The following is an 89,815-nucleotide window of genomic DNA, read 5'->3' on the forward strand; positions in this document are numbered from 1 at the left end:
CGGAGGAGTCGTCCAGTCGTACGAGGAGGCGCTCAACGCCCTCGAACTGGCCGCGCGGCTCGGCCTCGACGAGCCGGTGCTGCGCGCCGCCGACCTGCTCGTCTACCCCGTCCTCACCCGCGACCGGCAGGCCATGGCGGACCTCGTCCTGGACGTCCTGGGCCCGCTGACCACGGCGCGCGGCGGCGCCGTGCCCCTTCTGGACACCCTCACCGCCTACTTCGACTGCGGCTGCGTGGCGACCGAGGCGGCCCGCCGCCTGTCCCTGAGCGTGCGCGCCCTGACGTACCGCCTGGACCGCATCCACCAGCTCACCGGCGCCGACCCGGCCGATCCGGCCCACCGCTACGCGCTCCAGACCGCGGTGATCGGCGCGCGCCTGCTGGACTGGCCCGCCACCGCCCTGTGACGCGCGCCGCGCACCGGCTCGCCGCCGGGACCATGCAGAAACGCTCCCGCGGGCATCGGGCCCACGGGAGCGTTCCCTTGTACCGCCTGCCGCGCGAAGGGTGAGAAGACGATCACGAGGCAGGACGTGGCGGTGGCTCAGGGAGCCAGCAGCAGGACATCCGCGCGGGACTTGGCGGCCTCGTAACGACGGGCCACGTCCTGCCAGTTGACGACGGCCCACATGGCGTCGATGAAGTCGACCTTCTGGTTCTTGTACTGCAGGTAGAAGGCGTGCTCCCAGGCGTCGAAGACCAGCACCGGCACCGCGCCCTGGCCGACGTTGCCCTGGTGGTCGTAGACCTGCTCGACGACCAGCCGTCCGCTCAGCGGCTCGTAGGCGAGGACACCCCAGCCGGAGCCCTGGGTGGTGGCGGCGGCCTTGGTCAACTGGGCCTTGAAGCCCGCGAAGGAACCGAAGGACTCGGTGATCGCGTCGGCCAGGTCGCCCACGCCGTCGGCGGCCAGCGGCTCGCCGCCGCCGTCCTTCGGGCCGGTCATGTTCTGCCAGTAGATGCTGTGCAGGATGTGCCCGGACAGGTGGAAGGCCAGGTTCTTCTCCAGGCCGTTGATCGACCCCCAGGTCTCCTTGTCCCGCGCCTGCGCCAGCTGCTCCAGGGTGTCGTTGGCGCCCTTGACGTACGCGGCGTGGTGCTTGTCGTGGTGCAGCTCGATGATCTCGGGGCTGATGACCGGGGCGAGCGCCGCGTAGTCGTACGGAAGCTCCGGGAGCGTGTACACCGGCATGTCCAACGTCCTCCGACTTAATTGCGAATGATGTGCAGCTGCACGCTATCAGCAATAAGCCGTTCCGCCGAGGAGGCGTCCCGTGACGGGTCAGCGGGTCAGCCGGCGGCGGTGAGCGCCTGGAGGGCGGAGGCCTGGGTCCGCCAGTCGGTCTGGTTGGGGCCGGCACCGGCCCAGCGCTCGCCGAGCGCGTTGAGGGAGGTGCGGTCCCGCGCCCACAGGGTGTCGGCCTGCTTCTGGAGGTAACTCCGGTACGCGGCGGCCCCGGTGGCGGACGCCAGATCGGCGAGGTTGCGCACGAAGATGCCCTTGAACTGCTTCTGGTTGTCGTCGCAGGACGCCGAGCCGACGTCGCAGGACTCGGTGAGCACGCCGCCGACGGTCAGCGGCTGCCCGGCGATCGCGGCGTCGGCGAGGGTCCGCGCGGTGGCCAGCAGGGAGGCGTCGCCGGTCGACCGCCACAGTTCGGTGAACCCGCCGATGGCCAGGCCCTGGTTGTAACTCCACACGGTGGAGCCGTTGTTGGCGCACGACGAGGTGAGTCCGTCGTTGACCAGACCCGCCGGGCCGATCAACCCGGAGGCCCGGTACCAGGCCGCCGACGTCTTCGCCCGCTGGAGCCAGACGGTGTCGCCCGCGAGGCGCTGGTGCAGTGCGGTGGTCAGCCACAGGTACTGGCCGTTGGTCACCGCGTTCTTGTAGGTCCGCTCCCGGTCCCACCACACGCCGCCCCCGCAGGTGCCGGTGTCCCAGTACTGCTGGACGTAGTCGGCGATGGTGACCGCCTCGTCGAGATAGCGGGCGTCGTGGGTGTAGTCGTACGCGTCGATCCAGGCGATCGCCCACCAGGCGGAGTCGTCGACGGCACGGCTGACGAAGTCGCCCTCGATCGCGTCCGAGCTGCGCGTGCCGGCGGCGAAGACACCCTTGTTGCGGTCGAAGGTGCGCGCGATGACCCAGTCGTAGTCGTGCGTGCCGGAGGCCCGCGCGAAGTCGACGACGGCGGTGAGGGTGGCGGCCGAGTTCCACCAACTGCTCGGCCACCAGCCGTTGTAGGGGTCGTAGGACGCCATCAGCGTGTCCGCCGCCGCGCGCGCCCTGGTCGGCGCGGGCCTGGCCCACGCGGTGCAGCTGCCCTCGTTGTGGCTCGTCTCCCGGCCGCAGGCCCGGACCGCGCCGCCGTACAGGAGGCCGCGTGGGTCGCGGGTGGCGTACATCGCGGTGCGGGTGCCGGTGGCTCCCGAAGGGGTCGCGGTGCGGCCGAGGGAGGAGCCGTCCGGCCAGGTCGAGCCGCCGTCCCAGGAGCGGTCGAGCCAGATCTCGTCGCCGGCGCCACCGCCCTCGACGCTCGCCCAGGCCGTGGAGTTCTTCTGGTCGACGTGCAGCCGGACGGTGCGGCCGTACAGGGTGGCGGACGGGACCGGCTGGTCGTCGCCGGACGCCCGGTCCGCGCCGGTGCCGTCGCAGAGGGTGTCGCAGACGGTGGGGTGGACCCAGTTCGTGCAGCCGACGCCCGCCGCGTCGCCGCAGGCCCGGACCAGGCCCCGGCGGTGGCCACGGGGATCGGTGATGTTGTACATCAGCGTCCTGGTGCCGGTCCAGGTGCCCGGGATGCTCGCCTTGCCGAGCAGCCCCTCCCAGGTGGTTCCGCCGTCCCAGGAACGGTCCAGCCACACCGAGTCCCCGGTCACGCCGTCGTCGATACTGGCCCAGGCCATGTCGTCCGCGTCGGAGACGTGGAGCCGCAGGCGGCGGCCGTTGAGGTCCTTGTCCGGCACGGGGAAGGTCTCCTGGCGGGCCTGCGAGGGGTCCAGGGTGTCGCAGGCCAGGACGCAGACCTGGGTGGCGGCGGCCGCGGGCGGCGCGGCCGGGACCAGGACGGCGAAGGCGAGCACGACCGCCGCGAGGAGACTCGGCGGACGGACGGTGACAACGATGTCTGAGCTGCGTGCGGACACCGGACTCGCCTCGATTCACGGTGGGGGACGACGGTCGGCGCGTGTGACGGGGGCGGGGCTCCCGCGGAGCCGGGCCGGGTTCGAGCACTGGTCCCTGCCTGTCTGCGTGGCAGTGAACCGATTTGGCGGGTCCCTGTCAATGGCGCGCGCGGGAGCGGCCGACCGTGCGCCGGGAGGCCGTCGCGCCCGGAACGGATCCGCCGGGCGCGCGCATCGGCCGCCGGGTCACTCGGGGTGGGCCACCGCCTCCCGCTGGAGCTGCACCGCCGCGAGCAGACTGAGCGTCGGCTCCGCCTGCCGCAGGGCCTTCACCGCGGCGACGGACGTGATGTCCCCGGAGAACCCGGTGGCGGCCAGCCGGGAGCGGACCCAGCGGGCGCGCAGCAGGGCCTCGGTGTCCGAGGCGGTGGACCGCACGAGCGCGGCGGCGCGTTCCAGGCCCGGGCGCTCCTCGGGCGAGGCGTCCGCCAGCGCCTCGCGCAGGGCCGCCGCGACCACGTCCGCGTCGCGGATGGTCAGCACGAAGGTGTTCTTCTTGCTCAGTCCCGTGATTCCTGTCATGCGGACCAGCCTGACGGGCACGCCCACGGGTCACCAAGCGACTTGAGGAGCCTCAGAGGTGCGGGCTCCGCCGCGGGACCGCCGCCCGCGCCGGGGCCCGACCGGCCCTGCTGCCGCCCGCCCGGCTCCGCGGCGGGCGCACTCTTTCGGCCAAAGCCTTTGCGCGGGCGGTCCTCCCGGTGCTGGGGTGGCGGGATGACCGAGCACGATGAGGCGGCGGGCGTCCGGCCGCGGACCCTGGCCTGGGTGAACCGCCGGCTGGAGGCAGGTGAACGGATCGTCGGGACCGAGGTCCTGCACGGCGGCATCACCGCCGAGATACGGCGGCTGACCGTCGGCACCCGGGACGGCGGCACCCGCTACCTGGTCCTGCGGACCTTCGCCGACCCGGCGTTCGCGGCGCACGCCGAGGGCATGCTCCGCCGGGAGGCCCGCGCCCTCGCCGTCCTCGCCGGGACCGGTGTACCGGCCCCAGGACCGGTCGCGGCCGATCCGGCCGGCACGCACTGCGAGTTTCCGTCCCTGCTGATGACGCACCTGGCAGGACGGACGGTCCTGGACGACGTGGGGCTGGAGGCGCGCCTGCCGCCGCTGGCCCGTCAGCTCGTCGCCGTGCACGCGCTGCGGCCCGCCGAACGCCCGCCGGTGTTCGAGCCGTGGACGACCGCCGACGCCGTGGTTGCTCCCGACGGCGCCGACGCGGCGGCCTGGGCCGCGGCCACCGACGTGATCCGCCGGCCCGCGCCGTCCTACGAAGGGCGTTTCCTGCACCGGGACTTCCACCCCGGCAATGTGCTCTTCGACGTGGTGTCCCCTGGCCCGGACGCTCCCCGGATCACCGGGGTCGTCGACTGGGTGGAGACCTCCTGGGGGCCCGCGGACCTCGACGTGGCGCACTGCTCCACCAACCTCGCGCTGCTGCACGGCCCGGTCTGGGGGCTGCGGTTCGCGGAGCTGTACGAGGAGGCCGGCGGGGTGCCGGCCTCGACCGCGCGGGAACGCCTCTACTGGCGGCTGCAGGACGCGCTCGCGTTCGCGGCAGCCGCGCGGTCGGCGGCCCGGCCGTGGCGGCGCGCGGGACGGACGGAGCTGACGACACGGGCCGTGGAGCGGCGCCTGGACGCCTACGTGACCGCCCTGCTGGACACGCGGGCCTGAGCCGCCGTACGGAACCGCCAGTGATCATTGTCTCGTGCGCCGGTCCCGGCACCCGCGCCGCTCCCCGGGCGGCACCCGGACCCGCCGCTCCCCGGCCCGGGACGAACTCACCGAAAACCCATGGCCCGCCCTGTCGTTGAGATCATGGGTCCGGGTACCGGCCGGCAGGCGGCCGGTACGCGTCCGGTCCCGGTGTGCCGTACGCGACACGTACGGGGACACAAGGGGCCGCCGTTCCGGGGGAGGTACTGTGTTCGAGGCTCGAACGGTCCTCCGCGAGAAGCGCGGTGGCCACCGCGATGGGCAAGTCACCCGTCTGAGCCGCCTGCACGCGACCTCTGAAGATGGAGCCGATGAACGTGTCGACCGGCGGCAGACGGCTGCGCAGCCGTGCCGCCATAGCAGCCTTCGTCTGTGCGATCGCCCTGTTACCGGGACCGAGCTTCGCGGCCCCGGGCGCACCCGATCCACGGAACGACCAGTCGATCGAGGACATCCACAACGAGCTGAACGGCCTCTACCGCGAGGCCGAGGTGGCCACCGAGGCGTACAACACCGCCGACGTGAAGGCGACCGCGCAGGAGAAGCGGCTGGCGTCGCTCCACAAGGAGCTGGCCCGCACCGAGAACCGGCTGGACGACCTGCACACCCTGGTGGGGGTGGCCGCCCGCACGCAGTACCGCGGCGGCAACCTCGACGCGACGGGTATCCAGCTGCTGCTCGGCGACCATCCCGACCAGGCCCTCGAACAGGCGGCCCAGGCACGCCAGGCCATGCGGAACCTCGTCAACGTCTCCGAGACGCAGAAGAGCGCCCGCGCGGAACTGGACCGGCAGACCGACGCAGCCACCGAGAAGCTGCGGGAGCTGAAGGACAGCCGCGCGGACAAGGCCGGGGCGAAGGCGAAGATCGAGAAGAAGATCGCCGAGGCCGAGCGGATCGAGGCGGGACTCAAGCAGGAACAGACGCGCAAACTGGCGCAGTTGGAGAAGGAGGAGGCCAAGGAGGCCACGTCCAGGTGGACGGGCCCCGGTTCCGGCACCACCACCGGTACCGGCTCGGGCGGCGGCGGGACGAAGGCGACCGGCGCGGCCGCGCGGGCCGTCGACTTCGCGATGGCCCAGATCGGCAAACCGTACGTGTGGGGCGCCGTGGGCCCCTCGTCGTACGACTGCTCGGGACTCACCTCCACGGCCTGGGCGGCGGCCGGGCACCCCATACCCCGTACCTCGCAGGCGCAGTGGCAGGGGCTGACCCGGGTCAGTCTGGCCTCCGTGCAGCCCGGGGACCTGATCATCTACTACGACGCCACACACGTGGGCATGTACATAGGAGGCGGACGGATCGTGCACGCCCCGCGACCCGGACGTACGGTCACCATCGCGCCGGCCGCCTCCATGCCCATCGTCGGTGTCGTCCGACCCGGAGTCTGAACGGATGACCTACTCGCTGACCCCCCGCAACGAGGGAAACCTGCCCGCGCTCAGCGCACCGCCGCTGATCCGGCTCGACGCCTATGTGGCCGAGGACGGGTCGACGGTGGTCAACGGCCATCTCCTGGAGATGGGCGGCACGCGGCCCCCCAACGAGGCGATACTCGACGCCATCGCCATGTTCGCCCGCACCCTGCGGGCCCCGGTGGCGGCCACCGTCATCGACCGGACCGTGCAACAGGTGGCGCGGCTGCGGGTGTACCCCGACGGCTCCAGCCGGACCATCGCCGACGAGGAGGACCTGCCGCCGGGGCGTGAGCGCACGGCCGCGGAGGAGGAGTCGTTCCCGCCGCTCGCCCGCGTCGAGCGGATCATCGAGCACGCGCAGCGCCAGGAGCTGCACGCGGCGTTCGTCCTGGCCAGCGCGTTGCGGGAGCACCTCACGCTGCGCCGGGGCGCGGAGGACGAACTCTCCCTGGAGGCGCGGGCGATCGAGGCGTACCTGGCCTACCAGCGCGGCGACTACATGCTCTCCACCGTGCTCGCGCTGACCGTCGCCCGCATCCGCTGCCGCACCGATCTGAACCGGGCCGCGCCCGAGGTGGCCCGTGCCACGGCGGCCTGGCAGCGGCTGGACGACGAGGCCCAGGTCGCCACCCGCGGACAGGAGTTGCTGCACATGTGGGAGCACCTGTCCACGGGCGGTGTGCTGCTGGAGCCGTCCCACCAGGCGATGGCGAAGGCCGTCCGGAGCCGGCTCGGCCGGGGCGGGCGGTCCGTGCCCGCCGCTCCGGCCGCGACACCGGCGCTGACCACGGGGCAGGAGCCGGCCGCTCCCGAGGACAAGCCCCTCAAGCCGACGCGGCGGGGGCTCAGCCGCTTCACCCGGTGGCCCGGCCGGTCCGCCGAGTCGTCCTAGAGCGGCGGAGCGGCGGCCCGGCGGGCGAGGGGCCGAGGAGTGCGGCGCGGCGGGCCGGGAGCGATCCGGCCCGCCGCGCACGCGTTCGCCGGGAGGCGCGGGGCCGGGTGAGGCCGGGGACCGCGGCGTCCGGCGGGTTCCGCGACGGGTGTCCGGCACGTCCGGCCCGATGCGGCGTTTCACGGCTTTTCTCCCGTTACTCTCTGCCGTGTCCCGCACATGATCAGGCCGCCAGGCGCAAAGGACCCGGATGTCGTCAGAGCTCATGCACACCAAAAAAGAGCCGATGAACTGCGACTTCGACGCGCTCGCCGCCGACGGGCACCGCTGGCGGGCGAGCGGTGCGGCCGTGGTCGCGGTCGTGGCGGCCGGGGGCGTGCTCGGCGCCGAGTCGCGCTATGCGGCCTCGCGTCTGTGGCCGCAGGACCCCGGCGTCTTCCCTCTCACCACGTTCGCGGTCAACGTGACCGGCTGCGCGGTGATCGGGGTGGTCCTGGTCCTGCTCAGCGACATGCGCGCGCCCAGCCGCCTGCTGCGGCCCTTCCTGGCCACCGGAGTGCTCGGCGGCTTCACCACCTTCTCCACCTTCGCCCTCGACAGCCGGCAGCTGATCGACGACGGGCACCCGGGCACGGCGCTCCTCAACGTCTGCGGCACCCTGGCGGCGGCGCTGGCCGCCGTGACGCTCGCCGCGGTCGGCACCCGCAGGCTGCTCGCACCGCGGAGCGCGCCGCGATGACGGGCTGGCTGTGGGTGGCCGTCGGGGCGGCGGTGGGGGCACCGGCCCGTTTCCTCATCGACAAGCGGGTGCAGGGCCTGTACAGGTCCGTCTTCCCGTGGGGCACGCTGGCGGTCAACGTCCTGGCCTGCCTGGTCATCGGAGCGGTGGCGGGCGGCGGCGGCGCGGCCGAACAGGCCGTCGGGATCGGGCTGTGCGGCGCGCTCTCCACCTACTCGACCTTCTCGTACAGCTCCCTGCGTCTGGCCGAGGACGGGTTCGGCTTCCTGGCCGCCGCCAACGTGCTGGTCTCGGTCACCGCGTGTCTGGGCGCCGTGTCCCTCGGCTTCGCCCTGCGGTAGCCGCGCGCCGGCGCCGGGCCCGGGTCAGAGGGTGAGCAGTTCCTCGTAGAAGCCGCCGAACTCCCGCCCGCGGTCGACGAGGTGGATCTCCAGGATCCAGTGGCAGGTACGGCCCGCCTTGTCGGTGCGGCGCAGGGGCGTGTCGTTGGCGGGCGCGATGTACGACTCGGTGTCCGCGCCGTCGATCGTCTCGTGCGGGAACTCGCCGACCAGGTGACCGGCGTGCCAGCCGCCCAGCTCCCAGCCGGCCTCGGTGGCCAGCCGCTCCACCTCGGCGTACAGCTGCTTCCCGGTGATCCGCGGGTCGGCCTCGAAGAACCGCCTGCCGGCGGCGAAGACCTCGGGCAGGTCGTCCCGCAGCCGCCGCTTGACCGGGTCGTCGCCGAGGACGAAGGTCCGCCCGAAGTCGGCCTCGTACTCCTCGAAGATCGGCCCGAAGTCGGCGAACACGATGTCGTCCGTGCCGATCACGCGGTCCGGCGGGTTCTCGCGGTACGGCTTGAGGGTGTTCGGGCCCGAGCGCACGATCCGCTTGTGCCAGTGCCGGGTGGTACCGAAGAGTTCGTTCGCCAGGTCGCGGACGCGGTCGCTGACCGCCCGCTCCCCCTCGCCCGGCGCCACCAGTCGCCGCCGCTCGATCTCGGCGAAGAGCCGCTCGGCCTTCGCCTGGGCTTCCAGCAGCCGGGCGGCCCGGGTGGATTCGTCATCAGCCATGACAGGGAACGTAGGTTCGGCCGCACCGGTGAGTCAAACACATTGCACCCGGCCCGCCGCGTCGCCCGTCCGGACGGCCTGCCGGGGTGTCCGTCCCCGATCTGCCAGGGCCGGACGGGCGACGGCCTGGCGGATGCGAGTGGGGGCGCGCCGCAGGTCACGGAAGCGGCTAGTTTGTGGTCCGGCGGTCACGCACATCACGACAAGTCACCCCTGTCCCCTTTCTCTCCGTCTGTGAGGCGCTTCGTCATGAGCCTGAGCATCCGCAACCAGATCCCCGGCACCGTCACCTCCGTGACCCCCGGCGAGGTGATGGCGACCGTGAGGCTGCGACTGGACGGCGGCCAGGACCTCACCGCCGCGATCACCCTGGAGGCGGTCAAGGAGCTGGGGCTGGCCGAGGGGTCGGCCGTCCGGGCGATGATGAAGGCCACCGAGGTGGCCCTCGCCACCGGCCCGGTGACCGGCCTGTCCATCCGCAACCGGCTGCCCGGCACGGTCAGCGACGTGGCCCTGGGCGGGGCGATGGCGACGGTGAAGGTGAGCGTCGACGGGGGCGAGCTGACCTCGGCCGTCACCAGGGACGCGGTGACCGACCTCGGCCTGGCACCCGGCTCGCCGGTCGTGGCCCTGATCAAGTCGACCGAGGTCTCCCTCGCCTCCGTGTGACCTCGCGGGCGGTGCGGGGCCCGGCCGGAGCGCGGTGCGAGGGCCCGTCCGCGGGCGCGCGCCGCGCCCCGGTCCGGCCGTATGCCGTGTGAGCGCCTACGCTCACGGGGAAGGCAACCGTCACCAGGGCACCGGCGAGGAGAGGGCATCCGTATGGCGAGCGACCGACCGGGCGCGGCGGAGACCGCCGGCCGGATTCCGCCCGGCCAGCGCCTGGTGCACGGCTGGCCGGTGTCGCACTACGGTCCGGTCCCCCGTTTCCGCCCGGAGCGCTGGAACCTGCGGGTCTTCGGCGCCACCGCCTCGGGCGCGACGCACGAGTGGGCGTTCGACGACCTCGCCACGCTGCCCCACGTGACGGTCGTCGCCGACCTGCACTGCGCGAGCGGCCCGACCTCCACCGGCCACGAGTGGTACGGCATCCCGGCCGCCACCGTCCTGGACCTGGTCCCGCCGACCGCCGGGGTCACGCATGTCATGGCCTGGGCGGAGTACGGCTTCTCCGCCAACCTGCGCCTCGCCGACTTCACCTCGTCGCGGACCCTGATGGCCACCCATCACGACGGCGAACCGCTCACCGCCGAACACGGCTTCCCGCTCCGGCTGGTCGTCCCCCACCTGTACGGCTACAAGAGCCCCAAGTGGCTGCGCGGCATCGAGTACATGACCGCCGACCGGCGCGGTTTCTGGGAGGAACGCGGCTACCACAACATCGCCGACGCCTGGAAGCAGCAGCGCTGGTCCTACCAGGAGGCGGAGGACGACGGGCCGGCTCCCGCCGCTCCCTAGCCGCCCGGCCGGGACGGGCCGGGGTCAGGCGGTGCGGCCGGCCGCCCGCCGCAGTGCCTCGGCGACCGCGTACGGGATGTCGTCGACCGGGAACAGCACGTCGCGCACGGTCCGTTCGGCGTCGACGACCAGGATCAGGCGCTTGTGGCGCAGCCGTCCCGCGCCGCGGAAGGCGGGCAGCCGCAGGGCCGCCGCCAGCCGGTGGGCCGCGTCGGAGAGCAGCGGATAGGGGATCCGTTCCGCGCGGGCGAACTCCGCCTGCTCGTAGGGGAGTTGCGTACTGATTCCACGCAATGCCACGCCCGCCGCCCGGAAGTCGGGCCAGGCGTCGCGGAAGAGCCGGTTCTCCAGCGTGCAGCCGGCGGCGCCCGGGATCGGCGGCTCGCCCCATTCGATCCCGGTGCCGGGATAGGTGAACAGCACGGTCGCCGGGGCGTCCGGCGCGATCAGCGGGACGTCCGGGCCCTGGGCGGCGGGCAGTTCGAGGCCGTCCGGCAGGCGGGTACCGGTCAGCGCGTGGACGCGGGCGTGTTCCGCGCCGTCCTGTCGCGCCGTCGCGGTGAGGCCGCCGTCGCCCAGCACCCAGCGGTCGCCCCAGTCCTGCATCGCGACGAGCAGCGGCAGCAGCGCGGCACCGGCGTCGGTGAGCAGGTACTCGTACCGCACCGGCCGGCGCTGGTAGAGGCTGCGGTGCAGGACACCGTGGGCGACGAGCCTGCCGAGCCGTTCGGTGAGCACCTTGCGGGACAGGCCGATCTCGGCGGCCAGCGCGTCGAAGCGGACATGACCGCGGGCGACCTCGCGCAGCACCAGGACGTTCCACCAGTCCCCCAGGACCATCGCGGCCTGGGCGGTGCCGCAGGTCTCGTCAGCGTTGTGCATCCTCATGCGCCCATAGTAAGTTCCTTTTCGGGACTCACTTTGTTTCCAGATGGAACTTACTGCCCGTCAGCGCACGGGCCCAGCGTGAGGAGTGCACCGTGACCGCCATCAGCCGGGTCGTCGCACGCGAGATCATCGACAGCCGGGGCAACCCCACCGTCGAGGTCGACGTGGAACTCGAGGACGGCTCACTGGGCCGCGCCGCGGTCCCCTCCGGCGCCTCCACCGGCGCCCGCGAGGCGGTCGAACTGCGCGACGGCGACCCGGCCCGCTTCCACGGCAAGGGGGTCCGGCGCGCCGTCGACGCCGTGAACGAGGCCGTCGCGGACGCCGTGACCGGACTCGACGCCGAGGACCAGGCGGTCGTCGACCGCACGATGATCGACCTGGACGGCACCGAGACCAAGTCGCGTCTCGGTGCCAACGCCCTGCTCGGCGTCTCGCTGGCCACCGCCAAGGCGGCCGCGGCCGCCCACCGCCAGCCGCTCTACCGCTACGTCGGCGGAGTCGACGCCCGGCTGCTGCCGGTGCCGATGATGAACATCGTCAACGGCGGCGCCCACGCCGACAATCCGCTGGACTTCCAGGAGTTCATGATCGCGCCCATCGGCGCGGCCACCTTCGCCGAGGCGGTCCGCATGGGCTCGGAGGTCTTCCACACCCTGCGCGGCAGCCTGCTCGCCGCCGGCCACAGCGTGAACGTGGGCGACGAGGGCGGCTTCGCCCCGGACCTGCGTACCGCCGAGGAGGCCCTGGAGTTCGTGGTCCGCGCCATCGAGCAGTCCGGCTACAAGCCCGGCACCGACATCACGCTCGTCATGGACCCGGCCAGCTCGGAGTTCTTCCACGACGGCGTCTACGACTACAGGGGCGAGGGCGTCCGCCGCACCCCCGCCGAGCACGCCGACCACCTCGCCGTCCTCGTCGACCGCTACCCCGTGGCCTCGATCGAGGACCCGATGGCCGAGGACGACCACGCCGGCTGGCGGGACCTGACCGCCCGGCTCGGCGACCGCTGCCAGCTCACCGGCGACGACGTCTTCTGCACCAACGAGACGCTGCTGCGCGCGGGGATCCGCGACGGCATCGCCAACTCCGTCCTGGTGAAGGTCAACCAGATCGGCACCCTCACCGAGACCCTCGGCGCGGTGGCCGCCGCCCACCGCGCCGGGTACACGGTGGTCATGTCCCACCGCTCCGGGGAGACCGAGGACACCACGATCGCCGACCTCGCCGTCGCCACGGGCTGCGGCCAGATCAAGACCGGTTCGCTGTCCCGCTCGGACCGCACCGCCAAGTACAACCAGCTCGTGCGGATCGAGGAGGAACTGGGCGCGCAGGCCCGCTACGCGGGACGGGAGGCCCTGGGGCTGCGCCGCTGACCCGGCGCGGGGCCGGGCGCGGGCACGCCGGGGTCAGGGGCGCGGGAATCCCGGCATCAGGGACAGGGACTGCGGGGTGATCTCACCCTCGCAGTGCCCGCACCCGGACTCCATCCGCAGCGGGTGGCCGCACTCGTGCCGGAAGGCGACGGCCGGGGTGTCCACCGCCCACCGGTCGCCCCACTGCAGCAGGCCGACCAGGACGGGGAACAGCTCCCGTCCCGCCTGCGTCAGGTGGTACTCGTGGCGGGGCGGGTGCTCGCTGTACGGGCGCCGCTCGATCACGCCCGCCGCTTCGAGCTTGCGCAGCCGGTCGGCGAGGATGTCACGCGGGGCGCCGGTGAAGCCGGCGATCTTCGCGAACCGGTGCACGCCGTACGCCATCTCGCGCAGCGCGAGCAGCGACCAGCGCTCGCCGACGACCTGCAGCGCGGCGGCGATCGAGCAGGGCCGCACCCCCACCGGCGCGCCCGCCATCACCGAGGGCAGCGGCTTGACGGCCGTCCCGGCGCCCTCCGTCCCCGACTCCCCGGCCTGCTGTGGCTGTACGTCCATGGGCCCACGGTACCTCCGGTCAGTTGTGTTTCACGACCCACTCGGGATAGCGTCGCGATCAGTAGGTAGGAAAATCAAACTCACTGTGAGGACGACATGTCCGTACCCGAGGGGGCCGCCACCTCCGCGCCCGCCGGACCGCCGACGGCCACGGAGCCGGTCCAGGACGCGGCCGCCCGCAGGCACGCGCTCCGGGTGCTGGTGCTCAGCAGCCTCGGCGCGTTCGTGGTGTTCCTGGACACCACCATCGTCAACGTCGCCTTCGAGACCATCGGGCGCAGCTTCCACGCCTCGGCGGGCCGTCTGGCGTGGGTGCTCAACGCCTACAGCCTGGTCTTCGCCGCCGTCCTCATCCCGGCAGGACGGCTCGCCGACCGCTACGGGCGCAAGCGCGTCTTCCTCATCGGGATCGCCGGCTTCGCGGTGACGAGCGCCCTGTGCGGCCTGGCGCCGGGCACCGGCACGCTCATCGCGGGACGGGCCCTGCAGGCGGCGTTCGCCGCCCTGGTCACCCCGACCTCGCTGTCCCTGATCCTCCCGGAGTTCCCGCCGTCCCGGCGGCCGGTGGCGATCGGCACCTGGGGCTCCATGGCCGCCGCGGCCGCCGCGCTCGGCCCGACCCTGGGCGCGCTGCTCACCCAGTACGCCTCCTGGCGCTGGATCTTCCTGGTCAACGTGCCGATCTGCGCGGTGATCACCTTCTTCGGCGTGCGGCTGCTGCGCGAGGCCCGCGACCCGGACGCCCACGGCCTGCCCGACCCGCTCGGCGTGCTGCTGATCGCCGCGACGCCCGCCGCGCTGAGCCTCGGCATCATCGAGGGACCGAAGTGGGGCTGGTCCGACCCGCGGGTGATCGGCGCGTTCGTGCTGGCGGCGCTGCTGCTTTCGGCCTTCGTCCTGCGCGACCGCGCCGCCGCGCGGCCCGTGATGGACTTCGCGCTCTTCCGGGTACGGCAGTTCCGGCTGGTCAACGCGGCGACCCTGCTGTTCGCGGCGGCCTTCTTCGGCATGCTGCTGAGCAACATCATCTTCCTGCAGACGGTGTGGCACTACTCGGTGCTGCGCGCCGCCCTCGCCACCGCGCCGAGCCCGCTGGTGGTCACCGCCGTGGCCCGCACCGCCAGCCGCCTCTCGCACACCTACGGGGCCCGCCGGGTGCTGACCTGCGGCGCGCTCTTCTGGGCGGCCGGTCTCACCCTCACCGCGGTGTTCGCCGGCGCCACCCCGCACTGGACCACCCACTGGCTGCCCGCGGCGCTGCTCACCGGACTCGGCGTCGGCCTCACGCTGCCGGTCCAGTCCGGAGCCGCCGTGCAGGCGCTGCCGCCGGGCCGGTTCGCGCTCGGCTCGGCGATCAACGCGAGCCTGCGCCAGCTCGGCGCGGTCCTCGGCATCAGCCTCTTCGTCGCCGTCCTCGGCACCCCCACCGCGGCCACCGCCGTCGACTCCTTCCACCGGGTCTGGTGGCTGCTCGCCGCGCTCGGCCTGGCGTCCGGGGCGCTGCTGTGGGCGCCGGGCCGCCGCGGCGCGCCCGCGGAGGCACCCGGCCGCTGAGACCGGCGGAACAAGATGTCGCGTGCCCCCGGAGCGTGCTGCTCCGGGGGCACGGGCGTGTCCGGGCACGCCGTGGAACGGCGGGCCGGGGCCGGTCCGGCCGGCGGCTCAGCGCGCGGGCGGCACCGGGAAGAGCATGCAGCTGCTGGTGGCGTGGGCGAGCAGCCGGTCCGTCGCGTCGACCAACTGCGCCTGCGCGAGGGCGGTCTGACGGCCCTTGCTGATCACCGTGCCGATGGCGCGGACCGTGCCGGTCTCCACGGTGATGCGGCGCAGGAACTTCACGGTCAGGTCGAGCGAGGTGTAGGCCATGCCCTGCGGGAGCGTGGACTGCACGGCGCATCCGGCGGCCGAGTCCAGCAGGACGGCGAAGATGCCGCCGTGCACGCTGCCGATCGGGTTGTAGTGCTCCTCGCCCGGCGTCAGCGAGAAGACCGCCCGTCCCGGCTCCACCTCGTCCAGGGCGAAGTCGACGGTGTGGTTGACCGGCGGCCTGGGCAGCCCGCCCGCCCGCAGCTCGCGCAGGAAGTCGATGCCGGCCATGCGTCCGGCGGCGTCCGCCAGGACCGCGGGGTCGTCCCACTGATACGTACGTGTCCGTCCCACGGCGCCGGTCCTCTCAGCTGACTTTTTCGAACGAAGCTAGCTTCCCTTCCGGCTGACTGTCAATGACGAAGCCAGGCCCCTACCATGGCGTCATGGAGTGGCTAGAGGCGAGCACGGAGAACTGCCCCGTCCAGCGCACGCTCGACGTGGTCGGAGAGAAATGGACGCTGCTGATCCTGCGTGACGCCGCGAACGGGGTCCGCCGCTTCGACGACTTCCACCGCCACATCGGCCTGTCGGAGGCGGTCCTCAGCGACCGGCTCCGCAAGCTGGTCGCGGCCGGCGTCCTGCGGACCGTGCCCTACCGGGAGCCCGGCAGCCGCGCCCGCAACGAGTACCGGCTGACCCGCAAGGGCTGGGACCTGTGGCCCGTCCTCGTCGCGCTCGGCCAGTGGGGCGAGACCTACACGCTCGGCCCCGGGGAGAGTCCGCCGCTGGACATCCGCCACACCGGCTGCCAGGCGCCGGTCCGCGTCGTCGTCCAGTGTTCCGCGGAGCACACCGCCCTCGCCCCCGACGAGGTCACGGCCCGCCCGGGACCGGGCGCCCGCCCGCGGTCGTAGGACACCGGCCCGGGGGTGCGGCCAGGCGCGGCGCCGGGGCGTGTCACCATCGGCGGGCCCGTGTGTGACCGTCCGCCCAGGAGATGCGCCCATGCCCGCCCGCCCGAGCCTGCTGTACGTGACCGACCTCGCCTATCCGGCACGCGGGCGCCGGTACGGCGACGAGGACGTGTTCCTGACCGCCCGGCTCCGCGCGGACTTCGACATCGCGCTGTGCCATCCGCGCGACACCATGGCCCTGATGGACCGCTTCGACGCCGTCGTGGTCCGCAACAGCGGCCCGGTGCTCCACTACCAGGAGGCCTACGACGCCTTCCGCGACCGGGCCGCCGCGTGCGGCACCCGCGTCTACAACCCGCTGCACGGCCGGGCCGACATGGCGGGCAAGGGCTACCTGCTGGACCTGACCGAGGCCGGGCACCCGGTCATACCGACCGTCGACCGGCCCGACCGCCTCGACCGCCTGCCCGAGAGCGAGCAGTACGCGGTCAAGCCCCGGACCGGTGCGGACTCCATAGGCCTGACCTTCGTCAGCCGCGACCAGTTGGCTGACCTCGCCTACGGCGACATCCTGGTGCAGCCGCGCATCGACTTCCGCCACGAGGTGTCCTTCTACTACGTCGACGACACCTTCCAGTACGCGCTGTACGCTCCGGACCCAGACCGCCGCTGGATCCTGGAGCCCTACGAGCCCACCGCGGCCGATCTCGCCTTCGCCCGGCGGTTCATCGACTGGAACACCCTCGACCACGGCATCCAGCGGGTGGACGCCTGCCGGACCCGGGAGGGCGCCCTGCTCCTCGTCGAGCTGGAGGACCTCAACCCCTACCTCTCCCTCGACCTGGTCGGCGACCGCGTCCGCGACGCGTTCGTCGGCCGCATGACCGACTCCCTCCACGCCTTCCTGGCGGCGGGACCTACAAGGCGTACAGGCCGGGCAGGTTGACCACGATCGCCTCCTGGGTGCTGCGCGCGATGACGACCACCGCCTCCTCGTCGGGATCCGGGTTCTCCTCCCGGTGCGGCACGAACGGCGGGACGAAGATGTAGTCGCCGGGCGAGGTGCGCAGCCGTACCTCCTGCGGCTCCGGTCCGGAGTCGTCCAGGAAGACGAACTCCGGGTGTCCGCCGACCACGTAGATCGCGGTCTCGGACTCGCCGTGGTGGTGGTCGGAGGACGCGGTGGCGGGCGCCACGTGGGTCTGGCCCATCCACAGCTTCTCGGAACCGACCGTCTTCCCGCTGACGGCCGCGAACCTGCGCATGCCGCCGGACTGCGCGGTGTCGCCGTCCAGGGAGTCGGCGCGGACGTGGTGCAGGCGGGTGCTCAGCGGCGCCTTCGGGTGGTCCGGACTCTTGTGGAGGTGCGGGTGGAAGCCTTCACCGGGGGTCGTCAGCGGCTCGCTCATGCCGTGGACGCTAGGGCGCCCGCGAAAAGGATGTCAAGAGGTGTCCATTGTGCTTCACCTGCGGCAATGTTCCCGCAACAGTCCGAGCGGACGGCCGCGCGCGGCTCGCGGGACGGGCTCCTCGGGCATGATGTGCGCATGCATATCTCCGCGAAGGCGGACTACGGCATACGGGCGCTGCTGGAGCTAGCCCGTGAGCCCGCTCGTCCGCTGACCTGCGAGGCGATCGCCTCCTCGCAGGAGATTCCGTTCCGGTTCCTGAAGTCCGTGGTGGGTGAGCTGCGCCGGGCGGGCCTGGTGCGCAGCCAGCGCGGCTGCGAGGGCGGTTACTGGCTGGGCAGACCCGCCGACGAGATCACCCTGCTGGACGTCACGCGGGCCGTCGACGGCGAGCTGATCACCCTGCGCGGCGAGCCGCTGTCCGGGCTCGACTACCCCGGCGCCGCCGCCGGGCTGCCCGGGGTGTGGCGTGCGGTGGAGACGGGGGCGGCGGCCGTGCTCGGCGGGGTGACCCTGCGGTCGCTGCTGGCCGGGGAGACGGCCGGAGGGCCGGTGCGGACGGGCGCCGCGTGACCGCTGCGGCGGCCGGCGGGCCGCCGTCCGTGGAGGTGGTGGAGTACACCGACCCGCTCTGTCCCTGGGCCTGGGGCTCGGAGCCGGTCTTCCGCAGGCTGCGGACGGCGCTGGCCGGCCGGGTCCGCTGGCGGCGGGCGTACGCGATCCTCTTCGACACGGACGACGACCCGCCGCCGGACCCGGCCGCGGAGACCGCCTGGTACGCGCGCTACGTCGAGGGGGTCTGCGCGCACACCGGGGCGCCGCGGGCGGTGCGGCTGAGCCGGATGCCGGCCAGTTCCTGGCCCGCCTCGCTGGTCGCCAAGGCCGCCGAACTCCAGGGCGAGGAGGTCGCCGGGCGGGCGCTGCGGCGGCTGCGGGAGAGCGTCTTCGTGCTCGGCGAACCGGCGGACACCGCGGCGCTGGCGCTGGCCGCCGTCCGCGGCACACCGGGTCTGGACCTGGCGCGGCTGACCGCCGACGCCGGGTCCGGCGCGGTCCTCGAACGGGTGCGCGCGGACCACGCCGAGGCGCGCCGCCCGGTCCCCGACGTGCGCGCGGTCTCGGGCGGCTCGCCGCATCCGGGCGCGGCCAAGGAGACCGCCGACGGCGGACACCGGTACGCCCTGCCGACCCTGCTGGTGCGGGCGTCCGGAGGGCATCGTGCGGTGCCCGGCTGGCGGCCCTTCGAGGAGTACGCGGCCGCCGTTAACGAGTTGGGGCCCGGACTGCTCGGGGTCCCGGCGCCGCTGCCCGCGGCGCGGGCGCTGGAACGTTTCGGGAGCATGACGGAACCGGAGCGGCTGCTGCTGGCCGAGGGCGCGTGGCCGCCGCCGCACGCCGTCCGGGTGCAGACGGGAAACGGCCCCGTGTGGCTGCATCCTGACGAGGCGTCAGGGCGTCCGGCCGCCGCCGGCTGACCGCCGGGACGCCGCCGGAGCGGCGGCGCGGGCCGTCCCGCCGAATGAGACACCAATTGGTGTCCATTGACAGCCGATCGCGGCTGACCCCAGGATGTGCAGCATGCTCACGACGCACCCCGGTGTGGTGTGCCGCTACGTGGACCTGCGGCGCACCTGCAGCGCACTCTGTCGCTGACCTTCCGCCGTCCCCGGCCTCCGGCCGTCCGCAGCCTCCGGCCCGCGGCCGCCTGACCTCCGCGCCCGCCCGGCGCGGCCCCGGCCGCCCTCCGTCCGGCCCGATCGCGTCCCGCCGTTGCGCACGGCCGCGTTCCCCGTCGCCCTCCGGCCCGTCCCCGCACGGCCGCCCACTCCCCCTGCCCTGAGCGCCACACGCCCCAGCGTGCGCCGGCGCTCTCCCCGGCATGCCCGTCCGGTCCCGGTCGACGGTCCTGACGGCTGCCCGGCCTGCCCTCCGCCCCGTTTCCTCCGCCCGACCCCGACCGGGCCGCCCACAGGAAGAACGAGATGCCCGCACATCACACCGCCCACCGCCGCGGCCCCGGCCGGTCCGGCCCGCGCACCGCAGCCGTCGCCGGCGCCCTCGTCGCCCTGCTCGCCCCCGCGCTCACGGGCTGCGGCTCCGGGACCGCCGCCGCCGGCGGCGGCGCCACGCTCAGGTGGACCTCCTCCTACTTCCCCGCCCACTGGGACCCGGTGGTCAGCGGCAGCGGCGCCCAGTTCCGCGAACTCGCTCTCACCTACGCGTCGTTGACCCGCACCGACGAGACCGGCAAGGCCGTGCCCGATCTCGCCAGGAGCTGGGAGTACAACAAGAAGGGCGACCGGATCACTTTCCACCTGCGGCCCGGCCTGAAGTTCAGCGACGGCGAACCGGTCGACGGCGCGGCGGTCAAGGCGGCCGTCGAACGGGCGCAGAAGCAGAAGAACTCGGCGCTCTTCGGTGATCTGACCTCGATCAGATCGGTCACCGCCAAGGGCCTGGACGCGGTCCTGGACCTCACCCAGGTCGACTACCAGATACCGCAGTTGCTCGGAGAGCGGGTGCTGCAGATCGCCAGCCCCAAGGCGGCGGCGAACCCGGCCGAGCTGGACCGCGCCCCGGTCGGCGCGGGACCGTTCGTCGTCACCCAGCTGGTCCCGGGCACCAAGGCGGTGCTGCGGAAGAACCCCGACTACTGGGACGCGAAGAACATCCACATCGACACCGTCGAACTGACCTCGGCGCCCGACGCCTCCACGGTCGTCTCCGGTCTGCGCACCGGCGTCTACAACTTCGCCGACCTCGCGCCGAGCCAGGCGGCCGCCGCCAAGAAGGCCGGCCTGGACGTCTTCTCCCAGCCGGGCTTCAACGCCAACAACATCAGCCTCAACGTCAACAAGGCGCCGTTCGACGACGACCGGGTCGTGGACGCCGTCCGGTACGCGATCAACCGTCAGGAGTTCGTGGACAAGCTGACGTTCGGCTACGGCTCGGTGACCGACCAGCCGTTCCCGAAGGGCTACGTCGCCTACGACCCGAAGTCGGCGAACCTGTACCCCTACGACCCGGCGAAGTCCAGGAAGCTGCTCGCCGAGGCGGGCCACAAGCCGGGCTCCGTCAAGCTCGACCTGGTCATTCCCGCCGAGGACCCCCAGGCGGAGCTGGTCCAGTCGCAGCTGGCCGCGGTCGGGATCACCGTCCGCATCACGATCGACAAGAACTGGGCGACACCGTTCTTCGCGAAGGACCTGACGTTCTCGCTGTACGGGACCACCGGCCGGGACTCCGCCCTGCAGACCCTCACCGCGCACTTCGGCCCCGACGGCCCGCTGAACCTGAGCACGCCCTACGAGCCGGCCGGCTTCGAAGCCGCTGTCGCCAAGGTCCGCGAGACCCCGCTGGACTCGCCCGACTACACCAAGGTGCTCCAGGCGGCCACCCGCGCCGGGCTGCGGAGCAAGGCGCTGGTCTTCACCTACTCCGCGCCCAACCTCATCGCCAAGAGCAAGGCCGTCTCCGGCCTGCCGAGGAACCCGGCCCATATCGACTGGACCGGCGTGACCGTCTCGGGCGCCAGCTGACCTCCGTCCACCCGTCCCACCAGCAGAGAGGGGGCAAACCTCATGACGTCGACCGCGGTATCGGCCGGACCGGCCCGCCGTCGCGGGGCCGCCGCGGCCAGGGCACGGCACACGCCGGCCCGGGTCCTGGCCGTGCTCGCCCGGTCGGTCGCGCTCGTCGTGCCCGTCTTCGTGGTCGCGACCTTCGTGACCTTCGCGCTCCGGTCGCTGAGCGGACTCAGCCCGGCGCGGATCCAGCTCGGCGAGGAGGCGACCCCCGAGGCCGTGCACCGGGTGGAGTCCCAGTGGGGGCTGGACCGGCCCTTCCTGGTCCAGTACTGGGACTGGTTCACCGGGGTCCTGCACGGACAGCTCGGCACCAGCTGGACCAACGGCGCCGACATCTCCACCCTGATCGGGCTGGGTCTGACCGTCAGCCTCTCCATCGCGACGCTCGCCCTGGTCATCGGCGTGCTCCTGGGCTTCGTCCTCGGCACGACGGCGGCGCTGCGGCGCACCACCTGGGTGGACCGGGCGATCACCGGATTCGTCACGGTGATCTCGGTGATGCCGGCGTTCGTGGTCGGCATCGTGCTCGTCGCGGTGTTCGCCGTCGGACTCCATGTCCTGCCCGCCGCCGGATACGTCCCGGCGGCGCAGGGGGCCGGGCCGTGGCTCGCGCACATCACGCTGCCGGCGGTGGCGCTGAGCCTCGACGTCGTCGCCGACGTCGCCCGCCAGCTCCGCGGCGGTCTCGTCGCCGCCTACCGCGAGAACTACGTGACGGGTGCGGTGGTGCGCGGGCTCGGCCCACGGCGGATCTTCCTCACCCACGTGCTGCGCAACGGCATCGGTCCGGCCCTCGCCACCCTGGGACTGAAGTTCCCGGCCCTGGTCGGCGCGTCCGTGGTGACCGAGTGGATCTTCGGCCTCCAGGGCTTCGGCCGCTTCGCCAACGACTCCGCGCAGGCCGGTGACGTACCGGCCGTGCAGGGCGTGCTGGTGGTCTCGATCGTCCTCGTCGTCCTCTTCAACCTGATCGTCAACCTGGTGCTGGCGCGTGTGACGCCCGCATCGCAGCGGGGGGTCTGAGCATGGTGCGCCGCGTCCTCTCCCTCACCTCGGGCCGGATCGCCCTCGGCATCCTGGCGGTGGTCGCGCTCCTCGCGGTCCTCGGCCCCCTTCTCGCCCCGTACGACCCGCTGGCCACCAGCACCGACACGCTCGCGCCGGCCTCGGGAGCACACTGGCTCGGCACCGACTACCTGGGCCGTGACGTGTTCAGCAGGCTGCTCGACGGCTCCCGCGTCAGCGTGCTCGGCGCCCTCGAAGTCGCCCTGGTGGCCCTGGTCGTCGGCGCGGTGCCCGGCATCCTGTCGGTGTACCTCGGGCGGGCCTTCGAGTGGCTGACCCTGCGGCTGGCCGACACGCTGGTCGCCCTTCCCTTCCTGCTGTTCGCCGTCGCGGTGATCGCGCTGCTCGGCAACGGGATCGGCCAGGCGATGCTCGTCACGGGGGTGCTGGTCTCCCCGCTCTTCTACCGGGTCGGCCGGGCCGCCACGCTGTCCGTGGCCCGCTCGCCGTACGTGGAGGCGGCGATCGTCTCCGGTGCCTCCACCGGCTGGATCGTCCGGCGGCACGTCTGGGCCAAGGTGCTGCCGCCGGTCGCGGTCGCGCTCGCCCAGACCGTCGGCACCGGCTTCGTCATCGTGTCGAGCCTGACGTTCCTCGGCATCGGCGTCCAGCCGCCCGCACCCACCTGGGGCGGCCTGCTCGCCTCCGACCTCGGCTATCTCGACTACCAGCCGTGGGCACCGGTCGTCCCCGCCCTGCTGATCATGGTCACGGTGTGGGCCGGGAACCAGCTCGCCGACGCGATCCGCGACGTCTCCGGCGAGGCCGGCCGGGCCTTCGCCGGCCACCGCACGGCCCGCTCAGGCCGCCCCGACGGGCGGCGCGGGCGCGGCCGGTCCGAGTCCGCCACCGCCGGAGGTGCGTCATGACCACCCTGTCCCAGACCTCCGCCACGGCGCCCGCCCGCGCCGCCGCCACCGCGGCTCCCGTGCTCGCCGTCCGGGACGTCCGGATCAGCGACCTGACCGGCGACCGGGAGATCGTGCACGGCGTGAGCTTCACGCTCACCCCGGGCCGGACCGTCGGCATCGTCGGCGAGTCCGGCAGCGGCAAGACCCTCACCTGCCGGGCCGTACTGGGCATCCTGCCCCCGCACTTCGAGGTGACCGGCGGCTCCGTCGAGATCGCCGGCACGGACATCGCCACGCTGACACCCCGGCAGTGGACGAAGCTGCGGGGCGCCACGATCAGCGCCGTGTTCCAGGACCCCGCCTCCTACCTCAACCCGTCGATCCGGGTGGGTGCGCAGATCGCCGAGGTGGTCCGGGTCAAGCAGGGCCTCAAGCGGCGCGCGGCCCGGCAGCGCGCGATCGAGCTGCTGCACGCGGTACGGCTGCGCGACCCCGAACTGGTCCACGGCCAGTACCCGTTCGAGCTGTCCGGCGGCATGCTCCAGCGGGTCCTGATCGCGGCCGCCGTCGCCGCAGGCCCGGACGTCCTCGTCGCCGACGAGGCCACGACCGCGCTCGACGTCACCGTCCAGGCGGAGATCCTCGACCTGCTCGCCGAGTTGCGCGAGCGCACCGGCCTGGCGCTGGTCGTCGTCTCCCACGACCTGGCCGTCGTCGCCCAGCTCTGCGACGAGGTCCTCGTGATGCGCGACGGCGAGGTGGTGGAGCACGGCCCGGCCGCCGAGGTGCTGCACCACCCGCGGCACGCGTACACCCGGCTCCTCGTCGCCGAGCACGAGAGCTACGGCCTGGAGAAGTTCCGCGCGCCGCTGGAGGCACCGTGACCACCGCTCCCGTACTCGACGTCACCGGCCTGGACGTGCACTACGGCGTACGGCGCCGGCGCCGCCGGGTCCTGCACGACGTCTCGCTGAGCGTGGCGCCCGGCGAGACCGTCGGCGTGATCGGCGAGACCGGTTCGGGCAAGTCGACGTTCGCCCGCGCCGTGCTCGGCCTGGCGGCCGCCTCGGCGGGCCGGATCGTGATCGGCGGCGAGGACGTCGGCCGGTACGGCAGACGGCAGTGGCGGAGCCTGCGCCGGCGCGGTGTGGTCCAGTACGTCTTCCAGGACCCGCTGCGCAGCCTGGACCCGGACCTGACCGTCGGGGAGTCGCTGATCGAGCCGCTGCTCGTGCGGGGAGTGCCGCGCGCGGAGGCGGCGGGCCGGGCCCGTGCGTTCCTGGACCGCGTCCGGCTCTCCGAGGACCTGCTCGGCCGGCTGCCCGGGGAACTGTCGGGCGGCCAGCGGCAGCGGATCGCGGTCGCCCGGGCCCTGGTCACCGAACCGAAGCTGGTCATCCTCGACGAACCGGTCAGCGCCCTGGACTCCGCCAACCGGGTGCAGATCCTGGAGATCCTCAAGGAACTCCGCGACGCGGGCACGGCCCTGGTCTTCATCTCGCACGACCTCGGCTCGGTCGCCGGGGTCGCCGACCGGATCGCGGTGCTCTACCGCGGCGAGCTGGTCGAGACCGGCACCGCCCGGGACGTGATCACCGCCCCGGAGCACGCGTACACCCGGCTGCTCGTCAGCTCCGCGCCCACCCTGCGTTCGGCCCCGGCGGACCGGGCCGAACGCGAGGCCCTGCGCGCCCTGCTGCACGCCTGAACTACCCGACTCCCGCCGCACAGAACGGATTCACCGATGGCACGCACGATCCACCTCGCCCTGCACCCCTACGGCGTCGGAGGCCCCGGCCAGCACGGGCTCTGGAAGGACCCGCGGGTCGCGAAGAACGCCAGCATCGACATCAACTACTACATAGCGCAGGCGCAGGCCGCCGAACACGCCCTGTTCGACGCCCTGTTCATCGTCGACAGCCAGTTCATCAACGCCACCTACCCCGCGCACTACCTCAACCGCCTCGAACCGCTGACCCTGTTGTCGGCCGTCGCCACCCACACCCGGCACATCGGCCTGGTGGGCACGGCGAGTTCGACGTACAACTCGCCGTTCAACCTGGCCCGCCGGTTCGCCTCCCTCGACCACATCAGCGGTGGCCGGGCCGGCTGGAACGTGGTGACCAGCTTCGACACCGGCACCTCACGGAACTTCGGGCTGGACGAGCACCTCGACTACACCGCCCGCTACGGCCGCGCACTGGAGTTCGTGCAGGTCGCCCGCGGTCTGTGGGACTCCTACGAGGACGACGCGTTCCCCGCGGACGTGACGCGGGGCGTCTTCCTCGACTCCGCGAAGCTGCACGAACTCAACCACGAGGGCGAGCACTTCAGGATCGCGGGCCCGCTCAACCTGTCCCGCTCGCCGCAGGGCCAGCCGGTGATCTTCCAGGCCGGGGTCTCCGAGGAGGGCCGGGACCTGGCCGCACGGGTCGCCGAGGGCATCTACGCGCCGGGCGGCTCGCTGCAGCAGGCGCGGGACTACTACGCCGACATCAAGAAGCGCACCGCGTCCTACGGCCGCGACCCCGAGCACATCAAGATCTTCATCCACGGCGGTCCGGTCGTCGGCCGCACCGACGAGGCGGCCCGGCTCCGCGAACGGGAGATCTTCGAGGAGGACAACGACTTCGAACGCAACCTCGCGCTGCTGGGCCGCTCGTTCGGCGCCTACGACTTCAGCGTGCACGACCTGGACGGGCCGTTCCCGGACGTCGCGCACCTCGCCGAGAAGGGCGGCCGCACCGGAGCGGCCAGGCTCATCGAACGGGCCAGATCGGAGAACCTCACCCTGCGTCAGGTCGCCGAGCTGGTCGGCGAGTTCCGTCGGTCGCCGTTCGTGGGAGCGCCGCGGACGGTGGCCGACACCATCGAGGAGTGGTTCGACGCCGGCACCTTCGACGGCATCAACCTGGCCTTCCGCACCGACGAGGATCTCGAACTCTTCGTGGACGGCGTCGTCCCGATCCTCCAGAAGCGCGGGCTGTTCCGCACCGAGTACGAGGCCGACACCCTGCGCGGCAACCTCGGCCTCCCGGTCCCCGCCAACCGCCACACCGTACGAGCCGGAGCCTGAGATGAGCGAGTACACCGACCACCACGCCCCCGAGGGCCTGCTCACCCGCGGCACCGTCGTCGTGGTGCCGGGCCGGGGCGAGAGCCGCGCCGTCTACGGCCGGTTCGGCAGGCGGCTCGCCGCCGACGCCTACCGCGTCCGGGTCGTGGACGGCCCGCGGATCGACGCCGCGGACCTGCACGGTTCGCTGGCCCGGTTCGGCGACCGGCTCGCCGAAGCCGTCGCGGGCACGGCCGCCGCCGGGGAGGAGGTGACCGGCCCGGTGGTGCTGGTGGGCGCCGACTCGGGTGCCGCGGCCGTCGCGGCGCTGCTCGGTCTCGGCGGCTCCGCGGCCGCCGTACGGCCGCAGGCGGTCGTCCTGGCGGGGCTGCCGGGTGCCGGCGGAGCCGTCGCGGGCACCGGCGGCCGAGCCGGTACCTGGGACGACGAACTCGACGTCCGCACCTCCTGCCCGACCCACCGCGGTGTCCTCGGCAGCGACCCGCAGGCCCGGCCCGGCGCGCTCGGCGTCCCGGTGCCCGGCGCGCTGCTGGACGCGGCCCACCACGCGGATCTCGCGGTCCCCGCCCTGCTGCTGGTCGGCGACGCGGACCCGCTCGCCGACCGCGACGCGCTGGCCCGCACCGCGAAGTCCCTGTCCCGCGCCCGGCTCGCGGTGGTCCGCGACGCGCACCACGACGTCCTCAACGACCTCCAGCACCGCTCGGTCGCGGCCGAGGTCGTGACCTTCCTGGAGGCCCTGCGCACCGGGCTCGTGCCGGCGGTCGCGGTGGCGTCGAGCGCCTGGTGAGGCCCGGCGCCGCGGGCCACGGCCCGCACCACTTCCTCACCCACCGAAAGGACAGGGCATGACCGTCCCGATCCGCCGAGGTCCGTCGCCCTCGGCCACCGTCCCCGACGGCGCGGACCTCCTCCGCGACACCCTGCGCCGGCACGCCGCCGGCGTCACGGTGATCACCTTCCCCGGGCCCGTCGGCTTCACCGCCACCTCCTTCACCTCCGTCTCGCTGCGGCCGGCCCTGGTGTCGTTCTGCATCGGCCTCGAAGCGTCCAGCACCCCGGCCGCGCGCCGCGCGGAACGCTTCGCCGTCCATGTCCTCGGCACCGCGAACGCCGCTCTCGCGGCCCGGTTCGCGCGCAGCGGCATCGACCGGTTCGACGGCGTGCGCTGGCGGGCGCAGCCGGACGGCCTGCCGGTCCTCGACGGTGTCACCGGCTGGCTGTCGGCCCGTACCGTGCTCCGGCAGACCGTCGGCGACCACCTGCTGGTCGTCGGCGAGATCGACTCGGGCGCGGTGGCCGCGGACGCTCCGGCCCTCGTCCACCACAACGGCGGCTTCGCGTCGGCGCATCCGCTGGCGTGAGCACGGACCCGGCCGCAACGGGCGGCGGCGGCCGGCACGGAGCCGGCCGCCGCCGGGGCGAGGTGCGCCGTCGTCAGCCGCGGTGCGGGCCGGGCCGGTGGGACGTCCCGCCGCAGTGCCTGACGTCGATCCGGACGACCTGCGGGTCGTGGTCGCTCGCCTGGTCGGCGAACTCGGCGTTGATGTGCACCACGTCGTAGTCGAGGCGGGTGAGGGAGGGGCTGGTCAGGATGTGGTCCAGGGTCTGGCTGTTGCCGTCGTAGACGTAGCTGTACCGCTCGGACCTCGGGAGGGTGTCGATCAGGTCGGTCAGGTCGTGGCCGTTGCCGGTGAGGGTCTTGACGGCGTCGGAGAACTCGAAGTCGTTCAGGTCGCCGGCGGCCACGATCCGGGCCCGGGGGTCGGCGGCGAGCAGCGACTTCACGAACGCGTTCTCCTCCTCGGCCTGGAGCCCGCGCTGGGTCTCCGAGGAGCGGGTCGGCTCCTGGTAGCGGCCGTGGACCGGGTCGTCGCCGCCCTTGGAGATGAAGTGGTTGGCGATGACGAAGACCGTCTGCCCCTGGAACACGAACTCGCCGACGAGCGGCTTGCGGCTGTCCGTCCAGGCGGCGCTCGCCGGGTCGATGCGGCCCGGGGAGGCGGACAGGTGGGCCTGGCCCTTGCGGTCCTTGACCACGGAGACGGCGGTCGTGGAGGGGTCGCCCGCGGCGGCCCGGTCCACGAAGGAGACCCGCTTGGCGTTGAACAGGAACACCTGGCGGATGTTGCCGCCGGGCTCGCCGCCGTCCTTGTCGTCGACCGGGTTGACGTAGCGCCAGGAGTACCGGGGGCCGCCGGCCGCGGCGATCGCCGCGGTGAACTTCTTCAGGGTCGCCTCGGCGGAGACGGTGCCGTCGTCGGTGGCGCCGTTGTCGTCCTGGATCTCCTCCAGGGTCACGATGTCGGGCGAGGAGAGGTTCTTGACGACGCCCTTGGCGAGCCGGGCGAACTTGTCGTCGCCGTCGGTCGGGTCGAGGTTCTCCACGTTGTAGGTGGCGAGCGCCAGTTCGTCGCGGGACTGCTTGCGCGTCACCTCCTGCTTGAGGCCCTTGTCGACGGCGGTGCCGGTGGTGGCGGCGGAGGGCGCGAGCAGGTAGCCGCCGAAGTCGGAGTAGTCGACCGGGCCGGTGGTGGTGCCGGCCAGTTGGTCACCGACGTTGAGGACGGGGGTCGTTCCGTCGGCCGAGACGATCTCGATACGGCCGGTGTTCTGCTGGTCGTAGCCGCCGTAGAGGGTGCCGCCGCGCCTGGTGGGGTTCTCGTGCGGCTTGGCGGTCACGAACATCTCGCCGTAGCTGTTCGTCGCGCCGACCACGCGGGCGTCGGTGACCGAGGCGCGCATGCCCTCGATGGACTCGTAGAAGTCCTGGGAGTACACGGACGGCTGGAGGGTGAGGCCCTCGATGCTGCCGCCGCCGGCCGTGGGGGTGTACGCGGCCGGGATCGTGGAGGCGTCGAGCGCGACCGGGGCCGGCAGGGCGTTGCCGGTGGAGAGGGTGGTGGAGACCGGGCTGCCCAGTTCGGTGACCGACTGGGCGGCGGAGGACGGGTAGTACTCCGTGACCTTGCCGCTGACCAGGACCGAGTCGCCGACCGAGACGGTGGGCGCGGCGGACCCGGTGTAGACGAACAGGCCCTCGCTGGTGGCGGGGTCGGCGTCCGGGGCGGGGTCCTGGATCCAGTAGCCCTTGCTGCCGGTGGTGCGCACGGCGGTGACGATGCCGGGGACGCCCGCGACGCTCTGGCCCTTGAGGGGCGAGAGGCGGGTGCGGCCCTGGATGTCGTGGATGCGGAAGGCGCCGGGCTCGGTCGGGCCGCCGGGGCCGGGGCCGCTGCCGCCGTTCGCGGTGTCGCCCGCGCTGTTGACCGGGGTGGGCGTACCGGCCGTGAAGTCCGCCGCGTTGTCGTCGGTGTCGGCGAGCGAGGCGGCCCGGGACACGGAGGTGGTGTTGCTCGTCGCCGGGGCGGCGCCGCCCTCGCGGACGACGGCGGTGCCGTAGCCGAGGAGGTCCACGACGTCGGCGTCACCGGTGCAGTCGGCGGCCGTCTTGCAGGTCAGTGCGGTGGTGCCCTTGACCAGGGCCACGGTGCCCGCGGTGGCCGACATCGCGATGGAGCCGGTCGCGTCGGCGGCCGGCAGCGCGGTCGTGCCGCCGGCGCCCGCGCCCTCGCCGACCAGGTAGGTGCCGCCGGCGGGCAGCGCGCCGGTGAGCGGGGTGACCTGCCAGGGCGAACCCGCGGAGGCGGAGGCCGGGAGGTACTGGACGCTGTAGCCGTCCAGGGAGTAGGCGGCCGTGGAGCGGTTGGCCAGCTCCACGAAGTCGTTGGTGAGCGTCGCCCCGGAGTTGCCTCCGCCGCCGTACGCCTCCGAGATGACCGCGTTCGCCGACGGGGTGGCGAACGCGGCGGGCAGGGGCGCCACGACGACGGCCGCCGTGGCCGCCGCGGCCACGAACGCGGCGCCGGCTACCCGCGATGCGCTGGGTCTGTGAATCTGCACGAGGATGACTCCTTCAACGTCCGCCCGATTGGCGGCACATGACGTGCCGTCGGCCGGTGGGATCCATGCGACCGGCTGAGGTTACGCGCGTAGAAATGGCGTCACAAGGTATCCGCGGTTAAATCTGCGCATCCACTCGCGCTCTCGGCGGGCGGGTCCTGGCGCTACCGCAGGACGCCGTGCGGGCCGAACGCGCGGGGCAGGAGGCGTTCGGCCATGCGGGCGTAGCCGGCCGCGTTCGGGTGCAGGCCGTCGGGCAGGTCGGCGAGGTCGCCGGTCCCGAAGAGGGTGGTGCCGTCGAGGAGATGCAGGCGGTGGTCGCCCGCCTTGCGTCTGCGGGTGACGTGTTCGGCCAGCAGCTCCCGCACCCGGGTCAGTGTCAGCGCGCCCGCGGCCAGTTCGGCCGGGCGGTTTGGGGCGCGGACCGTGCCGTCGGCGCCGGGCAGGGTGGGTCCCGGCCGGTTCTCGACGGCCGGGCAGACGATGGGGCTGATGACGAGGACCGGGGTGTCCGGGTGGCCGTCGCGGACGGTGTCGAGGAAGCCGTGGAAGGCCGGCACGAAGGTGCGCTCCCGCAGGGTGTCGCCGGCCACGACGTTGATGCCCAGTTCGAGGCTGATGGCGTCGGCGGGCAGGTCACGGATGGTCCGGGCCATGAAGGGGTCGAGGTGGCACTCGCCGCCGAGGCCGAGGTTGACCAGGGAGCGGCCCGCGCGCCGGGCGACGAGGGCCGGCCAGGTGCCGGTCGGGCGGTCCGCCTCCGAGCACTGGCTGATCGAGCTGCCGTGGTGCACCCACACCGGGCCGCTCGCCGGGGCCGGACGCACCGACGCCCCGGACGGGACCCGTACGTCGACGAGCGTGGTCGCCCGGGAGTTGGACAGCCAGATCTCCACCCGGCGCTCGCGGGGCACGGCGCCGATCGGGAACCGTACGGTGGCCGGCGGGGCCGGGTGCTCGTCCTGGGCCATGGTGTCGGGGTCGACCCGGATGAGGGTGCGGTGGGAGGTGGTGACGGGAGGCCGCAGTTCGCCGTCGACGACCAGGTCGAAGACCACGTCGGGCGGCTCGGACCCGGCCATCACCACCTGGGTGAGCTGGGCGTCCACCTCGATCCCGGTGGCGTCCGTGAGCATCTCCAGCCGTACCCCGGAGGGCATGGTGCTGACGATCTCGTAGGCGGTGTCCGCCAGTTGGGCGCGGCCGGCGGCGGGCGCGCGGTGCAGGGCGAACCCGGCGGGACCGGGGGTCTTCTCCAGTGCTCCGACGACGCAGTCGAGCGCGAGGGGGAGGATGGAACGCACGGGGCGGATCTCCTTGGGACGTGGCCTGGAAGGGTGCTTCTTCCCCGGATCCCGGCCCGTGCTCGCGGACCGGCCGCCGGACGGCTCCAGGACATGACGATCATGCCCGTTCCGGTCCGCCCGGCCGCCGTCCTGGCAGGATGTCGCCATGGAACGCGTACTTGGAATCGGCGGACACTTCCTGCGGGCCGCGGACCCGGCGGCCCTCACCGCGTGGTACCGCGACTGCCTCGGCCTGGACGTCGACGGCCACGGTCTGTGGCGGCAGGAGGCCGGGCCCACGGTCTTCGCCGCCTTCGAGTCCGGCACCGACTACTTCGGGTCCCCCGCCCAGCAGACCATGCTGAACTTCCGGGTCCGCGACCTGGACGCCATGCTCGCCCAGCTGCGCGCGGCCGGGGCGGACGTGGCCGGGGAGACGCAGGACATGGACGGGGTGGGCCGGTTCGGCTGGGTCACCGACCCCGAGGGCAACCGGATCGAACTGTGGCAGCCCGCCTGAGCGTGCCCGAGCCGCACGGCGGATCCGGCGCCCCGGCCGCCCGTCAGTGGTGGTGGCCGTGCCGGCCGAGGGTGTCCACCGGGGTCGCGCCGGGCCGGGTCCACTGGGGCACCGGGCGGCTGGTGGGACCCCAGGTGGCGTTCCCGTCCGCGTCCGTCCGCCAGGACCAGCAGGGGCTGTTGCCCTTGGGCCGGCCCTCGGGGTTGTCCTCCCATGCCTCACCCCGGCCGTAGGGCGTCATGTCGAGCAGGCCGAGGGATCCGTTGACCCGCTCGTTGCCGCGGCCCGTGGTGGAGTAGGTGAGGAAGGCGCGGTCGCCGTCGCGCAGGTAGCCGGTGAGGTAGCCCATCGGGCCGCCGGCCGGTCCGTCCAGGCCGCGCACCGAGTACCAGGGCTGGGTGTAGCCCATGAACTCGACGTAGGGCGCGACCTCGTGCCACGGGCCGGTGGTCAGGACCGCGAAGGAGACGCCGCGGGCGTTCAGGTAGGAGGCGTCCTGGAGGTGCCAGGCCGTGGTGGTGCAGCCCTCGCACTGTCCCTGGTGCGGCGCGCCGTCGTGCCACATGTGCTTGTAGACGACGAGTTCGTCACGGCCCTGGAAGAGGTCGAGGAACGGGACCGGGCCGTCGGCCCCGACGACCTCGACCGTGCCGTCGAACTCCACCATCGGCAGCCGGCGGCGGGCCGCGGCGATCGCGTCGCCCTCGCGGGTGTGGGCCTTCTCGCGGGCCAGCAGCTCGTCCCTGGCCGCCTGCCAGGTGGCCAGGTCGGTCACGGCGGGACGGCCGGGCAGTGCGGCGGTCGGTTCGTCGGATGTGTCGGCCATGGTGTCCTCCGTGGCGTCCGGTGGCGGGCGGCGGCATCGGGCGATGCCGTCCTGCGACGGTCAGGGAGACAGACTCCGGGCCCGGCCGGAACTCATCGCCGCGCGGCGGTCCGGCACGCCGTGGGCGGCCGGTGAAGATCGGATGGCCTGCCGGAGCCCGCAGCGGGCATGCGTACGACGAGGAGGTATGCCGGTGACCGAGTATCGGAACAGCCCGGCCGCGCCGACGGCCGGGACCGCGGGGCAGCAGGGCACGGACGAGCGCAACAGGCGGCTGGCACGCGCCGGCGTGGCCCGCGCCGAGCACCTGCTGCGCCGGTACTACCGGCTCTCCTCGCCGCAGGAGTCCTTCGAGCTGCTGCGCGACGCCTCCCAGCGGTTCAACCTCAAGCTGCACACGCTCGCCGACGCCGCCGTCCGCCTCCCGGTGCCCGAGGCGACGGCCCCGCGCTGGGTGGCACGGCGGCCGCGCGGCGGCCCGCCGCCGGTACCGGCCCTGGAGCTGGACGGCGCCCCGCCGACGGACCGCGGCGCGGTCCTGGACGCCGCGCTGCACGGCACCCTGCGGATCACGGACACCGGGATGGGCAACGTGCAGCTGGTGGAGAACCGGCTGCTGCGCATGGTCCGGCACACCGGGCTGAACCAGCGGTTCACCGACTACTTCGCCTTCGTCGACAGCGGGACCACCTCGTGCGCGCAGGCCGCCGAGGAGGTGCGGCAGGTCACCGTGAAGGACGTCGGCTCCAGCGACGTCTTCGACGAGCCCACCCGGCACACGATCCTCCAGGCCGGCAGCCGCGCCTGCCACAGCGTGCCGCTGGTCAGTCCCGGAGGAGCGGTGATCGGCATGGTCTCCGCGCACCACGAGCGGCCGCTGCACGAACTCGCGCCGGAGCGGCTGGCCGCCCTGGAGCGGTTGGGCGGCGAGGTGGGCCGCTGGCTGGTCTGGCACCACAACACCGTCGTCGTCGACGCCCTGAACCATCTTCATGACCGCGCCGTCCACCGACACTGAGCACCGGGGCTGCGCGCCCGGAACACCGAGGAGTGAGAACATCCCTCTCATGGATCATGCGGGCGGCCGTACGGCCCGGTGGTGGGCGGCGCTGCGCCGGACCCCGGTGTCGGTCTGGAACGACGACATCACCGACTGGGCCGCCGCACTGACGTACTACGCGGTCCTCGCCCTGTTTCCCCTCCTGCTGGTGATCCTCTCGGTGCTGGGCCTGACCATTCCCACCGCCAAACCGGAGGTCATCGAACGCATCGCGCAGGCCGCCCCGCTCGCCTCCCGTGCCCTGCTGCGCGGCACCCTGCGGCAGATGGCCGAGCAGCCGTCGGCGGCCTGGACGCTGATCTTCCTGGGCGGGGCGGCCGCGCTGTGGTCGGGGTCCAGCTACCTGAGCGTCTTCCGCCGGGCGCTGCACGCCATGCACCGGGTCAGCTCGCACCGGCCGGTGTGGCGGACCGCGCCGCGCATCATCTGCACGGCGCTGGTCCTGATCCTGCTGCTGCTCATCTCCGTGCTGGTGCTGTTCCTCACCGGCAGCCTGGCCGCGTTCCTGGGCCGGGCGCTGGACCTCGGCAGCGGCCCCCAGGCCGCCTGGCACGCGCTGCGCTGGCCGCTGGCGGTGGCGGTGGCCGTCGGCACCGTCCTCGTCCTGTACCACTCGGGTCCCGAGTCGTCCCGGCCGGTCCGGAAGATGGCGCCGGGCGGGGTGCTGGCGGTGGTCCTCCTGCTGGTGGTCTCGCTGGGCTGCACCGTCTACACGTCCCACGTCGGCAGCTACCACCGGCTGTACGGCTCGCTGGGCGGCGTGGTGATCTTCCTGATCTGGCTGTGGCTGTCCAACCTGGCCCTGCTGTTCGGCGCCCAGTTCAACGCGGAGCTGGAGAAGATCAAAGCCAGCGGCGGGCCGGCGCCGGCCGCTCAGGAGGACTGAGCGGGAGCCGGCTGCCCGGCCGTGCGCCAGTCCAGGCGCAGTACGGCGAGGTCGTCGGTGTGCCGGTCCGCGTTGAGCGCGCGGGTGCGGGAGATGAGCAGGTCCAGGTGGGTGCCGGGATCGGGGGTGTGCAGCGTGTCGATGATGTTCAGCAGGCCGTCCACGCCGAGCCGGGCGCCGGTGCCGTCCGCGAACCCCTCGATGAGTCCGTCGGTGTAGGCGACGAGCGCGCCGTCGGCGGGCAGCGCCAGGGTGGTGGCGGGCCAGTCGCCCAGTCCGGGCGCGATGCCGAGCGCGATCCCGTGGGCGGCCTCGACCTGCCGGGTGCCCTCGGAGGTGACCAGCAGGGGTTCGTGGTGGCCGGCCAGGTGCAGGGTGAGGGTGGCGGTCTTCGGGTCCAGGGTGATCAGCGTGCAGGTGGTGAACAGGTCGCTGCCCGCGCGCTCCGCGATGTGTATCTGTTCGAGCAGGTGCAGCAGGTGCTGGTTGCGGTGGCCGCCGAGGGTCAGCGCGCGCCAGGCGATGCGCAGGCAGACGCCGAGCGCGGCGGCGTCCGGGCCGTGCCCGCTGACGTCGCCGATGATCGCGTGGACCTGTCCGTCGTCGGTCTGCACGACGTCCAGGAAGTCCCCGCCCAGCAGGGCCTGGGCCCGCCCCGGGTAGTACCGGCTGGAGGCGGTGACGGCCGGGGAGGAGAGCAGGGGCTCGGGCAGCAGCCCGCGCTCCAGACGGGCGTTCTCCTCGGCGCGCAGCTTCCCGATCTGGAGCGCGGCGCTCGCCAGTTCGACCTGCTTGCGCTGGACGGCGTAGCGGACGGCGCGCTGCATCAGGTCGGGTTCGACCTTGCCCTTGACGAGGTAGTCCTGCGCGCCGAAGGCGAGCGAGTCGACTCCGGCGCGGGGCTCGTCCAGGCCGGTCAGGACGATGATCGCGGCGTGCGTGTCGGCCTGGATGGTCTGGATCGTCTCCACGCCGGAGGCGTCGGGCAGGTGCAGGTCGAGCAGGACGCAGTCGACGGGGCCGGCCGCCAGCGCCCGGTGGGCCTCGGCGGCGGTGTGGCACCGGGTCAGGGTGTACGGCAGATCGGTGTCGTGGAGCAGTTCCTCGACCAGCAGGGCGTCTCCGTCGTCGTCCTCCACCAGCAGGACGTCGTACTGCTCGGCGTGCGGGCCGCCGCGGCCTGCGGAGGGACCGGTCACGGCTGTGTCTCTCTGTCCGGGACGGCCGTCGCGGCCGCGGGGGCGGGTGTGGCGGGCAGGGCGGGCAGCGTGAACACGATCCGGGTGCCCGACGGGTATGCGGGGTCGATGGAGATGGTGCCGCCGTGGAACTCCACGACCTTCTTGCACATCGCCAGCCCGATACCGGTACCCGGATAGGCGTCCTTGGTGTGCAGGCGCTGGAAGATGACGAAGACCTTCTCCCGGAACTCCGGCGCGATGCCGATGCCGTTGTCGCGGACCTCGAACTCCCAGTCGTCCCCGGTCCGGACCGCTCCGACGTGGATCCGCGGCGCCCGGTCCGGGTGCCGGAACTTGATCGCGTTGGAGAGCAGGTTCTGCAGCAGCATGCCCAGCTGGGTCGTGTCCCCGAGGACGGACGGCAGCGGGTCGTGGGTGATCTCGGCGCCGGTCTCCTCGACGGCCACGCTGAGGTCGCCCAGCGTGGTGCCCATCAGCCGCTCCAGGTCCACGGTCCGCTGCTCGTTGTGGACGCGGCCGACCCGGGAGAAGGCCAGCAGGTCGTTGATGAGGCTCTGCATGCGGTTGGCGCCGTCGACCGCGAAGGAGATGTACTGGTCGGCCTTCTCGTCCAGCTGTCCGCCGTAGCGCCGCTGCAGGAGCTGGGTGAAGCTGGAGACCTTGCGCAGCGGTTCCTGGAGGTCGTGCGAGGCCACGTAGGCGAACTGCTCCAGTTCCGCGTTCGAGCGCCGCAGGTCCTCCGCCTGCCCGTCCAGCAGCCCGCGGGCCTCCTCGCTGAACCGCAGCTCCGCCACCAGGCGCAGCCGCATCGACTCCACGTCGGAGGCGAGCTGTCGCAGGTCAGCGGGTCCGGTGCCGTCCAGGGAACGGTCGAAACGGCCCTGCGTCACGTCCCGGACGGCCGAGCCGAGCCTGCTGAGCGGGCCGGTGACGCCGCGCCGCAGTCCCTCGAAGACGAGTCCGGCGACCAGCACGATGACGGCGGCGATGACGGCGAACACCCAGTTGCGCAGGGTCACCGCCTGGCTCAGCTGGCTGGTGGCCGACCTCCGCTCCTGCTGGAGGTGGTCCTGCTGGCGGCTCATGGCGCGCCGCAGGGCGTCGAAGGCGGCCTTGCCCTCGACGGTACGGGCCGCGGTGACCTGGGCGGCCTCGGCGGGAGCGGCCACCGAGACCGGCCGCGCGATGCGCTGCTGCCAGGTCCCGGCGAGCTTCTCCACCTCGGCCAGGTCGGCGCGGGCCCGGCTGTCGTCGCCGAGCAGCGGCCGCAGCCGAGAGAGCGCGGCCTGCTCGTCGGTCACGCCCTGCGCGTAGGGCTGGAGGAAGTCGGTCTGGCCGGAGAGTCCGTAGCCGCGGATGCCGGTCTCCTGGTTGACCAGGGCCTCCTCGACCCGTATCGACTCGATCAGGGCGGGCGAGCGCCGGTCCACCAGCGCGGCGGTGAGCTGCGAGGTCCGCCACATCGCCCAGCCGCCCAGCGACCCGAGGACGGCCAGGACGACCAGGGTGGCGGCGACGCCCACCCGGAGCCAGCGCCGGGTCGTCCAGTCCGCGAAGGCGCCGGCGGTGCCTGACGGCTTGCTTGTCATCGCTGTGCGCTGCTCCCTAGGCCGGCCGTCCGGGCCGCACCTCGGCGCGCGGCAAGCACACTGTACTCGTGGCCCGACAACGTATGTTGTCCCGCCTGGATCAACGCCCTAGGGTGAGGTCATGCCCGCTCCCCCGCTCCCTCCAGGTTCCGTGAGCGGGGACCCGGACACCCTGGTGACCCAGGTGGCGGACGAACCCGCCGGGCCGCTCACGCGGGCGGCCCCCGGTCCGCCGCCGGACCCCGTCGACACCACGGGCGAGGCCCGTCGGCATGCCCTGCCGCGGCTGCGGGTACTCGCCGGTGTCAAGCTGACCGTCGGACACCCGGAGACCGGCCGGACCGTCGGCACGAGCCGCCAAGGGGCTCGGCGCCGCCGGCCCGGACTCTCACGAACAGCACAGACCACTCGACCCGCCCCACACACCGGAGCTCTCCCATCATGGCTGCCGCCGCAATCCGTCCGTACGATGTGCTGCTGGTCGAGGACGACGTCGCCGACGCGATGCTCATCCAGGACGCACTCACCGAGCGCGGTACGCGCAATCTCACCCAGGTCTCCAACGGCGTCGAGGCCCTGGACTACCTGCGCGACCCGGACAACGAACGCCCCGACCTGATCGTGCTCGACCTGAACATGCCCCGGATGAACGGGCGCGAGTTCCTCGCCGTGGTGAAGGAGGACGCCGAGCTGCGGACCATCCCGGTCGTGGTGCTCACCACGTCCGTGGCCCCCGACGACGTCAACGGCGCCTACCACCACCACGCCAACGCCTACGTCACCAAGCCCGTCAACCTGGAGGAGTTCGAGACGGCGGTGCGCAGCATCGACGCCTTCTACCTCGACATCGCCGTCAAGCCGCCGAAGGAGTAGCGGCCCGGCCGGGCCGCCGGTCTTACGGAGTCGTGACGTGCGGGCGCGGGCACGGGATCCGGTGGCCGTGCGGGCCTAGCGTGGCCGTATGCGAGTACTGGTCACCGGCGGTGCCGGGTTCATCGGGTCCCACGTCGTGGAGGCGCTGACGGCGCGCGGGCACGAGGCGGTCGTGTTCGACGTGCGGGACGATCCGGGTGCCGACGTGCGCAACCCGGCGGCGGTCGCGCGGGCGCTCGGCGGCGTGGACGCGGTCTGCCACCAGGCCGCGATGGTCGGGCTGGGCGTGGGGTTCTCGGACGCGGCGGAGTACGTCTCGCGCAACGACCTCGGTACGGCCGTCCTGCTGTCCGCGATGGCGGAGGCGGGGGTGAGGCGCCTGGTGCTGGCCGGGTCGATGGTCGTGTACGGCGAGGGCCGGTACGAGTGTCCGCGCCACGGTGTCGTACGGCCCGGGCCGCGCGCGGTCGCCGGTCTGGAGGCCGGCCGGTTCGAGCCGGTGTGCCCGGTGTGCGGGGCCGACCTGGCGCCGGGGCTGGTCGCGGAGGACGCGCCGGCCGATCCGCGGAACGTGTACGCCACCACCAAGCTGGCCCAGGAGCACCTGGCTGCCGCCTGGGCCCGGTCGACCGGCGGGTCCGCGGTGGCGCTGCGCTACCACAACGTCTACGGCCCCCGGATGCCCCGCGACACCCCCTACGCCGGTGTGGCCGCGCTGTTCCGCTCCGCGCTCGCCCGGGGTGAGGCGCCCCGCGTGTTCGAGGACGGGCGGCAGCGCCGGGACTTCGTGCACGTCCGGGACGTGGCCGCCGCCAACGCGGTGGCCCTGGAGGCGCGGGCGGAGCCGGGGGCGCTGACGGCGTACAACACCGGCAGCGGCGAGCCGCACACCGTGGGCGAGATGGCCCGCGCGCTGGCCGAGGCCTACGGGGGTCCGGAACCGGTGGTCACCGGGGAGTTCCGCCTCGGTGACGTACGGCACATCACGGCCGACTCGGCGCGGCTGCGGGCCGACCTCGGCTGGAAGGCCGAGATCGGCTTCCCGGAGGGCATGCGGGAGTTCGCACGAGCCGGGATGCGCGGCGCGTAAGCCGTGTGTGCGGATACGTCCTGGCACCACCCGGAGACCGGCCTCACGCCCGACGGCGGTGCCGGGAAACCGGGGCCAGGCGTCGCACCGCGGACCGGGGCCGAACAGGTCCCGGGCCGCCCATGAGCCGGTGGTGCTGTCCGCGATCAGGAAGCGGCGGCGGGCAGCACCACCTCGAAACGGCAGCCGCCGGGGATGTTGTGCACGGTGGCCCGGCCCTGGTGGGCCTCCACGATGCCGCGGACGATGGCGAGGCCGAGGCCCGCGCCCGCCGGGGGCGTCCGGGCGTGGCTGCCGCGCCAGCCGGTGTCGAAGACGCGCGGCAGGTCCTCCTCGGGGATGCCGCCGCAGCCGTCCGTGACGGACAGCACGACACCCTCGGGGCCGCGCTCGGCGGCGACCGCGACCGTGCCGTCGGGCGGCGTCCGGCGGATGGCGTTCACCAGCAGGTTGCCCAGCACCCGGCTCATCTCCTTGCCGTCCACCTCGACCGGCACCGGTTCCACCCGGCCGCCGACCAGCCGTACGCCCTGTTCGCGGGCGAGCGGGTCGGCGCCCGCGAGGGCGTCGCCGACGAGGTCGTACAAGGACATGCGGCTGGGGCTCAGCGCGAGCGTCCCGGCGTGGATGCGGGAGAGTTCGAAGAGGTCGCCGACCATGTCGTTGAGGCGTTCGACCTCGGTGCGGATCTGCTTCAGATACCGGTCCGGGTCGGCGGCGACGCCGTCCTCCAGCGCCTCCGACATGGCCCGCAGCCCGGCCAGCGGGGTGCGCAGGTCGTGCGAGATCCAGGCGACCAGTTCCCGGCGGGAGGTCTCCAGCGCGCGTTCCCGCTGCCGGGACTCGGCGAGCCTGGCGCTGGTGGCGGCCAGCTCGCGGCTCACCTCGGCCAGTTCGGCGGTGGCCGGGGCGGCCGGCGCGGCGAAGTCGCCCTCCTCGCCGAAGGAGCGGGCCGCGAGGACGAGTTCACGGCTGCGGGCGCCGACCCAGCGGCCCAGTATCAGCGCGCTGGCGAGCGAGACCGCGGCCGCCATCGCCACCACCGTCGTCACCACCGACAGGTCGTGCGAGGACAGGAACATCGCCCAGGCGACGGCCAGCGTGCCGGCCAGCATCGCGACCACGCCGACGGCGGCGACGACGGCGATGGACGCCGTGAGCGAGCGGCGCCGCAGCAGGCGCAGCGCGGCCGCGCCGGCGAGCCCGCTGAGGGCGGCGCCGGCCAGCGCGTACAGGGCGATCAGCAGGGTGTCGCGCACGTCAGTCCTCCTCCGTGGCCGCGGCCTCGGGGTCGAAGCGGTAGCCGACGCCCCACACGGTCTGGATCAGGCGCGGCCGGGCCGGGTCGTCCTCGACCTTGGCGCGCAGCCGGCGGACGTGGACCGTCACGGTGGACAGGTCGCCGAAGTCCCAGCCCCACACCTCGCGCATCAGGTCCTCCCGGCCGAACGCCCGTCCCGGGTTTCGCAGGAAGAAGGCGAGAAGGTCGAACTCGCGCAGCGTCAGGCCGAGTTCGGCGCCGTTGCGGGTGGCCCGGCGGGCGCCGGGGTCCAGGGTGAGGCCGGCGGTGGAGAAGGAGCGGGCGGCGGGCGCGGGGCGGGCGCGGCGCAGGACCGACTCCACCCGCAGGACCAGTTCGCGGGGGCTGAAGGGCTTGGTGACGTAGTCGTCGGCGCCGACCTCCAGGCCGAGGATCCGGTCGTCCTCGTCACCGCGCGCGGTGAGCATGATGACCGGGACGGGGGCCCGGCCGCGCAGCCGCCGGCAGACCTCCAGGCCGTCCATGCCGGGCAGCATCAGGTCGAGCACCACCAGGTCGGGCCAGTGGGCGGCGGCACGGGTCAGGGCGGCGGGGCCGTCGTCGGCGTGGTCGACCAGGTACCCGGCCCGGTCGAGGTATCCGGTGACGACCTCGGCGACGGTCGGGTCGTCGTCGACGACCAGGACCCGGGTGGCGGCGGGGGCGGCCCGGTCCTCGGTGAGCTGGTGCGGCTGCTGCATGCCTCCACCCTCGCACCGGGCCCTCGCGGGCGTCGCACCCGAGGGCGGCCGCGGGCCGCGACGTCCGCGTTTCGTAAGGAGCCGACGCCCTTTATGTCCGGTTCGCGTTCGTAGGGTGACACCGTGACCACCTCACCGGACTGCCCGACGACGGACGTGGACGTCGTCCTCCCCTGCCTGAACGAGGCCGATGCCCTGCCCTGGGTGCTCGGCCGGATCCCGCCCGGCTGGCGGGCCCTCGTGGTGGACAACGGCTCCACCGACGGCTCGGCGGACATCGCCCGGTCGCTCGGCGCGACCGTCGTGCACGAGGCTCGGCGCGGTTTCGGCGCCGCCTGCCACGCCGGGCTGACCGCGGCGACCGCCGGCATCGTCTGCTTCTGCGACTGCGACGCCTCGCTGGATCCGGGGCTCCTCGTGCCGTTCGTGCGGGAGGTCCACGACGGTGCGGCGGACCTGGTGCTCGGCCGCCGGCGGCCGCAGGGCCGCGGGGCCTGGCCGGCGCACGCCCGGGCCGGGAACCTGGCGCTGGCGCGGATGCTGCGGCGCCGGACCGGGCTGCGGCTGCACGACCTCGGTCCGCTGCGCGCCGCCCGGCGCGAGCCGCTGCTCGCGCTCTCCCTGGACGACCGGCGCAGCGGCTACCCGCTGCAGATGGTGGTGCGGGCGGCGGACGCCGGCTGGCGGATCGCCGAGCACGAGGTGCCCTACCGGCCGCGGACCGGCGTCTCGAAGGTCACCGGCACCTGGCGGGGCACCTGGCAGGCGGTCCGGGACATGAGCCGGGTGCTGAACGAGGCGCCCCGGGTGCCGGCCGGCGCGGACCGGCCGCGCAGTTCCTCGCGCCCCTGAGGGCGCGCGTCGCGCCGACCGTCCGCACCAGTCAAGGAACCCTCACATGACCACTCTCCTCGTCATCGCCAAGGAGCCCCGGCCCGGCCGGGTCAAGACGCGGCTCACCCCGCCGTTCACGCCCGCGCAGGCCGCCGGCCTCGCCGAGGCGTCCCTCGCCGACACCCTGGACGCCGTGGCCGCGGCCCCCGCCGGCCGCCGGGTCCTCGTCCTCGACGGGGAGCCGGGGCCCTGGCTGCCGGCCGGCTTCGACGTCGTGCCGCAGTGCGCGGGCGGCCTCGACGCGCGGCTGGCCGACGCCTTCGCCCACTGCCGCGGTCCTGCCCTGCTCATCGGCATGGACACCCCGCAGGTCACCCCGGACCTGCTCACCGTGGACTTCGCCGACTGCGACGCGTACTTCGGTCCCGCCGAGGACGGCGGGTTCTGGGCGCTGGGGCTGGCCGACCCGGACCCGGCGCTGCTGCGCGGGGTGCCGATGTCCACCGCGCGGACCGGCGCCGTCCAGCGCCGCCGGCTGGTCGCGGCCGGACTGCGGGTCGCGGACCTGCCGCTGCTGCGGGACGTGGACACCGCCGCGGACGCGTCCGCCGTCGCCGCCCTCGCCCCGCACGGCCGCTTCGCCGCCCGCCTCGCCGAGTCCCCGGCCCGCCGCGGGACGGGCCGCCGATGACCACCTCACCGCCGCTGCCCTGGACCGGTGCCGACCCCTACGCCGCCGCCCTGCGCACCGGCCGCGGCCCGCTGTTCCTGCGCCGGGCCGACGGATGGCTGCTGCCGCTGGAGGTGGAGCGCTGGTGCGCGCGGGCCGACCAGGTCGACCGGCAGGTCCTGGACCGCTGCGAGGGCGCCGTCCTCGACGTCGGCTGCGGGCCCGGCCGGCTCGTCGCCGAACTCGCCGGGCGCGGCCGTACCGTGCTCGGGATCGACGTCAGCGCGGCCGCCGTCGACCACACGGTGCGCCTCGGCGGCCAGGCGCTGCGCCGTTCGGTCTTCGACCCGCTGCCCGGCGAGGGACGGTGGGGCACCGTGCTGCTCATGGACGGCAACGTCGGGATCGGCGGCGATCCGCGCGGTCTGCTCGACCGGACGGCCCGGCTCCTGGCGCCGGGCGGCCTGCTGATCGCCGAGACCGCCCCGGTGGACGTGGACGAACGCGCCCGGGTCCACCTCACCGACGCCCACGAGGCGGTCGGTGCCCCGTTCCTGTGGGCGCGGCTCGGCACCGCGGCCCTGCTGCGGTACGCGCGGGGCTGGGAGCGGGCCGGTCAGTGGGCGGCGGGCGGGCGCCGCTTCGTCGCCCTGCGCAGCCGGAGGGCGAGCAGCAGTGCCGAGCCGCCGAAGAGCACGGCGGTGATCAGCAGCCAGCGGGCCGGATAGCCGTCGGCGGACCGGCCGGTGGCCGACCGGTAGTGCTCGGCCACCGTCCCGCTGATCAGCGGGAACCACACGAGCAGGAGCAGCAGGGAGAGCGCGGCCGGCACCCGGACGTACATGGCCCACCGCCGGCGCCCGGCGGCGCCCAGTTGGCGGACCGCCGCCCGGTCGGCCAGCGAGTACAGCGGCAGCAGCACGAGGTCGTGCAGCAGGGCCGCTCCCACCACCCACAGCACCACGCCGAACCAGTCGCCGGACAGCAGCCGTACGCCGGCATAGGCGGCGAGCGCGAACGAGCAGGCCAGCAGCAGGATCTGGAGCGGGCTGCCGAGCGGGAGGCGCAGCCGCCGCAGCAGGGCACCGGTGGGCAGGGGCGGGCGCATCACAGGTCTCCGAAGGTCATCCGGGCCACCCACTTGGTGTTGAGCACACCGGGCGCGGCGGGCACGATGACGCGCGCCGGGTAGCCGTGGTCGGGGGACAGGTCCTCGCCGTTCACCGTCAGGGCGAGCAGCGAGCGCGGGTCGGCGACCTGGTTGGCGCGCAGGGCGGCGTGCCGGAAGGCGCCGTGCAGCTGGAGCGACTCGACGAGCACGTCCGGCGGATCGCCGTGGTGGCCGACGAGCGCGGCCAGGTCGCGCAGCCGCACGCCGCGCCACCACTGGTCGGCGGTGGACCAGCCCTCGACGCAGGCGATGGGCAGCGCGGCGCTGTGCTGGGGCAGGGCGAGGAGGTCGGCGCGGCTGAGGCGGACGGTCCGGCCGTCGCGTCCGGTGACGGCCAGCCGCCAGGCGTCGCCGCCGGTCGTTGTGGCGTCGATCCCGGCGTAGGCGGCCGTCTTGTTGATCTGGAACCCGTTCGGCCCGCTGCCGGGGTCGGCTCCGCCGTGCGGGGCGAGCAGCGCGGTGCGCCGCAGCGCGCCGCCGATGCTCTGGCCGGCCGTGGTGACGAGCAGCAGCAGGGACGCGCCGCCGACGAACCAGAGCGCGCCGCGCCGGGACACGGTCGGCGCGTCCGGACGGGCCGGTGCCAGTTCGCCCTCGTCCCGCCGCAGGTGCCGGACCGCCCTGAGCGCCGTCGGCGTCTTCAGCGCCGCGTGCGCCAGGAAGGCGGCGAAGAACACCCAGGCGCCGTAGAAGTGCAGGGGGTAGAAGGAGCCGGGGAAGACGTAGTCGAGCTGGACGTTGAGGACGCCGGTGGTGAACTCGAACAGGCCGCCGCCGACCAGCAGCAGCAGCGAGATCCGCTCCAGCGCGTGGGCGAGGGAGCGGGCCGGGGGCAGCGTGAACAGCTTCGGCACCACCGACCACAGCTTGGCGAGCAGCACCGGGATCAGGGTGACGCCGAGGGTGACGTGCAGGCCCTGGGTGAGCCGGTAGAGCCAGTACGGGTCGGTCGGCCACGAGAACAGGTAGAAGCCGAGGATCCCCTTGTCCGGGGTCTGGTCGTTCACCGGTGCCAGGTTCGGGTTGTACGCGGCGTACGACACCAGGCCGGTCACGAACAGCACGGTGATGCCGACGAGCAGCACGAGGCCGAGCACCGAGGTGAACCAGGTGCCGCGCAACGGGCTGCGCCAGAAGCCGGGTGAGGTGGGAAGCCGGGGGTCGTCGTGTCGCATGGTCAGACCGTAGGCCGGGGAAACCCCCGGAACGGCCGCGCGACCCATGACGAAAGTCTGACGTCAGCCACATGATCCAGGCTTTCGCCCGGTCGCCGACCTAGCGTTCCGCTGTGACCCGCTCTTCCCGCCGTGATCGCCGCGCCGATCTGTTCGCCGTCCTCGCCGCCGTCCTGCTGGTGCTCGCCGCCGTGCTGGTCGGCCGGCACCTCCAGGACGCCTACCGCGTCCTGTTCGTGCACTGGCCGCCGCTGTTCGCCGACTGGGACCCGCACGTGGGTCCGGGCACCCCGGCCGCGGTCCTGGTCGCGGGCGCCGTGACGGCGTACGGGCCGAACCTGGCGGTGCGGCTGCCGTGGCGCGGGCTGCTGGCCGCGGCCTGGGCCGCCTGTCTGGCCTGGACGTGGTCGCTGGCGCTGGTGGACGGCTGGCGGCGCGGCGTGGCCGGCCGGCTCACCACCACGAACGAGTACCTCACGGTCATCGGCCGGTTCCACGACATCCCGGCGACCCTGCGGGACTTCACCCACCACATCGTCAGCGGCACCCCGTCCCCGTGGCCCGCGCACATCGCCGGGCACCCGCCGGCGGCCACCCTCACCTTCGTCTACCTGGACCGGATCGGGCTGGGCGGCGGCGGCTGGGCGGGCGCCTGGTGCATCACCGTCGGGTCCACGGCCTGCGTCGCCGTGCTGATCGCGGTGCGGGCGCTGGCGGACGAGCCGCTCGCCCGGCGGGCCGCGCCCTTCCTGGTCATGGCACCGGCCGCGGTGTGGGTGGGCGCGTCGGCCGACGGCTACTTCGCGGCGGTCGCCGCCTGGGCGGTGGCGCTGCTGGCGTGGGCGGTGACCGGCCGGTCCGCGGGGTGGGCGGCGGGCTCCGGACTGCTGTACGGGCTGACCTGCTACCTGTCGTACGGCCTGACGCTCTTCGCGCTGATCGGGGCGGCGGTGCTGGTGCTCGGCCGGCGCCGGGTGCGGGCGCGGCCGGTGGTCCTGGCGCTGCTGGCGGCGGGCACGGCGGTGGTCCCGGTGGTGTTCACGCTCGCCGGGTTCGACTGGTGGGAGGGGTACCGGCTGCTGGTCACCCGCTACTACCAGGGGGTCGGCGGCACCCGCCCGTACGGCTACTGGGTGTGGGCCAACCTGGCCTGCACGGTGGTCGTCGTCGGCCTGGCCACGGTGGCGGGGCTGCGCCGGGCGGGCGCGACGCTGGTGCGCCGCCGTACGGCGGGCTCCGCGCGGGTGCGCCTCGCGTTCCTGGTGGCGGTCGCGCTGCTCACGCTGCTGGTGGCCGACGTGTCCGGGATGAGCAAGGCGGAGACGGAACGGATCTGGCTGCCGTTCGCGATGTGGCTGCTGCCGGCGTGCGCCTTCCTGCCCCGGCCGCGTGCCTGGCTGGCGGCGCAGGCGCTGGTCGCGCTGCTGGTGAACCACCTGCTGTTCACCGGCTGGTGACGGCCCGTCCGCGCGGGCACGGTCCGCGATCGGCGGGGTGCGGCGGCCCGCGTCAGGGCTGCCGGATCCCGCTCGCCACGTCCGGCTCCGCCCCGGTGCCGGCCGCCGTCACGAGCCGGGCCAGCAGCCGGGCGAGGTCCCGCGCGTCCACGGCCCCGGCGAGCAGCCGGGTCTGGTCGGCGCGGACCCGGTCGGCGGCGCGCCGGTAGAGGTCGTCGCCGCGCGGGGTGAGGTACAGCAGGACGCGGCGGCGGTCGTGGGGGTCGGGGCGGCGGTGGACCAGGGTGGCGGCGACCATCCGGTCCACGAGCTTGGTCAGGCTGGGCGCGGGCATCAGCGCGAACTCGGCGATCTCCGACATCGGATGGCCCCGGCCGTCCCCGACGATCGACAGGACGCGCCACTCCTCGACCGTGCACTCCTCCTCGGCGAGCACCGCGGCAAGGCGGCGCACCACGCGCCGTTCGGCGTGGCTGAGGAGGTGGGCGAGGTCCGGCGAGGAGGGTGCGGAGGGCATTGCCGGTGTCCTTCCGGTAGGTCTACTGTGCGCGCAGAATACGAGCCTCCGCGAGGGCGCCGGGGCCCGGGACCGGATGTCACGCTCCCCACGCCCGCACGGAGGTGGCCCCATGCGCACGCCGCCGGCCGGCCTCTCGGACACGCCCTTGGTCGTCGCCCTGGTGGTGCCGTCGCAGGGACCGGCGGGGGTCTTCGGCCCGTCGTGCGAGTCGGCCGCGCGCCTCGCCGCGGAGGAGACCAACGCCGCGGGCGGTGTGCTGGGCCGGGAGATCCGGCTGCTGACGGTGGACGGCGGGGCGGCGCCGCGCCGGGTGGCGGCCGAGGTCGGTTCGCTGGTCGCGCTGGGTGCGGTGGACGGGGTCGTGGGCTGGCACACCTCGGCGGTCCGGCAGGCCCTGCTGCCCCGGATCGCGGGCCGGGTGCCGTACGTGTACACCGCGCAGTACGAGGGCGGCGAGCGGACCGAGGGCGTCTTCCTGACCGGTGAGAGCGACGCCGCCCAACTGCTGCCCGCGATGCGGCTGCTGACGGAGACGGCCGGGGTACGGCGCTGGTGCACGGTCGGCAACGACTACGTCTGGCCCCGGGTGACCGCCCGCGCGGCGCGGGCGCATGCGCGTGCGTGCGGGGGCCGGGTGCGGGACGAGGTGTTCGTGCCGCTCGGCACGGACGACTTCGCGGCGGTGCTGCGCCGGGTCGAACGGTGCGAGGCGGACGGGGTGCTGATGCTGCTGGTCGGGGCGGACGCGGCCCTCTTCAACCGGGAGTTCGCGCGCCGCGGCCTGCACCAGCGGTGCCTGCGGCTGAGCACCCACATGGACGAGAACATCCTGCTGGCCACGGGCGCGGAGGCCACCGAGGGCCTGTGGGCGGCGGCCGGTTTCTTCGAGACCCTGGCGACCGCGGAGAGCCTCGACTTCGGCGCCCGCTACACGGCCCGGTTCGGCGTGCACGCGCCCGTCGTGGGGAGCCTCGGCGAGTCGTGCTTCGAGGGGGTACGGCTGCTGGCCGCGCTGGCGGAGCGGGCCGGGTCGCTGGACGTGCGGGCGATGTGCGCGGTACGGGACTCGGTGTCGTACGAGGGGCCGCGCGGTGCGGTGCGGCTGCGCGGCAACCATCTCGCGCAACGGCTGTACCTGGCGCGGGCGGACGTCTTCGACTTCCACGTCGTCACCGAACTCTGAGGCCAACTCGTCTTCCAGGAAGGTTACTTCCCGCAGGAAGTATCAAGCCTTGTCTTTTAAAGCTGGTGAAACGTCCGGGAAACAGCGCGCCGCGACCCTTCCGTGCAGACGAACCGGGGACGAGAGAGGGCACAGTCGTGACGGAAACCGTCGGCAAAGAGGCGCCGCCCGCCGGGGCGGACGGCAAGCGGGCCTACAACGAGTGGGCGAAGAACGACACGCTGGAGGACTATTCGCTGCGCTACGCGCCGAAGTCCTTTCGCCGCTGGACCCCCTATGTGGTGGCCACGACCGCGCTGGGCGGCATCGCCTATCTCGCGGACTTCGCGATCGGCGGCTCGATCGCCGTCTCCAACGGCTTCTCCAGCGCGCTGGCGGCGATCCTGACGGCCGCGGTGGTCATCTTCCTCACCGGCATCCCGATCTCGTACTACTCGGCCAAGTACTCCATCGACATGGACCTGTTGACGCGGGGCGCCGGCTTCGGCTACCTCGGTTCGACGCTCACCTCCGTCATCTACGCCAGCTTTACCTTCATCTTCTTCGCCCTCGAAGGCTCGATCATGGCGCAGGCCCTGGAGCTGGGCCTGCACATCCCGCTCGCGGTCGGGTACCTGATCTGCTCCCTCGTCATCCTGCCGCTGGTCGTCTACGGCATGACCGCGCTGTCGACGATGCAGGTGTGGACGCAGCCGGTCTGGCTGGTGCTGATGGTCGCGCCGTTCGTGTCGATCGCGATCCAGGAACCCGGGAAGTTCTCGGAGTTCACGCACTTCGCGGGCGACTCCCCCACCGGGTCGGGCATCAGCGTGCTCGGGGTCGGCGCGGGCGCGGGCGTCGCGCTGTCGCTGATCGCGCAGATCGGCGAGCAGGTCGACTATCTGCGGTTCATGCCGGACAAGACTGCGGAGAACGGCAGGAGGTGGTGGGCGGCCGTGCTCTCCGCGGGCCCCGGCTGGGTGGTGCTCGGCGCGGCCAAGCAGATCGGCGGCGCCTTCCTGGCCTTCTACATCGCCGGCAGCGTGGGCCTGGCCAAGGCCAACGAGCCGATCCAGCAGTACGTGCACGGCTTTCGGACCTTCGCCGCGCCCGTCGCGCTCGGCCTCGCAACGTTCTTCGTGATCCTCTCCCAGGTGAAGATCAACTCGACGAACGCGTACTCCGGTTCACTGTCCTGGTCGAACTTCTTCTCCCGGCTGACCCACCGTCATCCCGGCCGTGTCGTCTACATCTTCCTCAACGTCGGCATCGCCCTGGCGCTGATGGAGGGCGGTGTCTTCGGCTTCCTGAACACCGTCCTCGGCTTCTACTCCAACGTGGCGATCGCCTGGATCGGCGCGGTCGTCGCCGACCTGGTCGTCAACAAGCCGCTGGGCCTGAGCCCGTCGTACATCGAGTTCAAGCGCGCCCATCTGTACCACTTCAACCCGGTCGGCTTCGGTTCGATGCTGATCGCGTCGGCGGTCTCCATCGCCGCCTACTTCCACGCCTTCGGGGCGTACGCCAAGGCGTACTCCCCGTTCATCGCGCTGTTCCTGGCGATGGTGCTGTCACCGCTGTTCGCGGTGGTCACCAGGGGCAGGTACTACATCGCCCGCGTCGACAGCCTGGCGGAACCGCTGCTCGGCGCCGACGGGCTGCCGTCCGCGGCCGTGCTGACCTGCACGGTGTGCGCGACCGGGTTCGAGCGCCCGGACATGGCCGGCTGCCCGTTCCACTCGGGAGCCGTCTGCTCGCTGTGCTGCAGCCTGGAGAAGGACTGCCACGACTCCTGCAAGAGCGGGCCGGTCGCGCTCGCCGTGCCGGTGGTCCGCGCCACCGACTGACACCGGCCCGCACCCCCGCCCGTGGCCCGGCACGCGAACGCCGGGCCACGGGCGGACCGGTGTGTGTGACCACCCTCACCTCACCCGAGTCGAACTTCCCCCGCTCCCCGGCGTCCGGTCCTCGTCAGCACCCGGCCCGACGACCACGGAGCAGCCATGACCACGCCCCCGACCGGCCCCCTCACCACCGGAACGCACACCGTCGAGATCGACGGCCTCGCCCAGCGCTACCACGTGCACGGCACCGGACCGGTGTGCGTCGCGCACTCCGGCGGGCCGGGCATCACCTGGGAGTACCTGCGGATGCCCGAGGTGGAGCGGCACCTGACGGTCGTCTACCCGGAACCGGCCGGCACCGGCGGCTCCGGACGGCTGCCCTCCCACCCGCACGGCTACACCCGGGCCCGCTACAGCCGGTTCCTCGGCGCGCTGACCGAGCACCTCGGCGTCGGCCCGGTGCACCTGCTCGGCCACTCGCACGGCGGTTTCGTGGCGCAGTACCACGCACTGCACCACCGCGGGCAGCTCGCCGGGGTGATCCTCTACGACAGCCTGCCGGTGACCGGCCCCGAGCATCTCGCCCAGACCGTGCGCCGGTTCGAGGCGTTCGCCGCCCGGCACGCCGGCCATCCCGGGCTCCCCGAGGTGCTGGCGGCCTTCCAGGCCATGGCGGCCATCGACGGCGACGCCGCGCACACCGCCGTCGCCCGGGGGCTGTTCCCCGCGTACTTCGCCGACTACTGGGGCCGGGAGGCGGAGTTCGGGCCGCTCCGCGCGGCCCTGACGTCCACCTACGTCTCCGGCCTGGACACGGACCTCTCCCCCGACGTCGTCGACGACCGCGCCGCCCTCGGCCGGCTCACCGTGCCCGCCCTGGTGCTGGCCGGCCGCCACGACTTCATCTGCGGAGTGCGCCGGGCGGAGGAACTGCACGGCCTGATCCCCGGCTCGAAGCTGCTGGTCCTGGAGGACAGCGGGCACTTCGGTCACGTCGAGGAACCGGAGGCCTTCGCCCGCGCGGTGACGGACTTCGTGCGTCCCGGCGGCTGACCGGCGCCCGTACCGGCGGCGGGGCGGGGCCGGTGGTCAGGCCCGGCCGTGCGCCGGGGCCACGTCGTCGTCCTCCGCCTCGGCGCACGGCTCCCCGTCCTCGGCGCCCGGCAGGGTGGCCGGGAGCAGCGAGAGGTGGGCCATGTCGCCGGGCGGCGGCGTGCGGAACGACCACAGCGGCGGCGGGGTGCCGTCGGCGACCGCGGCCGGGGCGTCGGTGAGGTTCATACGCTCGCGCAGCCGGCCGTAGAAGTCCATCGGCGCGAGCCGGACCACCCGCAGCCGGGCCGGGGCCGCGTACACGCCGATCCAGTCGCCGGGCTCCAGGACACCGCGCACCTGGCCGTCGACGCTGACCGCGGCCTGACCCGAGCGTTCCAGGACCCGCAGGCCGACGGCCTCGTTCGGGGCGGTGACGACCGAGCGGCTGAAGGTCATGTGCGGGGCGACCGGCGTGAAGACGAGCGCGTCCGCCCGCGGCGAGACGACGGGGCCCCCGGCGGCGAAGCTGTAGGCGGTCGAGCCGGTCGGCGTGGCCACCAGCAGCGCGTCGGCGGAGTAGGAGGCGAGCAGCCGCCCGGAGACGTACACGCCGACGGAGACCTGGCGGTCCCGGGACAGCTTCTCCAGGACGACGTCGTTGACCGCGTAGAGGTGCAGGGGCACGCCCCACTCGGTGTCCTCCTCGCAGTCGCGGCGGATCTGGGGCGGCGGCAGCAGCGGGCCGCGGCCGTAGCGCATCAGGTCCTCCATGTCGGAGGGCACCTCCAGCCGGCGTGAGGCGCGCATGGTGAGCAGCATGCGGCTGTCGACGGTGAAGCGGTCGTCGCGGATCGCGTCCAGCGCCTGTTCCACCGAGCGGGCCGGCACCTCGGTCAGGAAGCCGACCCGGCCCAGGTCGACCCCGAGGACCAGGGCGTCGCTGTGGGCGGCGAGCCGGGCGCCGCGCAGGAAGGTGCCGTCACCGCCGAGGGTGACGATCAGGTCGGGATCACCGGCGGCCGCGACCTCCTCCTCGGAGCTGTGCCGTCCGCCGTCGTTCCACACGTCGATGTCCTTGCACGGCACGCCGTGCACCGCGGCCCACGCCCGCACGGTCCGGGCGGCGTCCACCGCCTCCGCCCGGCCTCCGTGCACCACCAGTCCGATCGCGTTCACCGTCATCTCCGCCTCCAGGGCACCGTGCGCGGCCGTTGTTCATACGCTGTCACGGCCGGGCGGATCTCACAGGACCGGGGGGACGGCGAGCCGGACGAGTTCGGCCGTGAGGCCGGTGCCGGGCGGGGCGCGGGCGGGCGCCGGATGCCACGGACGGCGGCGGGAGCGGCGGATTGGTGCTCCGTGTCGGCCGGGATCATCCTGGGAGAAGAGCCGGTCGTGCAGGTTCCGCGAAGGATGAGCGGCATGGAACGACGTCCCACCCCTCCCAGCAACCGGGCCGAGGGCCACGCCGTACCGCAGGGGGCGTACACCGCCGCGGTCACGGTCGACGAGCGGGGTGCCGTGACGGGCTGGAGCGACGGGGCCCGGCTGCTGCTCGGCTATCCGCCCGCCGAGATCCTCGGGCGGGACGCCGTGCTGCTGCTCGCCGAGCCGGGCACGGACGCCTGGCGCGAGGCGGCGGCGGGCCCGCGGTGGAGCGGGACCGCGGCCCTGCGCCACCGGGACGGGCACCGGCTGGACCGGGAGGTCCTCGTGCACCGCAGGCCCGCCGGGGAGCGGCCGGGCGGCACGGAGTGGCGGGTGGTGTCGGCGGTCACCGGACCGGCGGCCGCCACCGACCGGGCCCTCGGGGAGTGGGCCTTCGACCAGTCCCCGTGCGTCGCCGCCGTCTTCGACGACGGTCTGCGGCTGGTGCTGGCCAGCGTCGGGATGCAGCACAGCCTGTCGCTGACCGAGGCCACGATGCGCGGGCTGCGGCTGACCGACATCGCACCCTACGAGGGCGGCGCCGAGGCCGAGTCCGGCATGCGGCGCATCCTCGACGGCGGTGCCCCCGAGGACGTCCACCTGCGTCTGGACCCGGCCGACCCCGAGCACGACTGGCACGGACGGCTGGCCCCGCTGACCGACCACGAGGGGCAGGTGCGGGCGGTGACCCTGACCGCCCACGCCGATCCGGCCGAGCAACTGGTGTGGCGGCGGATGCTGCTGCTCAGCGACGCCGGTGTGCGCATCGGCACCAGCTCCGACATCCAGCGCACCGCGCGGGAGCTGGCCGACGTCGTCGTGCCCGCCTTCGCCGACGCCTGTGCCGTGGACCTGCTGGACGCGCCCAGGCCCGGCGCGGCGGCCGCCGACGGCCGCGCGCTGCGCCGGGCGGCGGTCCGGGCGGCGCCCCAGGGACCGCCGCTCGCCCATCCCTCCGGCGACGTGCTGCACTGCCCGCCGTGGTCGCCGGGGGGCCGGTGCCTGTCGGAGGGGCGGGGCGCGGTGTACGCGAGCGACGACGAGATGGTGACGCGCTGGGCGCGGGAGGATCCGCCGGCGGCCGCGTGGATCCGGGAGAGCCGCACGCACTCGCTGATGGTGGTGCCGCTGCGGGCGGCCGGCACCACGTTCGGGGTGGCCCTGTTCGGACGGAGCCTGCGCAGCGAGCCCTTCGACCCGGACGACCTGTGGCTGGCCGAGCAGCTGGCCGCCAGGACCGCCGTCAGCATCCACGGCGCCGAGCGCGCCCAGCGCCAGCACACCACCACGATGACCCTCCAGCGCAGCCTGCTCCCGCAGACGCTGCCCGAACAGGCGGCCCTGGACATCGCCACCCGCTACCTTCCCTCGGTCAGCCAGGCCGGGGTGGGCGGCGACTGGTTCGACGTGATCCCGCTGTCGGGCACCCGGGTCGCGCTCGTCGTCGGCGACGTGGTCGGGCACGGCATGCGGGCCGCCGCCACCATGGGCCGGGTCCGCACCGCGGTGCGGACCCTGGCCGACGTCGACCTGCCGCCGGACGAACTCCTCAGCCACCTCGACGACCTGGTCGTCCACCTCTCCGCCGAGGAGGCGAGCGCCGACAACGCCGAGGAGTCCGCGGGCGGGGTCGGCACGACCTGCCTGTACGGCGTGTACGACCCGGTCACCCGCCGGCTGACCGTCGCCCGGGCGGGACATCCGCCGCCCGCCGTGGTCGCCGCGGGCACCGTCCGCTTCCTGGACGTCCCGGCCGGTCCGCCGCTGGGTCTGGGCGGCCTGCCCTTCGAGTCCTTCGAGACGGAGCTGCCCGAGGGCAGCCTGATCGCGCTCTACACCAACGGCCTGCTGGAGCCCCGCGACCACGACATCGACGAGGCCCTGGACAAGATGTTCGGCGCGCTGGCCCGTCCCGCGCCGGACCTGGACGCCCTCTGCGACCGGGTCCTGAAGACCATGCTCACCCACCGCCCCGACGACGACATCGCGCTGCTCGTCGCCCGCACCCGGGCCCTGCACGCCGACCGGGTCGCCACCTGGGAGCTGCCCTTCGACCTGGCGGCCGTCGCGGACGCCAGGAAACAGGCCACGGACCAGCTGATCGACTGGCACCTGGAGGAGGCGGCGTTCATCACCGAGCTGATCGTCAGCGAGATGGTCACCAACGCGTTCCGGTACGGCCGGCCGCCCGTCCGGCTCCGGCTCATCCACGACGACCGCACCCTGACCTGCGAGGTCTTCGACTCCAGCAACACGGCCCCGCACATGCGGCGGGCCCACACCTACGACGAGGGCGGCCGCGGCCTGCTCCTCGTCGGCCAGCTCACGCAGCGCTGGGGCACCCGCCACGCCACCACCGGCAAGACCGTCTGGGCGGAACAGTTCCTCGCCGACCACTGAGGACGGCCGGGGGCAGGCGGTGGGTGCCCGCTAGGGACCGGCGGCCCGCCAGCCGGTCCAGCGGGTCACGGTCACCCGGACGACCGGACCGGCCGGCGGGCGTTCCCGGTACTGCGGGTACTTCTCCCGCAGCGGGCCGATCAGCGCCGCGTCGGCGGGCACCACGCACGCGTGACCGTCCGCCCGGACCCACCACAGGTGCTCCCAGTCCTCGTCGTACTCGTCCACGAGCAGGCTCACGGACGGCTGTACGGCGATGTTCCGCAGCCGCTTGAGGCGGGCCGTGGTCTTGGGCTTGTGGTCCACGGCGGTGACGACGCCGTCGGTCCCGTACCGGGCGAAGACGACCGGCACCAGGTGCGGGCGGCCGTCCGCGTCGGCGGTGGCGAGCCGTGCCACCCGTGCCGCGGCGAACCGCCGCCGTGCCTCGTCCCCGGCCAGTTCCGGCACCGCGTCCCCTTCCGGTCAGGCGCCGCGCAGCGCGTCCAGCACGTCGGCGTCCGTCAGCTGTGCGAAGTCGTCGTACCACTGGCCGACCGCCTGGAACACCGCCGGCCGGTACGGGCAGACGACGAGGTCGGCCTCGGCGGCGAGCGCGTCCAGGGAGTCGGGCGCGCCGACGGGGACCGCGAGCACGGTGCGGGCCGGACCCCGGCCCCGTACGTGGCGCAGCGCGGCGCGGGCGGTGCAGCCGGTGGCCAGGCCGTCGTCGACGACGATCACGGTACGGCCGCGCACCTCGGGCGCCGGGCGCCCCTGCCGGTAGCGGCGCTCGCGGCGGCGCAGTTCCCGCCGCTCCCGTTCCACGGCGTCGGCCAGGTCGTCCTCGCCCACGCCCAGGCGGAGCAGGGCCGTCCGGTCCAGGAGCGGCGGGTCGTCCCCGGTGATCGCGCCGATGCCGTACTCCTCGTGGTGCGGAGCGCCGATCTTGCGGACGACGAGGACATCGAGCGGGGCCCGCAGGCAGCGGGCGACCTCGGCGGCGACGGGCACGCCGCCCCGTGGCAGTGCCAGCACGACCGGGTCGGGCAGGCGCCCTTCCCCGCTCGGCCCCGCGAGCGCGGCGGCGAGGTCACGGCCGGCCTCGGCGCGGTCCCGGTAGCGCACGGCGCGTCCTCTCCGGTCGGGTCCGGTCCCCTTCCTCCATGGTCACACCGGACGACGCCGGGAGCCGCGCCGCTCGGCCGGTGAAGGTGTACCGGCCCTGAGCCGCCCGGCCGCCCGGCTTCTCCCGCGGAAGGTCCCGGCCTCGACGGCGGCGGTCCGTCAGAAGACCACCCACCAGCCTTCGCGGGCCGCCTGCCCGGCCGTGTAGGACACACCGTCGACCTTCAGGCCCGCGGCGTCGGTGAGTGTGATCGTGCCGCCGTGGTTGCCTAGCAGGGCGCCGCCGGACAGCGGTACGGCGAGCGCGGCACCGGCGGCCAGCGGTCCCGCCGGGACCGGGGACGCCCGGCCGGTGCGGTCCAGCAGGCGCCAGCCGGTGAGGTCGACCGGCGCGGGCGAGGCGTTGAGGAGGGTCACGGCCTCCGCCTCGGGCGCCGGGCCCGCCGGATCGACCAGCGCCGCGACGATCCGGACCGGCTGGTCGCCCGGGGCCGGGCGGGAGGTGTCGACGCCGTCCAGGGCGTGCCCGGTGACGTCGTCGGTGTGCCAGGCCTGGTTCTGGAAGGCCAGGAAGATCGCGACCCAGCGTTCCGCGTCCCGGCCGTCGCCGGCGTCGCCACCGCCGCCGCCGGGAAAGCGGATCAGCAGCCCGCCGTCCTGCCACACCCCGTCGTCGCCGCTGAAGCGGCCGCTGTTGCCCTGGTTCATGTGGATGTCGTGGACGCCGTTGCCGGGCAGGAAGCCGAACACCTTGTCGGCGACGCCGGGTTCGGGCCCCCAGCGCTCGCCGAAGAGGTACAGCCGGGCGCCCGGGTCGTCGACGGCACGGCGTACCCAGTGGTCGAGCAGGTCGGCCAGGTCGTTGTCGGGGCCGGAGCGGTCGGCGGGCAGGACGCGCATCGCCGCCGGGTCGAAGAGGTTGCCGCGCACGAAGTCGAGGTTGGGGCCGCCGGGACCGGCCGGGAGGGTGTTCCAGCCGCCCGCCAGGCCGTCCAGGCGGGCGGTGAGCGGGTGCGTGAAGTCGTCGTCGACGAGGTACAGCAGTTCCGCCGGCTTCTGCTGCGAGAGGACGTTGACCGCGGCCCGGTAGTCAACACCGGCGTCATCCGTGAGGTGGATCTGGTAGTGCGGGCTGTCACCGGCGCCCTCGCGCCGGACGCCGACGGCCCGGCCGATCAGTACGCCATAGGTCTTCAACGGCATGTCGACCAACTCCCCGTGGGGGCGGGCCGGTTTGCCCGCCCATGACGGGAATGGTAGGCGCCCGGGACGCGGTCAGGGCCGCCTTGGACGATTCCGGCGGTCCTGTGAACGGACGGTGTCCGTCCCGCGGCGCCTGGCCGGTTCTCTACGATCGTTCCGTGGTCACCTTCCTCCTCCACCGCACGGCCCCGCTCCCGATCGACGAGGCGTGGCGCCGGCTCACGGAGTGGTCCGCGCACGCCGATGCGGTCCCGTTGACGCGCGTCACCGTGCTCACCGAACCCCCGACCCACGAGGGCACGGTCTTCGTGGCCCGTTCCGGGTTCGGGCCGCTGTCCTTCGAGGACCCGATGGAGGTGACCGTCTGGGAGCCCCCCGAGGACGGCGGCGCGGGCCGGTGCCGCCTGGTCAAGCACGGCCGGGTGGTGCTCGGCTGGGCCGAACTGGAGGTGCGTCCGGGGCCCGGCGGCCGTACCCGGGTGATCTGGCGCGAGGAACTGCGGGTGCGCGGCGTGCCGTCTGCCTTCGACCCTCTGGTGCGGGCCGCCTCCCGGGCGGTGTTCGGACGGGCCGTCAACTCGCTGCTCAGGAAGGCGTAGCCGCCGCCCCTGACGTCCGCCCCTTGGCAGACCGCGGCCGCGCGATGGACAGTGGCCCTCCGGTGCCGAACGGTCACCGTGCGTCGACGCGGCCGGGAGGCTCGGAGGTGGCGTTCTTCTCGCCCGGGGAAGTCGAGTCGTTACGGCAGGCGGGGCACGCCCGCGCGTGGGGCCGGGGTGAGGTGCTGATGCGGGAGGGCGAACAGGCGGACTTCGTCGTGCTGCTGACGGCCGGTCTGGTGAAGGCCACCGTCGACTCGGCCAACGGCTACACCAGCCTGCTCGCCCTGCGCGGACCCGGTGAACTGCTCGGCGAACTCGCCTGCGTCGACGGCGGCCCGCGGGGCGCGACGGTCACCGCGATGCGCCGCTCGGAGGGCGTGGTGGTCGCCGCGGGCGCCTTCCTGCGGCTCCTGGAGCGGGAGCCGGGGCTGTCCCTGTCCGTCCTGCGCAGTGTCGTGGGCCGGCTGCGGGACTCCGACGGGCTGCGCGCCGAACAGGGCGCCCGCACCACCCGGTCCCGGGTCGCCGCGCTGCTGGTGAAGCTCGCGGTGGAGTACGGCTCGGCCGTGCTCGAGCCGCTGCCGGGTGCCGTCTCCGTCCAGGTCAACCAGCGTGAACTGGCGGCCGCCGCCGGGGCGTCGAGGGAGTCGGTGGTGCGCTGCCTGCGGGCGATGCAGCGGGAGGGGCTGGTGGCCACCGGGCGGGGCCGCACCGTCGTACTCGATCTGGCGGGGTTGCGGCGCTGGGCCGAGGAGTGAGCCGGGCGCGGCCGTGCACCGCGCGCGCACCGGAGCACCGCTCCCCCGCCGAACGCGTCATCTGACGCTGTACGGCATCCGGGAAGGCGCTTCCATCGTGCCCTGGCGCCCGGACCGGCGAGGCGATCGGGGGAACGGGCCGGGCGCCGGGCCGCGGGGTGGGCCGGCGGCCTCGTCAGGACCGGCGCCGGGGCCGGTGCTCCGGCCACCGCCGGGCCGCACGAGGCCGCCGGCCGGGTGGGGTTCGGCCCGCGGGGCGGGCAGGGCTCCACCGGATCCCGGATCCCGGATCCGGTATCCGGGTCGTCCGGCGGGCCGGCGAGGCCGCTCGCGCGCTCGTGGCGGGTCAGGCCACCGACCCGATCCGGCGTGCCGGTGCCGGGTCGTGGTGGATCGGGGTGTGCGCGCCGGTCAGGGACAGGCCCCGGCCGCCGCGGCGGTCGGCGACGACCTCGGCCGCGATCGACAGGGCGGTCTCCTCCGGGGTGCGGGCGCCGAGGTCCAGGCCGATCGGGGACCTGAGGCGGGCCAGCTCCAGCTCGGTGACGCCGACCTCGCGCAGCCGCCGGTTGCGGTCCAGGTGGGTGCGGCGGGAGCCCATCGCACCGACGTAGGCGACCGGCAGCCGCAGGGCGAGCCGGAGCAGCGGGATGTCGAACTTGGCGTCGTGGGTGAGGACGCACAGGACGGTCCTGCCGTCCACCCGCGTCCGCTCCAGGTAGCGGTGCGGCCACTCGACGACGATCTCGTCGGCGTCCGGGAAACGGGCTGGGGTGGCGAAGACGGGCCGCGCGTCGCACACCGTCACGTGGTAGCCGAGGAACTTGCCGACGCGGACCAGCGCCGACGCGAAGTCGATGGCGCCGAAGACGATCATCCGGGGCGGCGGCACGGACGACTCCACCAGGACCGTGAGCGGTGCTCCGCAGCGCGAGCCCTGCTCTCCGATCTCCAGGGTGCCGGTACGGCCCGCGTCCAGGAAGGCCGCGGCCTCGGCGGCCACGGTCCGGTCCAGTTCGGGATGGGCGCCGAAACCGCCCCGGTGGCCGCCGTCGGCGTCCACCAGCAGGGCGCGGCCGAGGAGTTCGGCCGGCCCGCCGACGATCCGTGCGACGGCCGCCGCCTCCCCCCGTGCGGCGGCGGCCAGCGCGGCCTGGAACACCGGCCGGGCGGGGTCGGCCGCCCGGACCGGGGTGACGAGGATGTCGATGACGCCGCCACAGGTCAGGCCGACGGCGAAGGCGTCCTCGTCGCTGTAGCCGAAGCGCTCCAGGACGGTGTCGCCGTCCTCCAGCGCCTGCCGGCACAGCTCGTACACGGCGCCCTCCACACACCCGCCGGAGACCGAGCCCACCGCGGTGCCGTCGGCGTCCACCGCGAGGGCGGCGCCGGGCTGGCGCGGGGCGCTGCCGCCGACGGCCACCACCGTGGCCACGGCGAAGTCACGGCCGTCCGCGACCCACCGGTCGAGCTCCTCGGCGATGTCCAGCATGTTCGGTCTCCTTCCGACAGGGTCGGGGATGGCGCGCCCCGAGGGGCGCTGGGGTCCCCCCGGCCGAAGACCGGGGGGGGACGGGCCCGCGGACGACCGCCGGCCGCGGCCCGTCAGGGCTCTGCCGGCGGAGCGTCTAGTGGACGCCGAGCCAGCTCTCGATGGGATGGAGGGCGAAGTAGACCAGGAAGATCACGGTCAGGCCCCACATGAAGGCCCCGATCTCCCGGGCCCTGCCCTGGGCCGCCTTGATGGCGGTGTAGGAGATGACCCCGGCGGCCACACCGGTGGTGATGGTGTAGGTGAAGGGCATCAGGACGACCGTCAGGAACACCGGGATGGCGGTGCCCCGGTCGGCCCAGTCCACGTGCCGGGCGTTCATCAGCATCATGGCGCCGATGACCACCAGGGCCGCCGAGGCGACCTCCTGGGGGACGATCGCGGTGAGCGGGGTGAAGAAGAGGCAGGCCGCGAAGAACAGGCCGGTGACCGCCGAGGCGAGTCCGGTGCGGGCGCCCTCGCCGACGCCGGTCGCCGACTCGATGAACACGGTCTGCCCGGAGCCGCCGGCCACGCCTCCGATCGCGCCGCCCGCTCCGTCGATGAACAGCGCCTTGGACAGACCCGGCATCCGGCCCTTGTCGTCGGCGAGCTTCGCCTCGGTGCCGACGCCGATGATGGTGGCCATCGCGTCGAAGAACCCGGCGAGCACCAGCGTGAAGACGATCATCCCGACCGTCATCGCGCCGACCTTGCCCCAGCCGCCGAACTCGACGTGTCCGAAGAGCGAGAAGTCCGGCATGGAGACGGCGGAGCCGTGCAGTTCGGGGGCGCCGTTGGCCCACTGCTTCGGGTCGATGACACCGAGGCCGTTGAGGACGGCGGCCACGACGGTGCCGCTGATGATGCCGATCAGGATGGCGCCGGGGACGTTCCGGGCCTGGAGCATGAAGATCAGCAGCAGGGTGCCGGCGAAGAGCAGCACCGGCCAGCCGGTGAGTTCGCCGGCCGGGCCGAGGCTGAGCGGGGTGGCCTTGCCCTGGTGCACGAAGCCGGACTTGTACAGACCGATGAGGGCGATGAACAGGCCGATGCCCATGGTGATGCCGTGCTTGAGCGCGAGCGGGATCGCGTTCATGATCATCTCGCGTAGGCCGGTGACGACCAGGAGCATGATGACCACGCCGTAGAGCACGCACATGCCCATCGCCTGCGGCCAGGTCATCTGCGGGGCGACCTGCGAGGAGAGCACGCCGGAGACGGACAGGCCGGCGGCGAGGGCGAGCGGCACCTTGCCGACGAAGCCCATCAGGAGCGTGCTGAAGGCCGCCGCGAACGCGGTCGCGGTGATCAGCGCCTTCTGCCCGAGGGCGTCCCCCGCCACGTCCTTGCCGGACAGGATCAGCGGGTTGAGCAGGAGGATGTACGCCATCGCCATGAAGGTGGTGACGCCGCCGCGGACCTCGCGCGCGACGGTGGATCCTCTGCCGGAGATGTGGAAGTACCGGTCGAGCCAGGACCGTCCGGCCGGGACGCGGGTTCCTTCACCCGCGTCGTCGGCGACGGTCTCCGGCTCCAGTGACTGCTGGGTCATATGGGCCTACTCCCAAGGTTCATAGGGGCACCCGCGGCATGCCGGTGGCGATGAGCGGGATTTGGGGAGTGCCCGACCCGGGGGACGGCCCGAGACGAACAGTTGACGGTCCTGGGGGACCGGGTCCCCCAGGACGACTCACCGGATCAGGACCCCGAGGGGCCGGTGCCGGTGAGGTGTTCCGGACGGACCGGCGTGCGGTTCAGCTCCAGACCCGTCGCGTTCCGGATCGCCGCGAGGACGGCCGGGGTCGACGACAGGGTCGGGGCTTCGCCGATGCCACGGAGCCCGTAGGGCGCGTGGTCGTCGGCGAGTTCGAGGACGTCGACCGGGATGGTCGGCGTGTCGAGGATGGTCGGGATCAGGTAGTCCGTGAAGGACGGGTTCCTGACCTTCGCGGTCTTCGGGTCGACGATGATCTCCTCCATCACCGCGACGCCGAGGCCCTGGGTGGTGCCGCCCTGGATCTGGCCGACGACCGAGAGCGGGTTGAGCGCCTTGCCGACGTCCTGGGCGCAGGCCAGCTCGACCACCTTGACCAGGCCCAGCTCCGTGTCGACCTCGACGACCGCGCGGTGCGCGGCGAAGCTGTACTGGACGTGGCCGTTGCCCTGGCCGGTGTGCAGGTCGAAGGGCACGGTCGGCCGGTGCCGCCACTCCGCCTCGATCTCGACCACGTCGTCGCCGAGCACGTCGGCCAGGTCGGCGAGGACCTCGCCGCCGTCGGTGACGACCTTGCCGCCCTCCAGGAGCAGTTCGGCGGTGGCCCAGGCCGGGTGGTACGTGCCGAACTTGCGGCGGCCGAGCTCCAGCACCTTCTCGCGGACGAGTTCGCAGGAGTTCTTGACCGCGCCGCCGGTGACGTACGTCTGGCGCGAGGCGGAGGTCGAACCGGCGCTGCCCACCTGGGTGTCGGCCGGGTGGATGGTGACCTGGGTGACGCCCAGCTCGGTGCGGGCGATCTGCGCGTGGACGGTGACCCCGCCCTGGCCGACCTCCGCCATCGCGGTGTGCACGGTGGCGACCGGCTCCCCGCCGACGGCCTCGACGCGGACCTTGGCGGTCGAGTAGTCGTCGAAGCCCTCGGAGAAGCCGACGTTCTTGATGCCGACCGCGTAGCCGACACCGCGGACGACGCCCTCGCCGTGCGTGGTGTTGGACAGGCCGCCGGGCAGCTGCCGTACGTCCGCGGCGGCGCCGGCCGACAGCCACTGCTGCTCGGGCGGCAGGGGCATCGCCTTGACCCGGCGCAGGAGTTCGGCGACCGGGGCCGGGGAGTCGACGGGCTGTCCGGTGGGCAGCAGGCTGCCCTGTTCCATGGCGTTCAGCTTCCTGAACTCCACCGGGTCCATGCCGAGTCGCGCCGCCACCTTGTCCATCTGCGCCTCGTAGGCGAAGCACGCCTGGACCGCGCCGAAGCCGCGCATCGCGCCGCAGGGCGGGTTGTTGGTGTAGAGGGCGATGGCCTCGACCTGGACGTCGTCGACGACGTAGGGGCCGATGCCGAGCGAGGAGGCGTTGCCGACGACGGCCGGGGAGGCGGACGCGTAGGCGCCGCCGTCGAGCACGATCCGGCACTTCACGTGCGTCAGCTTGCCCTCGCGGGTGGCGCCGTGCTCGTAGTAGAGGCGGGCCGGGTGGCGGTGGACGTGCCCGAAGAAGGACTCGAAGCGGTTGTAGACGATCTTGACCGGCTTGCCGGTGCGCAGCGCCAGCAGGCAGGCGTGGATCTGCATCGACAGGTCCTCGCGGCCGCCGAACGCGCCGCCGACGCCGGACAGCGTCATCCGCACCTTCTCCTCGGGCAGGCCGAGGACCGGGGCGATCTGGCGCAGGTCGCTGTGCAGCCACTGGGTGGCGATGTACAGGTGGACGCCGCCGTCCTCCTCGGGCACCGCGAGGCCGGACTCGGGGCCGAGGAAGGCCTGGTCCTGCATGCCGAAGTAGTACTCGCCCTTGACGATGACGTCGGCCTTCTTGGCGGCCTCGTCGGCGTCGCCGCGGACGATCGGCTGGCGGTGCACGATGTTCGGGTGCGGGACGTGGCCGATGTGGTGGTCGTCGCGGTTCTCGTGGATGTGGACGGCGTCCGGGGCGGTCGCGGAGGCCTCGTCGGTGATGACGGGCAGCTCGCGGTACTCGACCTTGATCTTGGCGGCCGCGCGGCGGGCGGTCTCCGGGTGGTCGGCGGCCACGATCGCGACCGGCTCGCCGTGGTGGCGGACCCGGCCGTGCGCGAGGACCGGGGTGTCCTGGATCTCCAGGCCGTAGTTCTTGACCTCGGTGGGCAGGTCGTCGTAGGTCATGACCGCGTAGACGCCGGGCTGGGCGAGCGCCTCGCTGGTGTCGATCGAGACGATCTCGGCGTGCGCGACCGTGGAGCGCAGGATCTGGCCCCAGAGCATGTCCTCGTGCCACATGTCGGACGAGTACGCGAACTCGCCGGTGACCTTGAGGGTGCCGTCGGGGCGGAGCGTGGACTCGCCGACGCCGCCCCGGGTCCGGGAACCCTGGGTGATCTTGGTGGGAGTGCCGATGGTGGGCATGTGGCTCAGACCGCCTCTCCCTGCCGGGCGGCCGCGAGGCGGACCGCGTCCATGATCTTCTCGTAGCCGGTGCAGCGGCACAGGTTGCCCGACAGCGCCTCGCGGATGTCCGCGTCGCTCGGGTTCGGATTGTGCTCCAGCATCTCGTCGGCGGCGACCAGCAGGCCCGGGGTGCAGAAGCCGCACTGGACGGCGCCCGCGTCGATGAACGCCTGCTGGATCGGGGAGAGTTCGGCGCCCTCGCCGGTCTGGGAGTCGGCGGCGGGCCTGGCCTGCCAGCGCTTGGCCTCGTCGAGCGCGGTCCCGCAGGAGCGGCCCTTGGCGTAGTCGGCGAGGCCCTCGACGGTGACCACCTCGCGGTCCTGCGCCTGACCGGCCGCGACCAGGCAGGAGCAGACCGGCACGCCGTCCAGCCGGACGGTGCAGGAACCGCACTCGCCCTGCTCGCAGGCGTTCTTGGAGCCGGGAAGGCCGAGGCGCTCCCGCAGGACGTACAGCAGGGACTCGCCCTCCCAGACGTCGTCGGCTTCCTGGGGGCGTCCGTTGACAGTGAAGTTGACGCGCATTACGCGGCTCCCTCCGTGAGGCGGCGGGCGCCGCGGTACGACTCCCAGGTCCAGGTGAGCGTCCGGCGGGCCATCACGCCGACCGCGTGACGGCGGTAGCTCGCGGTGCCCCGGACGTCGTCGATCGGGTTGCAGGCGGCGGCGCACAGGTCCGCGAACTGCTTGGCGACCGACGGGGTGATGATCTTCCCGTTGTCCCAGAAGCCGCCCTCGTCGAGCGCCGCGTTCAGGAAGTCCTCGGCGGTCCTGGCGCGCACCGGCGTGGGGGCGGCGGAACCGACGCCGGTACGGACCGTGCGGGTCTCGGGGTGCAGGGCCAGTCCGAAGGCGCACACGGCGATGACCATGGCGTTGCGGGTGCCGACCTTGGAGTACTGCTGGGGTCCGTCGGCCTTCTTCACGTGCACCGCGCGGATCAGCTCGTCCGGCGCCAGGGCGTTGCGCTTGACGCCGGTGTAGAAGTCGTCGATCGGGATGAGCCGGGTGCCGCGCACCGACGCGGCCTCGACCTCGGCGCCGGCCGCGAGCAGCGCGGGGTGGGCGTCGCCGGCCGGGGAGGCGGTGCCGAGGTTGCCGCCGACGCCGCCGCGGTTGCGGATCTGCGGGGAGGCGACGGTGTGCGAGGCGAGGGCCAGGCCCGGCAGCTCGGTGCGCAGGTTCTCCATGATCCGGGTGTACGGGACGGAGGCGCCGAGCCGTACGCTCTCCTCGCCGGCCTCCCATTCGTAGAGTTCGCCGATGCGGTTGAGATCGAGGAGGTACTCGGGCCGGCGGTGGTCGAAGTTGATCTCGACCATCACATCGGTACCACCCGCGATCGGCACTGCGGTGGGGTGCTCGGCCTTCGCGGCGAGCGCCTCCTCCCAGCTGGCGGGGCGAAGGAAGTCCATGACCGGCTCTCTTCTCCGTCTCGTGAGTCTCGTGAGTCGTGCGGATTGAGCCAATCCGTGTGCGGCGGGCCCGGCTCGTTCATGTCCTGTTAACGCGGAATGACGCCAGTACACCGCCCCGTACTCCACCGGGGTCAGTCACCGAAACCATGAAGGAGTTGGCTGGCCAGCACAGGCATCTTGTAGATTCGTATGAACGGAGGTCATCAGTAACCTCCCGGCTTTCCTGTGGAAACGCTGGAAACGCCCAGGCACCTCGTGATCGCGGCCCGTGACCTCGCACGCCGGGCGCCTCAGCCATGACACTGCACGATTCATCGTAGATTTCGAGACACAGAACGGCGGCGACGAGATGCGGCTGCGCGCACTGCTGGACACCGATGCGCTGGGCCTGCGGCTGCTCGGCGGCGAGGACGAGCTGGACCGCACCGTGCGCGGGGTGATGACCACCGACCTGCGCGACCCCAGCCGCTACCTCTCCGGCGGCGAGCTGGTGCTGACGGGCCTGGCCTGGCGCCGGGACGCCTCGGACACCGAGCCGTTCGTACGACTCCTCGCGCAGGCCGGGGTGGCCGCGCTGGCGGCCGGTGAGGCCGAGCTCGGGGACATCCCGGACGACCTGGTGGCGGCCTGCGTCCGGCACCGCCTCCCGCTCTTCGCGGTGCACGAGTCGGTGGCGTTCGCGACGATCACCGAGCACGTCGTGCGGCAGGTCAGCGGCGAGCGGGCCGGGGACCTGGCGGCCGTCGTGGAACGGCACCGCCGGATGATGACCTCGGGCCCGGCCGGCGGCGGCCCGGACGTGGTCCTCGACCTGCTCGGCTCCGACCTCGACCTGCGGGCCTGGGTGCTCTCCCCGACCGGCCGCCTGATCGCGGGCTCCAAGGTGTCCGGGCCCGATCTGCCGGGCGACGCCTGCGCCCGGCTGGCCGCCGAGCACCTGGCCGCGGCCCGCACCGGCCGCCGGGGCCCGCACCGGGTGCTCCTGGACGGCTCCACGTTCTCACTCTTCCCGGTCCGCAGCAGCGGCCGGTCCGCGCAGGGCGCCCGGGACGTGCGCGAGACCGTGCTCTCGGACTGGCTGCTGGCCGTCGAGGCGGACGCGGGCGACTGGCAGGACGAGCGCCTCGACCTGCTCCAGGGCGTCACCCAGCTGATCTCCGTCGAGCGCGACCGCCGCGACGCGGCCCGCACGGTGCGGCGCCGGCTCGCCCAGGAGGTGCTGGAGCTGGTCCAGACGGGCGCGGCGCCGGCCGAGATCGCCGCACGTCTGCGGGTGGCCGCGCCGGTCCTGCTGCCGGGCCTCGGCGCGGCCCCGCACTGGCAGGTGGTGGTGGCCCGCGTGGAATGGGACGGCGGCGAGGTCGAGGGCGGCCCGGTCGCGCAGTCCCTGCTGGAGGAGATCCTGGTCGACCCGCAGGCCACCGGGCCGGAACCCTCCGACCGGATAGCCGTGGCCCACACCGGTGACGAGGCGATCGCCCTGGTCCCGCTCCCCGCGGTCGCCGCCGAGCACGACGGCTCGGAGTCCGGCGTGCACGCCGACACGCTCCTGAAGGCCGTGCGCGGCCCGCTGTCGGCGGGTCTGAACGACGACGGCCGGATCACCCTCGGCGTCAGCGCCGCCGTGCACTCCGCGGAGGGGCTGCGCGGGGCCCTGGAGGAGGCCCGGCACGCCCGCCGGGTGGCCGCCGCCCGTCCCGGCCGGGTCTGCGCGGCCGGCCACCAGGAGCTGGCCTCGCACGTCCTGCTGCTCCCGTTCGTCCCCGACGACGTCCGCCGCGCCTTCACCGCCCGGCTGCTGGATCCGCTGCGGGACTACGACCGCCGGCACCGCGCCGAGCTGATCCCGACCCTGGAGGCGTTCCTCGACTGCGACGGCTCCTGGACCCGCTGCGCCACCCGTCTCCACCTGCACGTCAACACGCTGCGCTATCGCGTGGGGAGGATCGAGCAGTTGACGGGCCGGGACCTGTCGCGGCTGGAGGACAAGCTCGATTTCTTCTTGGCATTGCGGATGAGCTGAGGCGAGCGGGGCACGCGGCGGACCGGCGCCGAGTGCCGCCGGCGTCCCACGACTTTGTGAAATTATTCACCCACCCTCTTGGCCCCGCGCGGCGATCAGTGCTGGAATGCGGCCACCACTTCACAGCTCGACGGCGTGCTAGGGGAGGGCAACGTGGCGTACTCCGCCATGTCTGGGAACGGGACGACCGATGGTGACGATCCGCTCCAGACCGCGGTGTGGCGGCTGCGCTCGCGGGCCTGCTGGGCCGACGCGGCGGCACTGCTGCCGACGGACACGCCGACGTACACCCTGCAGCGGGCGGGGCTGATGGTCGAGCGGTGCCTCTACACCGAGGGCGGCTGGGGCGAGGCGGAGGACGCGCTGCGCACGGCGGAGGCGGCGGCCCGCACCGACGAGGAACGCGGCGCGGCCGCCTGCGAGCGCGGCCAGCTCGCCTACGCGGCCACGCTGCACGGGGTGCGGGACCGGGCCGACGAGGCGCGGGCCGCGCTCGGCAGGGCGGCGGCGCTGATTCCGCCGGGGGCGCCGGGGCGGGCCCTGCTCGACTTCCGCCGGGGCCTGCTGGCGGAGAACCTGACCCGTTCCCCGCAGGCGGCGCGGGCGGCGTACCGGCGGGCCCATGCCGCCGCCACCGCCCACGCGGACCCGCTGCTGCTCTCCTTCACCTGGCGGCATCTGGCCGGACTGGCCCTGCGGGAAGGGGAGTTGGCGGAGGCGCGGCACGGGTTCGCGGAGTCGCTGCGGATCAGGGAGGAGCTGGGCTATCTGGTGGGCACGGCGCCGGCGCTCGCGTCCCTGGCGGAGACGGAGTCCGAGCCGGAGGCGTCACGGCTGCGCGAGGAGGCGGGCCGCCTCTTCCGTCTCCTGGGCGGCGTCCCCACCTGGCTGGCCCACCAACTGACCCCGCCGACCCCGGGCACGGCAACGGCGTAGCACCACATCCGCGCCCCCGGTGGCGGTTGTTCGCGCAGTTCCCCGCGCCCCCAAAGGGGCGCGGGGAACTGCGCGACAAGCCACGACGCACCCGCACCCGACCGACGGCAGCACACCCGCCCCCCAAAGGGGCGCGGGGAACTGCGCGACCAGCCACGACGCACCCGCACCCGGCGGACAGCAGCCCGCCCCCTCCTGAAGGGGCGCGGGGAACTGCGCGAACAGCCACAACGCACCCGCACCCGACCGACAGCAGCACACCGCCCCTCAAGGGGCGCGGGGAACTGCGCGAACAGCCACAACGCACCCGCACCCGGCGGACAGCGGTCACGCCCGCGGCGGCCCGCCGTACCTCCGCTCACCCCGCGGTGGTGAAATGCCCGGCCACCAGTCGCCGCACCACGTCCAGCTCCCCCGCGACCAACGCGTCCAGCAACGCCGCATGCTCCCCCGCGTCGGCCACCAGATCCGCCCGCCCCCCGTGCAACGGAACCGCCCGCCGCTGCAGGTCCTCGGCGATCTGCACCAACTGCTCGTTGCCCGCGAGGGCCAGCACCGCACGGTGGAAGGCACGATCGGCCTCCGCGTACGTCGCCCTGCACCCCCGCGCCGCCGCCCGCACCGTCTCCTCGGCCAGCGGCCGCAACGCCGCCCACCGCTCGGCCGGCACGCTGCGCGCCAGCCGCATCACCACCGGGACCTCGATCAGCGCCCGCACCTCGGCCAGTTCGGCGAGTTCCCGGGCGCCGCGCCGGACGATCCGGAACCCGCGGTTGGGCACGACCTCGACCGCGCCTTCGAGCGCCAGCTGCTGCATCGCCTCGCGCACGGGCGTCGCGGAGACCCCGAACCGCTCCCCCAGGGCCGGCGCCGAGTACACCTCGCCGGGCGTCAGCTCCCCGCCCGCGAGCGCCGTACGCAGCGCGTCCAGGATCTGCCCGCGCACGGAGGCCCGCTGCACGGCGGGCCTGGCCGCGGGGATCGGCCGTTCGCCGTGCGTGTGCTCGCCGCGTGCGGCCGGCACGCCCGCGGGACGGCCGCCCGCCTCCCGGACCGGCTCCCCGGACCGCGTCTGCGCCGGCACCCTGGCCGCCTCGGCCGGAGCCGGGTGCGCGCGACGGTTCACGGGTCCTCCTCCGACTCGTCGGGACTTGGGTCATTAACGGTGGGTTGTCACCTGTCCGTCAAGCACCTTAGGCGCCCCGGGCGATAGTTCAAATTTCCGAATGAGTGGGTAAGGTAAGGCTTACTTATCCAGCAGTCGGCCCGCACCCGATCGGTGGTAGCCCATGCCCTCGCCCGTCTCCGCCGCCTACGCCCGTCTGACCGAGGTCTGCCCGGACCTCGTGATCACGGTGCTGGGCCAGGACGAGCCGGCCCCCCGGGGCGGCGGCTGGGTCGGCGCCGCCGAGCTGGCGGCGGGCGGGCCGGGCCTGGACACCTTCCTGGCGTGGGACGAGGACCAGATCCTGCGGGACTACGGACAGCCGGGGCGCCCGGACGTGGTGGCCAGCTTCGGCCTGCACCGCTACGCCTGGGCCGCCTGCCTCCTGATCACCCTCCCCTGGTTCCTGGACCGCCGCGTCCCGCGGCTGCCCGTGACGGACGTCTCCTACGACCGGGTGGCCGGCCGCATGGCGGTCCGCGCCGGCTCCTTCGCCTGCCTGCCGGACGATCCGGCGGCGGCGCTGCCCGGCGCCGTCGTCGTCGCGGACGAGGAGGCGCTGCGGGCCGAGGTGCGGGCGGCCGTCGCCGAGCACCTGGAGCCGGTCCTCGGCGCCTTCGGGCCGCGGATGCGGCGGCGCGGGCGCGCGCTGTGGGGCATGGCGACCGACGAGATCGTCGAGGGGCTCTGGTACGTCGCGGGGCTGCTGGACGACGAGGAGCGTGCCGTACGGGAACTGGAGCGGCTGCTGCCGGGCGCCACCAAGCCGTACGCCGGCTCGGCCGCCTTCCGGGTGCTGACGGGCCCGGCCGGCGAGCCGCTGCCGACCCGGGACCGGGCGAGCTGCTGCATGTACTACACGCTGCGCCCCGAGGACACCTGCGCCACCTGCCCGCGCACCTGCGACGACGAGCGGATCGCCAAACTCACGGCGGCCGCCGCGGCCTGAGGCTCCCTCAGCGCCCCGTCCGGCGCAGAACACCCCCGTGGATCCAGTAAGATCATCGCGGGCGGGATGCCCCCTGCGCGGACAGGGAATTCACAACTTCCTCACTTGCCGCAGGAACTTTCCGAGGAACCACCCGTATGGGTACTCTTACTCGAACTCAACTCCCGCCCCTCACGCGGCAGTTCGAGCAGAATGCCGCCCTGGGGCAACCCCTTGCACTTCCTTGGCGGTCTCTTGCCCCGAAACCCCCTGAGGGCCAGTGGGATTGGGCCACTATGGCGGGCGATACGCCCTATCCCAATGCAAGGGACCCCTAGATGAGACTGACCGACATATCGCTGAACTGGCTGCTTCCGGGCGCCGTACTGCTCCTGGGCATACTGGTCGCGGTGGCGGTGCTGACGCGGTCCAAGCGGTCCGGCGGGGAGCACGCGAAGGACGACTCGTGGGAGCGCAGCGAGGAGCGGCGCAGGCGTAAGGAAGCCATATACGCCACGGCTTCCTATGTGCTTCTGTTCTGCTGTGCGGCGGTCGCGGCCGCGCTCTCCTTCCACGGACTGGTCGGCTTCGGCCAGCAGAACCTCAATCTGTCCGGCGGCTGGGAGTACCTGGTCCCGTTCGGCCTGGACGGCGCGGCGATGTTCTGCTCCGTCCTCGCGGTGCGCGAGGCCAGCCACGGTGACGCGGCCCTCGGCTCCCGGATCCTGGTGTGGACCTTCGCGGGTGCGTCCGCCTGGTTCAACTGGGTGCACGCGCCGCGGGGCGGCGGCCACGACGGCGCGCCGCAGTTCTTCTCCGGCATGTCGCTCTCCGCTGCCGTTCTCTTCGACCGCGCGCTGAAGCAGACCCGCCGGGCCGCCCTGCGCGAGCAGGGTCTGGTGCCGCGTCCGCTGCCGCAGATCCGCATAGTGCGCTGGATGCGCGCGCCCGTCGAGACCTACCGTGCCTGGTCGCTGATGCTCCTGGAGGGTGTCCGCAGCCTGGACGAGGCGGTCGAGGAGGTGCGCGACGACAAGCGCCAGAAGGAGGAGAACCGGCTGCGCCGCCGCGAGCAGAACCGGCTGGAGAAGGCTCAGCTGAAGGCGATAAGCCGGGGCCACCGCGGCTTCGTCGGACGCCCCGGCCGGCAGGAGGAGATGCATCAGGTCGAGCGTGGGCCCTCCCAGCCCACCGCGGAGCCTGCCATATCGGCGCCGGAGCAGCTGCCCGTACGCCAGCGGCCCTCCCTCCAGCCAGTCCGCAAAGGGTCTGACCCGATCACGGTCGACCTGACCGCGGAGGACGACACCATGGCGCTGCCGCGCCTCGACTCCCTGGAGCGCAAGCTCAAGGACCTGGAGCAGCAGTTCGGCTGACCGGCTGCTGCCGGACGGCAGATCGGGACGGGGGCGTGACCTACGGGGTCATGCCCCCGTCCCGTTGCGCGGCGTCGGCGTCAGGCGGCGTCGGCGTCCAGTTCGAACCACACCGACTTGCCCACCCCGTGCGGCTGGACGCCCCAGGCGTCCGCGAGGGAGTCGACCAGCACCATGCCCCGGCCGTGGGTGCCGTCGCCGGTGTCCGGGGCGCAAACCCGAGGGCGCCGGCCCACGAAGTCCCGAACCTCCACGCGCAGCTGGCTCGGTCCCACGACGGCGGTCAGCACGGCCTCGTGGTCGGTGTGGACGAGCGCGTTGGTGACGAGTTCGCTGGTGAGCAGCTCCGCGATCTCCGAGCGGCCCGGTTCCCCCCAGTGCCGCAGCAGTTCCCGCAGTTCCCTGCGCGCCTCGGGCACCGCCCGCAGGTCCGACCGTCCCAAGCGGCGCCTGAGCCGTGCCGGATCTCCCCGTTCCGTCGAGCCGGTCTCTTCCCCCGCCGTCCTCGCCGAGGAGGCCCCGATGGCGACGGGACCGCCCCCTCGTGCCTGACTGTTCATGACCCCCGCCCGCGCGCTGTTGCCGGTTCCCCTCCTGATCGAACACGTTCACGGGGATCCATGCCCGCTCGGGCACGGGCCAGTCATGTCACGCCGATGACGACCGGGTGTTCGGCCATGTCCTGGACCGGCCCCGGCCCGTACGTCGTCTCCCGGACCGTCCCGTACGCGCCAACGGTGCCGCGGACCCGGCGTGAAACAGCCCCTGGCCGAACGGCCCGAGCTGTTTCACGCGGTTCCCGGCACCGCCGAAGCTGGCCGAAAGCCACCCTTCCGCCTACTTGCTCCCGAGGCCCTTGGTGCCGATGTGAATGATCTTGTGGGTGTCCCGGGTCATGTCGACGTACAGCTTGGTCGTCACGTTCCGGCTCCAGGTGAGGGTGACGACGGCCTCGGTGCGGTTCTTCGCCGTACCGGCCTCGGTGACCTTCCACCGGAGCGGGGTGTTCTGCGCCTGGAGCACCCCGTTGGCGTGCTCCCGCTCCTCCCAGGCCGCCAGCACCTTCGCGTAGGCCGGGTCGAGGTAGTAGGCGCGCAGCGCGGTGGGCAGGTCGCCGCTTCCGTCCAGGTCGCTGACGGCGTCGATGTAGGAGCCGTAGAAGTCGGCGATCCGGGTGAGGTTGTCCGCCGGGTCGCCGGCGACGCTGCGCGCGGCGCCGGCCGACGCCTGGGCGGTCACGCCGAGCCCGAGGGCCACGGCGAGGATGCCGCCGGTGAGGGCGGTGCGGGTCTTGGTACTCATGTCTGATTCCCCCGTTTTCTGGTGTCTGCGGTGTCCGCGGTGTCCGTGCCGTCCGCGGTGACGGCTGAGGCCGGATGGCCGATGAGCGCCGGGCCGTCCTCCCCTCCCCCGGACGGGAGGACGGCCCGGATCTCTCAGTGGAGCTTGTCGACGGCCGTGACGGTGGTCCTCTTGAAGGCCTTCACGGGCGCGTCCGGGAAGCCGCCCATCTGCCCCCAGTCGACGACCGTCATGGTGCTGCCCTCCCGTCCGAGCGAGAGCAGCCGGATGTCACTGGCGCCCCAGGAGGTCTCCGTGTGGATGGCGTACACGTGCGCGCCGTCGCCGACGGGCAGGTCGCCGTGGTCCTGGAAGGCGGCCCGGGTCTCCGGGTCCTCCATCTCCATCCGGTCCGCGCAGGACACGATGTCCTCGTCCAGCTTCCTGACCCTGCTCTTCGCCGCGTCGGCGCTGGGCAGTCGCACGCTGACCTGACGCGCATGGGTGTCGAGGTCGGTCCGGAACTCCCGGTACCAGGTGTTCTGGCCGCCGCCGAGGACGACGCCGAGGCAGAGGTCCTGCTGGACCGCCTCCGGTACGCCCGCGGTGACCTTGCCGGCCGTCCAGGGCGAACTCGGGTGCGGCGGCAGGTCGGCCGCCGCGAGGAAGCCCGGCGGCTTCGGAGCGGCCGCCGTGGGAGCGGCCGCCGCCGGGACGGCGAGCGAGGCGCCTACGGCCAGTGCGACGCCGGTGATCATGGTGAGCGCGCCTGCTCGGGTGCGCTTGGGCATGGCTGGTCCCCCGTCGGTTCGGTGCATGGGTGTGGAATGCCGCGGACGGCGCCGGCTGGTCGGTCCGGCCCTGGTCGGTGCGGCACCAGAAGCATCGTCCGCCGTCCCCGCCGACCGCAACGGCCGCCGCCCGTTCCGCCGGCCTGGAACCATCCCAGCCCTGTTGACGTGCAGGTATATGAGTGCCTGGGACAGAGACGACCGGGGGAGGGTGTCCGTGCGCGAGGACGTCGAGGAGTTCGCGGCGCTGCTGCGGCAGTTGAAGGACCGTACGGACCGGAGCTACGGCTCGCTGGCCCGCCGCCTGAACATGAACACCTCCACCCTGCACCGCTACTGCGCGGGCGAGGCGGTGCCGCTGGACTTCGCCCCGGTCGAACGCCTGGCCGCGTTCTGCGGTGCGGCTCCCGAGGAACGGCTCGAACTCCACGAACGCTGGTTACGGGCGGTGGCCGCACGGCAGCGGCCGCGGACCGCCGGGGACACCGGAACCGACCCGGAACCGGCGGCGCCCGTGGCGCGGGCGGAGCAGGCGGAGGCGGAGCAGGCGACCGGCGGGCGGCCCGGGAAGCCGGAGAAGGAGGAGGGCCGGGAGGGCACCTCGCCGGACCCCGGTGCCGCGGCCCGTCCGTGGTACCGGCGCCGCCGGACCCTGGTGGGCTCGGCCGCGGCCGTCGTCCTGCTGGTGACGCTGGGCAGCCTGATCGCGCCGTCGGACGACCGCTCGCCCGGCGGCGCCGCGGCGCACCCGCCCGTCTCCTCGCCGACGACCGCCGCCGGGGACGCCCGCCGCGCCGACGGCGCCGTGTCCGCCGGCCCGTCCCCGGACGCCACCGGCTCCCCCGGCCTCCGTTCTCCGTCCGCCGCGCCCCAGGGCACGAAGAAGGCCCCCGCCTCCGCCGCGCCGGGCAGGTCGACGGCCGCCGCGCCGGCCGGGGTCCCGCTCGCCTGGACGGCCGGTTCGCAGGTGTGGGAGCTGGGCTGCGACCACGACTACGTCATCGACAAGCAGCCCTCGCAGGTCCCGCCGCCGCCCGCCCCGCAGGACGCGGGCACCTGGGCGGCCACCCAGAACGCGGTGCACGGCCACGACACCATCGTCCAGATCTCGGTCCAGGGCCGCTCGTCCACCGCCGTCGTCCTGGAGGACCTGCGGGTACGGGTGGTCGGCCGGACCACTCCCGCGCCGGGCATCGCCTACTCGATGGCCGACGGCTGCGGCGGCGGCCTCACCCCGCGCTACTTCGACGTCGACCTGGACAAGGACCGGCCGCTGGCCCGCCCGGTGGCCGGACAGGGCCCGGACGGGCGGACCGTCTCCACGATGCGGCTGCCCTACCGGGTCTCCTCCACCGACCCGGAGGTGCTCCGCGTGCAGGCGCACACCGAGGGCTGCGACTGCCGCTGGTACCTGGAACTGGACTGGTCCTCGCAGGGCCGTTCCGGCACGGTCCGGATCGACGACCACGGCAGGCCGTTCCGCACCAGCTCCGTCAAGGGCCTGCCGGAGTACTGGTACGGATTCGTGGACGGCGTCCGCCAGTGGGTGCCGGTCGCACACTGAGCCCTCGGGCCGCCGCCTACGGGCGCGGCACGTTGCGCAGGTTGGAGCGGGCCAGCTGGACCATCCGGCCCACACCGCCGTCCAGCACCATCTTGGACGCGGAGAGCGCGAAGCCGGTGACCATGTCGGCCTTGATCTTCGGCGGGATGGACAGCGCGTTGGGGTCGGTGACGACATCGATGAGGGCCGGGCCCTTGTGCTTGAAGGCGTCCTTGAGCGCACCGGCGAGCTGCCTGGGCTTCTCGACCCGCACCCCGTAGGCACCGCAGGCCTGGGCGACGGCGGCGAAGTCGGGGTTGACGTTGGTGGTGCCGTACGAGGGCAGGCCCGCGACCAGCATCTCCAACTCGACCATGCTGAGAGCCGAGTTGTTGAACAGGACGACCTTCACCGGCAGGTCGTACTGCACGAGGGTGAGGAAGTCGCCCATCAGCATGGCGAAGCCGCCGTCCCCTGACATCGACACGACCTGGCGCCGCCGGTCGGTGAACTGCGCGCCGATCGCCATCGGCAGCGCGTTGGCCATCGAGCCGTGCGAGAAGGAACCGATGACCCGGCGGCGGCCGTTGGGCGAGATGTAGCGGGCCGCCCAGACGTTGCACATGCCGGTGTCGACCGTGAACACAGCGTCCTCGTCGGCGAGTTCGTCGAGGACGGAGGCCACGTACTCGGGGTGGATCGGGACGTGCTTCTCCACCTTGCGGGTGTACGCCTTCACCACCCCCTCCAGCGCGTCCGCGTGCTTCTTGAGCATCCGGTCGAGGAACCGCCGGTTCTCCTTGGCCCGCACCCGCGGCACCAGACAGCGCAGCGTCTCGCGCACGTCGCCCCACACGGCGAGGTCGAGACGGGACCGGCGGCCCAGCACCTCGGGGCGCACGTCGACCTGCACGATCTGCACGTCGTCGGGGAGGAAGGCGTTGTACGGGAAGTCGGTGCCGAGCAGGATCAGCAGGTCGCACTCGTGGGTGGCCTCGTAGGCGGCGCCGTAGCCGAGCAGTCCGCTCATGCCGACGTCGTACGGGTTGTCGTACTGGATGTGCTCCTTGCCGCGCAGGGCGTGTCCCACCGGGGACTTGATCTTCCCGGCGAGTTCCATGACCTCCGCGTGCGCGCCCGCCGTGCCGCTGCCGCAGAACAGCGTCACCTTGTCCGCCGCGTCGATCATCGCGACCAGCCGGTCGAGGTCCTCGTCGCCGGGGCGGACGGTGGGCCGCGAGGTGACGATCGCGCTCTCGACGGGATGCTCCGGCGCCGGCTCGTCGGCGATGTCGCCCGGCAGGCTCACCACGCTGACGCCGCTGCGGCCGACCGCGTGCTGGATGGCGGTCTGGAGCAGGCGGGGCATCTGCTTGGGGCTGGAGATCAGCTCGCTGTAGTGGCTGCACTCCTGGAACAGGCGGTCGGGGTGGGTCTCCTGGAAGTAGCCGAGGCCGATCTCGCTGGAGGGGATCTGGGAGGCGAGGGCGAGCACCGGGGCCATCGAACGGTGGGCGTCGTAGAGGCCGTTGATGAGGTGCAGGTTGCCGGGGCCGCAGGAACCGGCGCAGGCCGCCAGCTTCCCGGTGACCTGGGCCTCCGCGCCCGCCGCGAAGGCCGCGGTCTCCTCGTGGCGGACGTGGATCCAGTCGATGGCGGAGTTGCGGCGGACGGCGTCGACCACCGGGTTGAGGCTGTCGCCGACGACGCCGTAGAGGCGGCGGACTCCGGCGCGGACGAGGATGTCGACGAACTGCTCGGCGACGTTCTGCTTGGCCATGGCGGACGGGTGCCCCTTCCCTGTGGGCGGATACCTCCCATCCACGCACAGGGACCGGCGTCACGCCTCCCAGACGACCGCGGCCGTACGGTCGTCGGCGTAGCCCTTCACCCGTACCTGGGCGTCGGTGAGGAACGCGGCGAGGCCCGGCGGGGTGCCGCCGGACCAGCGCCGGGCCAGATAGGCGCACAGGGCGGGTTCGCCGCGCAGCGGTTCGGCGAGGCCGGGGCTGCACATGACCAGGGCGTCACCCGGGCGGGCTACCGAGGCGCGGAAGAGGAACGGGTCGCGGGGCGGTTCGGGAGCCGGTTCGTAGGGGCTCGGCGGGGTGGGGATGCCGAGGTCCATGGTGAGCCGGTCGCCCTCCGGTGTCTCGGCGGGCGGTGAGCCGTAGCCGACGACGGCCCCGCCGACGGTCTCGGTGCCGGCGTGCGGTTCGATGTCCTGCCACTCGCCGTCCCGGAGCCGGAACAGCCCGCCCTCCCCGACCCCGAAGAAGACCCGGGTGCGGCACTGGGGGTCGGCGGGGACCAGCAGGCAGCGCAGGCCGGCCGCGTACTCGTCGTCGGCGACGCCCTGTTCGGCCGCGCTGGCGCGGAGCTTGCCGAGGCTGCGGTCGGTGAGCCGGTGCAGTCCGGACTTGAGGTCGCCGCGCCGGGCGGCCTGGATGTCCTCGGTGAGCCGCCGGTGGCTGCGGCCCACCGCGCGGGCGATCCACGCGCAGACCTCGGCGGCGGCCCGGTGGGCACCGGGGGTGGCGCGGGCGCCGGTGGCCGTCGCGACCAGGAGCAGCGCCTGGTCGCCGGAGCCGAACCGGGCGGTGAGCAGGGCGTCGCGGCGCGGTTCGCCGCGGTACCGGCCGGAGTCGCCGCGCTGCGAGACGGCCCGCAGGGTGCAGGTGCCGTAGCGGGCGCCGTCGAGCACGGTGTCGGCGACCAGCGCGTCGAGGGCGTCGGGGTCGGCGGCGGGCAGGGCGGTCGGTTCGGCGTCGTAGGTGGGCGGGCCCGATCCGACGTACTCCACGGAGGAGACCGGGGCGGAGTACGGCGGGAGGGCGGCCAGGTCGGGCCGGGTGGCGGCGTGCACGCCCGCCCAGGCCTCGTCCTCCGCCTCCACGAACTCCGGGTCCTCCTCGTCCCACGGCCAGGGCTTGCGAACGGCGGCGGCGTCCTCGCCCGCGGCCCGCTGCGCGGGCACGGCGGGCGGTCCGGTCACGGCGGGCGGCGCTGCCTGCCCCGGCACCGCCTCGGGCCCGGCCACCGGAGCCGGAGCGCCGGGCGGCCGCGGCACGACGGGCGGATCGGGCGGCCCGCCGACCGCCGGAGAAGCGGGCGGAGGGACGGCGGGAGGAACCGCCGGAGGGACAGCCGGAGAAGCGGCCGAAGGAGCGGTCGGAGGAACCGCCGGAGGAACGGCCGGCGGCGGTGGAGCGGCGGCGGTCGGGGGGCCCGGGGCGACCGGAGGCGCGGGCGGGCCCGGCTGGACGGGCGCCTCCTGAGGACCGGGTGCGGACGAGCGGTCCGGGACGTCCGGCGCGGCGGACCGCCTCGGCACCGCCGGTGGTATCCGCGGCGGCACGGCCGGAGGCGGCGGAACCGCGGCGGCCGAAGGACCCGGCACGACCGGCGGCGTGGGCGGAGGCGGGCCCGGCTGGACCGGCACGGCCGGAGAACCGGACGCCGCCGCGCGGTCCGGGGCGTCCGGCGCACCGGACCGCATGGGCGCCGCCGGTGGCGGCCGGTCCGCAGCTCCCCGGCGTTCCCGTCCCGTCACCGTGTTCTTCGCCGAGGCGAACCGGTCGTCCAGTGAATCGGGTGCGGCCGTGGGGCCGGTGTCCTCGGTGGAGTCGTCGTACAACTGCCCCCACCAGTCGTCCTCGTGACGGGCGGGCCTACCCCCTGGCTGGCTCATGCCCCTGATTGTCCACCGCTCAGGCCCGATGAAAACGGGGCATCGGGAAAATCCCGCACACGACCCGGTGTCGAACGCCGTGGCGAGTGAATCCGTGAACGCGCGTGCGAGGAAAGGGAGTCGACGGCACGCGTGCGGCGGACGGTGCCCGTGACACGGGTGAGTCGCCGGGTGGTCCCACCCCCCACGGGAGAACCACCCGGCGACAGCTGAGTGACCCGGCCCCGGATCCCCTGCGCGTCGCGCGCGTCACGGGACCGGGCCACCGTTCGCGCGGCCGGACGCGGGTGGCGTCCCGGCCGGAGACCTCATGGTGACGGGTTTTCCTGGCGACCAGCTGTGCGTCGCGGATCCGGAAGCGGGATCCGGACCCCCTGCGAAGGTGCCGCGGTGACGTGATCTTGGCAGAGAGACCGCCGGTACGGCGATGATGGGCCACGGCGGGTTTGCGCCGTGGCCGGTTCCCGCCACGGCGCCGGGACGGCGAGGGAGGGACGCGAGGCGATGCTGGCAGCGCTCGGGCTGGACGAGAGGGACGAGTCGGCGTACCGGACGCTGGTCTCCGTGGGCGCCGCCGACGTGCCCGACCTGGCGCGGCGCCTGACGCTGGCCGAGCCGGACACCGAACGCGCGCTGCGCCGGCTGGAACGGCACGGCCTCGCCGCCCAGTCCTCGGGCCGGCCGGGCCGCTGGGTGGCGGCGCCGCCCGGCGTGGCGCTGGGCGCGCTGCTCACCCGGCAGCGGCACGAACTGGAGCAGGCGGAGCTGGCGGCGGCGCTGCTGGCCGAGGAGTACCGGGCGGCTGCCGCCGAGCCCGCCGTGCACGACCTGGTGGAGGTGGTGACCGGCGCCCCGGCCGTCGCGCAGCGGTTCCTCCAGCTCCAGCTGGGCGCGGCCGAGGAGGTGTGCGCCCTGGTCACCGGCAACCCGACGGTGGTCTCCGGGGCGGAGAACGAGGCCGAGGAGCAGGCGGCCGGCCGCGGCGTGCGCTACCGGGTGGTGGTGGAGCGCGCGGTGCTCGGCCTGCCGGACGGCATCACGGAGCTGACGGCGGCGCTGGGCCGGGGCGAGCGGGTGCGGGTGGTGGAGCGGGTCCCGACCAAACTGGTGGTGGCGGACCGCGCCCTCGCGATGGTCCCGCTCACCTCGCAGACCTCGGAGCCCGCCGCGGTGGTGGTGCACGCCAGCGGCCTGCTGGAGCTGCTGTCCGAGCTGTTCGAGTCGGTGTGGCGGACCGCGCTGCCGCTGCGCCTGGGCGTCTCCGGCACGATCGAGGAGGCGCCCGACGCGCCCGACGCCACCGACCTGGAGGTGCTGTCGCTGCTGCTGGCCGGCCTGACCGACGCGAGCGTGGCCAAACAGCTCGACCTGGGCCTGCGGACCGTGCAGCGCCGGGTGCGACGGCTGATGGAGCTGGCCGGGGTGACGACCCGGCTGCAACTGGGCTGGCACTCCTGCGAACGGGGCTGGGTGGCCCGGGACTGACCCGCACTGCACCCTGGGCAGATGGGCGCGGGAGAACTCCTGCTGGTCGGTCTCGTGCTGGCGCTAGGCCTGTGCGGAGTACTGGTGCCCGGCGTGCCGGGTTCGTGGCTGGTGTGGGCCGGCGTGCTGTGGTGGGCGCTGTACGACCCGCGCCCGCTGGCGTGGGCGGTCCTGGTCGGCGCCTCGGTCGTGCTGCTGCTCACCCAGGTGGTCCGCTGGATCCTGCCGCCGCGCCGGCTGCGGGCGAGCGGCGCCACCCCGCGGATGGGCGTGTACGCCGGGGCCGGCGCCCTGCTCGGTTTCGTCCTGCTTCCCGTGGTGGGCGCGATCCCGGGTTTCATGGCCGGGATCTACCTGCACGAACGCCGCCGCCTGGGCCGGCGTGCCGAGGCGGTGGCCGCGCTGCGCACGACGATGGACGCGGGCGGCTCCGGCGTGCTGGCCGAGCTGTTCGGCTGCCTGCTGGTGACGGCGGGCTGGCTGGCGGCGGTGGCCTCCGGCCGCTGAGGGCTCAGACCAGGTCGGCGAGCTTGACGGCGTCGGCCAGCGCGCGCATGCCCGCGTCGTTGAAGTGCAGATGGTCACCGGGGTCGTAGCCGGGCCGGATCCGCGTCGGCCGTTGCGGGTCGCGGACGACGGCGTCGAAGTCGGCGTAGGCGTCGAAGACGTGCCGGGTCCGGATCAGCGCGTTGACCTGCTGCCTTACGGCCTCCCTGGCGTCGGTATAGCCGCTGAACCCCTGGTAGGGCGTGAGCGTGGCGCCCACCACCCGGATCCCGCGCGCGTGGGCGCGGGCGACGATCGTGCGGTACGCCCGCAGGAAGTCCTCGGGGTCGGTGGCCTCCGGGGTGCCCTTGATGTCGTTGATGCCTTCGAGGAGGACCACGGTCCGCACGCCCGCCCGGCGCAGTCCGTCGGCGTCCAGGCGGTTCAGGGCGGCCGGTCCTCCGGTGCTGTCCAGCAGCAGCCGGTTGCCGGAGATCCCGGCGTTCAGGACGCCGGTGCGCAGCGGGCGCAGCCGTTCCGCCAGGCGGTCGGGCCACCGGTGGTTGGCGCCGAAGCTGGAGCCGTTGCCGTCGGTCAGGGAGTCGCCGAAGGCGACCACGGTGCCGCGGTGCGGGCCCCGCACGTCGACGCCGGAGACGTAGTACCAGTTGCCGGTGGTCCCGGTGTACGCGTCGCCGTGCTCGTCGGCGGCCCGGCCGGCACCGGCTCCGGCGAGATAGCTGGTCTGGAGCGCGACGCGGTGATAGGTGGCGGGGCCGGAGTCGCCCGGGGTCTCGACGGTGACCAGCAGGTCGGCGGCGTCCGGGACGGCGAGCGGCACCGGATCGCTGACCAGGTCCTGCCCGGCCGGGACGATCGCTGTGCCGGCGCCGTCGAAGGTGGCGGCGCGCATGGATCCGGGTACGGCGTCCGCGCCGGTGCCCCGGCGCAGCGCGACCGTGACCGCGCCGAGCCGCAGCGGTGCGCTGCCCAGCCGGTTGCTGACGTGGATCCGTACCGCGCTGCCTCCGACGCTGAGGCGGACGACGTTGCGGTAGGCGGCGCCGGGCACCTCGGGTGCCGTGCCGGAGGGCGCGGCCTCCCAGCTCCCCGTCCACGGCGAGGGGCCGGGCGCGGCACCGGCCCGCCCCGTCGTGCCCATCGCGATCAGCAGTGCCGCGCCGAGGATCCGCCCGACCTTGCCCATCCGTACCCGTCCTTCCCTAGGTCCACTGGAGGGGAAGGTGGCACACGGAGGGTGAGCGGGCGCGGCAACCCGACCGGTGGACCACTCGGGTGGCGGAGCGCGGCGTGCGGCCGGGCCCAGCCGCACGGACGGTCTCGCGGGTCGCCTACCGGGCGCGCCCGGCCTCGGTCAGCAGGTGCCGGACGGCGTACGTCCGCCAGGGCCGCCAGTCCTCCGGCACGTCCAGGCCGGGCACGGCCACGTCCGGGTCGCCGAGCGCGCGGGCGCGGATCTCGGCGACGGCTTGCGGCCGCATCCCGGGCAGGGCCCGCAGGGCGGCTTCGGCATCGGCCCGGTCCGCGCCCGGGTCCAGCCGTACGACGCCGTCCGCGAGCGCGGCGGCGAGCGCGCCGAGGACGCCGTCCGGCTCGGCCACGGCGAGCACGGCGGGCTCGGGGAAGAGGTGGGTGAGGCCGCCCGCGGGCGCGTCCAGCGCCGTGCCGTACCGCTGGACCAGCGCGGCGGCGGCGCCGGTGCCGACCAGCGCCCGTACCGCGGCCTCGGCGGGGTCCGCGGTGCCGGGTGCGCGCAGTCCCGGCCGCGCGGCGACCAGCGGGGCGAGCCGGGGGTGGGCGCTCAGCCGTTCGTCGACGGCGTACGGGTCGGCGTCGAGGTCGAACAGCCGGCGCAGCCGCTGTACGGCGGTGGTCAGGTCGCGCGGGTCGGTGAGGCGCAGCCGGGCGTCCAGCCAGCCGCCGGGACGGGCACCGCCCGCCGCGGCACCGGTACGCTCCTCGACGGCGACGACGGCGTGGCCGTACGGCAGCCGCAGCGTGCGGCGGTAGGTGCGGGAGCCGGGGACGCCGGTGACCTCCTCCACGCCCGGTACGGCCTCGCGTGCCAGCAGGTCGAAGACCGGACCGGCCTGGTACGGGCCGCGGTGGGCGAGCCGCAGCGGGATCCCGGCGGCGGGCGAGCCGCGGCGGGCGTCCCGGCCGCCGGGCGCCGCCTCGCGCAACCGGCTCGGGGTCGTGGCGTACACGGCGCGGACGGTGTCGTTGAACTGCCGCACGCTGGCGAAACCGCTCGCGAACGCGATCCGGGTGACCGGCAGCTCGGTGGTCTGGAGCAGCACGCGCGCGGTGTGGGCGCGCTGGGCGCGGGCCAGGGCGACCGGGCCGGCGCCGAGTTCGGCGGTGAGCTGCCGCTGCACCTGGCGGGTGCTGTAGCCGAGCCGGTCGGCGAGGCCGCCGACGCCCTCGCGGTCCACCACGCCGTCGCCGATCAGCCGGACGGCCCGGCCGACGACGTCGGCGCGGGCGTTCCACTCGGCGGATCCCGGCACGGCGTCCGGACGGCACCGGCGGCAGGCGCGGAACCCGGAGCCCTGCGCGGCGGCGGCCGTGCGGAAGAAGCGGACGTTGTGCCGCTTCGGGGTGACGGCGGGGCAGCTGGGACGGCAGTAGATGCCGGTGGTCCGCACGGCGAAGAAGAACGCGCCGTCGAACCGGCCGTCCCGGCTGCGCACCGCCTCGTACCTGGTGTCCTCGTCCATCACCCGTCCAGTGTGGGCGACGGACGAGGGCGCGTCCGGCGGGATTCGGACACGGTGCTAGTGCCAGCGGCCCCGCTTCGCCTCCATGGCCGCCTTCCCCTCCGCTCCCCTCTTCTTCCAGTCCTTCTTGATCTCGGAGCGGAGCCGCGCGTCCGTCTTCGCGACGATCCACTGGTTCTCGCGCATCAGCTTGCGGTAGCTCTCCAGCCGGCGCACGGGCAGCTCCCCGGTGTCCACCGCGCGGAGCACCGCGCAGCCCGGTTCGCTCTCGTGCCCGCAGTCGGAGAACCGGCAGTCCGCCGCCAGTTGCTCGATCTCGGAGAACACCTGCCCGACCCCGGTCTCGGCGTCGAACAGGCCCACGCCCCGCAGTCCGGGCGTGTCGATCAGCACGCCCCCGCCCGGCAGCGCCAGCAGGTTGCGGGTGGTGGTGGTGTGCCGTCCCTTGCCGTCGACGTCCCGGGCCGCCCGGACGTCCATCACGTCCTCGCCGACCAGCGCGTTGGCGAGGGTGGACTTGCCCGCGCCGGACTGGCCCAGCAGGACGGACGTGCCGGAGCCGACGAGGCAGACGAGGACGTCCAGGCCGTCGCCGGCCATCGCGCTGACGGTGAGGACCGGCACGCCGGGGGCGGTGGTCTCGACGTCCTGGACCAGGTGCGCGAGCGTCACCGGGTCCGGGACCAGGTCGGCCTTGGTCAGGACGACGACGGGCTGGGCGCCGGACTCCCAGGCCAGCGCCAGGAACCGTTCGATCCGGCCGAGGTCGAGTTCGACGGCGAGGGAGACCGCGACGATCGCGTGGTCGACGTTGGCCGCGAGGATCTGTCCCTCGGACCGCTTGGAGGAGGTGGAGCGCACGAAGGCGGTCCGGCGCGGCAGGTACGCGCGGACGTAACGGGGGTTGCCGCCCGGTTCGACGGCGACCCAGTCGCCGGTGCACACGACACGCAGCGGGTCGTGCGGGGTGACGAACGCCGTGTCGGCGCGCAGTGTCCCGCCGGCGGTGACGATGTCGCACTGCCCGCGGTCGACACGGACGACCCGCCCGGCCAGCAGGCCGTCGGCGGCGTAGGGGGCGAACTCCTTCGCCCAGGTCTCGTCCCATCCGTAGGGAGCGAGCACGGAGAAGTCAGCAGCGGAGCTGGAAGACAAGGGTGACCCTTCACAGGGGCGGCCCCGGGAACGCGGTAGGTCAGCCGGTGGCCGCGGAGGTGGAATGGATGAACTTCTGGTCGCGGGCAGCGCCCATCGCAACGACAGCCATCGGTCACACCTCCTGTGTTCGTCTTCCGCTCGGCGAGCGGTGGCCTCACCGTAGAGGGTCCGCGCACCGGGCCGCCACCGAATAACCGGGCCGTCCGACTAGGCGAACGGTCCGGGCAGTTCGCCCGATCCGCGCTCGATCAGCCGGGTCGGCATGACCACCGTGCGCGGTGGCGCGACGTCGCCGTGGATGCGGGCGAACAGCAGGTGCGCGGCGCGGGTCGCGAGGGCCACCGGGTCCTGGGCGATCACGGTCACGGGCGGGGTCAGCCGGTCGGCGAGCGCGAAGTCGTCGAAGGCGACGAAGGCACGGCCCGCCGGGAGGACGGCGAGGGCGCCGAACGCGAGGATCTCGTTGCCGGCCAGCAGCGCGGTCGGCGGGTCGGGCAGGGCGAGCATCCCGGTGACGGCGGCGGCCGCCTGCGGCCCCGACCGCAGACCGTCGCCGATGAGTGCCGGGTCGGCGGGGAGGCCGGCCGCCGCCAGCGCCGCGAGATAGCCCCGCCGCCGTTCGCCGAACGTCCGGATCCCCGGGGTGTCGCCGACGTAGCCGATCCTGCGGTGGCCGCGGGCCGCCAGCCGTCCCACCGCCTCGCGCACCGCGCCGAAGTTGTCGACCACCACGGCGTCCACGTTCAGCCCGGGTGCGGCCCGGTCCACGCAGACGATCTTCGTGCCCTGCGCCTGGGCCGGGCGCAGGAAGCGGTGGCTGCCGGCGGCCGGGACGAGGATCAGGCCGTCGACCCGGCGGGCGGTGAACGCGGCGACGACCTCGCGTTCCCGGCTCAGGTCGGCGCGGCTGGAGCCGATGAGCATGACGCTGCCGCGCTGCCGGGCGACGTCCTCGGCGGCGGAGGCCACCGCGGCCATGAAGGGGTCGGCCACGTCGTCGACCAACAGGCCGATGATCTGGCTCAGTTCATGGGTGCGCCGTAACTGACGTGCGACGTCGTCGCGTTGGTAGCCCAGTTTGCGGACCGCGGCGACCACCCGCGCGGCGGTGCGCGGAGCGACGGCCGCACCGCCGTTGACCACCCGGGACACCGTCATCGCGCTGACACCCGCTTCCGCGGCAACGTCCTTCATGGTCGGCCGGGTGGCTGCCACGCCACGTCCTCCACCTGCGTCACGTTCGAGCGTCGACTCGTCAACGTTACCCACTCGACGGCGTGGCAACAGGCGTGCGAACAAGCGGAATTGGGGAGCGGTCCGGGGCGGTGCGGGATCGGCTGCACCACCCTTGACACCCCGCGGCGGGCGCCCCAAGAATCAGCCAAGCTGTTAACGATACCAACCAGAAGGCACAACATGGCCTCTGCAAGGGAACCACTGCTCACCGCACATGGCGTGGTCAAGCGTTTCGGCCACGTGCAGGCGCTCCAGGGCGCCGATTTCACGGCGTACCCCGGCGAGGTCGTCGCCCTCATCGGCGACAACGGCGCCGGCAAGTCCACTCTGGTGAACGTCCTGTCGGGCGTCCTCAGCCCCGACGCCGGCGAAGTCCGCCTGGACGGCGAGCCGGTGCGGTTCTCCGGGCCGATGGACGCGCAGCGGCACGGTGTGGAGACGGTCTACCAGGACCTCTCGCTCGCACCCGACCTCGACGCGGCGGCCAATCTCTACCTCGGCCGGGAGATCGTGCGCGGCGGTCTGCTCGGGCGGATCGGCCTGCTCGACCGGCCGGCGATGCGCCGGGAGGCGGTCCAGGCCTTCGCGGAACTCGGTGTGGAACTGAAAGATGTGACCGCCGCTGTGACAACGTTGTCCGGCGGGCAGCGGCAGTCCGTCGCGGTGGCCCGTGCGGTCGCCTTCGCCAACAAGGTCATCTTCATGGACGAGCCGACCGCCGCGCTGGGCGTGGTCCAGCGGGCCCGGGTCCTGGAGACCGTCCGCAGGGTGGCCGACCGGGGCATCTGCGTGGTGCTGATCAGTCACAACATGCCCGAGGTGCTGTCGGTGGCGGACCGGGTGGAGGTGCTGCGGCTGGGCCGGCGCGTCGCGTCGTACACCGCCGCGGAGACCACGATCGAGGAGCTCGTCGGCGCGATGACCGGATCCCTGGACGGGCCGAGCGGTGGCAAGGAAGCGGAGGGGGCACGATGACGGCCGAGAGCGAGAAGGTTCCCGTGGCCGCGGGCGGCCGGGCCGGGGCGCCGGACTGGCTCCGGCGCGCGGCGACGCTGAACGAACTGTGGACCTTCGTGATCCTGCTGGCCCTGGTGGTGTTCTTCACCGTCGCGGCGCCGGGCAAGTTCTTCACCACGTACGACATCACGCAGATCGCCGTGAACGCGGCCATCTACCTGGTGCTCGGCGTCGGCATGACGTTCGTGATCATCACGGCGGGCATCGACCTGTCGATCGGGTCGGTGCTGGTGCTGGCCGCGGTGGCGGCCGGTGAGTACAACATCCACCACGGCGGCCCGGCGTCGGGCTGGGGCACGGTCGCGCTCTGTGTCGTGATCGCGCTGGCCGTCGGCACCGCCTGGGGCGCGCTGCAGGGCGTGGTCGTCGCCAGCGGCAAGGTGCCGCCGCTGATCGTGACCCTGGGCGGGCTCGGCGCGGCGCTGGGCATCGCCGAACTCGCCACCGGCGGCCAGGACCCGGCGGGCGCGTCCTCCACCCATCTGCAGAACAGCCTCGGCTTCGGCAAGCTGCTCGGGATCCCGTGGATGGTGATCCTGGCCGCCGTGGTGACCGCGGTCTTCGGCGCGGTGCTGGCCGCCACCCGGTTCGGCGAGCACACTCTCGCGATCGGGTCGAACCCGACGGCCGTACGGCGGGCGGGCATTCCGGTGGGCCGGCACCTGGTGAAGGTGTACGGCCTGATGGGGCTGCTGGCCGGGCTGGGCGCGGTGATGTGGCTGGCCTCCTACGGGACGACGTCGATCGCCGGACACTCCACGGACAACCTCAAGGTGATCACCGCGGTGGTGCTGGGCGGCACCAGCCTCTTCGGCGGCCGGGGTTCGGTGCTGGGCACGGTGATCGGTGTCTTCATCCCGGCGGTGCTGACCACCGGGCTGATCGTGATCGGCGTCCAGCAGTACTGGCAGGACGTGGCGGTGGGCGTGGTGCTGGTCGTGGCCGTCTACGTCGACCAGATGCGCCGCAGGACCCGGGAACGCGCGTGAAGGCGTCGGGCACGGCGGCGTCACGCGGCACGGGATCGCACGGACCGGCCCGCTCGCAGGGGCCGGCCCGGTCGGGCAGGACAACTCGATCGCGCGGGACAACTCGTTCGCACGGGACAAGGAGGACTCTGTGATGGGGAGCATGCGCAGCAGGCGCGGGTTGCTGGTCGCGGTGGGCACGGTGCTGGCCCTCGGCGCGGCCTCGGCGTGCGGTTCGTCGGACAGCGGTGGCGGCTCGGGGAGTTCGGGCGGCGCCAAGGGCAAGAAGGTCCGGCTGATCACGGGGGTCAAGAGCGACCCCTTCTACATCACCATGACCTGCGCCGCCCAACAGGAGGCCAAGGCCAAGGGGATGGACTTCACGGCCGACGGTTCCGCGCAGTGGGACGTGTCGGTGCAGCGGCCGCTCCTCGACTCGGTGGCGGCGGCCCGGCCCGACGGACTGCTGATCTCGCCGGTGGACACCAGCGCGCTGACTCCGTCGCTGAAGCAGATCCAGTCGGCGGGCACCAAGGTGGCGCTGGTGGACACGACGGTCAGCGACGACTCGGTCGGGATCACCCGGATCTCGTCGGACAACGAGAAGGGCGGCCGGGTCGCCGCCGACGCGCTCGCCAAGCTGATGAACGAGAAGGGCTCGGTCGTCGTCATCAGCGTCAAGCCCGGTGTGTCCACGACGGACGCCCGGATCAAGGGCTTCACCGAGGAGATGGGCAAGTACCCGGGCATCAAGGTGCTGCCGACGCTGTACGACAACGACCTGCCGGCCACCGCGGCCTCGCAGATCCAGTCGACCCTCGCCGCACACCCGGACCTGGGCGGCGCGTTCGCGGGCAACACCAACACCGGTACGGGCATCGCCACCGGGCTGAAGCAGGCCGGCAAGCAGGGCACGGTGAAGGTGGCCGCCTTCGACGCCGAGCCCGACGAGGTCGCCGCGCTGAAGGCGGGCACCCTCCAGGTGCTGGTCGCCCAGGACCCGGCGTCGATCGGCCGGCAGGCGGTGGACCAGCTCGCCGGCGCCTTCGAGGGCAAGTCGGTGAGCAAGACGATCGGCACGAACATGGTGGCGATCACGAAGGACAACATGAACGACGCGTCGGTCAGCAAGTACTTCTACAAGTCGCAGTGCTGACACGGCTCTCGGCCGTGGACGTCTGACGGTCGGCCGGGGGGGGGGGGGGCGCCCCCCCCCCCCCCCCCCCCCCCCCCCCCCCCCGCCCCCCCCCCCGGCCCCCCCCCCCCCCCCGCGGCCCCCCCCCCGCCCCACC

The 89,815-nt window shown here is 73.7% G+C and carries 84 protein-coding genes (1 of these 84 only partly in view); 47 read left to right on the top strand and 37 right to left on the bottom strand.

Features of this window, described 5'->3' with window-relative positions; genetic code table 11:
* A protein-coding gene (locus tag ACIQOE_RS11560) for a PucR family transcriptional regulator (RefSeq protein WP_399011240.1) crosses the window boundary here: on the top strand, positions 1-409 show its final stretch. It extends 650 nt beyond the left edge of the window; only the last 409 of its 1,059 coding nucleotides appear in the window; its start codon lies off the left edge, out of view; its stop codon occupies positions 407-409.
* Between the two features lie 137 nt (positions 410-546).
* On the opposite strand, the gene ACIQOE_RS11565 is transcribed toward ACIQOE_RS11560, so the two are convergent.
* The 3 genes from ACIQOE_RS11565 to ACIQOE_RS11575 form a co-directional block, all read right to left on the bottom strand.
* On the bottom strand, positions 547-1,194 hold the full coding sequence (locus ACIQOE_RS11565; protein ID WP_362647741.1) for a superoxide dismutase: 648 nt from the start codon (positions 1,192-1,194) through the stop codon (positions 547-549).
* A 98-nt stretch (positions 1,195-1,292) separates the two neighbouring features.
* Positions 1,293-2,912: a glycoside hydrolase family 76 protein gene (locus tag ACIQOE_RS11570; RefSeq protein WP_401411579.1), complete on the bottom strand. Its 1,620-nt coding sequence runs from the start codon at positions 2,910-2,912 to the stop codon at positions 1,293-1,295.
* A gap of 465 nt (positions 2,913-3,377) precedes the next feature.
* Complete coding sequence (locus ACIQOE_RS11575) at positions 3,378-3,713, bottom strand: hypothetical protein (RefSeq protein ID WP_351315764.1); 336 nt, start codon at positions 3,711-3,713, stop codon at positions 3,378-3,380.
* Between the two features lie 195 nt (positions 3,714-3,908).
* On the opposite strand from ACIQOE_RS11575, the gene ACIQOE_RS11580 reads away from it, so the two are divergent.
* The 5 genes from ACIQOE_RS11580 to ACIQOE_RS11600 all read left to right on the top strand — a co-directional run bounded on the left by ACIQOE_RS11580 (position 3,909) and on the right by ACIQOE_RS11600 (position 8,303).
* Positions 3,909-4,871 carry a phosphotransferase family protein gene (locus ACIQOE_RS11580; protein ID WP_401411092.1) on the top strand — a complete coding sequence of 321 codons (963 nt, stop codon included), beginning with the start codon at positions 3,909-3,911 and terminating at the stop codon, positions 4,869-4,871.
* A gap of 353 nt (positions 4,872-5,224) precedes the next feature.
* Entirely contained in the window at positions 5,225-6,304 is a 1,080-nt protein-coding gene (locus ACIQOE_RS11585; RefSeq protein WP_401411094.1) for an NlpC/P60 family protein, read from the top strand.
* Positions 6,305-6,308: 4 nt separating this feature from the next.
* The gene (locus tag ACIQOE_RS11590) at positions 6,309-7,223 is read left to right on the top strand and encodes a hypothetical protein (protein WP_365577202.1); all 915 of its coding nucleotides are present in this window, start codon (positions 6,309-6,311) and stop codon (positions 7,221-7,223) included.
* A 250-nt stretch (positions 7,224-7,473) separates the two neighbouring features.
* A complete protein-coding gene (crcB, locus tag ACIQOE_RS11595; RefSeq protein ID WP_351315775.1) occupies positions 7,474-7,962 on the top strand; it encodes a fluoride efflux transporter CrcB in 489 nt (162 codons plus the stop codon).
* Positions 7,959-8,303 (top strand): fluoride efflux transporter FluC, encoded by a 345-nt coding sequence (locus tag ACIQOE_RS11600; RefSeq protein WP_401411097.1) that lies wholly within the window; start codon positions 7,959-7,961, stop codon positions 8,301-8,303. The genes crcB and ACIQOE_RS11600 overlap by 4 nt, the downstream gene beginning before the upstream one ends.
* 24 nt (positions 8,304-8,327) lie before the next feature.
* Here the strand turns inward: ACIQOE_RS11600 and ACIQOE_RS11605 are convergent, their stop codons facing one another.
* Positions 8,328-9,017, bottom strand: coding sequence for a M24 family metallopeptidase (locus ACIQOE_RS11605; RefSeq protein ID WP_351315781.1), 690 nt, complete (start codon positions 9,015-9,017; stop codon positions 8,328-8,330).
* Positions 9,018-9,266: 249 nt separating this feature from the next.
* Here ACIQOE_RS11605 and ACIQOE_RS11610 point away from each other — a divergent pair, with 249 nt between their 5' ends.
* Entirely contained in the window at positions 9,267-9,686 is a 420-nt protein-coding gene (locus ACIQOE_RS11610) for a TOBE domain-containing protein (RefSeq protein WP_365577200.1), read from the top strand.
* A 153-nt stretch (positions 9,687-9,839) separates the two neighbouring features.
* Positions 9,840-10,475: a molybdopterin-dependent oxidoreductase gene (locus ACIQOE_RS11615; protein WP_401411099.1), complete on the top strand. Its 636-nt coding sequence runs from the start codon at positions 9,840-9,842 to the stop codon at positions 10,473-10,475.
* A gap of 24 nt (positions 10,476-10,499) precedes the next feature.
* On the opposite strand, the gene ACIQOE_RS11620 is transcribed toward ACIQOE_RS11615, so the two are convergent.
* Positions 10,500-11,363, bottom strand: a complete 864-nt coding sequence (locus tag ACIQOE_RS11620; RefSeq protein ID WP_365561297.1) for a winged helix-turn-helix transcriptional regulator — start codon at positions 11,361-11,363, stop codon at positions 10,500-10,502.
* A gap of 92 nt (positions 11,364-11,455) precedes the next feature.
* On the opposite strand from ACIQOE_RS11620, the gene eno reads away from it, so the two are divergent.
* Positions 11,456-12,739, top strand: a complete 1,284-nt coding sequence (gene eno, locus ACIQOE_RS11625; RefSeq protein WP_401411102.1) for a phosphopyruvate hydratase — start codon at positions 11,456-11,458, stop codon at positions 12,737-12,739.
* 33 nt (positions 12,740-12,772) lie between these two features.
* On the opposite strand, the gene ACIQOE_RS11630 is transcribed toward eno, so the two are convergent.
* Positions 12,773-13,294 (bottom strand): helix-turn-helix domain-containing protein, encoded by a 522-nt coding sequence (locus tag ACIQOE_RS11630; protein WP_363018978.1) that lies wholly within the window; start codon positions 13,292-13,294, stop codon positions 12,773-12,775.
* Between the two features lie 96 nt (positions 13,295-13,390).
* Between ACIQOE_RS11630 and ACIQOE_RS11635 the strand changes: the two genes are divergently transcribed.
* Entirely contained in the window at positions 13,391-14,848 is a 1,458-nt protein-coding gene (locus tag ACIQOE_RS11635) for an MFS transporter (protein WP_401411105.1), read from the top strand.
* Between the two features lie 108 nt (positions 14,849-14,956).
* Here the strand turns inward: ACIQOE_RS11635 and ACIQOE_RS11640 are convergent, their stop codons facing one another.
* Entirely contained in the window at positions 14,957-15,454 is a 498-nt protein-coding gene (locus tag ACIQOE_RS11640; protein ID WP_351940478.1) for a PaaI family thioesterase, read from the bottom strand.
* A 92-nt stretch (positions 15,455-15,546) separates the two neighbouring features.
* Between ACIQOE_RS11640 and ACIQOE_RS11645 the strand changes: the two genes are divergently transcribed.
* Together ACIQOE_RS11645 and ACIQOE_RS11650 are read left to right on the top strand one after the other, a co-directional pair.
* A complete protein-coding gene (locus tag ACIQOE_RS11645) occupies positions 15,547-16,017 on the top strand; it encodes a helix-turn-helix domain-containing protein (RefSeq protein ID WP_351315803.1) in 471 nt (156 codons plus the stop codon).
* 91 nt (positions 16,018-16,108) lie between these two features.
* Complete coding sequence (locus ACIQOE_RS11650) at positions 16,109-16,963, top strand: hypothetical protein (RefSeq protein ID WP_401411108.1); 855 nt, start codon at positions 16,109-16,111, stop codon at positions 16,961-16,963.
* On the opposite strand, the gene ACIQOE_RS11655 is transcribed toward ACIQOE_RS11650, so the two are convergent.
* Positions 16,935-17,426, bottom strand: a complete 492-nt coding sequence (locus ACIQOE_RS11655; RefSeq protein WP_401411110.1) for a cupin domain-containing protein — start codon at positions 17,424-17,426, stop codon at positions 16,935-16,937. The genes ACIQOE_RS11650 and ACIQOE_RS11655 overlap by 29 nt on opposite strands.
* Before the next feature lie 138 nt (positions 17,427-17,564).
* Here ACIQOE_RS11655 and ACIQOE_RS11660 point away from each other — a divergent pair, with 138 nt between their 5' ends.
* The 10 genes from ACIQOE_RS11660 to ACIQOE_RS11705 all read left to right on the top strand — a co-directional run bounded on the left by ACIQOE_RS11660 (position 17,565) and on the right by ACIQOE_RS11705 (position 27,369).
* Positions 17,565-17,999, top strand: coding sequence for an Rrf2 family transcriptional regulator (locus ACIQOE_RS11660; protein ID WP_351315812.1), 435 nt, complete (start codon positions 17,565-17,567; stop codon positions 17,997-17,999).
* Positions 17,996-18,901, top strand: coding sequence for a DsbA family protein (locus ACIQOE_RS11665; protein ID WP_401411113.1), 906 nt, complete (start codon positions 17,996-17,998; stop codon positions 18,899-18,901). Before ACIQOE_RS11660 ends, ACIQOE_RS11665 begins: the two co-directional genes overlap by 4 nt.
* A 507-nt stretch (positions 18,902-19,408) precedes the next feature.
* Positions 19,409-20,965 carry an ABC transporter substrate-binding protein gene (locus tag ACIQOE_RS11670; protein WP_401411115.1) on the top strand — a complete coding sequence of 519 codons (1,557 nt, stop codon included), beginning with the start codon at positions 19,409-19,411 and terminating at the stop codon, positions 20,963-20,965.
* Positions 20,966-21,007: 42 nt separating this feature from the next.
* Positions 21,008-22,036, top strand: coding sequence for an ABC transporter permease (locus ACIQOE_RS11675; protein WP_365577184.1), 1,029 nt, complete (start codon positions 21,008-21,010; stop codon positions 22,034-22,036).
* A 2-nt stretch (positions 22,037-22,038) separates the two neighbouring features.
* Positions 22,039-22,947 (top strand): ABC transporter permease, encoded by a 909-nt coding sequence (locus tag ACIQOE_RS11680; protein WP_365561273.1) that lies wholly within the window; start codon positions 22,039-22,041, stop codon positions 22,945-22,947.
* Positions 22,944-23,813, top strand: a complete 870-nt coding sequence (locus ACIQOE_RS11685; protein ID WP_401411118.1) for an ABC transporter ATP-binding protein — start codon at positions 22,944-22,946, stop codon at positions 23,811-23,813. Before ACIQOE_RS11680 ends, ACIQOE_RS11685 begins: the two co-directional genes overlap by 4 nt.
* On the top strand, positions 23,810-24,637 hold the full coding sequence (locus ACIQOE_RS11690; protein WP_401411120.1) for an ABC transporter ATP-binding protein: 828 nt from the start codon (positions 23,810-23,812) through the stop codon (positions 24,635-24,637). The genes ACIQOE_RS11685 and ACIQOE_RS11690 overlap by 4 nt, the downstream gene beginning before the upstream one ends.
* A 36-nt stretch (positions 24,638-24,673) precedes the next feature.
* The gene (locus ACIQOE_RS11695; RefSeq protein ID WP_401411122.1) at positions 24,674-26,005 is read left to right on the top strand and encodes an LLM class flavin-dependent oxidoreductase; all 1,332 of its coding nucleotides are present in this window, start codon (positions 24,674-24,676) and stop codon (positions 26,003-26,005) included.
* Between the two features lies 1 nt (position 26,006).
* Positions 26,007-26,795 carry an alpha/beta hydrolase gene (locus ACIQOE_RS11700; protein ID WP_401411124.1) on the top strand — a complete coding sequence of 263 codons (789 nt, stop codon included), beginning with the start codon at positions 26,007-26,009 and terminating at the stop codon, positions 26,793-26,795.
* A 58-nt stretch (positions 26,796-26,853) separates the two neighbouring features.
* The gene (locus tag ACIQOE_RS11705) at positions 26,854-27,369 is read left to right on the top strand and encodes a flavin reductase family protein (RefSeq protein WP_351315839.1); all 516 of its coding nucleotides are present in this window, start codon (positions 26,854-26,856) and stop codon (positions 27,367-27,369) included.
* A 73-nt stretch (positions 27,370-27,442) separates the two neighbouring features.
* Here ACIQOE_RS11705 and ACIQOE_RS11710 read toward each other — a convergent pair whose 3' ends face one another.
* The gene (locus tag ACIQOE_RS11710; protein WP_401411126.1) at positions 27,443-29,908 is read right to left on the bottom strand and encodes an endonuclease/exonuclease/phosphatase family protein; all 2,466 of its coding nucleotides are present in this window, start codon (positions 29,906-29,908) and stop codon (positions 27,443-27,445) included.
* 164 nt (positions 29,909-30,072) lie between these two features.
* Complete coding sequence (locus tag ACIQOE_RS11715; RefSeq protein WP_365561257.1) at positions 30,073-31,212, bottom strand: GDSL-type esterase/lipase family protein; 1,140 nt, start codon at positions 31,210-31,212, stop codon at positions 30,073-30,075.
* Between the two features lie 148 nt (positions 31,213-31,360).
* Here ACIQOE_RS11715 and ACIQOE_RS11720 point away from each other — a divergent pair, with 148 nt between their 5' ends.
* Positions 31,361-31,714: a VOC family protein gene (locus ACIQOE_RS11720; RefSeq protein ID WP_351315847.1), complete on the top strand. Its 354-nt coding sequence runs from the start codon at positions 31,361-31,363 to the stop codon at positions 31,712-31,714.
* A 43-nt stretch (positions 31,715-31,757) separates the two neighbouring features.
* Here the strand turns inward: ACIQOE_RS11720 and ACIQOE_RS11725 are convergent, their stop codons facing one another.
* Positions 31,758-32,540, bottom strand: coding sequence for a DUF899 family protein (locus ACIQOE_RS11725; protein WP_351315850.1), 783 nt, complete (start codon positions 32,538-32,540; stop codon positions 31,758-31,760).
* 187 nt (positions 32,541-32,727) lie between these two features.
* Here ACIQOE_RS11725 and ACIQOE_RS11730 point away from each other — a divergent pair, with 187 nt between their 5' ends.
* Positions 32,728-33,558 (top strand): ANTAR domain-containing protein, encoded by an 831-nt coding sequence (locus ACIQOE_RS11730; protein WP_401411130.1) that lies wholly within the window; start codon positions 32,728-32,730, stop codon positions 33,556-33,558.
* A 49-nt stretch (positions 33,559-33,607) separates the two neighbouring features.
* The gene (locus ACIQOE_RS11735; protein ID WP_401411132.1) at positions 33,608-34,486 is read left to right on the top strand and encodes a YihY/virulence factor BrkB family protein; all 879 of its coding nucleotides are present in this window, start codon (positions 33,608-33,610) and stop codon (positions 34,484-34,486) included.
* Here ACIQOE_RS11735 and ACIQOE_RS11740 read toward each other — a convergent pair.
* Together ACIQOE_RS11740 and ACIQOE_RS11745 are read right to left on the bottom strand one after the other, a co-directional pair.
* A complete protein-coding gene (locus ACIQOE_RS11740; protein WP_365561249.1) occupies positions 34,474-35,685 on the bottom strand; it encodes a fused response regulator/phosphatase in 1,212 nt (403 codons plus the stop codon). The genes ACIQOE_RS11735 and ACIQOE_RS11740 overlap by 13 nt on opposite strands.
* On the bottom strand, positions 35,682-37,277 hold the full coding sequence (locus ACIQOE_RS11745; RefSeq protein WP_401411134.1) for an ATP-binding protein: 1,596 nt from the start codon (positions 37,275-37,277) through the stop codon (positions 35,682-35,684). The genes ACIQOE_RS11740 and ACIQOE_RS11745 overlap by 4 nt, the downstream gene beginning before the upstream one ends.
* A 441-nt stretch (positions 37,278-37,718) precedes the next feature.
* On the opposite strand from ACIQOE_RS11745, the gene ACIQOE_RS11750 reads away from it, so the two are divergent.
* Both ACIQOE_RS11750 and ACIQOE_RS11755 read left to right on the top strand, forming a co-directional pair.
* Positions 37,719-38,150, top strand: a complete 432-nt coding sequence (locus tag ACIQOE_RS11750; RefSeq protein WP_365561246.1) for a response regulator — start codon at positions 37,719-37,721, stop codon at positions 38,148-38,150.
* An 88-nt stretch (positions 38,151-38,238) separates the two neighbouring features.
* On the top strand, positions 38,239-39,240 hold the full coding sequence (locus ACIQOE_RS11755; protein ID WP_365561245.1) for an NAD-dependent epimerase/dehydratase family protein: 1,002 nt from the start codon (positions 38,239-38,241) through the stop codon (positions 39,238-39,240).
* Between the two features lie 146 nt (positions 39,241-39,386).
* Here the strand turns inward: ACIQOE_RS11755 and ACIQOE_RS11760 are convergent, their stop codons facing one another.
* Both ACIQOE_RS11760 and ACIQOE_RS11765 read right to left on the bottom strand, forming a co-directional pair.
* Positions 39,387-40,499 (bottom strand): HAMP domain-containing sensor histidine kinase, encoded by a 1,113-nt coding sequence (locus ACIQOE_RS11760; protein ID WP_365577165.1) that lies wholly within the window; start codon positions 40,497-40,499, stop codon positions 39,387-39,389.
* A 1-nt stretch (position 40,500) separates the two neighbouring features.
* Positions 40,501-41,241 carry a response regulator transcription factor gene (locus ACIQOE_RS11765; protein ID WP_401411137.1) on the bottom strand — a complete coding sequence of 247 codons (741 nt, stop codon included), beginning with the start codon at positions 41,239-41,241 and terminating at the stop codon, positions 40,501-40,503.
* Positions 41,242-41,364: 123 nt separating this feature from the next.
* On the opposite strand from ACIQOE_RS11765, the gene ACIQOE_RS11770 reads away from it, so the two are divergent.
* Genes ACIQOE_RS11770 through ACIQOE_RS11780 form a run of 3 tightly spaced genes read left to right on the top strand, consistent with a single transcriptional unit; the run spans position 41,365 to position 43,473 of the window.
* Positions 41,365-42,093 carry a glycosyltransferase family 2 protein gene (locus ACIQOE_RS11770; protein WP_351315877.1) on the top strand — a complete coding sequence of 243 codons (729 nt, stop codon included), beginning with the start codon at positions 41,365-41,367 and terminating at the stop codon, positions 42,091-42,093.
* Between the two features lie 46 nt (positions 42,094-42,139).
* The gene (locus tag ACIQOE_RS11775) at positions 42,140-42,766 is read left to right on the top strand and encodes a DUF2064 domain-containing protein (RefSeq protein WP_401411139.1); all 627 of its coding nucleotides are present in this window, start codon (positions 42,140-42,142) and stop codon (positions 42,764-42,766) included.
* Positions 42,763-43,473, top strand: coding sequence for a methyltransferase domain-containing protein (locus ACIQOE_RS11780; RefSeq protein WP_351315883.1), 711 nt, complete (start codon positions 42,763-42,765; stop codon positions 43,471-43,473). Before ACIQOE_RS11775 ends, ACIQOE_RS11780 begins: the two co-directional genes overlap by 4 nt.
* Here the strand turns inward: ACIQOE_RS11780 and ACIQOE_RS11785 are convergent.
* Complete coding sequence (locus ACIQOE_RS11785; protein WP_351315886.1) at positions 43,362-43,853, bottom strand: hypothetical protein; 492 nt, start codon at positions 43,851-43,853, stop codon at positions 43,362-43,364. The genes ACIQOE_RS11780 and ACIQOE_RS11785 overlap by 112 nt on opposite strands.
* Positions 43,853-45,091 (bottom strand): molybdopterin-dependent oxidoreductase, encoded by a 1,239-nt coding sequence (locus tag ACIQOE_RS11790; RefSeq protein ID WP_365561231.1) that lies wholly within the window; start codon positions 45,089-45,091, stop codon positions 43,853-43,855. Before ACIQOE_RS11790 ends, ACIQOE_RS11785 begins: the two co-directional genes overlap by 1 nt.
* A 113-nt stretch (positions 45,092-45,204) precedes the next feature.
* Between ACIQOE_RS11790 and ACIQOE_RS11795 the strand changes: the two genes are divergently transcribed.
* Positions 45,205-46,548, top strand: a complete 1,344-nt coding sequence (locus tag ACIQOE_RS11795; protein ID WP_401411142.1) for a hypothetical protein — start codon at positions 45,205-45,207, stop codon at positions 46,546-46,548.
* Positions 46,549-46,600: 52 nt separating this feature from the next.
* Here ACIQOE_RS11795 and ACIQOE_RS11800 read toward each other — a convergent pair whose 3' ends face one another.
* A complete protein-coding gene (locus tag ACIQOE_RS11800; protein ID WP_401411144.1) occupies positions 46,601-47,065 on the bottom strand; it encodes a MarR family winged helix-turn-helix transcriptional regulator in 465 nt (154 codons plus the stop codon).
* A gap of 112 nt (positions 47,066-47,177) precedes the next feature.
* Between ACIQOE_RS11800 and ACIQOE_RS11805 the strand changes: the two genes are divergently transcribed.
* The 3 genes from ACIQOE_RS11805 to ACIQOE_RS11815 all read left to right on the top strand — a co-directional run bounded on the left by ACIQOE_RS11805 (position 47,178) and on the right by ACIQOE_RS11815 (position 51,127).
* On the top strand, positions 47,178-48,251 hold the full coding sequence (locus tag ACIQOE_RS11805; RefSeq protein ID WP_401411146.1) for a substrate-binding domain-containing protein: 1,074 nt from the start codon (positions 47,178-47,180) through the stop codon (positions 48,249-48,251).
* A 137-nt stretch (positions 48,252-48,388) separates the two neighbouring features.
* The gene (locus ACIQOE_RS11810; RefSeq protein ID WP_365564747.1) at positions 48,389-50,077 is read left to right on the top strand and encodes a hypothetical protein; all 1,689 of its coding nucleotides are present in this window, start codon (positions 48,389-48,391) and stop codon (positions 50,075-50,077) included.
* Between the two features lie 156 nt (positions 50,078-50,233).
* On the top strand, positions 50,234-51,127 hold the full coding sequence (locus ACIQOE_RS11815; RefSeq protein ID WP_401411148.1) for an alpha/beta fold hydrolase: 894 nt from the start codon (positions 50,234-50,236) through the stop codon (positions 51,125-51,127).
* Between the two features lie 36 nt (positions 51,128-51,163).
* Here ACIQOE_RS11815 and ACIQOE_RS11820 read toward each other — a convergent pair whose 3' ends face one another.
* Complete coding sequence (locus tag ACIQOE_RS11820) at positions 51,164-52,291, bottom strand: NAD(+)/NADH kinase (RefSeq protein WP_351315895.1); 1,128 nt, start codon at positions 52,289-52,291, stop codon at positions 51,164-51,166.
* A gap of 240 nt (positions 52,292-52,531) precedes the next feature.
* Between ACIQOE_RS11820 and ACIQOE_RS11825 the strand changes: the two genes are divergently transcribed.
* The gene (locus ACIQOE_RS11825) at positions 52,532-54,937 is read left to right on the top strand and encodes a SpoIIE family protein phosphatase (RefSeq protein ID WP_401411150.1); all 2,406 of its coding nucleotides are present in this window, start codon (positions 52,532-52,534) and stop codon (positions 54,935-54,937) included.
* Positions 54,938-54,967: 30 nt separating this feature from the next.
* Here the strand turns inward: ACIQOE_RS11825 and ACIQOE_RS11830 are convergent, their stop codons facing one another.
* The 3 genes from ACIQOE_RS11830 to ACIQOE_RS11840 all read right to left on the bottom strand — a co-directional run bounded on the left by ACIQOE_RS11830 (position 54,968) and on the right by ACIQOE_RS11840 (position 57,247).
* Positions 54,968-55,387: a TIGR03668 family PPOX class F420-dependent oxidoreductase gene (locus tag ACIQOE_RS11830; protein WP_365564759.1), complete on the bottom strand. Its 420-nt coding sequence runs from the start codon at positions 55,385-55,387 to the stop codon at positions 54,968-54,970.
* Positions 55,388-55,402: 15 nt separating this feature from the next.
* On the bottom strand, positions 55,403-56,044 hold the full coding sequence (locus ACIQOE_RS11835) for a phosphoribosyltransferase (RefSeq protein ID WP_401411152.1): 642 nt from the start codon (positions 56,042-56,044) through the stop codon (positions 55,403-55,405).
* 159 nt (positions 56,045-56,203) lie between these two features.
* Complete coding sequence (locus ACIQOE_RS11840) at positions 56,204-57,247, bottom strand: DUF2278 family protein (protein WP_401411154.1); 1,044 nt, start codon at positions 57,245-57,247, stop codon at positions 56,204-56,206.
* 158 nt (positions 57,248-57,405) lie between these two features.
* Between ACIQOE_RS11840 and ACIQOE_RS11845 the strand changes: the two genes are divergently transcribed.
* Positions 57,406-57,846 carry an SRPBCC family protein gene (locus ACIQOE_RS11845; protein ID WP_401411156.1) on the top strand — a complete coding sequence of 147 codons (441 nt, stop codon included), beginning with the start codon at positions 57,406-57,408 and terminating at the stop codon, positions 57,844-57,846.
* 107 nt (positions 57,847-57,953) lie between these two features.
* The gene (locus tag ACIQOE_RS11850; protein WP_365577150.1) at positions 57,954-58,607 is read left to right on the top strand and encodes a Crp/Fnr family transcriptional regulator; all 654 of its coding nucleotides are present in this window, start codon (positions 57,954-57,956) and stop codon (positions 58,605-58,607) included.
* A 346-nt stretch (positions 58,608-58,953) separates the two neighbouring features.
* Here ACIQOE_RS11850 and ACIQOE_RS11855 read toward each other — a convergent pair whose 3' ends face one another.
* From ACIQOE_RS11855 to ACIQOE_RS11875, 5 genes are all read right to left on the bottom strand, one after another.
* Positions 58,954-60,099, bottom strand: coding sequence for an XdhC family protein (locus ACIQOE_RS11855; RefSeq protein ID WP_401411158.1), 1,146 nt, complete (start codon positions 60,097-60,099; stop codon positions 58,954-58,956).
* A gap of 136 nt (positions 60,100-60,235) precedes the next feature.
* Entirely contained in the window at positions 60,236-61,693 is a 1,458-nt protein-coding gene (locus ACIQOE_RS11860; protein ID WP_351937880.1) for an NCS2 family permease, read from the bottom strand.
* Positions 61,694-61,839: 146 nt separating this feature from the next.
* The gene (locus ACIQOE_RS11865) at positions 61,840-64,239 is read right to left on the bottom strand and encodes a xanthine dehydrogenase family protein molybdopterin-binding subunit (protein WP_401411161.1); all 2,400 of its coding nucleotides are present in this window, start codon (positions 64,237-64,239) and stop codon (positions 61,840-61,842) included.
* Between the two features lie 5 nt (positions 64,240-64,244).
* Complete coding sequence (locus ACIQOE_RS11870; protein WP_365564775.1) at positions 64,245-64,805, bottom strand: (2Fe-2S)-binding protein; 561 nt, start codon at positions 64,803-64,805, stop codon at positions 64,245-64,247.
* Positions 64,805-65,695, bottom strand: a complete 891-nt coding sequence (locus ACIQOE_RS11875) for an FAD binding domain-containing protein (RefSeq protein ID WP_401411164.1) — start codon at positions 65,693-65,695, stop codon at positions 64,805-64,807. Before ACIQOE_RS11875 ends, ACIQOE_RS11870 begins: the two co-directional genes overlap by 1 nt.
* 352 nt (positions 65,696-66,047) lie before the next feature.
* On the opposite strand from ACIQOE_RS11875, the gene ACIQOE_RS11880 reads away from it, so the two are divergent.
* Together ACIQOE_RS11880 and ACIQOE_RS11885 are read left to right on the top strand one after the other, a co-directional pair.
* Positions 66,048-67,721, top strand: a complete 1,674-nt coding sequence (locus ACIQOE_RS11880) for a PucR family transcriptional regulator (RefSeq protein ID WP_401411166.1) — start codon at positions 66,048-66,050, stop codon at positions 67,719-67,721.
* A 168-nt stretch (positions 67,722-67,889) separates the two neighbouring features.
* A complete protein-coding gene (locus ACIQOE_RS11885; RefSeq protein WP_351315933.1) occupies positions 67,890-68,657 on the top strand; it encodes a hypothetical protein in 768 nt (255 codons plus the stop codon).
* Between the two features lie 358 nt (positions 68,658-69,015).
* Here ACIQOE_RS11885 and ACIQOE_RS11890 read toward each other — a convergent pair whose 3' ends face one another.
* Entirely contained in the window at positions 69,016-69,783 is a 768-nt protein-coding gene (locus ACIQOE_RS11890) for a GntR family transcriptional regulator (RefSeq protein WP_399011194.1), read from the bottom strand.
* A 163-nt stretch (positions 69,784-69,946) separates the two neighbouring features.
* Here ACIQOE_RS11890 and ACIQOE_RS11895 point away from each other — a divergent pair, with 163 nt between their 5' ends.
* Both ACIQOE_RS11895 and ACIQOE_RS11900 read left to right on the top strand, forming a co-directional pair.
* The gene (locus tag ACIQOE_RS11895) at positions 69,947-70,771 is read left to right on the top strand and encodes a (2Fe-2S)-binding protein (RefSeq protein ID WP_365564784.1); all 825 of its coding nucleotides are present in this window, start codon (positions 69,947-69,949) and stop codon (positions 70,769-70,771) included.
* A 317-nt stretch (positions 70,772-71,088) separates the two neighbouring features.
* Entirely contained in the window at positions 71,089-72,126 is a 1,038-nt protein-coding gene (locus ACIQOE_RS11900) for a DUF2637 domain-containing protein (RefSeq protein ID WP_351328572.1), read from the top strand.
* An 80-nt stretch (positions 72,127-72,206) separates the two neighbouring features.
* On the opposite strand, the gene ACIQOE_RS11905 is transcribed toward ACIQOE_RS11900, so the two are convergent.
* The 3 genes from ACIQOE_RS11905 to ACIQOE_RS11915 form a co-directional block, all read right to left on the bottom strand.
* Entirely contained in the window at positions 72,207-72,686 is a 480-nt protein-coding gene (locus ACIQOE_RS11905; protein ID WP_365564786.1) for an ATP-binding protein, read from the bottom strand.
* Between the two features lie 277 nt (positions 72,687-72,963).
* Positions 72,964-73,428: a hypothetical protein gene (locus ACIQOE_RS11910; protein ID WP_351328576.1), complete on the bottom strand. Its 465-nt coding sequence runs from the start codon at positions 73,426-73,428 to the stop codon at positions 72,964-72,966.
* A gap of 134 nt (positions 73,429-73,562) precedes the next feature.
* Positions 73,563-74,198: a hypothetical protein gene (locus tag ACIQOE_RS11915; RefSeq protein ID WP_401411169.1), complete on the bottom strand. Its 636-nt coding sequence runs from the start codon at positions 74,196-74,198 to the stop codon at positions 73,563-73,565.
* A gap of 178 nt (positions 74,199-74,376) precedes the next feature.
* Here ACIQOE_RS11915 and ACIQOE_RS11920 point away from each other — a divergent pair, with 178 nt between their 5' ends.
* Positions 74,377-75,762, top strand: coding sequence for a helix-turn-helix domain-containing protein (locus ACIQOE_RS11920; protein WP_401411171.1), 1,386 nt, complete (start codon positions 74,377-74,379; stop codon positions 75,760-75,762).
* A gap of 16 nt (positions 75,763-75,778) precedes the next feature.
* On the opposite strand, the gene ACIQOE_RS11925 is transcribed toward ACIQOE_RS11920, so the two are convergent.
* A complete protein-coding gene (locus ACIQOE_RS11925) occupies positions 75,779-77,521 on the bottom strand; it encodes a pyruvate dehydrogenase (RefSeq protein ID WP_351328582.1) in 1,743 nt (580 codons plus the stop codon).
* A gap of 60 nt (positions 77,522-77,581) precedes the next feature.
* The gene (locus tag ACIQOE_RS11930) at positions 77,582-78,736 is read right to left on the bottom strand and encodes a protein phosphatase 2C domain-containing protein (protein WP_401411173.1); all 1,155 of its coding nucleotides are present in this window, start codon (positions 78,734-78,736) and stop codon (positions 77,582-77,584) included.
* Between the two features lie 1,200 nt (positions 78,737-79,936).
* Here ACIQOE_RS11930 and ACIQOE_RS11935 point away from each other — a divergent pair.
* Positions 79,937-80,917, top strand: coding sequence for a helix-turn-helix domain-containing protein (locus tag ACIQOE_RS11935; RefSeq protein WP_362651260.1), 981 nt, complete (start codon positions 79,937-79,939; stop codon positions 80,915-80,917).
* Positions 80,918-80,938: 21 nt separating this feature from the next.
* On the top strand, positions 80,939-81,424 hold the full coding sequence (locus tag ACIQOE_RS11940) for a DUF456 domain-containing protein (RefSeq protein WP_351328588.1): 486 nt from the start codon (positions 80,939-80,941) through the stop codon (positions 81,422-81,424).
* 4 nt (positions 81,425-81,428) lie between these two features.
* On the opposite strand, the gene ACIQOE_RS11945 is transcribed toward ACIQOE_RS11940, so the two are convergent.
* The 4 genes from ACIQOE_RS11945 to ACIQOE_RS11960 all read right to left on the bottom strand — a co-directional run bounded on the left by ACIQOE_RS11945 (position 81,429) and on the right by ACIQOE_RS11960 (position 86,517).
* Positions 81,429-82,610, bottom strand: a complete 1,182-nt coding sequence (locus ACIQOE_RS11945; protein ID WP_401411176.1) for an SGNH/GDSL hydrolase family protein — start codon at positions 82,608-82,610, stop codon at positions 81,429-81,431.
* Between the two features lie 145 nt (positions 82,611-82,755).
* Entirely contained in the window at positions 82,756-84,144 is a 1,389-nt protein-coding gene (locus tag ACIQOE_RS11950) for a bifunctional transcriptional activator/DNA repair enzyme AdaA (protein ID WP_401411582.1), read from the bottom strand.
* A 57-nt stretch (positions 84,145-84,201) separates the two neighbouring features.
* Complete coding sequence (gene rsgA / locus ACIQOE_RS11955) at positions 84,202-85,299, bottom strand: ribosome small subunit-dependent GTPase A (RefSeq protein WP_365577128.1); 1,098 nt, start codon at positions 85,297-85,299, stop codon at positions 84,202-84,204.
* Positions 85,300-85,509: 210 nt separating this feature from the next.
* Positions 85,510-86,517 (bottom strand): LacI family DNA-binding transcriptional regulator, encoded by a 1,008-nt coding sequence (locus tag ACIQOE_RS11960; RefSeq protein WP_351328594.1) that lies wholly within the window; start codon positions 86,515-86,517, stop codon positions 85,510-85,512.
* A 201-nt stretch (positions 86,518-86,718) separates the two neighbouring features.
* Between ACIQOE_RS11960 and ACIQOE_RS11965 the strand changes: the two genes are divergently transcribed.
* The 3 genes from ACIQOE_RS11965 to ACIQOE_RS11975 all read left to right on the top strand — a co-directional run bounded on the left by ACIQOE_RS11965 (position 86,719) and on the right by ACIQOE_RS11975 (position 89,679).
* Positions 86,719-87,513 carry an ATP-binding cassette domain-containing protein gene (locus ACIQOE_RS11965; RefSeq protein ID WP_401411179.1) on the top strand — a complete coding sequence of 265 codons (795 nt, stop codon included), beginning with the start codon at positions 86,719-86,721 and terminating at the stop codon, positions 87,511-87,513.
* Entirely contained in the window at positions 87,510-88,544 is a 1,035-nt protein-coding gene (locus ACIQOE_RS11970) for an ABC transporter permease (protein WP_351328598.1), read from the top strand. Before ACIQOE_RS11965 ends, ACIQOE_RS11970 begins: the two co-directional genes overlap by 4 nt.
* A 142-nt stretch (positions 88,545-88,686) precedes the next feature.
* On the top strand, positions 88,687-89,679 hold the full coding sequence (locus ACIQOE_RS11975) for an ABC transporter substrate-binding protein (RefSeq protein WP_351328600.1): 993 nt from the start codon (positions 88,687-88,689) through the stop codon (positions 89,677-89,679).
* Positions 89,680-89,815: the final 136 nt, after the last annotated feature.

Origin of the sequence: Streptomyces sp. NPDC091282 (assembly GCF_044757385.1) — a bacterium.
Classification (GTDB): Bacteria; Actinomycetota; Actinomycetes; order Streptomycetales; family Streptomycetaceae; genus Streptomyces; species Streptomyces gramineus.

What these genes read in the sequence shown, in the direction of transcription:
- ACIQOE_RS11565 (WP_362647741.1), bottom strand. Translation starts at nt 1,194, where the DNA reads ATGCCGGTGTACACGCTCCCGGAGCTTCCGTACGACTACGCGGCGCTC.
- ACIQOE_RS11570 (WP_401411579.1), bottom strand. Translation starts at nt 2,912, where the DNA reads ATGGCCTGGGCCAGTATCGACGACGGCGTGACCGGGGACTCGGTGTGG.
- ACIQOE_RS11575 (WP_351315764.1), bottom strand. Translation starts at nt 3,713, where the DNA reads ATGACAGGAATCACGGGACTGAGCAAGAAGAACACCTTCGTGCTGACC.
- ACIQOE_RS11580 (WP_401411092.1), top strand. Translation starts at nt 3,909, where the DNA reads ATGACCGAGCACGATGAGGCGGCGGGCGTCCGGCCGCGGACCCTGGCC.
- ACIQOE_RS11585 (WP_401411094.1), top strand. Translation starts at nt 5,225, where the DNA reads ATGAACGTGTCGACCGGCGGCAGACGGCTGCGCAGCCGTGCCGCCATA.
- ACIQOE_RS11590 (WP_365577202.1), top strand. Translation starts at nt 6,309, where the DNA reads ATGACCTACTCGCTGACCCCCCGCAACGAGGGAAACCTGCCCGCGCTC.
- crcB (WP_351315775.1), top strand. Translation starts at nt 7,474, where the DNA reads ATGTCGTCAGAGCTCATGCACACCAAAAAAGAGCCGATGAACTGCGAC.
- ACIQOE_RS11600 (WP_401411097.1), top strand. Translation starts at nt 7,959, where the DNA reads ATGACGGGCTGGCTGTGGGTGGCCGTCGGGGCGGCGGTGGGGGCACCG.
- ACIQOE_RS11605 (WP_351315781.1), bottom strand. Translation starts at nt 9,017, where the DNA reads ATGGCTGATGACGAATCCACCCGGGCCGCCCGGCTGCTGGAAGCCCAG.
- ACIQOE_RS11610 (WP_365577200.1), top strand. Translation starts at nt 9,267, where the DNA reads ATGAGCCTGAGCATCCGCAACCAGATCCCCGGCACCGTCACCTCCGTG.
- ACIQOE_RS11615 (WP_401411099.1), top strand. Translation starts at nt 9,840, where the DNA reads ATGGCGAGCGACCGACCGGGCGCGGCGGAGACCGCCGGCCGGATTCCG.
- ACIQOE_RS11620 (WP_365561297.1), bottom strand. Translation starts at nt 11,363, where the DNA reads ATGAGGATGCACAACGCTGACGAGACCTGCGGCACCGCCCAGGCCGCG.
- ACIQOE_RS11630 (WP_363018978.1), bottom strand. Translation starts at nt 13,294, where the DNA reads ATGGACGTACAGCCACAGCAGGCCGGGGAGTCGGGGACGGAGGGCGCC.
- ACIQOE_RS11635 (WP_401411105.1), top strand. Translation starts at nt 13,391, where the DNA reads ATGTCCGTACCCGAGGGGGCCGCCACCTCCGCGCCCGCCGGACCGCCG.
- ACIQOE_RS11645 (WP_351315803.1), top strand. Translation starts at nt 15,547, where the DNA reads ATGGAGTGGCTAGAGGCGAGCACGGAGAACTGCCCCGTCCAGCGCACG.
- ACIQOE_RS11650 (WP_401411108.1), top strand. Translation starts at nt 16,109, where the DNA reads ATGCCCGCCCGCCCGAGCCTGCTGTACGTGACCGACCTCGCCTATCCG.
- ACIQOE_RS11655 (WP_401411110.1), bottom strand. Translation starts at nt 17,426, where the DNA reads ATGAGCGAGCCGCTGACGACCCCCGGTGAAGGCTTCCACCCGCACCTC.
- ACIQOE_RS11660 (WP_351315812.1), top strand. Translation starts at nt 17,565, where the DNA reads ATGCATATCTCCGCGAAGGCGGACTACGGCATACGGGCGCTGCTGGAG.
- ACIQOE_RS11670 (WP_401411115.1), top strand. Translation starts at nt 19,409, where the DNA reads ATGCCCGCACATCACACCGCCCACCGCCGCGGCCCCGGCCGGTCCGGC.
- ACIQOE_RS11675 (WP_365577184.1), top strand. Translation starts at nt 21,008, where the DNA reads ATGACGTCGACCGCGGTATCGGCCGGACCGGCCCGCCGTCGCGGGGCC.
- ACIQOE_RS11680 (WP_365561273.1), top strand. Translation starts at nt 22,039, where the DNA reads ATGGTGCGCCGCGTCCTCTCCCTCACCTCGGGCCGGATCGCCCTCGGC.
- ACIQOE_RS11685 (WP_401411118.1), top strand. Translation starts at nt 22,944, where the DNA reads ATGACCACCCTGTCCCAGACCTCCGCCACGGCGCCCGCCCGCGCCGCC.
- ACIQOE_RS11695 (WP_401411122.1), top strand. Translation starts at nt 24,674, where the DNA reads ATGGCACGCACGATCCACCTCGCCCTGCACCCCTACGGCGTCGGAGGC.
- ACIQOE_RS11700 (WP_401411124.1), top strand. Translation starts at nt 26,007, where the DNA reads ATGAGCGAGTACACCGACCACCACGCCCCCGAGGGCCTGCTCACCCGC.
- ACIQOE_RS11705 (WP_351315839.1), top strand. Translation starts at nt 26,854, where the DNA reads ATGACCGTCCCGATCCGCCGAGGTCCGTCGCCCTCGGCCACCGTCCCC.
- ACIQOE_RS11720 (WP_351315847.1), top strand. Translation starts at nt 31,361, where the DNA reads ATGGAACGCGTACTTGGAATCGGCGGACACTTCCTGCGGGCCGCGGAC.
- ACIQOE_RS11725 (WP_351315850.1), bottom strand. Translation starts at nt 32,540, where the DNA reads ATGGCCGACACATCCGACGAACCGACCGCCGCACTGCCCGGCCGTCCC.
- ACIQOE_RS11730 (WP_401411130.1), top strand. Translation starts at nt 32,728, where the DNA reads ATGCCGGTGACCGAGTATCGGAACAGCCCGGCCGCGCCGACGGCCGGG.
- ACIQOE_RS11735 (WP_401411132.1), top strand. Translation starts at nt 33,608, where the DNA reads ATGGATCATGCGGGCGGCCGTACGGCCCGGTGGTGGGCGGCGCTGCGC.
- ACIQOE_RS11745 (WP_401411134.1), bottom strand. Translation starts at nt 37,277, where the DNA reads ATGACAAGCAAGCCGTCAGGCACCGCCGGCGCCTTCGCGGACTGGACG.
- ACIQOE_RS11750 (WP_365561246.1), top strand. Translation starts at nt 37,719, where the DNA reads ATGGCTGCCGCCGCAATCCGTCCGTACGATGTGCTGCTGGTCGAGGAC.
- ACIQOE_RS11755 (WP_365561245.1), top strand. Translation starts at nt 38,239, where the DNA reads ATGCGAGTACTGGTCACCGGCGGTGCCGGGTTCATCGGGTCCCACGTC.
- ACIQOE_RS11765 (WP_401411137.1), bottom strand. Translation starts at nt 41,241, where the DNA reads ATGCAGCAGCCGCACCAGCTCACCGAGGACCGGGCCGCCCCCGCCGCC.
- ACIQOE_RS11775 (WP_401411139.1), top strand. Translation starts at nt 42,140, where the DNA reads ATGACCACTCTCCTCGTCATCGCCAAGGAGCCCCGGCCCGGCCGGGTC.
- ACIQOE_RS11780 (WP_351315883.1), top strand. Translation starts at nt 42,763, where the DNA reads ATGACCACCTCACCGCCGCTGCCCTGGACCGGTGCCGACCCCTACGCC.
- ACIQOE_RS11785 (WP_351315886.1), bottom strand. Translation starts at nt 43,853, where the DNA reads ATGCGCCCGCCCCTGCCCACCGGTGCCCTGCTGCGGCGGCTGCGCCTC.
- ACIQOE_RS11790 (WP_365561231.1), bottom strand. Translation starts at nt 45,091, where the DNA reads ATGCGACACGACGACCCCCGGCTTCCCACCTCACCCGGCTTCTGGCGC.
- ACIQOE_RS11800 (WP_401411144.1), bottom strand. Translation starts at nt 47,065, where the DNA reads ATGCCCTCCGCACCCTCCTCGCCGGACCTCGCCCACCTCCTCAGCCAC.
- ACIQOE_RS11805 (WP_401411146.1), top strand. Translation starts at nt 47,178, where the DNA reads ATGCGCACGCCGCCGGCCGGCCTCTCGGACACGCCCTTGGTCGTCGCC.
- ACIQOE_RS11815 (WP_401411148.1), top strand. Translation starts at nt 50,234, where the DNA reads ATGACCACGCCCCCGACCGGCCCCCTCACCACCGGAACGCACACCGTC.
- ACIQOE_RS11820 (WP_351315895.1), bottom strand. Translation starts at nt 52,291, where the DNA reads ATGACGGTGAACGCGATCGGACTGGTGGTGCACGGAGGCCGGGCGGAG.
- ACIQOE_RS11825 (WP_401411150.1), top strand. Translation starts at nt 52,532, where the DNA reads ATGGAACGACGTCCCACCCCTCCCAGCAACCGGGCCGAGGGCCACGCC.
- ACIQOE_RS11840 (WP_401411154.1), bottom strand. Translation starts at nt 57,247, where the DNA reads ATGCCGTTGAAGACCTATGGCGTACTGATCGGCCGGGCCGTCGGCGTC.
- ACIQOE_RS11855 (WP_401411158.1), bottom strand. Translation starts at nt 60,099, where the DNA reads ATGCTGGACATCGCCGAGGAGCTCGACCGGTGGGTCGCGGACGGCCGT.
- ACIQOE_RS11860 (WP_351937880.1), bottom strand. Translation starts at nt 61,693, where the DNA reads ATGACCCAGCAGTCACTGGAGCCGGAGACCGTCGCCGACGACGCGGGT.
- ACIQOE_RS11865 (WP_401411161.1), bottom strand. Translation starts at nt 64,239, where the DNA reads ATGCCCACCATCGGCACTCCCACCAAGATCACCCAGGGTTCCCGGACC.
- ACIQOE_RS11870 (WP_365564775.1), bottom strand. Translation starts at nt 64,805, where the DNA reads ATGCGCGTCAACTTCACTGTCAACGGACGCCCCCAGGAAGCCGACGAC.
- ACIQOE_RS11875 (WP_401411164.1), bottom strand. Translation starts at nt 65,695, where the DNA reads ATGGACTTCCTTCGCCCCGCCAGCTGGGAGGAGGCGCTCGCCGCGAAG.
- ACIQOE_RS11880 (WP_401411166.1), top strand. Translation starts at nt 66,048, where the DNA reads ATGCGGCTGCGCGCACTGCTGGACACCGATGCGCTGGGCCTGCGGCTG.
- ACIQOE_RS11885 (WP_351315933.1), top strand. Translation starts at nt 67,890, where the DNA reads ATGTCTGGGAACGGGACGACCGATGGTGACGATCCGCTCCAGACCGCG.
- ACIQOE_RS11895 (WP_365564784.1), top strand. Translation starts at nt 69,947, where the DNA reads ATGCCCTCGCCCGTCTCCGCCGCCTACGCCCGTCTGACCGAGGTCTGC.
- ACIQOE_RS11900 (WP_351328572.1), top strand. Translation starts at nt 71,089, where the DNA reads ATGAGACTGACCGACATATCGCTGAACTGGCTGCTTCCGGGCGCCGTA.
- ACIQOE_RS11905 (WP_365564786.1), bottom strand. Translation starts at nt 72,686, where the DNA reads ATGAACAGTCAGGCACGAGGGGGCGGTCCCGTCGCCATCGGGGCCTCC.
- ACIQOE_RS11910 (WP_351328576.1), bottom strand. Translation starts at nt 73,428, where the DNA reads ATGAGTACCAAGACCCGCACCGCCCTCACCGGCGGCATCCTCGCCGTG.
- ACIQOE_RS11915 (WP_401411169.1), bottom strand. Translation starts at nt 74,198, where the DNA reads ATGCCCAAGCGCACCCGAGCAGGCGCGCTCACCATGATCACCGGCGTC.
- ACIQOE_RS11920 (WP_401411171.1), top strand. Translation starts at nt 74,377, where the DNA reads ATGAGTGCCTGGGACAGAGACGACCGGGGGAGGGTGTCCGTGCGCGAG.
- ACIQOE_RS11925 (WP_351328582.1), bottom strand. Translation starts at nt 77,521, where the DNA reads ATGGCCAAGCAGAACGTCGCCGAGCAGTTCGTCGACATCCTCGTCCGC.
- ACIQOE_RS11935 (WP_362651260.1), top strand. Translation starts at nt 79,937, where the DNA reads ATGCTGGCAGCGCTCGGGCTGGACGAGAGGGACGAGTCGGCGTACCGG.
- ACIQOE_RS11940 (WP_351328588.1), top strand. Translation starts at nt 80,939, where the DNA reads ATGGGCGCGGGAGAACTCCTGCTGGTCGGTCTCGTGCTGGCGCTAGGC.
- ACIQOE_RS11945 (WP_401411176.1), bottom strand. Translation starts at nt 82,610, where the DNA reads ATGGGCAAGGTCGGGCGGATCCTCGGCGCGGCACTGCTGATCGCGATG.
- ACIQOE_RS11950 (WP_401411582.1), bottom strand. Translation starts at nt 84,144, where the DNA reads ATGGACGAGGACACCAGGTACGAGGCGGTGCGCAGCCGGGACGGCCGG.
- ACIQOE_RS11965 (WP_401411179.1), top strand. Translation starts at nt 86,719, where the DNA reads ATGGCCTCTGCAAGGGAACCACTGCTCACCGCACATGGCGTGGTCAAG.
- ACIQOE_RS11970 (WP_351328598.1), top strand. Translation starts at nt 87,510, where the DNA reads ATGACGGCCGAGAGCGAGAAGGTTCCCGTGGCCGCGGGCGGCCGGGCC.
- ACIQOE_RS11975 (WP_351328600.1), top strand. Translation starts at nt 88,687, where the DNA reads ATGCGCAGCAGGCGCGGGTTGCTGGTCGCGGTGGGCACGGTGCTGGCC.